Below are 113,488 nucleotides of genomic sequence, written 5' to 3' on the forward strand. Positions count from 1 at the left end.
ATTGCTCGATGGTCGCGCGATCCGCATCAAGCGCCCACACTTATCGGTTGTTTCGTTGTTAAAGAGCGGTACTGCCAACTGCCTTTCGCTGTTTGCCTGACTCGCTACGCCGTTTTCGTTGCGTCGCCGTGTCAGCAGCAGAGAAACGAGATTATGAAGCAGTTTTTTGAAGTTGTCAAATTCATTTCTGAACTTTTTTACTTCTTTCAAACGCTGCGTGCTTCTTCGAAGTCACCGCCTTGCATCTGAAACCTGCTTACTTCTCACCTCACCTTCGCTACCTGACTGGCGCTTGGGAACCGTTGCTGGTTCGTTGTCGCGCTTGCGTTTTAGCAGCGAAGAAAGAGACTATAGCACGATTTTTTTGGCGTGCGCAAGTCGACAAAGGGAAAAGATAAAAAGTCGCTGGGAATTCTCCCGACTCGCTCCCACAGCCATCTCCCACGCCCATTCCGTGCGTACCCAAGGCGTCTGCCTGACGCGAGGCTATCGCCCCTCCAGCACCAGTTCGGTGGTTTCCTTCAATTTCTGCAACGCGAAGCTGGATCGCATATCCACCACCGCCGGATGCTGCATCAACGTATCCATGGCAAAGCGGGAAAAGTCGGCGAGATCACGGACCTGTACTCTCAATAGATAGTCCATGTCGCCGGTCATGGCGTAGCAGGCCACCACTTCGGGCCAGGCCTGGACGTCCCGGGCGAAATCCGCCATGGGCGCGTGGCTGGAGCCGCTGTGTTTGTTCAGGCGGATGGTCACATACGCCACCAGGCCGAAACCCACCTTGTCCGGATCGACCAAGGCGACGTAGCGGCGAATGTAGCCCTCTTCTTCCAGGCGCCGCACCCTGCGCAGGCACGGACTGGGAGACAGCGAAACACGGTCCGCCAGTTCCTGGTTGGATAGGCGGCCATCCCGCTGCAACTCCGCCAGAATGCGGCGATCGGTTTTATCGAGTGCAATTTCCGGCACTTTCTGCCCCTAAATTTTTATATCCGGCAATTTTATTGCTCCTCAAGGCGTTTTGCTTGGTATTTTCGCAATCGCGTGCCCACCGAGTTTCCCTACAATTTTCCCTCTACGCCGGTGCCCGCACCGCCCGTCATCGACCACAAGGGGACACGCATCATGACGACCGCCTTCCAGCCCTGGGACAATCCCATGGGGACCTCCGGGTTCGAATTCATCGAGTACGCCGCGCCCGATCCCGCCGCGCTGCGCCGCGTGTTCGAATCGCTGGGCTTCAAGCCCATCGCGCGACATCGCCACAAGGATGTCATCGTCTATCGCCAGGGCGGCATCAACTTCCTCGTGAACGCGGAACCGGACTCCTTCGCGCAACGTTTCGCCCGGCTGCACGGCCCCTCCATCTGTGCCATCGCCTTTCGCGTCGACGATGCGGCCGCGGCCTATCGCCGCGCGCTGGAACTGGGCGCCTGGGGCTTCGATTCGCACAGCGGGCCCATGGAATTGAACATCCCGGCCATCAAGGGCATCGGCGATTCATTGATCTACCTGGTGGACCGCTGGCGCGGCAAGACCGGGCATGGCGGCATAGGCGACATCAGCATCTATGACGTCGACTTCGAACCCATCCATCCGGAAACGGCGAAAACCGACCTCAACCACGCCGGCGCCGGCCTCACCCTGGTGGACCATCTCACCCACAACGTGCACAAGGGGCGCATGGCGGAGTGGGCCGAGTTCTACGAACGCCTGTTCAACTTCCGCGAGGTGCGCTACTTCGACATCGAGGGCAAGGTGACGGGCGTGAAGTCCAAGGCCATGACCTCGCCTTGCGGCAATATCCGCATTCCCATCAACGAGGAAGGGACCGAGGAGAAGGGCCAGATCCAGGAATACCTGGACCGCTATCACGGCGAGGGGATACAGCACATCGCACTGGCGACGGAGGATATCCACGCCACGGTGGAAGCTTTGCGCGCCAACGGCCTGCGCTTCCTGGACACGCCGGCGACCTATTATGAGTTGCTGGACAAGCGCCTGCCGGGCCACGGCGAGGATACGCCGCGCCTGGAGCGCAACGGCATCCTGCTGGATGGGGCGCCCGGCGGCGGCTTGCTGCTGCAGATATTCACCGAGAACCAGATCGGTCCCATCTTCTTCGAGATCATCCAGCGCAAGGGCAACGATGGCTTCGGCGAGGGGAATTTCAAGGCGCTGTTCGAATCGATCGAACTGGACCAGATGCGACGCGGCGTCCTCAAGCCCGCGGATACCGGCGCCTAAGGCCAGTCACGGCCGGCGCGCAGGCCCTGCCAGCTATGGCTTGTTCGCGGCGGGCGACGATGCAGGCGACGTTGCAGGCGCCGATGCAGCCGCGGGCGCCAAGGTCAATATCCATTGCGCGATCTGCCGGGCCTCGTCCTGGCTGACCTGCGGCTGCGCGGCCATCGAAAGTTTTCCCCAGCGGTAGCGGCCGCCGTTGCGTATGGACTGCTCCAGGTACTCCAGCGCCTGCGGCTGGCTGCCGTAGCGCTGGGCCACCGCGCGAAATGGCGGTCCCACCCTGGGCGTATCGACCTGGTGGCACCCCAGGCAGACCTTGCTTCGCAGCAGTTCGGCAACCTGGGCCGGAATCCCGGCCTGCGCCGAGGCGGGCTGGGCCACGGCCGCCAGCAGGCCACACCATGCCAGGCGCCAGGCGACATTCATCCTATAAAGCATCGGACACTTCCATGACAAGATTCATGGCGGTCGATCGTACCTGAATTGCCCGCGGCGATCAGCGGAACCCGACCCGGTTAATATCGGTCAACCTAGAATCGACCTCCCCGTTTATCGAACCTCGCCATGCTGCGCTATCCCGAGTTCAATCCCATTGCCCTACAGATCGGCCCGCTGGCCGTGCACTGGTACGGCTTGATGTATTTATTCGGCTTCGGCCTGGTCTATCTGCTGGGCCGCTGGCGCCTTGCGCACGGCAAGGTCGCCGGCGGCTACACGCCGCGCGACCTGGAAGACCTGATTTTCTACAGCGTGGTCGGTGTCGTGGCCGGCGGCCGCCTGGGCTATGTCCTGTTCTACAAGCCGGGCTACTACTTTTCCCACCCGCTGGAAATCCTCTACCTGTGGCAAGGCGGCATGTCCTTCCACGGCGGCCTGATCGGCGTCATCCTGGTGATGCTGTTCTTCGCGCGCCGGCGCAAGCAGTCGCTGTTCATGGTCAGCGACTTCATCGCGCCGCTGATTCCGCTGGCGCTGGCCATGGGACGATTGGGCAACTTCATCAACGGCGAGCTTTGGGGCCGCCCCACCGACGTGCCCTGGGCCATGGTGTTTCCGCAATCGGGCGACGGCGTGCCGCGTCATCCTTCGCAGCTGTATGAGCTGGGCCTGGAAGGCATCGCCCTGTTCATCATCATGTGGGTCTTCGCGCGCAAGCCGCGCCCCACCGGCCAGGTAAGCGCGGTTTTCCTGATCGGCTACGGCTGCTTCCGCTTCCTGGTGGAATTCACGCGCGAACCCGACAATTTCCTGGGCTTGCTGGCCGGCGGCTTGAGCATGGGCCAGTGGCTGTCCGTGCCCATGGTGCTCCTGGGCATCGGACTGTACGTCTTCACTGCAAGGCGATCGTCCCCGACACCTCAACCGAAACCGTAATGGTGTCCGGACGCAGCGGCACATCGGCGGCGGGCGCAGCGCCGCCGCCCTTGGCCATCGCCATCATGGCGCGCGGCATCGGCGTTACGTTGCCGCTGCCGCCCCCCAGGTCCAGCTTGATGATGCGGTAGCCGGAAAAGCCGAAGGCCGACGCCGCGGCCGAAGCGCGCTGGCGGAAGCTTTCCGCCGTCTCGGCCAGCAATTTGCGCTCGGCCGCGTCGTGCGCCTTGCGCGAAAGCCGGAAGGTGATATTCGCGATCGCGCTCTTGTCGGACAGCTTGGATGCCAGCGCCGACGCCGCATCGAATTGCGTGGATTCCAGCACGATGCTGCCCTGCCCCCGCCATCCCCCGATCTTGCCCTTGTCGGTATTGACCGGCCAGACCCCGTAACCTTCGGTGCGCACCGTCACGTGCTCGACGCCGCCGGCGCGCTTGACGAGATCATCGAGCGCCGCGCTCAGCTTGCGACCCGCACCGGGCTGGTCGGGCGCCTCGACTTCCGCGTTGAGCGTGATCAGCACGGTATCCGGCTGAACGTCCGTGGACGCGGAGGCCGTAAGCGCCATCTGCGGCGCGGTGGCACTGGGCGCCTGCACGGCGCCCGCCACCGGCGCCGCATCGTGCGTGGCTTGCGCCTGCGCCATGGGCGACGCGCTGGCCACGGCGGCCAGCGCGAGCGCGCTGCGACTCAGAAGACGTTCGAATGGGGACGAGATCGTAAGCTTGCGCATAAGGAACATGCTCCCTGTAAAAAAACTTCCACGCGGCGCCGTTGCGCCACGGACTCCCCCGCGAAGAGGACGCTTACCCGCCTTGGGCTCGCCAAGGACAAAATGGAAGGACGCAAAAGAACGATGCGCCAGAAAGACCAAAGCGGACCTGCCACCCGGCAGGCCCGCTCGGAAAGATGCCCCGCATGTGCCGTCAGGACCGGCATCTCGAACCCTGAGGTTCAAGGTGGTCGCGATCGGAGGAACATTGGGTTCGTCTGACAGAGAGACGATCACGCTAGCTCCACATTCACACAACCGGTATGCCGTAAGACATAGGTTCAGAGAATGTATGGTCCAGTCACGAACACAGCAGGGACAAACTGAAACCAGCGGTTGGAAGGCTGGTTTGAAAACTTGTCGCGCTGAGTACAGCAGCTATTACCTAGAGCAACTACCTACAGCAACTACCTACAGCAACTACTACGGCAACAGCAAGGCAACTACTACAGCAATTTCTCCTGACCCGACAACGCGTCATCGAGCAAGGAGTTCATGTCCTCGATTCTACGCTTGAAGTCGCCGACTGCCAAACCACCCAGCGGGCCATCGGGCGCCTTCATGGCGAGCAGCTCGCCGGCAATCTGCAACGCCGCCATCACCGCGATGCGCTCATTGCTTGAGACCTTGCCCGTCCCCTGAATACGCTGCATCAGTACATCGACGTGACGCACGGCGGCCAGCAGTTGCGGCTTTTCCTCGGTCGAGCAGGCCATGGAATATTCACGGCCCAGGATCGAAACCTCAAAGCGTTCCATGCTCATGCCTGTTCTCCCGCCGAAGCGCCGGGCAAGCGAGCGAGGACGGCATCGATGCGCTCGCGCGCGGCGACCGCGGCCACGCGCAGGCGCTGCATGTCGGTATCGCGCGCGGCAAGGCGCGAGTGCCATTCGCTTTCGCGCGCGGCGGCCTGCGACTCCAGCGACTGCAACTGCTGCACATGCCGTTCGAGTTCGGCGCGCAGCGTCGCTTCGGCCTCTTCGGCCTGGGCCAGGCGACCACCGATTTCGCTGTCGTGATTCTGCAATCGCTCCTGCAATTGCCGGACTTGCACGTCCGCGTCGTCGCAGCGGGTACGCAAGGTACGCACTTCCTGCTCCGCCTGATGCAGGCGTGCCCGCAAGGCATCGCGCTCAGCATGAAGCTGGCGCGTGCGTTGCACCAATTGCCCGATCCGGGCAGCGAGATTGTCGAGGTCTTGCAGCATGGGCGCTATCGTAAACCATCTGGCGGCGCGAAACACGGGGTAATGCACCGTGTGATACCTGGCAATATTCAGTAGGAAGCGACGCGAGCTTCGGGAGGTGGCCAGGCAGGCGGCGCACTGCGGTGGGCGTCCATCGACGCGGTTGGCGCGCCGCTTTCCGCCAGTGCCCGGTTGGTCCCTGGTGTTCTCATATATAGGGAGACGGAGGGCCCGCTCCACGCCGTGACGCGGGCGCCTTGGACGCTGCGACGGGACACTGCGACGGCCGCGGCGACCAGGACGCCGCGACCCGGCAGTTCCTCTCCGGACGCCGCGGTCCGGATACTGCGTCCAGACGCCGCCCCGAGATACGCGGCGCGCATCCAGCGGCTGTCCCCGGCCTGCCAGCGACACCCCGAGCGGCTCATTCCCCCGCTGCGTCCGCGTGCGCATCCATCTATTCCCGCTTTCTATTGGCGGGCCCCCGGCGCCTGGCACGACAGAAGTGCCGGGCGCCCTGGAGCGGGCGAGCCCCGTTGGAGGCCTGTCAATAACTCCCGGATTTGAAAGCTTGAGTTCGGGCACTCAGGGCTGAATCTGGTGACAGATATTCGACAGTTTGCCCGACCCGAGGCCTGCGGGTTCGCCGCACTATGTATTTTTCATGGGACAAACTTTCTGGGATACTTTCCGTCTACTTTCTTTTTACTTTCAACTAGCTTTCATTGAGCTGCCATTTTGGCGTAATCCTTACAACTTCCTGCCCGTTGGGCCATAAATCTAGGGAAAACCATAGTCTTTCAGCCAAATTACAGGGTTTCAGTTTGGCGGCCTAGCCTTTACCATTCGCCCATCTTCGGGCTTTGAATTTACTTTCACTTTGCACACACTCACCTGAACATGTTTATCACATGCTGTAACTAGGAGCAGACAATCATGCAGCTACGCAACAGGCAGGACTTCTGGTCCGGGGCGATGTTCATCGTCCTCGGACTGGGGTTCGCGTTTAAAGGCGCCAGCTACCAGATGGGCACCGCTGCCCGGATGGGGCCTGGCTATTTCCCCTTCTGGCTGGGCATCGTCCTCGCCCTCCTCGGCGCCATCGTCCTGATCGGCTCCCTGATGCCCAAGGCCACCGAAACCCATGTCGACCGCTTCGACTGGCGCGTCGTGTTCCTGGTGATCGCCTCCGTGGTCATGTACGGCCTCGTACTGAAGTTCCTCGGCGTCTATATCTCCGTGTTCCTCCTGGTGGTGGTCAGCAGCCTGGCCAGCCACGAGTTCAACTGGAAGGTCGCCGTCGCCAACGGCATTTTTCTCGTGGTGTTCTCCTACCTGGCGTTCATCAAGGGCCTGGGCCTCATCTTCCCGCTGTGGCCGTCTTTCCTGGGTTCGAATTAAGGAGCGCCAGACATGGAATTGCTTGATCACCTGATGATGGGTTTCGGCGTGGCCTTCACGCCCGAGAACCTGCTCTACGCCCTGATGGGTTGTATCCTGGGCACCCTGATCGGCGTGCTGCCGGGCATCGGCCCGGTCCCGACCATCGCCATGCTGCTGCCCATTACCTATGTGCTGCCGCCCGTGGCCGGCCTGATCATGCTGGCCGGCATTTACTACGGCGCCCAGTACGGCGGGTCGACCACCGCCATCCTGGTGGCGTTGCCAGGGGAGACATCGGCGGTGGTGACCGTGCTGGACGGGCACCAGATGGCACGCAATGGACGCGCGGGCGCCGCGCTGGCCATCGCCGCCCTGGGTTCGTTCTTCGCCGGTTGCGTGGCCACCCTGCTGCTGGCCGCCTTCGCGCCCCCGCTGGCCGAAGTCGCCTTCAAGTTCGGTCCCGCCGAATACTTCTCGCTGATGTGCCTGGGCCTGGTCGGCGCGGTGGTGCTGGCGTCGGGCTCCCTGCCCAAGGCCATCGCGATGATCATCCTGGGTCTGCTGCTGGGCATGGTCGGCACCGACGTGAACTCGGGCGTGGCTCGCTTCGACTTCGGCATCCCGGAACTGCAGGACGGCATCGACTTCGCCATCGTCGCCATGGGCGTGTTCGGCTTCGCCGAAATCATGACCAACCTGGAGCAGAAGGAAAACCGCGTCGACATCACCGACAAGATCGGCTCGCTCTACCCCAACAAGGAAGAGTTCAAGGAAGCCTGGCCCGCCGTGGTGCGCGGCACGGCCCTGGGTTCGGCCCTGGGCATCCTGCCCGGCGGCGGCGCGGTGCTGTCCTCGTTCGCGTCCTACACGCTGGAAAAGAAGATCGCCAAGGAGCCGCAGCGCTTCGGCAAGGGCCACCCAGCCGGCCTGGCGGGTCCGGAATCGGCCAATAACGCGGCCGCCCAGACCTCCTTCATTCCCCTGCTGACCCTGGGCATCCCGGGCAACGCGGTGATGGCGCTGATGGTGGGTGCGATGACCATCCACAACATCCAGCCCGGCCCGCAGGTGATGAGCAGCCACCCGCAACTCTTCTGGGGCCTCATCGCCTCGATGTGGATCGGCAACCTGATGCTGGTGGTCCTGAACCTGCCGCTGATCGGCCTGTGGGTGAAGCTGCTCAAGGTGCCCTACCGCGTGCTGTACCCGGCCATCCTGGTGTTCTGCACGATCGGTGTGTACTCGTTGAACTACAACACCTTCGACATCATGACGACCGCGGCCTTTGGCGTGATCGGCTATGTCTGGTCCAAGCTGAAGTGCGAAGGCGCGCCCCTGCTGCTGGGCCTGGTGCTGGGTCCCATGATGGAAGAAAACTTCCGTCGCGCCCTGCTGCTGTCGCGTGGCGACTTCACGACCTTCGTCACCCGTCCGCTGTCGGCCAGCCTGCTGGCCCTGGCGATCGCGCTGATCATCGTCGTGGCCCTGCCCTCGATCCGCAAGAAGCGCGAGGAAACCTTCGTCGAAGAAGGCTGAAGCGCTGGCGGGCCGGTCACGGCCCGCTCGGCACCCTTTTCAAGGGCACCGCAAGGTGCCCTTTTTTTGTCTGGAGGCGGCGCCGGAAAAAATGCGCCGGCCCGGACGCGGCCCCGCAGGCACGGCCTGCCGCTGAATTGGTGCAGCGCACACAATCGCTTACGCTAAAGTACGGGTTTACCCCGTACCCGTCTCCGTCCCGAGCCCCCCTATGACCTTCGACTGGCACAACCCTTACCGCACCACCCGCGTCCCCGTCTTCGCCCGCAATGTCGTTGCCACGTCGCAGCCCCTGGCTGCCCAGGCCGGACTGCGCGTCCTGGAGCGCGGCGGCAATGCGGTGGACGCGGCCATTGCCGCCGCGGCCGTATTGACGCTGGCCGAACCTGTCAGCAACGGCCTGGGCTCGGATTGCTTCGCCATCGTGTGGGACGGCGCCCGCCTGCATGGCATGAATGCCTCGGGCCGCGCGCCGTCGGCCTGGTGCGTGGACTACTTCAAGCGCAAGCACAACGGCGCCATTCCCATGCGGGGCTGGGACAGCGTGACCGTGCCGGGCTGCGTCGCGGGCTGGGCCGCCCTGCACGAGAAAATGGGCAGCCTGGCATTCGCCGACGTGCTGGCGCCCGCCATCGAGTACGCCGAGCGCGGCTGCGCGGTGTCACCCGTCGTGCACCAGAAATGGGCCGCGCAGGCCGACAGCCTGCAACCGCTGCCCGGCTTCGCCGAGCATTTCCTGCCGCGCGGCCGGCCGCCCGCGATCGGCGAAAACTTCGTCCTCAAGGGCGCGGCCGATACGCTCAAGCGCATCGCCGCCACCGGCGGCCGCGACTTCTATGAAGGGGAGACGGCGCACAAGCTGGTCGCGCATGCGCAGGCGCACGATGCCGCGATGGCGCTGTCCGACCTGCGCGACTACAAGCCCGAATGGGTCACGCCGCTCGCGCAGGCCTATCGTGGCCATACCCTGCACCAGATACCGCCCAATGGCCAGGGCATCGCGGCCCTGATCGCGCTGGGCATCCTGCAGCATTTCGACGTGGCGGCGCGTCCGGTGGACCATCCCGATACGCAGCATCTGCTGATCGAGGCCATGAAGCTGGCTTTCGCCGACGTCTATGCCCACGTGGGCGATGCCGCGCACATGGAACTGAGCGCGGACACGCTGCTGGACCCGGCCTATCTGGCTGAGCGCGCACGCCTGATCGACATGAACCGCGCCCAGAACTTCAGCACCGGCCATGCGCCCCGCGGCGGCACCGTCTACCTGACCGCCGCCGACCGCAACGGCATGATGGTCAGCTTCATCCAGTCCAACTACATGGGCTTCGGGTCGGGCGTGGTGGTGCCGGGCACGGGCGTCAGCCTGCAGAACCGCGGCCACGGCTTCAGCATGCAGCCCGGCCATGCCAATGTCGTCGCGGGCGGCAAGCGCCCTTTCCACACCATCATCCCCGGTTTCCTGATGCGCGACGGCGCGCCGGTGATGAGCTTCGGCGTGATGGGCGGGAACATGCAGCCGCAAGGACATATGCAGACCCTGGTGCGCATGCTGGACTATGGGCAGCAGCCGCAGGCCGCTTGCGATGCGCCCCGCTGGAAATGGAATCACGGACGCTCGGTGGACGTCGAGGCCGCGATGCCCGCGGCCGTGCAGGAAGCCCTGCGCGCCCGCGGCCATGTGCTGGAGGGCCTGGACGACCCGTACATGGACTTCGGGTCCGGCCAGTTCATCTGGCGGCTGGGGGATCCGGCCGTCGACGGCTATGTCGCCGCCAGCGACAGCCGCCGCGATGGCTTGGCCGCGGGGTTCTGAATGCCCTTGAATGCCCGCCAGCCGGGACGACACCCGGCAAGGATCGGCCGGCGCGCGGCGACGACGGCCATGACCGTCCCTGGCGCTTGCCCTGGCCGCGTCATCGCCGTAAGGTACGGCTCCTGAGAAACACCTCTACACACGCACCGCGCGCGGCGCGACGCGATGGCGGCAAGGCCACGGTATTCGGTCCGCCGCGGCAATTCACGGCTACCTAGCCTTCTATCCGGAGATTATGCATGGCATCCATCGGCACCAAGACCTACGACACCGTCGCCCCCAAGAAAGTAGCCTTCCTCGGCCTGGGCGTCATGGGCTTCCCCATGGCGGGACACCTGGCGCGCGCCGGCCACGCCGTGACGGTCTACAACCGCACGGCGGCCAAGGCACAGGACTGGGTCAAGGAATTCGGCGGCAAGGCCGGGGCCACCCCGCGTGAAGCCGCGGCGGGCGCCGACATCGTTTTCGCCTGCGTCGGCAACGACGACGACCTGCGCAGCGTGGTGCTGGGGGCGGACGGCGCCTTCGCCGGCATGGCCAAGGGCGCGGTCTTCGTCGACCACACGACCGCTTCGGCCGATGTCGCCCGCGAGCTGTACGCGCAAGCGCGCAAACAGGAACTGCAATTCGTCGACGGCCCCGTCTCGGGCGGCCAGGCAGGCGCGGTCAACGGCGTGCTGACCGTGATGTGCGGCGGCGAGCCGGCGGTCTTCGACGCCATCAAGCCGGTCGCGCAGGCCTTCGGGCGCGCGGTCACGCTGGTGGGCCAGCCCGGCGCCGGTCAGCTGGCGAAGATGGTGAACCAGATCTGCATCGCCGGCCTGGTGCAAGGCCTGTCGGAGGGCGTGGCCTTCGGCCAGGCCGCGGGCCTGGACATGAAGCTGGTGCTGGACGTGATCAGCAAGGGCGCCGCGCAAAGCTGGCAAATGGAAAACCGTGGCGGCACGATGGTCGACGACAAGTTCGACTTCGGCTTCGCGGTCGACTGGATGCGCAAGGACCTGGGCCTGGTGCTGGCCGAAGCCCGCCACAACGGCGCGCGCGTGCCGGTGACCGCCCTGGTCGACCAGTTCTATGCCGACGTGCAGAAGATGGGCGGCGGTCGCTGGGACACGTCCAGCCTGGTCAAGCGCCTGCGGGATTGAGGGCGACGGGGCGGCCACGCCGCCCTGCCCCACGCGGCCTCAATAGCCGCGTTCGCGCGCGACCACGCCGGTGAACGGTTCGCCGCGCGCCATCTGGCGGATCTTGCCGGCGATCTGCACGATGGTTTCCTCGCGCAGGGTGCTGGCCGCGATGTGCGGCGTGACATGCACGCGTGGATGCTTCCACAGGCCGCTGCCGGCCGGCAGCGGTTCCGTGCGGAACACGTCCAGCGACGCGCTGTCCAGGCGGCCTTCCTCCAGCAGCGCGAGGATGTCGTCTTCTTTCTGGTGCTCGCCGCGCCCCACGTTGATCAGGTGGGCATGAGGCAGCAGTTGGCTCAACGTGGCGCGGTTCAGGATGCCTTCCGTTTCCGGCGTCAGCGGCAGCACGTTGACCAGGACGCGCGTGCGCGCCAGGAAGGCCGGCAATTGGTCCATGCCGGAATATGCCTGCACGCCATCGATGGCGCGCGGGCTGCGCGACCAGCCGGCCACCGGATATTCGAAGGCCGCCAGCGCTTCGGCCACCCGGGAGCCCACCGCGCCCAGGCCCAGCACGCCCACGGGCCATTGCTCGCGGCGCAGGCCCTCCAGCGGGTCCCAGCGGCCCGCGGCCTGATCGGCCTCGTAGCGGGCGAACGAGCGCGACTCGCGCCATAGCGCGTACAGCACGTACTCGGCCATTTGCACGGACATGCCCGCGTCTTCCAGGCGCACGATTTGCACGTGCGGGGGGATTTCCGGCATCTTCAGCAGCGCGTCCACGCCGGCGCCCAGATTGAACACGGCCTTCAGGTTGGTCTCGTGCTTGAACAGTTCAGCCGGCGGCTTCCACACCAGCGCCACGTCGGCATTGGACGGCGGGCCGGCAGGATCCCACACCGATATCTTGAAATCGGGCATTTCGGCTTGCAGGCCAGGCAGCCATTCGTCGGGATTGCGATGGGGAAGCGCGAAAAGTACGTGCATGGGGAATCCGGTTGAACGATGTGACGATGGAAGTGCAAAACCATACCACGCTGAGGCAGGCGGCCAGCCTGATGGCTCGCGAATCCGAACAGCAAATGCCGCCGCTACGCGGCGGCATTGCCAGAGGAAGACCTGTGCTCCGCACGGGCCTTCCCTTGCATCCGCTCGTACTGCCTCGTCATTAAAGACTGTCGAACCTGTCGGCGAACGCACCTCGCCAAGAAAAAAGACCTGTGCAATGCACAGGTCTCCTAGATCGAGGACACCGCGGATCCGGGTCCCCCGGTCCGCTGGTGTCGCCCCCTGGGGGGCCGCGCTTCGCGCGGTAGGGGGGGGCGTTCCTCAAGCTGTTTTCGGCAGCATATCCTTCTTGCCCTTGCCCTTGCGCAGGCGGGCCCAGATCTGCACGACGATCAGCAGGGCGCTGGCCGCGACGAACCAGGCGCTGATCGGACGCTGGATGAAGATCATCATGTCGCCGCGCGACAGCAGCAGGGCGCGACGGAAGTTTTCTTCGACCATGGGACCGAGCACGAAGCCCAGCAGGATCGGGGCAACCGAGAAGTCCAACGCCATCAGCAAGGCGCCGATGACACCGAAGGCCAGCACTTCCCAGATCTGGAACAAGCTGTTCTGCGTCGAGAACACACCCACCGCGATGAAGAACAGCGCGGACGGGAACAGGTACTTGTACGGCACCTTGAGCAGCTTCACCCACACGCCGATCAGCGGCACGTTCAGGACGATCAGCAGCACGTTACCCACCCAGAAGCTGGCGATCAGGCCCCAGAAGATGTCCGGGTGCTCGGTGATCAGCTGCGGGCCGGGCTGGATGCCCTGGATCAGCAACGCGCCCAGGATCAGCGCCATCACCGCGTCGCCGGGGATGCCCAGGCTCATCGTCGGGATGAAGTCGACCTGCGTCTTCGAGTGCGAAGAGGCTTCGGGAGCGGCCACGCCAGCCAGCATGCCGGTGCCGAAACGCTCAGGCGTCTTCGAGACCTTGCGCTCCAGCGCGTAGGCGATGAAGGTGGTGATGGTCGGACCGGTGCCGGGCATGGCGCCGAACAGCGTACCCACCAGCGTGCCGCGCACCATCGGCATGAAAGCCTGCTTCATTTCAGCCATGGAAGGCCGCATGTCGCGCAGCTTCAGCTTGGTCGAGGTGCTGATGATGGACATCTTGTTGACGCTGACCAGGAAGTCGGCGGCGCCGAACAGGCCCATCGAGATCGCCACCAGCTCCAGGCCGTCGGACAGGTCCAGCAGCCCGAAGGAGAAGCGGATGGTGCCGGTGTTGACGTCGGTACCGACCACGCCGCACAGCAGGCCGAACAAGGTCATCGCCACGCCCTTCAGGGGCGAACCGCGCGACATCGTGGCGCCCGCCAGCAGGCCCAGCAGCATGATGGAGAAGATTTCCGTCGGGCCGAACTTGAAGGCGACTTCCACCAGCAGCGGCGAGCAGAAGATCATCACGATGATGCCGACCGAAGCGGCAAAGAACGACGAAATCATCGTGATGCCCAATGCCGTGCCGCCCTTGCCGGCCTTGGTCATGGGATACCCGTCCAGACACGTCACCGCATGCGGCGGGTGCGAAGGCAGGTTCAGCAGGATCGCGCCGATCGCGCCGCCGTACTGCGAGCCGTAGAAAATACCGGCCAGCATCAGGATGGCGGGCACCGGGTGCATCACATAGGTGAGCGGCAGCAGGATCGAGATGGCCGACAGCGCGCCCATGCCGGGCAGCACGCCGATGAGGTTACCCACCAGCACGCCGAAGAACGACCACATCAGGTTATGGGGTTCGAACGCGACGCCAAAACCGTACCAAAGGTCAATTAGTGCTTGATGCATGGCGATCAACCCCAACGAAACAGCGGAAGCTGCAGTTGCAGCGCCCACCAGAACACGACGATGGCGATGACTACCATGGCCAAGGACAGCAGAACCGCCTGGAAGATCGTGTTCTTACGATCGCCAAGGGCCGCAATGAAAGTAATGGCGAACGTCGCCGGCAGCAGGCCGCCGTATTCACCGAAGCCGATAAACGCCACGATACTGAGCAGGATGCAAATGCCCCCGCGCAGGTCAGGCATGCCATGGGCGTGGCCGCCCGGGACTTGTTCCGCCGGCTTATCCGAACGTGCGCCTAGCGCGATCAGGATGCCGGTGAGTACCAGCAAGCCTCCGACAGCCGCCGGGAAGAATCCCGGTCCCATGTGGCTCAGCGAGCCGACGTTATAGCTCATGCCGCCATAAATCGCCCCCAAGCCAGTCAGGACCATCAGGGCGCCGCCGTAATAGTCCTTGTTAATTGTTCTTTTGGATGTTTCCACCGCAATCCTCCGAAAACCAGGGCTCGAACCTGCCCGTGGGAAATGCCCGGTTGAGCATGCCCCTCTCACAACCCATGTGAGCCTGGAACGGAGAATAAGGAGGGAAGCTGCTAATCCGCTTTCTTTATGCTGTCTAGACCCTGAATCACAGGGTTATCCCTTAAGAGGGGAATCCATAATATGGCGCAAAGGCCAACCCCGCCCTGGGCGTTGGGCTCGCCATCCCGCAGCAGGATGTCGCCGCCGTTGCGCCGCGCATAGGCGCGCGCGATGGCCAGTCCCAGCCCCGATCCGCTGGAGGCGCGCTGTCCGGTGTCGGCGCCCGCGCGATCGAAACGTTCGAACGCGCGCGCGCGTAGCGCGGGCTCCAGGCCGGGTCCGTTGTCGGCCACGCGCACCTCGATACGGTCCCCGGCACGGACCACCGAAACCGTGATCTGCGCGCCGGGCGGCGCGTAGTTGACGGCGTTGTGGACCAGGTTGGAAAGGGCTTCATGCAGTTCGACCTCGCTGCCGGCCACCGCCGTGGCGGCTGTCAGACAGCTTTCGTCACTTTCTGCACCAATCTCGTCGCCTTTGAAATCCTCCGGCACGCCGTCCCAACCGAGATCCTGCTGCTTCTCGTGGGCCAGCGGCAGGTATTGCAAGACGACATCCCGTGCCAGGGCGTTGATGTCGAGGATATTATGCTGTGTTACTTCACCCTGGCTGGCATGGGCCAGTTGAAGCAGTTGCTCGGTCAAGCGCCGGCTACGCCCCAGCTGGGCGATGATGCCGCGCAGCCCCTCGCGTATGCCCTCGGGGTCGCGTTCCCGCAAGGCGTATTGGGCCTGGGTCAGCATGATGGCCAGGGGCGTGCGCAACTGGTGCGAAGCATCGTCCAGGAACTGCGTCTGTTCCTGGAGCATGCGCCGGTGCCGTTCTATATGGTGATTGACGGCCTCGACCAGGGGCGCGACCTCCGAAGGCACGCCGCTGGCATCCAGCGGCGTCTGGTCGTCGGGCGGACGGGCGCGGATGTCGCTGCGCAAGCGGTTCAGTGGCCGCAGCGCCCACGCCACGCCCCACCAGACCATCAGCACCACCAGCGTCAGCATGCGGGTGTCGCGCAGGAACTCCTGGCGCTGCGCCGCGCGTTCGGCCTCGATCCGCTTGCTGGTGCTTTCGCCGATCAGGACCAGCACCTGGCGATGAACGCCGTGGTAGTAAAGATCGCGCACGATGGCCACCAGGCGCACCGGATCGTCACGATATACGCCGTCGTAGAACACCGGCATGCCGTTGCTGCGGGGCCAGTTGGCCGGCCGCGGCAAATCGGGCATGCCCAGGAGAGTGCGACCGGCGGACTCCGGCGCGGCCTGCCCGTCGGGCAGGGGCGGGTCGATTTCCTCGATGCGGTAATACTTGCGCAAGCCCGCCCGGGATTCCAGCATGACCTGGGCGTAAAGAGGCGTCGCCACCTGCAACGCGCCGTCGGCCGTGAATTCGATGCTGCTTTCGAGGACGCGGGCTGGCTCCAGCAAGGCGCTGTCGTAGGCGTCGTTGGTGATTTCGGAAAGCGTCTGGTAGTCGTTCCAGCTGTCTATGACCAGCAAGGCGACCACACCCGGCAGCAGCAGCATGAAGAGCAGCGTGCGTATGCCCAGGCGCGGGCGCAGCAGCCGCAACCGGGCCGCGCGGGCGCTAGGCGGGCGAGCCATCGCGCCGCGCCCGGATGCCCGGCCTGCCAGGAACGGCCACGAACTAGGCCTCGGCCGATTCGCTGGTGCTGGCCACGCTCTCCAGCATGTAGCCCAGCCCGCGCACCGTCACGATGCGGATGTCGCTGCCGGCCAGCTTCTTGCGCAGCCGGTGCAACACCACTTCGATGGCGTCCGGATTGGCTTCGCTGTCGTGGTTGAACACCTTGCCGAACAATTGCGACTTGTCCACGGGATAGCCGCTGCGGGTCAGCAGCGCCGCCAGGGCGGCATGCTCGCGCGGGGTCAGGAACAACAGGGACCCGTCCAGCGTGAAGGCACGGCTTTCGCTGTCGTAGGCCAGCGACCCGCATTGCAGGCGCGGATGCTGGCGGCCGCGACTGCGCCGCACGAGCGCGGTCAGCCGCGCTTCCAGTTCTTCCAGGGCGAAGGGCTTGGTCAGGAAATCATCCGCGCCCAGGTTCAGGCCCCGCACGCGGTCCTGCAAGGCCCCCTGCGCCGTCAGCAGCAGCACGGGAGTACGGTCGTCGCGGTTGCGCATTTCGCGCAAGACCACCAGCCCGTGCTTGTCGGGCAGGCGCAGGTCCATCACGATGGCGTCGTACTCGGTACCGGCCATGAAAGCCTCGGCCGTGCGCGCGTCCGCCGCGTGATCGGGCACGAAACCACTCTGAGCCAGGGCGCGCACCAGCCACGATGCCATATCCCTTTCATCTTCAACCAGCAATATGCGCATGCCCGTCGGCTCCTCCGCCCGAGTTTTCGCTGGCCCGTTGCCCGTGCACACGCTGGCGCAGGTAACGGGTTTCATGGTGACGCCGGAACAGAATCGTCGACAGCTCGTTCAAGGCCTGGGTATAGACCTCGCGCTTGAACTCGATGACTGCGTCCAGCGGCACCCAGTACTGGCTCCAGCGCCAAGCGTCGAATTCCGGGTGCTGCGTCGCCCTCAGGCAGACATCGCTGTCGCGCCCGATCAGACGTAGCAGAAACCAGATTTGCTTCTGCCCTTTGTAATGGCCACGCCATTCGCGGCGGACGAAATGGTCCGGTACGTTGTAGCGCAGCCAATCGCGTGTACGCCCCAATATGCGGACATGCTCGGGATTCAACCCTACTTCCTCATGGAGCTCGCGGTACATGGCCTGTACGGGACTCTCCCCGTACTTGATGCCACCTTGCGGGAACTGCCAGGCATGTTCCCGGATCCGCTTACCCCAAAAGACCTCGTTTTTGCTATTTACGAGAATGATGCCGACATTGGGACGGTAGCCTTCGCGGTCCAGCATGGGCCACCCCCAGCAAATTCAATACAATTACGCCTGATTATACGTACCTGCCGCCACCTGGAAACCATGCGCGCCTCCAACTATCACATCAATACCCTCAAAGAGGCCCCGGCCGAAGCCGAAGTCGTCAGCCACCAGCTCATGACTCGTGCGGGAATGATCCGCAAGCTTGCCGGCGGCATCTATACGTACATGCCCTTGGGTCTGCGCGTCATCCGCAAGATCGAGAACATCGTCCGCCAGGAAATGAACGCCGCCGGGGCCATCGAGCTGCTGATGCCGGTGGTGCAGCCGGCCGAGCTCTGGCAGGAATCCGGCCGCTGGGTGCAATACGGCCCCGAATTGCTGCGCATCAAGGACCGCCATGACCGGGATTTCGTCCTGCAGCCCACTTCCGAGGAAGTGATCACCGATATCGCCCGCAACGAAATCCACAGCTGGCGCCAGTTGCCCGTGAATTTCTATCACATCCAGACCAAGTTCCGGGACGAACGTCGCCCCCGCTTCGGCCTGATGCGCGGCCGCGAATTCACCATGAAGGACGCCTACTCCTTCGACCGCGACGAAGCCGGCGCCCTCGCCAGCTACGACATCATGTACGGCGCGTACATGAAGATCTTCACCCGCCTGGGCCTGGAATTCCGCGCCGTGGCGGCCGACACGGGGTCCATCGGCGGCACGCGCAGCCACGAGTTCCAGGTCATCGCGGAGACAGGCGAGGACCTGATCGTCTACAACCCCGACAGCCAGTACGCCGCCAATATCGAATTGGCCGAATCCGGCCCGCTGATCGCCGAGCGCGCCGCGCCTGGCCGCGACCTGGAAGCGGTGGCCACGCCCGGCGCGGCCAAGTGCGAGGACGTCGCCGCCTTCCTGAAGATCCCGCTGGAAACCACGGTGAAGTCCATCGTGCTGGCCACCGAGCCGGCGGAAGGTCCGGCCCGGATCTGGCTGCTGCTGCTGCGCGGCGACCACACGCTGAACGAAATCAAGGCCGCCAAGGTGCCTGGGCTGAAGCAAGGCTTCCGCTTCGCCACGGAAGCCGAGATCGTCGAGCATTTCGGGTGCAAACCCGGCTATCTTGGCCCCATCAAGACGGTAAAACCCGTCCATGTGGTGGTGGACTCGACCGTGGCCATGATGCATGACATCGTTTGCGGCGCCAACCGCGAGGACTTCCACTACGTGGGCCTGAACTGGGGCCGCGACCTGCCGGAACCCGAGGCGGTCGCCGACCTGCGCAACGTCGTCGCCGGCGACCCCGCCCCCGACGGCAAGGGCACCCTGGCCATCCAGCGCGGGATCGAGGTCGGCCACGTGTTCTTCCTGGGCACCAAGTACTCCGAAGCGCTGAAAGCCACCTTCCTGGACGAGTCCGGCAAGCCGGCCACGATCCAGATGGGCTGCTATGGCATCGGCGTGACGCGCATCGCCGCCGCGGCGATCGAGCAAAATCACGACGACAAGGGTATTATCTGGCCCCGCCCCATCGCCCCCTTTGAAGTGGTGATCTGCCCTGTGGGATGGGGGAAAAGTGAAACTGTTCGTAACACCGCGAATGATCTCTACGAAGCGCTGCGCGAGCGCGGCATCGACGTCCTGCTCGATGACCGCGACGCCCGCCCGGGTGTCATGTTCGCCGAATGGGAGTTGATCGGCGTGCCCTTGCGCGTAACAGTTGGAGAGCGCGGCCTCAAGGACGGCGTGCTGGAATTGCAGGCCCGGCGCGAGTCCGAAGCGACCAAGGTAGGCTTGGACGAAGCGCTGGATCAGGTATTGGCCAAGCTGGACACCCTTTGAATTCCTTTTCCGCACAGGTTTCGACGCTGGTCATCCGTGTCTACTACGAAGATACGGATGCCGGCGGAATCGTCTTCTACGCCAACTACCTAAAATTCATGGAGCGCGGGCGAACGGAATGGCTACGTACCCTCGGGTACGACCAATCCCGCATGCTCGCCGACACCGGGCGGCTCTTCGTGGTGGCGGGGCTGGACATGTCTTACCGCAAGCCGGGGCGACTGGACGATCTCCTTACTGTTGAAACCTGTGTCACACGACTGGGACGAGCTTCGATACACTTCGCGCAGCGAGTGCTCCGTGAGGGGGAACTGCTGGCCGAAGGGAACATCCAAGTGGGTTGCGTGGATGCCACCCGCTTGAGACCCGCGGAACTTCCCAAGGACCTCCGCGCCACACTGGAATCTATTCAGGGATAAAAATGCAAGTCTCCAACGACATGTCGTTGATTACGCTGATCGGCCACGCCAGCGTGCCGGTCCAGTTGATCATGCTGCTGCTTCTGGGCATTTCCATCATGTCCTGGACGTATATCTTCGCCAAACTGATCGCCATCAAGCGGGCGCATCAGCAGACGCGCCGCTTCGAAGACGATTTCTGGTCGGGCGGAGACCTGTCCATGCTGCAACAGGCCGTCGCCAGCCGCCGCGCCGAACAGGGCGCGCTGGCCCGCATCTTCGACGCCGGCATGACCGAGTTCCTCAAGGCCCGCCGCGGCAGCGCCAGCGCCGAAGCGCTGCTGGACGGCCCGCGCCGCGCCATGCGCGCCGCCTACCAGCGCGAAATGGACGCGCTGGAATCGCACCTGAACTTCCTGGCGTCCGCCGGCTCGGTCAGCCCCTACATCGGCCTGCTCGGCACGGTGTGGGGCATCATGCACGCCTTCATCGGCCTGTCCAACATGCAGCAGGCCACGCTGGCCTCGGTGGCGCCCGGTATCGCGGAAGCGCTGATCGCCACGGCCATCGGCCTGTTCGCCGCCATCCCCGCGGTGGTTGCCTACAACCGCTATACCAATGACATCGACCGCATCTCGATCCGCTTCGACAGCTTTGTCGATGAATTCCTGAACATTCTGCAACGGCAGGTGCGCTGATGGGATCGATGCGTTCGGGCGGCCGCGCCGGCCGCCGCATGAAATCCGACATCAATGTGGTGCCCTACATCGATGTGATGCTGGTGCTGCTGGTGATCTTCATGGTCACCGCGCCCTTGATCACGCCCGGATTGATCAACCTGCCGTCGGTGGGCGCGGCCTCCGATGTGCCGGTCAAGCCGCTGGAGGTGCAGATTTCGTCCAACGGTGAAATCGCCCTGCGCATGCGTGAACCGGGCGCCAATCCGGAGACCATTGCACGCGCCGAGCTGGTCGCCCAGGTGCGCCAGCGCATTACCGCGGATACGCCCGTGGTGATCGCGGCCGACGGCAAGGTGCCCTACGAATCCGTGATGAAGGTGATGGACGAGCTGCGCGTGAATGGCGTGACGCGGCTGGGCCTGCTGGTCGACCAGCAGTCTTCGACGGGCGCCGCAGCCAGCGCCGCCGGCCAGCCGCAGGCGCAGCCGGCCAGGCGCCGCTAAGGCGGCCAGCCCGCCAGCCCCGCCCCGTCGAACTCCCACCGCAATATTCATGACGCCTCCTCCGATCATCAAACACCAAAGCGGCCCGCCCGAGCGCCCGCCTGCCCAGGACAACTGGAAGGCGCTGGGGCTGGCTTTGCTGGCCCACTTGTTGTTGTTCCTGATACTGATCTTCGGCATCAATTGGCACACGGAGAACCCTGGGCCGGTGCAGGTGCAGTTGTGGGCCAAGGGCGACACGCCCGATGCCGCGCCGCCGCCGCCCCAGCCTCAACCCAAGCCGCAGCCCCAGCCCCAGCCGCAACCGGAAACCCCGCCGCCGCCGCCCAAGCCCGCGCCGCCTCCGCCGCCGCCCACGCCGACGCCGCAGGCGCAGCCCAAGGACGAACCCGATCCCGAGATCGCGCTGGAAGAGGCGCGCAAGAAGAAGGAGCAGGAAGAAAAGGATCGCCAGGCTGCCGAGGCCGCCAAGGAAAAGGCGCGCCTGGAGCAGGAGCGCAAGGAAGCGGCCGAGAAGGAAAAGGCCAAGCTGGAGCAGCAGCGCAAGGACGCCGAAAAGGCCGCCGCCGCGAAGGCTGCCGCCGACAAGGCCGCGGCGGACAAGGCTGCCGCCGAGAAAGCGGCCGCCGAGAAAGCGGCCGCCGAGAAAGCCGCCGCCGAAAAGGCGGCCGCTGACAAGGCCGCCGCGGAGAAGGCCGCGGCCGACAAGGCTGCTGCCGAGAAGAAGGCCAAGGACGACGCAGCCAAGAAGGCGGCTGCTGAAAAGGCGGCTGCTGAAAAAGCCGCCGCCGAAAAGGCGGCCGCGGACAAGGCTGCCGCCGAGAAAGCGGCTGCCGAAAAAGCCGCTGCCGCCAAGAAGGCCGCCGCCGACAAGGCCCTGCGCGACGCTTTCCGCAATGACGCCATGGGCGCTGCGGGTATACCAAACGGCACCGCCGACCGCAATCAGGCGGGTGGCGGACGCGACGATGGATATGGCGCCAAGGTCCGCGCCTGCATCCAGCCCGGCGTGGCCTATCCGACGCCGCCGCGCGCGGGTTCGCAGAATCCGACGGCCGAATACCGGGTACAGTTACGTTCGGATGGGAGCGTTTCGGGTCTGACCCTGACGCGCTCTTCGGGCAACACGGGTTTCGACCGCGCGGTCGAGACCGGGATCCGCCGCTGCAATCCGTTCCCCAAGCCTTCGACGGGACGGTACGAGCCGCTGATCGACGTAATTTATCGAATGTACGACTGAGAGGAGCTTGCTATTCATGAACCCCGTCTCTAGCCGACCTGCGCAATACACCGCGTTGCGGATGTATGCCCTGGGCCTGCTGCTGTTGCTGGCAGCCCTGTTCGCCGGGCGGCCGGCCCATGCGCAACTGCGCGTGGATATTTCCGGCACCGGCGCCACCCAATATCCCGTGGCCATCGCTGATTTCGCCGTGGACGACGCCCATGGCCGCGCCTTGGCCGAAGTCATCCGCGCCGACCTGAGCCGTACCGGCCAGTTCCGCCTGGTCAACGCCGCCGGCGCCGGCCTGAACGTCGACAGCCCGGTGGCGTACGACGACTGGCGCGGCAAGGGTGCCGACTTTCTTGCCTACGGCAGCATCCAGCGTGGCGCCGACGGCCGCTACGACGTGCGCTACCGCCTGGCCGACACGGTCAAGAAGGGCCAGCTCGACGGCGTGGCCTTCTCCGGCACCGAACAGGAACTGCGCCGCGTGGCGCACCAGATCGCCGACCGCATCTACGAAAAGATCACCGGCGTGCGCGGCGTGTTTTCCACCCGCATCGCCTACGTGCTGAAGCTGGGCAATACCTACGAGCTGCAGGTCGCCGACGCCGACGGCCAGAATCCGCAGGTGGCCCTGCGCTCGCGCGAGCCCATCATTTCGCCCGCCTGGTCGCCCGACGGCAGCCGCCTGGCCTACGTCAGCTTCGAATCCGGCAAGCCCGTGGTGTATATCCGCACCTTGTCGTCGGTCGCGCGCGTGCCGGTCGCCAACTACAAGGGCAACAACAGCGCGCCGGCCTGGTCGCCGGACGGCAGCATGCTGGCCGTGGCGCTGACCCGCGACGGCCTGTCCCAGATCTATGTCCTGAATGCCGACGGCTCGAACCTGCGCCGTATCACCCGCTCGCCGGGTATCGATACGGAGCCCACGTTCACGCCCGACGGCCGTTCCATCATCTTCACGAGTGACCGTAGCGGCGGCCCGCAGATCTACCAGGTAGGTCTGGACGGTGGCGAGCCGCGCCGCCTGACATTTAACGGCGGTTACAACATCTCACCCCGTATTTCCCCAGACGGTTCGACGCTCCTGTACGTTGCTAGACGCGACGGTGCGTTTCGCATCGCTTCGTTAAACCTGTCGTCCGGTACTGAAACTCTGCTGACTGATGGTCGTGATGATCAGTCGCCCAGTTTCGCGCCGAACGGAATGCAGGTACTCTACGCCGCCATCCAAGGCGGACGTAGTGTCCTTGCGGGGGTATCGAGCGATGGCCGCGTACGGCAGACGCTTTCGGTACTGAATGGGGAAATACGTGAACCAACTTGGGGCCCATTTACCCGATAACACGTGTGACTCTCTCTTCAAAGGAACTATCATGAAGTCGCGCATTGCCAAAAGCCTAACCATTGCCGCTCTGGCCGCCACCCTGGCAGCTTGCAGCTCCGTCCCTCTCGACGATAAAGCGGGTCAGGGCGCTGGCGCTGGCCAAGGCTCGTCCGCCAACACCGGCGAGATCCTTGATCCCTTCAACCCCCAAAGCATCCTGGCGCAACAGCGCTCGGTGTACTTTGACTTCGACAGCTACACGGTGTCGGACCAGTACCGCGGTCTCGTGGAAACCCACGCCCGCTACCTGGCTTCGCATCCGCAGCAGCGCGTGAAGATCGAAGGCAACACCGACGAACGTGGCGGCGCCGAGTACAACCTGGCCCTCGGCCAGCGCCGTGCGGATGCGGTTCGCCGCACGATGACGCTGCTGGGTGTCAGCGATCAGCAGATCGAAACCATCAGCTTCGGCAAGGAAAAGCCGAAGTCGACGGGTACGACCGAAGCCGATTTCGCGGAAAACCGCCGCGCGGACATCAACTATCTGCGTTAAGCTCAACGACGCCTGATATTTGATAGCCCCACAATGCGTCGGGACGGTCTGTCGGCCGCCCCGGCGCTTGTTTTTTGTCGCTCGGGATGGTGGCCCGCTACCAGCCTGGCGCATTGTGGGGTCCCCTTCTTTCCCAGGAATTTTTCATGAGCGATCGAGTATCCCCTTTGCGTCTCGTGGCCGCGGCCACCGGCCTGGCTTTTGCCGCCTTGTCCCTCCCCGCCCACGCATTCGCCGATGACGATGCGCGCAAGGCCATTCTTGATCTGCGCCAGCAACTCCAGCAACAAAACGAACAGAACGTGCGCGCCCGCCTGCAACTGGCGGACCAGATCCAGGCGCTGCAGACGCAACTCCAGCAATTGCAGAACCAGCTGGAGCTGGCCACGCGCCAGCCCGCCGGCGGCAACAGGCCCGCGGGCGGCGGCAATCCGGGCGATACCGGCAGCGCGACCGCCGCCGATGCGCAAGAACAATCCGCCTATGACGGCGCCATCGACCTGTACCGCAAAGGCCAGTACAAGGATGCCGCCGAATCGCTGACCGCCTTCACCGCGCTGTATCCGAATAGCGAACTGGTGCCGTCCGCGCAGTTCTACCTGGGCAGCAGCCGCTATGCGCAGAAGGACTTCAAGGGCGCCATCGAGCAGTTGAACAATATGGTGCAGAAGGCACCCGACAATGCCCGCGCGCCCGATGCCCTGCTGGTGGTCGCCGGCAGCCAGATCGAGCTGAACAACCGCGCCGGCGCCAAGGCGACGCTGCAGCGCATCGTGAAGGACTACCCCACTTCGCCGGCCGCCACCACGGCCAAGAGCCGCCTGCAGCTGCTGCAGTGACGCGCTGAGGCCGACAGCCGCCTGGGCCTAGGCCGCCGCCAATGCCACGTCCGCGACCGGTGCGCCGGTCATGGCCTGCAACTGCGCGGGCGTCATGGCGAACACGGCATTGGGATGACCGGCGGCCGCCCAGATGACGTCATAGCGAAACAGGTCCTGGTCCAGCAGGCAGACCGGCGCCACGCTATGCCCGATGGGGCAAACCCCGCCTATCGCATAACCGGTATTTTCCCGCACGAAGCGCGCGTCCGCCTTGGCCAGCGCACCCAACCGCCCGGCGACCTTGGCTTCGTCGACCCGGTTGACGCCGCTGGCGATCACCAGCACGGGCGCGTCGTCCTTGGCGCGGCGGAAGATGATGGACTTCGCGATCTGAGCGACTTCGCACCCCAGGCCGGCGGCGGCCTCGGCCGAGGTGCGGCCGGTGGCAGGCAGCAGCACGACATCGCGGTCGTGGCCCAATGATCGCAGGAGGTCGGCCACGCGCTGCGCCGAGGCCGGGAGGACGATGACGCCATGGGCGCCGGAATCTGTGGATGCAGGATCGGACATGGGAAGGGTCGATGATGGTCCCGCCCGCACGGGCGGGCGTATCGTAACGGGCCCACCGAGTGTATCAGTCCGATCCGGAGCGCTAGAATTCGGGGAACACGTCCTCGCGCGCCACCGTGGCGCCGCGCGATTCCGCCATTCCGCCGCCCGCCGTTCACGCTGCCCCGATGCGATCCGACTTCACGCCTGAAATCCTCCACGCCGATATCGGCAGTCATCCGCTGGCCTATGCGACGGCCGGCCAGGGGACGCCGCTGCTGTTCATACATGGCTCGCTGTGCGACCTGCGCTACTGGAAATACCAGATGCCGCCGTTGGCCCGCTGCTACCAGACCTATAGCGTCAGCCTGCGCCACCACTGGCCGGAACGGTGGAACGGCGACGGCGACGATTTCTCGCTGGAGCAGCACGTCGACGATATGGCGGCCTTCCTGGCACGCGTCGGGGGGGACCGCGCGGCGCATGTCGTGGGCCATTCCCGCGGCGGCCGCGTCGCCTTCGAACTGGCGCGGCGCCACCCCGCGCTGGTGCGCAGTCTGGTGCTGGCCGACCCCGGCCTGTCGATCAGCGACGAGGAAGACCGGCGCGGCGATTTCCGCATGCACGCGATGGAAGCCATCCGCGCGGGCGACGTGGAAGGCGGCCTGGCCCTCTTCATCGACACGGTGACCGGTCCCGATACCTGGCGGCGCATGGTCCCGTGGTTCAAGGACATGGTTGTCGACAATGCCAACACCTTGCTGGGCCAGGGCCGCGAACCCGGCTATCGGCTGAAGGAAAGCGCCGCGCGGACCATGGACAAGCCCGTGCTGCTCATAGGCGGCGCGCTCAGCCCGGCCCCCTATCCCGCCATCCTGGACATCCTGCAGAACCTGCTGCCCAACGTGCGCCGGGTCGACATTCCAGGCTCATCCCATGGCATGAACCTCGGCAACCCACGGGCCTTCAATCACGCCGTGCTGGACTTCCTGGCGGCCTGCGAACACGCAACGGCCTGCGCCTGAAACAGGGGCTGCGGGCCGCGCCAGGCACGATATTTGCTGATGGCGCGGCTTTTGCCGATACAGTAGGTAACGTGCAGTACTATCCGGGACATTTGGCCCCCCTCACCCTTCGTACTCCCGCAACCCATGCACACTGAAAGTAAAGACGATATGCCGATATTTATCGGCATCGCCGCCCTAAGTGCGTTGATTTTCGGTATAGACATCGTCACAGAGCTGGGCATCGCGGTATGGGTCTTCTACATCATCCCCGTCACGCTGAGTGTTTTCCAGCGCAATAAATACCTGCCCCTGGTCGTCGCCATCATCGAAATGGCGCTGATCATCGCCGGCATCTTCCTGCCGCTGAACAACGACATCCAGCTGCGCAACGTGATCAACCGCAGCTTCGGCGTCGTCACGATTTTCGCCACGGCCACGCTGGCGATGCAGGTGATCGCCGCCCGCATCAAGGCGCAGGCCATCGCCTGGTTGCAAGAGGGCAACGCGACCGTTTCCAAGGACCTTCTCGGAGAACAGGGCGTCGAGGACGTAGCGCGCAATGCGCTGTATGCGCTGGCCCGCTATGTCGACGCGCAACTGGGCGCCCTTCACCGCCTGGAGCGCGGCGCCCTGACCTGGATCGGCGGCTATGCCTGCGAACGCGTCGATGCGCCGGCCAGTGCAAGCCTGGCCCAGGAGGTCGCGTCGCACGGGGAGCCCTTGGTCGTGCGCGATCTGCCGGACAACTACGCCGCCGTGCGGTCCACGGTCGGCCAGGGCCAGCCGCGCACGCTGATCCTGGCGCCGGTACGCGCCGAAGGACGCATCCAGGGGGTGGTCGAGCTGGCCTTCCTGCGCCAGGGCGATTTCTCCCAGGTACTGACCCTGCTCGCCAGCGTGGGCGAGGACATCGGCGTGGCACTGCGTTCGGCCATGTACCGCGAACACCTGCGTGACCTGCTGGAAGAGACGCAGCGCCAGAGCGAGGAACTGCAAACCCAGCAAGAGGAATTGCGGGTGTCCAACGAGGAGCTGGAAGAACAGGGCCGCGCCCTGCGCGAGTCGCAGCAGCGCCTGGAGCAGCAGCAAACCGACCTGGTCCAGAGCAACACCCAGCTGGAAGAGCACACGGCGCGGCTGGAGCGACAGAAGCGCGACCTGCTCAAGGCCCAGCACGCGCTGGAAATCAATGCGCAGGAATTGCATCGCGCCAACCGCTACAAGTCGGAATTCCTGGCCAATATGTCGCACGAGCTGCGCACGCCGCTCAACAGCTCGCTGATCCTGTCTCAGATGCTGGCCGGCCCCAAGTCCGCCACCATGCCGGCCGAGGAGATCCAGCGCTATGCCCGCACCATCCACGCGTCGAACAGCGACCTGCTGTCGCTGATCAACGACATCCTGGACCTGTCGAAGATCGAGGCCGGCCACGTCGATATGGACACGGGCACGGTGTCGCTAAATGGCCTGCTGGGGTCCGTCCGCCAGATGTTCGATCCCATCGCCGCCAGCAAGAGCCTGGGCTTCCGCGTGGTAGTAGAGGAAAACGCACCGCCCACATTGGTCACCGACAGCGGCAAGCTGCAGCAGGTGCTGAAGAACCTGCTGGCCAATGCCTTCAAGTTCACCGAGCAGGGCGAGGTCACGCTGACGGTGGCGGACGCCGGAGAGGGTCGTGCGTCCTTCGCCGTCACCGATACCGGTATCGGCATCCCGGAGCATCAGCAGGCCGTGATTTTCGAGGCCTTCCGCCAGGCCGACGGCACCACCAGCCGCAAATACGGCGGCACCGGCCTGGGGCTGTCGATTTCGCGCGAACTGACCCGCCTGCTGGGCGGCGAGCTGCGCGTGCACAGTTCGCCCGGCAAGGGCAGCACCTTCACGGCCACCATCAGCACCAACCTGGACCAGGCGGTCATCGGCCAGTCTGTCCCTGGCGGCGTGAACGACGGCGCCGGCGCGGCGCCGCGCGACGCCGTGGCGGACCTGCTGCCTACGCCGGCCAGGCCGCCGGCGCGCGCCGACGGCGGCAATGCCGAGCACGCCCCTGCCGTCCCGGCGCCGCTCGCCGCGCGGGATATCGCCAGGAATGTCGACAATGACGCCGCCAATGACGCCGTCACGGCATCCCCGCCGCGCGGCGACGTCGACGGCCGCCACCATGATCGCCTGGTGCTGGTGATCGAGGACGACCAGCGCTTCGCCGACATCCTTTACGAAGTCGCGCACGAACAGGGTTTCGATTGCGTGCTAAGCGCCAATGGCGCCGACGCGCTGCGGCTGGCGCGCGAGCTGCGTCCCTCGGGCATCCTGCTGGACGTGGGCCTGCCGGACCAATCAGGGTTGAGCGTGCTGGACCAGATCAAGCACGATCCGGCGACGCGCCATATCCCCATCCATATGATCTCGGTGGCCGATCACATGCAGACCGCGCTGGAGCTGGGCGCGGTGGGCTACGCCATCAAGCCGGTGGCCCGCGAGGAACTGGTCGCGGCCTTCGCCAAGGTGGAGGAAAAACTGCAAACCCGCGCGCGCCGCATCCTGGTGGTGGAGGACGATGCCACGCTGCGCGAAAGCATCGCCCTGTTGCTGCGCGCCGACGACGTGGAGATCACCATGTGCGGCACCGCGGCGCAGGCGCTGGAACAGGTGGCGGCGCATACCTTCGACTGCATGGTGATGGATCTCATGCTGCCCGACGCATCGGGCTACGACCTGCTGGAAAAGATGGCGGGCGGCGGAAAATACGCCTTCCCGCCGGTCATCGTCTACACCGGCCGCGCGCTCACCCGCGACGAGGAGACCCGCCTGCGGCGCTATTCCCGCTCCATCATCATCAAGGGCGCCAGGTCGCCCGAGCGCCTGGTGGACGAAGTCACGCTGTTCCTGCACCGGGTCGAGGCCTCGCTGCCCCCGGACCAGCAGAAGCTGCTGCTGCAAGCCCGCCAGCGCGACGCGGTGTTCGAAGGCCGCCGCATCCTGCTGGTGGAAGACGACGTGCGCAATATCTTCGCGCTGTCCAGCGTGCTGGAGCCGCTGGGCGCGCAGATCATCGTCACGCGCAATGGCCGCGAGGCGCTGGACTTCCTGGCACGCGACAGCGCCGTGGACGTGGTGCTGATGGACCTGATGATGCCGGAAATGGATGGCCTGACCGCGACCCGCGAAATCCGCAAGCAGCCGGCCCTGCGCGACCTTCCCATCATCGCCCTGACGGCCAAGGCCATGGTGGACGACCGCAAGAACTGCCTGGACGCCGGCGCCAACGACTATATCGCCAAGCCCATCGACATCGACAAGCTGGTGTCGCTGTGCCGCGTGTGGATGCCCAAGTAAACCGGCGCACCGCCATGGATGCCATTTTCGATATCGAACTCAAACTGCTGCTGGAGGGCGTGTACCTGCGCTACCAGCACGACTTCCGCGGTTATGCCGTGTCGTCGATGCGTCGCCGCGTGCAGCAGGCCATGGACCACTTCGGCTGCGCCACGATCTCCCAGTTGCAGGAGAAGGTGCTGCACCAGCCGGCGGTATTCGCCCAGATGCTGCAATTCTTCACGGTGCAGGTCAGCGAGATGTTCCGCGACCCCTCGTATTTCCGCGCCTTGCGCGAGACGGTGGTGCCGGTGCTCAAGACCTATCCGTCCGTCAAGGTATGGGTGGCGGGCTGCAGCAGCGGCGAGGAGGTCTGGTCACTGGCCATCCTGCTGCGCGAAGAGGACCTGTTGTCGCGCACGCTCATCTACGCCACCGATATCAATCCGGACGCCCTGCGCACGGCGGAAGCGGGCATCTATCCACTGGACCGCATCGCCCAGTTCAGCAAGAACTACCGCGCGGCGGGCGGCACGGGATCGCTGTCCGACTATTACACGTCCAATCTGCACGATGCCCGCTTCGACCGCAGCCTGCGCGAGCATGTGGTCTTCGCCGATCACAGCCTGGCCACGGACACCGTATTCTCGGAGGTGCACCTCATTTCCTGCCGCAACGTCCTGATCTATTTCAACCGCGAGTTGCAGAACCGGGCCACGGCCCTGTTCCACGAAGCGCTGGTGCGGCGCGGCTTCCTGGGCCTGGGCGCCAAGGAAAGCCTGCGCTACACCGAACAGTCGGCGCAATTCCTGGAACTGGATCGCGACGAAAGAATCTACCAGCGCATATGAACCCGCCCCGGCCCTCTCCATCCCCCGCTGCGGCTCGTCCCCGCGTCGAACTGGTCGCCATCGGCGCCTCCGCCGGCGGCGTCGAGGTGCTGAGCACCCTGCTGGGCGCCCTGCCGGCCGGCTTCCCGGCGGCGCTGGCCATCGTGCTGCACATCCCGCCGGACCGCGACAGCCTGCTGACGTCGCTGTTCGCGCCGCGCTGCGCCCTGCCCGTGCAGGAGGTCGAGGACAAGGCCCCCATCGAGCCGGGCACGGTCTATTTCGCCGCGCCCGATTACCATATGCTGGTCGAACCGGATCGCAGCTTCGCGCTGTCGCAGGACGAGGCGGTGAATTTCTCCCGGCCCTCCATCGATCTGCTGTTTGAATCCGCCGCCGTCGCCTATCGCGAGCAACTGCTTGCCATCATCCTGACGGGCGGCAGCGCCGACGGCGCCGATGGCTTGCAAACCGTGCGCCAGATGGGCGGCCGCGCGTGGGTGCAGGATCCTGCCAGCGCCGACGCCCCCGCGATGCCGTCATTCGCCATCGAGCGGGCCGGCGCCGATCTGGTAACCGGGCCGGCGGCGCTCGCGCGCAGCCTGGCCGCGCTGACTCATTCCATGCTGCCTGAATCAAGGGACCGTTAACCGTGACCGAAAACATCAATATATTGGTCGTCGACGATATCGCGCAGAACCTCGTCGCTTTCGAGGCGCTATTGAGCCGGCCAGGCATCACGGTGCTGAAGGCCAATTCCGGCGTCCAGGCGCTGGAGCTCTTGCTGGCCAACGAGGTCGCCCTGGCCCTGGTCGACGTGCAGATGCCCCGGATGAACGGCTTCGAACTGGCCGAACTGCTGCGCGGCAGCGACCGCACGCGCACCGTGCCGCTGATTTTCCTTACCGCCGCCACGCACGAGCGCGAAGCCCATTTCCGCGGCTACGAGGCGGGCGCGGTGGATTTCCTGTACAAGCCCATCGACACCAAGGTCCTGCTCAGCAAGGTCAACGTCTTCGTCGAGCTTTATACGCAGCGCAAGCAACTGGGCCGCCAGTTGGAGGAATTGCGCCAGGCGCTGACGTTGAACGAGATGTTTACCGCCGTGCTGGGCCACGACCTGCGCACGCCCCTGTCCGCCATCCTGCACGGCGCGGAACTGATGCTGCGCACCAGCGATGACCCCAAGGTCGCGACCAACGCCCGGCGCATCCAGTTCAGCGCCGGGCGCATGGCCAAGATGGTGGACCAGCTGCTGGACGTGGCGCGTATCCGCTCCAACGGGCTGGTGCTGGAGCCGGCCCAGATCGACTACCGTGACGCCTGCCAGTCCATCATCGACGAGATCGCCGATCCCCGGCAACGCGCGCGAATCGAACTCTCCGCACGCGGCGATACGGCTGGCAAGGTCGATGTCGACCGGTTTTCGCAGGTGCTGTCCAACCTGATCGGCAATGCCCTGCAACACGGTACGGAAGATGCGCCGGTATCGGTGGATATCGATGGTGGCCAGCCCGGCCACATCACCGTGCGCGTGCGCAACGGCGGCGTGATTCCGCCCGGGCAGCTACCGCATCTGTTCCAGGCTTTCCAGGCCAGCATGGAAAGCCGGGTATCGCGCAATGGCCTGGGCCTGGGGCTCTATATCGTCAAGAAGTTCGTCGACGCGCACGGCGGCACCGTGCGGGCCGCTTCCGCCCCGGATACCGGGACGGTGTTCGAAATCATCATGCCCCGCGCTGCCGGCGCCGGAACGCTCCGGCCAGACGCCTGAGCCCCAGCCACTGCTGCGCGAAGAAGCCGCGGCCGTAGTCGCGGCCACCGCCCTCCGGCAACTGGTCGGCGATGCCCGTGGCGCCGTAGTTGCCCTTGAAGCATGCGGTGCGGAACAGGATGTCCCAGATAGGGAACAGCACGGCGTAGTTGTTGCCGATGACCTTGCCGGTAGGCGTGGTTTCATAGGCGATGGCGTGATGTTCCCGATGGAACTTGGGACCGACCAGCAGGCGCTGGCCGATCTTGCCGAAGCTCACGCGCAGATTGGCGTGCGACAGGCTTTCGACCAGCTGGGTGATGGCCACGATGGCCACGAACTGGGCCGGCGGCACGCCGATCAACTGCGAGATCACCACGATAGCGGTGTCGTGCAGCAAATCGTCGAGCAGATGGTTGCGGTTGTCGCTCCACATCGTCATCTGCCGCGTGCTGTGATGCACGGCATGCAGCTGCCACATCCATTCGACGTTGTGCTGGGCGCGGTGGTACACGTACTCCACCAAGTCGAAGATCAGCAGGTACACCACCAGGCTTACCAGGGCATTGTCGGTGACGCCCGGCCACAGGTTGTCCAGTTGCAGCGCCGACAGGCCCCATACATGGAGCTGGCCGAACACGCTGTCCCAGAGCGGATCGATGGTGAAGAACAGCGCCACGCGGAAAAGGCCTAGACGGTGGATGAGCGTGTACAGCACGTCGAGCCGGATTTCCTTGCGGTCCAGCACCTTTTCCACCGGCCGCCAGCGTTGCAGCGGGCCGATCAGGCAGACCAGCACGATGATCTGCGCGACGCCCGCCAACAGCCACAAGGTACCGTCGTAGGCGTCTTCCAGCGCGCCGGCGAAGCCCAGCTGATACAGCACCGGCTGTATCAGGGTCTCGAACAACCAGGCCTGCGCCATGCCGATAAAATGATTGATGGTGTCCATGCGATGAAAAGCTCTGGGTCCTGGGTATTAATTCCGGGGCGTCGGCGCCGCCACCCACTGGCGGTATTGCGGATGCTGGGCCAGGGTCTGGAAACAGAAGCCCCTGGCCTGCAAACCGGCCACCAGCGGTTCCAGCACCGCCGGCGCCCACGGGTCCTGGCGCGACCAGATGCCCAGGTGGGCCAGCAGGATGTCGCCAGGACGGATGTTTTCCAGCGCGCTTTGCAGCAGGCGCTGGTTGGGATACTTGTCGCTGGGCAATTCATCGCCCAGGAAGCCGTTGGGCGACCAGCCGACGTGATGGTAGCCGCAAGCGAGCGCGGCCTTCAGCAGCGCGGGCGATACGTGGCCGCCCGGCGCGCGAAACAGCGGCGCCATGGTGGCGCCCGTCATCTCGTGAAAACGCCGGGCCGAGGCCTTGATGGCATCGCAATACTGCGCCGCGGTGAACACTTCCTTCTTGCCGGCGTTGGGGCCGGCGCTGGGTCGCACCAGGAACTTGCCCTCGGGCAGGTCCTTGAGCCAATAGACGTGGTCGTAGGTATGCGAACCGAAGACGTCGCCGTCGGCGACGCGCGCCTTCCACCAGGGCGCCCATTGTTCGTCGAGCGACGACCCGTTGGTCAGCGTGCGCTCGTTGGCCAGGAAGAACGTGGCCCGGATGTGGTGCTTCTCCAGGACCTGCGCCACCAGCGGCGCCACGCCCATGTGTCCCGTGTCGAACGTCATGTAGACCGGCTTGGCGCACGTCGCCGGCGCGGCGCTGGCCGCCTGGCAGGCGGCCGCGCCCAGGAGGACGGCGGCGTAGGCCTTATTGCATCGAAACATGATCCAAGGTCCACACGCCATGCGGCGAGCGTCCCACACTGGTCTGGTGGGCCACGGACTTCTTCTCGAGGTCGATCACCGTCAGCTTGCGGATCCAGCGCGACGTCACCAGCAGCGTCTTGCCGCCTGCCAGCACGTCCATGCAGTCCGGGCCACCCGGCGCGGGATATTCGTCGGTCACCTTCAAGGCCTGCATATCGATGCGGCTGATGGTGTTGGCGGCGCGATTGCTGACGAAGATGTGGCGGCCGTCGCCCTGCGTGCGGAAGGCGTGGGCGCCGTTGTTGGTCTTGATGCGGGTGATGAGCTTGGCCGGCGACTGGGTGATGTCGTAGGCCTCGACATAGCTGTCGCCGGTCAGCGCCACCAGCATCACCTTGTCCCCGGGAACGATGTAGACGTCGGCCGGGGTCTTGCCGACCGGCAGGATCCACTTCACTTTTTGCGTGGCCAGGTCGATGGCATAGACCTCGTCGCTGTCCTGCATCGACACGTAGGTGGTCGTGCTCTTGCTGTCGATGCCGATATGGCTGGGGGTCTTGCCGGTGTTGACGCGTTTGAGCAGCTTGAGGTCGAAGCCCGTCGCCTGCGGCACGTATTCGTAGATGTCGACGTGGTTCAGGCGGTTGGCGGCCGTCACGAAGTACTTCATGTTCGGCGAGAAACGCAGCTGGTACGGATCGACGATGCCGGTCAGCGTGCGCTGCACCTGGGCGGTGCGCGGATCGATCAGGGTCAGGGTATCGCTGGTCGCGTTGGCGACGATCAGGGACTTCTGGTCCGGCGACAAGTACAGGTGGTGCGGCTCCTTGCCGGTGGGAATGCGGCGCAGCTCTTTGTAGGTGCCCGGTTCGAGCACGCTGACCGACGCGTCCAGGGAGTTCAGGACAAAGATGGGGTCGGACTGGGCGGCGCGCGCGGGGACGGTGTAAGCCAGGCTGGCGGCCAGGAGCGTGCCGGCAAGAGCACTAACAGCGGAAGGCAGGAGCTTCAAAGCGTGTCTCGTTAATAAGCGGAAAGTAAGCAAAGCAAATTTTGACATGATGGCGCGTGCCGGCCACGGCAAATTCTCTCGGCGCGCCCGTCGTTGCGGCGCAGCAACAGCCGCGGTCCCCCGGCGTGCGCTGAGATTCTACGAGAGTCTTCCGGCTTTTGCCGCAGGCACGTAAAACCTTTACAAATCATTGATCTATGTCAATTGCTTGAGCCATCGCTTCAAGTCGATCGGGGGACAGGAAGACCGTGTGCCGGATAAACCCGGCCGACCGGCTAAGATGGCGGGCGCCAGGGACGGAGAGGACCACCCTCCGTTTCGGGGCGCCGCGCTTTTTTCTGCAACTTTCGGAGTTTTCATGACCCCCAGCCCCGCGGCCGACCCTGCCACCTTGCATTGGGTCGAGGATGGGCAGGAACGGCACGCCGCCTGGCGATCGGAGAACGGCAGCCCGCCGCCGCGCCGCGTGGTCGTCGCCGATGACACCATGACCGCCGACGCCGCCTACCGCCTGGTGAACGAAGGAACCGCCCTGCTCTGGCGCGGCGACTTCCAGAATGCGCGGCAACTGATGCAGGCGCTGGCGCGCCGGCTGGACAGGAAAAAGGCCGGTGCAAAGCCAACAGCGGGCATGGCGGCCAACAGGAAGGCGGCCGCTTCCGGCCAGGACGCCACGGCAGGCCTGGCAGGTTCGCCGGCAGCGCCGGCCGATCCGCTGGACAGCTACCCCCATGCGTTTCACCTGCACCGCCAGGCAAAGGCCCAGCGCGCGCGCCTGCTGGGCATGATCCTGCTGCCCTTCGAACCCGGCCATGTCCTGCCGCTGCGGCGGGCGCCCGACGTCCGGGATGCCTGCACGCAGGCCCACGGACCGGCCGGGGAATCCTATGTGGCGTCGCTGCGCGAGTTGCTGGGCCTGATCGGCGCCTGGCAGTGGCGCGAGCAAGGCGTGCCGGTGGCGGCCCTGGGCGGCGCACGCATCCACCCCTGGTATGGCGTGTATTCACCGGTGCGCGGCGAATACCTGGACCTGGTGGCACGGGCGCCCTTGCCGGCCGACACAGGCCTGGCCTACGACATCGGCACCGGCACCGGCGTGATCGCCGCCGTGCTGGCGCGCCGTGGCGTGGCGCGGGTGGTGGCGACGGACCAGGACGCGCGCGCGCTGGCTTGCGCCGCCGACAACCTGGCGCGCCTGGGCTACGCGGACCGCGTACAGCTCGAACAGGCGGATCTCTTTCCCGCCGGCCGCGCGTCCCTGGTGGTCTGCAATCCGCCCTGGGTGCCGGCCAAGCCCAGCGCCCCCATCGAATATGCGGTCTACGACCCCGACAGCCGCATGCTGCGCGGTTTCCTGGACGGCCTGGCGGCGCACCTGGCGCCCGGCGGCGAGGGCTGGCTGATCATTTCAGACCTGGCCGAGCACCTGCGCCTGCGCCGCCGCGAAACGCTGCTGGAATGGATAGCCGCCGCGGGCCTGGAGGTCGCCGGCCGGCTGGACGCACGGCCGCGCCACGGCAAGGCGCGGGACGCGGAAGATGCCTTGCATGCGGCGCGGTCGCGCGAAGTGACGTCGCTGTGGCGCTTGCGCGCCGCCGCCCCGTCAGCCTAGCGTGAAATTGACCACGGCCAGCGCCGCCACGATGGAGACGCCGAAAATGGTGGCGCCGACCGCGCGGCGCTTGTTCAGGCCGACCCACAGCAGCACCCCGGTCAGCGACAGCAGGATCATGGCGCCGGCGATGGTATCCGCGATCAGGACCCAGGCCACGCCGACCCCGTTGGCGCGGTGCAGGTTTTCCAGGATGCCCATGATGCCCGGCTCGACGCGCCGCACATTGACCTGGCTTGCGCCCACCCAATATTCGGCCTGCGCCATGTAGTTGGGCGCACGGAAATTGAGCTGCCAGCGTTCGGGCTGGACCGCGCTCTGGTCGCCCCATGCCACGGGGCGGGACTTCTCGCGCTGCACGCGCTCGGCCGGCCGCGGCAATTTCAATTCCTGCTGCAACCAGGCGTCGAGCTGCGCGGGATTCTCCGGCGCGGGCGACGGCAGGTTCAGGTGCAGCGTCGTCACCTGCTGGCTGCCCGCCTCTATCTTCATCACGGCCCGGTGGTTCTGGAAAAAACCGGTAAGGCCGAACATGAGGCCCAGGAGCGCGCCCCAAAGGCCGATCCAGCTATGCGTCTTGCGCAGCCATTTGAGGAAGAGGCCGCGACGGCCCTGGACAGCAGGGGCGGACGACTTGCGCAACACGGGCTCGGCGGCCAGCGGCGCGACAGTGGAATCTTTCATGAAAAACGCTAGGGGGAAGGTAGCCAAGGCATGATGATATTGCATATCAACCTCATTTACCGTGCCAATGCCTACCACCGCGCCAGAAAACAACGCGCCATGAAGTACCGGCCTATCGATCAACGCGTCATTCACCTGCGCCGCGCGATCCAGCGGGGCGGCGGCGAGCGGAGGATCGCTACGCTCGCGCCCGTCCCCGACACTGCAGTGCAACAAGCCACGGCGCCGGAAATTTGTCAGAATCCACTCTCACGCCCGGACCCGGGCTCGCTCACAGGGGAAGCACCCTCGCATGACCACGCATACCGGCGCATTGCAGGACCGCTACGCACTTCGTGGCGGGGCCCGGCCCTAGCATGAACACGCTCCCCATCATGATTGCCGGCGCGGCCTGCGCCGGATTCCTGCAAGGCTTGACCGGTTTCGGTTTCAGCATGGTGTCGCTTTCTTTCTGGGCCTGGGTGCTGGACCCGCTCCTGGCGGCCACATTGGCCGTGTTCGGCGGCTGGGTGGGGCAGATGCTGGCCGCCTTCGCGGTCCCGCGCAAGGCCAACTGGCGCAGCGTCCTGCCTTTCGTGCTCGGCGGCCTGGCGGGAGTGCCGCTGGGGTTGCGCGTGCTGTCGCACCTGGATCCCTTGCTGTTCAAGGCCTTCCTGGGGATCCTGCTGGCCGTGTGGTGTCCCATCATGCTGCTGGCACCCAGCTTGCCGCGACTGTCGGTGGGCGGCCGTGGCGCCGATGGCTGTGTCGGCATCGTCGGCGGCGCCATGGGCGCCATGGGCGGCTTTTCCGGCGTCATTCCCACCTTGTGGTGCACGCTGCGGGGCTTCGACCGGGATACCCAGCGCGGCGTCATCCAGAACTTCAACCTCACCATGCTGACGGTGACCCTGGCCACCTACTGCGCCACCGGCGTGATAACGCGCGACATGCTGCCCAATTTCGCCATGGTCGCGCCCATCGTGCTGGTGACGTCGCTACTGGGCGGACGGGTCTACGTCGGCGTCAGCGACGCGACCTTCCGCCGCATGGTCCTGGGCACGCTGACCGCGTCCGGCATCGCGATGCTGGTCGCGTCCCTGCCCAAGCTGCTTTGATGGAGCCTGCCATGACACAGATATCGCCCAACGCCGCCCGGCCTGCCGCCGGGACGACGCGGTAACCCAACCGATTACCCCTATATCCGCCCGCGCCAGGCGCGCGGCACCAAACCGAGGAGAACATACCGTGGCACAACCCTTTGATCCGAGCGTCGCCGCCGGCCTGCTGGTACAGGCCGGCCGAGAGGGGCGACAACTGACCGAATTACCCGCCGATGCGCGGCCCGGCACCCTGGAGCAAGGCTATGCCGTCCAGGCCGCCTACGCCGACGCGCTGGGCGAGACGCCCAAGGGCTGGAAGCTGGGCGTGGGCAGCGTGGCCGCCATGGCGGCCGGCAACCTGGAACGCCCCCTGGTGGGCCGCCTGTTCTCGCAACGCTTCCATCCGCCGGGCTCGACCGTGCAATTGCCCTGCGCGGCGCCCGTCACGGTGGAGTTCGAGATCGCTTTCGTGCTGGGCCGAGATATCGCGCCGGGCACGGCGCCCGCCGACGCCATGCGCGCGGTGGCTTCGACGCACGTGGCCTTCGAACTGGTGCAGTCTCGCTTCGTCGACCGCCGCGCGGTGGGTTGGCCCAGCTTCGTCGGCGATAACGTGGGTTTTGGCGCGCACATCCTGGGCGAGCGCATCGACCCCGCGCACATCGGCCGCGTGGTGAAGACCGTGGAAGAACAGGTCGATGGCCTCACCGTGGGCCGCGGCCTGAGCGGCGACGATGGGATCGATCCGGTGCAGGCGCTGCGTTTCCTGTTCGAGCACGCCAGCTATCACGGCATCACGCTCAAGCGCGACGATGTCGTGACGACCGGCGCCGTCGCCAAGCCCTTCGATGTCGGCCCTGGCAGCGCGGACGTCGCGGCCCTTTACCTGGGCGGCGCGCTGGCGGTACGCGTGACGACGCCGCAGGGCTGATCCGCCGCCCCGCACCCATGCGGGGCCACGTCTGTCAGCCCGCCGCAAGGTTGCCGGCGGATACCCATGTAACGGCTCCTTGGTGTACCGTACGGCAGAGTTGCCCCGCGACAGGCGGGGCGCGCGGCGCGCCAAGGAGGACATCGCACATGAAGCCCGGCATTCTCGCTATCGACATCGGTGGCACCGGCCTGAAGGCCACCGTCATCGATGACCATGGTCATATGCGAGCCGAGCGTGTGCGCATTCCCACGCCCCATCCCTGCCCGCCGGCCCTGCTGCTGGAAAAACTGCGCGAGATGGCGGCGCCGCTGCCGGACTACGACCGCATCGCCATCGGTTTTCCCGGCGTCGTGCGCAATGGCCATGTCTACACGGCCGCCCACCTGGATAGCCCGGAATGGATAGGCTACGACCTTGCGGGCGCGGTCTCCCGGACCCTGGGCGGCAAGCCCGTCAAGCTGCTCAATGATGCCGACCTGCAAGGCCTGGCGTTGATTTCCGGCCATGGCCTGGAGCTGGTGATGACGCTGGGCACCGGCGTCGGCACGGGCCTGTACCGCGACGGCGAACTGATGCCGCACATGGAAATCGCCCATCATCCCATCCATAAGAACAGGACTTACGACGAATACCTGGGCGAGGCCGAACGCAAGAAAATCGGACGCAAGCGCTGGAACCGAAGGCTGGCGCGCGCGCTGGAGCTGATGAATATCCTGCTGCGACCGGACCGCATCTACCTGGGCGGCGGCAATTCCGCGCGCGTGGACCTGAAGCTGGACAAGCATGTGTTGATCGGCTCGAACGATGCCGGACTGGAAGGCGGCGCCTTCGTGTGGAAGTCGGACCAGCGGGGCAAGACGGGCACGACGGCGGCGGTGGCGGGAAAAGTGGTATTGAAGAAAGCGGCATCGAAGGGAGCGGTAACGAAGAAGACGGCGCCGACGAAGCGGGCATCGAAGACGCAGGCAGTGAAGAAGCAGGCACCGAGGAAATCGACCGCAAGGAAATCGACGGCAAGGAAAACCTCCGCCAGGTAGCGGGCCAGCGCCGGAAGGCGCCGGCGCAGCGGTCGCCGGCACACGGCTTGCTGTCTCGTGCGGTTCACGTCGCTGCAATGACGTGCGATTCAACTAGCCGGGTTGCGGCCTATCCAGCGCGGCGCGCCCCGCCGGCCGCCGTCCTTCCTCCGCGGTGACCGCAGCGCGGCGATTCTCCACCGGCATCCCGAGAGAGCTTCGATGAACACCTCCCCCTCCCCCCCTTCCGACCCGCTCGACCTGCTCGCGATCAACACCTTGCGCACCCTGGCGATGGATGCCGTGCAGAAGGCCAACTCCGGCCACCCCGGCACCCCCATGGCCCTCGCGCCGGTGGCCTACACACTGTGGAGCCGCTACCTGCGCTACGATCCCGCCCATCCCGACTGGCCCAATCGCGACCGCTTCGTGCTGTCGGCCGGGCACGCGTCCATGCTGCTGTACGGCCTGCTGCACCTGGCTGGCGTGGTGGAGCTGGATCGCCACGACCAGCCCACCGGTCAGCCGGCCGTCAGCCTGGACGACATCAAGCAGTTCCGCCAGCTCGACTCCAAGACCCCCGGCCACCCGGAATACGGCCTGACCACCGGCGTCGAGACCACCACCGGGCCGCTGGGACAAGGCTGCGCCAACAGCGTCGGCATGGCGCTGGCACAGCGCCATCTCGCCAGCCGGTACAACCGCGACGGCCACACGCTGTTCGACTACAACGTCTACGTCATCTGCGGCGACGGCGACATGATGGAAGGCGTATCCGGCGAAGCCGCGTCCCTGGCGGGACACCAGAAGCTGGGCAATCTCTGCTGGATCTACGACAACAACACGATCACCATCGAAGGCCACACCGAGCTGGCCTTCTCGGAAAACGTCGCCGCGCGCTTCGCCGCCTACGGCTGGAACACCGTGCACGTGCCGGACGCCAACGATACCGAAGCATTCGCGCGCGCCATCGAACACTTCCAGGCCACCAACGACCGCCCCACCCTGATCGTGGTCGACAGCGTCATCGGCTACGGCGCGCCCAACAAGCACAACACGGCGGCCGCGCATGGCGAGGCCCTGGGCGAGGACGAGGTACGCCTGGCCAAGCGGGCGTACGGCTGGCCCGAGGACGCCAAGTTCCGGGTGCCGGACGAGGTGCGCCACCGCCTGCGCGACGCCATGGACCGGCGCACAGGCGGCGCCTGGCAGCAGTGGCAGGACAAACTGGACGCGCTGGACCCGGCGCTGGCCGGCGCGCTGCGCGCCCAACAGGAGGGCACCCTGCCCGCGGACTGGGACAAGGATATCCCCGCCTTCCCCGCCGATGCCAAGGGGAAGGCAACGCGCGACACCGGCGGCCAGGTGCTCAATGCCTGCGCCCGGCACATCCCCTGGCTGCTGGGCGGGGCCGCCGACCTGGCACCCTCCACCAAGACCCTGCTGACCTTCGAGGGCGCGGGCAGCCTGCAACCCGGCACGCCGGGCGGCCGCAACATGCACTTCGGGGTGCGCGAACACGCCATGGGCGCCATCGCCAACGGCATGGCGCTGTGCGGCCTGCGCCCCTACACCGCCACATTCCTCATCTTCAGCGACTACATGAAACCGCCGATGCGGCTGGCCGCGCTGATGGAACTGCCGGCGATCTTCGTCTTCACCCACGATTCCATCGGCCTGGGCGAGGACGGGCCGACCCATCAGCCGGTCGAACAGATGTCCCAGCTGCGGGGAATACCCAGCATGCGCGTGCTGCGGCCCTGCGACGCCAACGAGGTCGCCGAGGCCTGGCGGATCGCCTTGCGGCAGACGCATCGCCCGACGGCCCTGGTGCTGTCGCGCCAGCCGCTGCCCACGCTGGACCGCGAGAAATACGCCCCGGCCAGCGGCGCGGCGCGCGGCGCCTACGTGCTGGCCGACTGCGCTCCCCAGGCACCCGCCGTCATCCTGATGGCCACGGGCAGCGAAGTCGCGCTATGCCTGCAAGCCTATGAACAATTGACCAGCGAAGGCATTGCCGCCCGGGTGGTCTCCATGCCTTGCTGGGACCTGTTCGAGGAACAGGACGCCGCCTATCGCGACAGCGTACTGCCGCCGTCGGTGGCCGGACGAGTGGCCGTGGAGCAGGCCGGCCCGCTGGGCTGGGACCGCTATATCGGCGCAACTGGCGATAAGATCGTGATGAACAGTTTCGGCGCCTCGGCGCCATTCGCGAAATTACAAGCCAAATTCGGCTTCACAATAGAAAATGTGGTTCGCGCGGCGCGCGACCAGGCCAAGAAGCACGGGAGTATTCAATGAGCAAGGACAGCAACAACAAACTGCGCCAACTGGCCGAGGCCGGCCAGGCCATCTGGCTCGATTTCCTCAGCCGGGACTTCATCGCGAACGGCGGCCTGGCCAAGCTGGTGGCCGAGGACGGCCTGACCGGCGTGACGTCCAACCCCTCCATTTTCGAGAAGGCCATCGGCCACGGCAATGCCTACGATGGCGCGATGAACGACTTCCTGGCCAAGGCGGACGCCGATGCCGGCACGGTCTACGAGCACCTGGCGGTCCAGGATATCCAGGCCGCCGCCGACGTCCTGCGGCCGGTCTACGACCGCCTGGCTGGCCAGGACGGCTACGTCAGCCTGGAAGTCTCGCCCTACCTGGCCTATGACACGGACGGCACGCTGGCCGAGGCGCGCCGCCTGTGGCGGGCAGTCGATCGCCCCAACCTGATGATCAAGGTGCCCGGCACGCGGGAAGGCGTGCCCGCCATCCGCCAGCTCATCGCCGAAGGCATCAACGTCAACGTGACCTTGCTGTTCTCGCGCGACGCCTACGCGCAGGTGGCCAACGCCTATATCGAAGGCCTGGAGCAGCGCATCAAGGCGGGCGGCGATGTCAGCCGCATGGCCAGCGTCGCGAGCTTCTTCGTCAGCCGCATCGACACGCGCATCGACAAGGCCATTTCCGACCGCCTGGCCGCCGGCGACGCCGAGTCCGCCGCGCTGAAGGCCTTGCAGGGCAAGGTGGCGATCGCGAATGCCAAGCTGGCCTACCAGGACTACGAGCAGTTGATCACCAGCCAGCGATGGAAAACGCTGGCCGAGCGCGGCGCGCGGCCGCAGCGCCTGCTGTGGGCATCGACCGGCACCAAGAATCCAGCCTATCCGGCCACGCTGTACGTGGACACGCTGATCGGGCGGGACACCGTCAACACCATGCCCTCGGCCACCATGGACGCCTTCCGCCATGGCGGCGACGTGTCCGCGTCGCTGACGCAGGACGTGACGGGCGCGCAGCACGTCCTCGACGAGGCGCAACGCCTGGGCCTGCGCCTGGACCAGGTCACGGCCGACCTGGTGGACGATGGCGCGCGACAGTTTTCCGACGCTTTCGACGCCCTGCTGGGCTCGGTGGCGAACAAGCGCAACGCCTTCCTGGGCGATCGCCTGAACGGCGTGGCCTATCACCTGCCCGAAGCACTGGAAGAAGCCGCCGGCAAGGCCCTGGAACGCGCGCGCGCGGAGGGCTGGTCGCGCCGCCTGTGGCAGGGCGATGCGACGATGTGGACAGGCGGCCCCGAAAGCAAATGGGTGGGCTGGCTGGCCGCCGGCCAAGGGCGCCAGGCCGATCCGGCCGCCATCGCCGACCTGGCGCGGGCGGTGCAGGCCGACGGCTACACCCATGCCGTGCTATTGGGCATGGGAGGTTCGAGCCTGGGACCCGAGGTGCTGGCGCAAACGCTGGGCGTCGCCGGCAAGGGCTTGAAGCTGCATGCGCTGGACTCCACCAACCCCGATGAAATCGGCGCGGTCGAGCAGTCCATCGATATCTCGCGCACGCTGTTCATCGTCGCCAGCAAGTCCGGTTCGACCCTGGAGCCGGAAATCCTCAACGCCTATTTCCACGCCGCCACCGTCAAGGCGGTGGGCGCGGGCGATGCCGGCCGCCATTTCGTCGCCGTCACCGACCCCGGATCCAAGCTGGAGGCCGCCGCCAAGGCAGCCGGCTATCGCGCCATCTTCCTGGGCGATCCCGCGATCGGCGGACGCTATTCCGTGCTGTCGGTGTTCGGCCTGGTGCCCCTGGGCGTGCTGGGCCACGATGTCGCGGCCTTCATGCAGGCGACCCAGCCCATGGTGCGCGCCTGCGGCCCGTCGGCGCCGCCGTCCGCCAACCCGGGCGTGCGCCTGGGCGCCATCCTGGGCGCGGCCGCGACGTCCGGCCGCGACAAGCTCACCGTGTTCGCATCCCCGTCGCTGGCCAGCGTGGGATCGTGGCTGGAACAACTGGTGGCGGAATCGACCGGCAAGCACGGCAAAGGCATCGTGCCGGTGGACCTGGAGCCCGTGGGCAAGCCCGGCGACTATGGCCAGGACCGCATCTTCGCCTATCTCTACCGCGAGGGCGACGATCGCCAGCTGGATGCGCCCATACAGGCGCTGGCCGACGCCGGCCATCCCGTGGTGCGCATCACGCTGCCGCGCGCCGAGGCCATCGGCCAGGAATTTTTCCGCTGGGAAGTGGCCACCGCCGTGGCCGGCGCCGTGATCGGCATCGACCCCTTCGACCAACCCGACGTCGAGGCCAGCAAGGTCAAGACCCGCGCCCTCACCGACGCCTATGAAAAGACCGGCGAGCTCGCGCCCGAAACCGCCCTGCTGACCGATGGCGACCTGTCGCTGTACGGCGACGCCGCGCTGCGCGCCGACGGCACGCTGGAAGGCGCCCTGGGCGCGCACCTGGCGCGCCTGCGCGCCGGCGACTATGCCGCGGTGCTCGCCTATATCGCCCGCAACGCGACGCACGAGCAGGCCGTGACAGCGTTGCGCACGCTGATCCGCGACCAGCGCCGCGTCGCCACGGTGGGCGGCTTCGGTCCGCGCTTCCTGCATTCCACCGGCCAGGCCTACAAGGGCGGCCCCAACAGCGGCGTCTTCCTGCAGATCACCGCCGATCCCGCCCACGACCTGCCCATCCCGGACCGCAAGATCAGCTTCGGCACCGTGCAGGCGGCGCAGGCCATCGGCGACTTGCAGGTGCTGGCCGAACGCGGCCGCCGCTACCTGCGCGTGCATATCGCCGGCGGCCGCGTCGAGGCGGGCCTAGCGCGCCTGGTGGAGGCCGCCACGCGCGCCCTGCGGCCACGCTGATCCCGGATACCCCGGCACCGCGCGGCGTATGCCCTTTCCGGCGCACGCTGCCCCCACCGTCCAGACAGGAGAATGGCAATGCAACTCGGACTGATAGGACTAGGCCGCATGGGCGCGAATATCGCGCGCCGCCTGATGCGCGACAAACACGACGTGGTGGTCTACAACCGCAGCCTGGACAAGGTCAAGGCCCTGCAGGACGAAGGCGCCATCGGCGTGGACAGCGTGGAGAAACTGGTGGCGCAGCTGGCCAAGCCGCGCGCGATCTGGGTCATGCTGCCGGCAGGCAACGTGACCGAGCACATGATCGATACGCTGGCCGGCCTGCTCGAACCCGGCGATATCATCATCGACGGCGGCAACACCATGTACAAGGACGACATGCGCCGCGCCAAGGCCTTGAAGGCGCGCCAGCTGGAGTACGTCGACGTCGGCACGTCCGGCGGCATCTGGGGCCTGGAGCGCGGCTACTGCATGATGATAGGCGGCGAGGACAAGGTGGTGCGCCATCTGGATCCCCTGTTCTCCTGCCTGGCGCCGGGGCTGGGCAATATCGAGCGCACGCCCGGCCGCGACGGCCGCGACGATCGCCCCGAGCGCGGCTACATCCATGCCGGCCCCGCGGGCGCCGGCCACTTCGTCAAGATGGTGCACAACGGCATCGAGTATGGACTGATGCAGGCCTACGCCGAAGGCTTCGACATCCTCAAGACCAAGAATTCCGACCAGTTGCCCGAAGACCAGCGCCTGGACATCAACGTCGCCGACGTCGCCGAGGTCTGGCGGCGCGGCAGCGTGGTGTCGTCCTGGCTGCTGGACCTGACCGCGATTGCCCTGGCCAAGGATGCCAAGCTCAACGGCTTTTCCGGCGAGGTCGCCGACAGCGGCGAAGGCCGCTGGACCGTGGACGCGGCGGTGGAGCAGGCCGTGCCGGCGCCCGTGCTGGCGACGTCCCTGTTCGCGCGCTTCCGCTCGCGCCAGGACGCGACGTTCGCCGACAAGGTCCTGTCCGCCATGCGCTTCGGCTTCGGCGGCCATGTGGAGGAAAAGAAATAATGGCAGCAAGGAAACCCAAGCCCTCGCGTACCGAGAAAGCGCCGCCCGTCGCGCTGTTCCTGTTCGGCGCGCACGGCGATCTCGTCAAGCGCCTGCTGGTGCCTTCGCTCTACAACCTGACCCGCGACGGTCTGCTGGGCGACGCGCTGCGCGTGATCGGCGTCGATCACAACACGGTCAGCGACGAGGACTACCGCAACCGCCTGGCCGACTTCATGCGAGAAAATCGCCCCAAGGCCAAGGAAGGCGGCCACGACGGCGACGGCTTCGACCAGCAGCTCTGGGACGGCCTGGCGCCCCGCATTTCCTACCTGGAAGGCGATTTCCTCGACGAGGGCACGTATCGGCAGATCGCCGAGCGCATCAAGGCGTCCGGCACCGCCAACGCGATTTTCTACCTGGCCACGGCGCCGCGCTTCTTCTGCGACGTGGTGCAGCGCCTGGCCCATGCCGGCCTGCTGGAGGAAGGCGAAGACCAGTTCCGGCGCGTGATCATCGAAAAGCCGTTCGGTTCCGACCTGCGGACGGCGCAGGAGCTGAACGCCCGCATCCTGTCGGTGATGGACGAAAAGCAGATCTACCGCATCGACCATTACCTGGGCAAGGAAACGGTGCAGAACATCCTTGTCAGCCGCTTCGCCAACGGCTTGTTCGAGGCGTTCTGGAACAATCACTACGTCGACCACGTGCAGATCACGGCGGCGGAAACGGTGGGCGTGGAGACTCGCGGCAATTTCTACGAGATCACCGGCGCGCTGCGCGACATGGTGCCCAATCACCTGTTCCAGCTGCTGGCCATGGTGGCGATGGAGCCGCCCGCCGCGTTCGACGCCGACTCCGTGCGCAGCGAGAAAGCCAAGGTGATCGCCGCCATCCGTCCACAGGAAGTCGACGAGGCCCTGCGCAACTCCGTGCGCGGCCAGTACACCGCCAGCGAGGTCGACGGCAAGCACCTGAACGGCTATCGCGAGGAAAACCGCGTGGCCCCGGACAGCACCACCGAGACCTACGTCGCGCTCAAGCTCTGGGTGGACAACTGGCGCTGGGCCGGCGTGCCTTTCTACCTGCGCACCGGCAAGCGCATGGGCGTACGCAGCACGCAGATCGCCATCTGCTTCAAGCCGGCGCCGATGTCGCCTTTCCGCGATACCCAGGTCGAGGAACTGCGTCCCAACTACCTCATCATCCAGATCCAGCCGGACGAAGGGATGTGGTTCGACTTCCAGGCCAAGCGCCCCGGCACGTCTCTGACGCTGGACAACGTGGGGCTGGGCTTCGCCTACGCCGACTTCTTCACCATGCGGCCGTCCACCGGCTACGAAACCCTGTTGTACGACTGCATGACGGGGGACCAGACGCTCTTCCAGCGGGCCGACAATATCGAGAACGGGTGGCGCGCGGTGCATCCCTTCCAGGAAGCCTTCCGCGATTATCCCCACGTCGAACCCTATGCCGCCGGCAGCGGCGGGCCCAAGGCCGCCGACGACCTGCTGGCGCGGGACGGACGCTCATGGCACAGCCTGAAATAGACGACGGCGGGCCGCGCCCCAGCCAGGACAGCGGCGCCACCGCGCGGGTGCGCGTGCGGGCCGGCGTGGCGTCCGAGAAGCCGGTGAACGCGTCCGGTATCGCCCTGCTGGTATCCGACGTGGACGGCACCCTGCTGCGCATGGACAAGAGCCTGGCGCCCGCCACGATAGCGGCGGTGGACCGCCTGCGCGCGGCGGGCGTGCGCTTCACCCTGGTCAGCGCGCGGCCGCCGCGCGGCATGCTGCCGCTGATCCAGGCCTTGAACATCAAGGTGCCCACGGCCGCCTTCAACGGCGGCGCCATCGTCGGCGCACGCGGCGAAGTGCTGGAATCGACGAGGCTGACCAGGCGCGACGCCCGCATCACGCTGGACCTGCTGCTGCGCGAACCGGTGGAAACCTGGGTCTTCGCCGACGACCAGTGGCTGTTGCGCGACCCGGCCGGCGAATATGTGCCGCTGGAAAGAATGACCCTGGGCTACGACGGCGTGGTGGTCGAGGACTTTTCGCCCTGGGAGGACCGGATCGACAAGATCGTCGCGGCCAGCGCCGACCCGGCCTTGCTGGCGCGCCTGGAGCAGGCGCTGAACGCCCTTATCGCGCCCCATGCGCTGGCGCTGCGTTCGCAGGCCTACTATCTGGACATTACCCATGCGCGCGCCAACAAGGGCGATGCCCTGTCGGCCCTGGCGCGCCAGGTCGGCGTCCCGTTGACAGCCACCGCCGCCATCGGCGATGGCGACAATGACGTTCCCATGTTCAAGCGCGCCGGCCTGTCCATCGCCATGGGCCACGCCAATTCCGAGGTACGCGCGCAGGCGCGCCGCGTCACGGCATCCAACGAGCAGGACGGGCTGGCCCAGGCCATCGACCGGATCATCCTGGCCGGCGCCGGAGCCGGGGCCGGCCAGGCGCCCAGCCGCGGTTGACGCGCGCCTCGCCCCCCTCAATCCGACAGCGCGCGCATTTCCTTGATCAGGTCCGCCTTGCCCTCGAAGCCGATGCCCGGCAGGTCGGGCATGGTGATGTAGCTGTTCTCCACCTTCACGCCGTCGGGGAAACCGCCATAGGGCTGGAACAGGTCCGGATAGGATTCGTTGCCGCCCAGGCCCAGGCCCGCGGCGATGTTCAATGACATCTGGTGGCCGCCATGCGGAATGCAGCGGCTGGGCGACCAGCCATGCTGATGCAGCATGTCCAGTGTGCGCAAATACTCCACCAGGCCATAGCTCAAGGCGCAGTCGAATTGCAGCCAGTCGCGGTCCGGCCGCATGCCGCCGTAGCGCACCAGGTTGCGCGCGTCCTGCATGGAGAACAGGTTCTCGCCGGTGGCCATGGGCTTGTCGTAGTAATTGCGCAGCGTGGCCTGCAATTCGAAGTCCAGCGGATCGCCGGCCTCCTCGTACCAGAACAGGTCGTACTGCGACAGGGCCTTGGCATAGGCGATCGCGGTATCCAGGTCGAAGCGGCCGTTGGCGTCCACGCACAGGCGCTGGCCGTCCTGCAGCACGCTCAGGATGGAATCGATGCGGCGCAGGTCCTCGTCCAGCGAGGCGCCGCCGATTTTCTTCTTCACCACCGTGTAGCCGCGGTCCAGGTAGCTGCGCATCTCGTCCTTCAGCTTCTCGTGGTCCTGTCCGGGGTAGTAGTAGCCGCCGGCGGCATAGACGAAGACCTTGCGGTTGGGCGTGCCCGTGCCGTAGCGCTCGGCCAGCAGCTGGAACAGCGGCTTGTTGGCGATCTTGGCAACGGCATCCCAGATCGCCATGTCCATGGTGCCGATGGCCACCGAGCGCTCGCCGTGTCCGCCCGGCTTTTCATTGATGAACATCGTCCGCCAGATCTTGTGCGGATCCAGGTTCTCGCCGCTGTCGTCGACCAAGGTATCGGGCTTGGCTTCCAGGATGCGCGGAATGAAGCGCTCGCGCATCAGCATGCCCTGCCCGTAGCGGCCGTTCGAATTGAAACCGTAGCCCACCACCGGCTTGCCGTCGCGGATGACGTCGGTGATGACGGCCACCAGGCTCAAGGTCATCTTGCTGAAGTCGATGTAGGCATTGCGGATGGGCGAACTGATGGGAACGGTCTTTTCCCGGATTTCTACGATTCTCATGAAGTCTCCTGCGATATCGCCATTGAACGAACGCCGCCGCGCCCCACGGTCCGCGAGGGTGCGAACCCCGCGCGGCGCAACGTGCCATGGCGGCTAGAGTAACGAATCGGCGGGAGACGATTTTTCACTTATATGAAAAATATCCTTCACTATCAGTTATAAATAGGCGATGAAAAACGACGCGTCCTCGGAACTGGTCTTCTTCGCCCTGCTGGCGCGCCATGGCAGCCTGTCGGCCGCCGCACGGGCCCTGGACATCACGCCCCCGGCCGCCACCAAGCGGCTGGCGCAGATGGAGCAGCGGCTGGGCGTGCGCCTGGTCAACCGCACGACGCGGCGCATCAGCCTGACCAGCGAGGGCGAAACCTATCTCGAGCACGCGACCCGCATCCTGGCCGACATCCGCGCCATGGAAGACCAGGTGGCGGGCAGCCGCGCCGAGCCGCGCGGCCTGCTGCGGGTGAACGCCACGCTGGGCTTCGGCCGCACCGTGATCGCGCCGCTGGTATCGGACTACGCGCGCCTGCACCCCGACGTCCAGGTCCAGTTGGAGGTCACCGACCGGCCGGTGGACCTGGTCCAGCAAGGCTATGACGTGGCGGTGCGCTTCGGCCAGCCGGCCGACAGCCGGCTGAGCGCGCGCCGGCTGTTGAGCAATCGGCGCTTCCTCTGCGCCTCGCCCGCCTACCTGCGTCGCCATGGCGTGCCGCAGACACCCGCCGCCTTGCAGGAACACCGCTGCATCATCCATCGCCAGAACGACGAAGCCTACGGCGTCTGGCGCTTCACGCGCGATCGCCAGACGGAAGTGGTGAAGGTCGGCGGCGCGCTCGCCAGCAACGACGGCGATATCGTGCTGGGCTGGGCCCTGGACGGCCATGGCATCCTGGTCCGTTCGGAATGGGACCTGGCGAAGTACCTGGAGACGGGGCGGCTGCGGCGCCTGCTGGCAGCCTACACCCTGGAACCGGCGGATCTGTTCGTGTATTACCCCAGCCGGCACCACATGTCGGCGCGGGTGCGCAGCTTCATCGATTTCCTGGCGGCCCGGTTCGAACAGCCCGCGTAACGGCGCAACACGGCGCGGCCTGCCACGGCGCGACTCAGACGGTCAGGCGCGGACGGCCACCGGAGCGGGGCTGGGAGGACAGCAGGTCCTGCTGGCGCGGATCGACCTCCGGCGCGACGATGGCTTCGCGCATCCGGAACTCCAGGACCCATACCCACGGATTGACGGCCCAGGCGCGGGCGCCATAGGTTTCGCACCAGCTGAGGGCGAAGATGGACTTGATCGGCATGCCCGGCAGGAACCCACCACGCGACGTGGCCTGGTTGACACAGCCTTCCGCAGCCACGTCGGCGTCGCTGATGTCCTGCAGGCGTTGCAAGCGCAGGCCGACCAGCAGCGCCAGGGCGAAGGCATTGCCGTCTTCGTCATAAAGGGGAATGGTCTGCCCGGGTTCGCCGTAGGGGCAGACGGCGCGCCGGACTCGACGGCGCGCCGGCCTGCCCGGCACCGTCTCCTCGACCGCCACCCACTTGGCGTTCGGTCCCATCTCGCGCAGCCAGCCCGAGGTGCTTTGCGGCGGCTGCGGTTTCAGGATGCGGCGCGTCTGTACTTTGCGGCCATCCAGGATGGCCGCGATCAGGTCTGCCGCGAATCGTAGAGGTTGCCCTTTCATTGCTCAGCGAAGCTAGAAAATCGGACCGGATGATACCGCAGTGCAGGCATGGGCTCGCCGAAACCGGCTGGAGCGACGGAATTATGCACGTTTTTCAATGCCTTATCTGTATCAAGGCCCGGTTCGTGGCAAATCGACGGGCCTTTCGTGCACCCTAGTCGTCTGTACGTCTCCCTCTTCCTGGTTTTCTTCGGGTTTTCCCTGGAATTTCCCGGGGCTTCCCTCCACTCCTTTATCAGGGATGCTCGGCGCTCCATCGCCCCAGGAAGTCGAGGAAGATCTCGTCGACACGTCCGGCGTTGCCGTCGGAATGGCCGGCGGCATGCGGCGTGGCGATGACATTGGGCATCCGCCACAAGGGCGAGTCGGCCGCCAGGGGCTCGTGCTCGTAGACATCCAGGTAGGCGCCGGCCAGGCGGCCCTCGCCCAGCGCGGCGATCAATTCCGCCTCACGCACCACCTCGCCGCGCGCGACGTTGACCAGGCAGGCGTGCGGCGGCAGGGCAGCCAGCATGGCGCCATCCACCAGGAAGCGCGTGCGTTCGGTCAACGGGCAGGCCAGCACCAGCCAATCGGCGTCGCCCAGGATGGACGCCATGTCCCCGAACGCCACGCATTCCTGCACGCCCTCGACCGGCTGCGCGCTGCTGCGCACCACGGAAATGCGCAGGCCCAGCGCGCGCAGCATCTCGCCCAGGCGCTGCCCGATGACGCCCCAGCCGACGATCACCGCCTTCTGGCCCCTGAGGTCGCGCGGCATGGTCAGCTCGCCGGCCTTGAGCCAGCGGCTTTCGCGCTGGGCCCGCATCATTTCGGGGAAGTTGCGCGCCAGCGCCAGCAGGCCGGCCAGCGCGGTCTGCATGACCGGCTCGGCGTTCGCGCCGGAAGACGGCGTAACTTTTACGCCCCGCGCCATCAACTCCGGAAATATGGGCCGGTCCAGTCCCGCCGAATGCACGTGCACCCATTGCAGCGTGGGCGAGCCTCGCAGCGATTCGTAGAAGGCCTCCAGCGATTCCGTCAGAACGTGTTTGGTGGAACTTCCGGTAACTTCGCGCGAAATGTAGGCGACGTCGGCGTTACCATGGGCATGGCCGCGCGTCGGCTCGGCGATCAACAATTCATGAGGACGTCCTCCCAGCACCTTTTCCACGCGTTCGCGCAGGCGGTTCGCCGTGGCGCGGGAAAGCAGGATGCGTAGCGCTTGCTGGTTGGTCATGCAAAGTCCCCTTGATATGGTGTATTCCCGTTGAAGGCGCCCGGCCCAGCCTCGATGAACACGGCGGCCGCGATAGCGCGCGGACCCGGCAAGGCGCCAGGCGCCGCTTATTATCGCCGGATCTGTTAGCCGCCACCTGAACGACAGGAGCATGACCATGAAAGGACCCCTACTTCTCCGCTGCGGCGCGGCCACGCTGGCGCTCGCCCTGGCCGGACCGGCTGGCGCGCAGATGCTTAACAAGCTGGAGGGCGTGCTGGGCGGCAGCGGGAACGGCGCGAGCGCCGGCAGCGGCGGCGAGTCCGCGCTCGGCGGCCTGGCATCCGGCAATCTGGCGTCGAGCAGCCTGGGCAACGCCACCGGGGTCCTCCAGTACTGCATCAAGAACAACTATCTCAGCGGCAACGGCGTCACGTCGCTGAAGGACAAGTTGAGCAGCCGCATCGCCGGCAGCAGCGGCAAGCCGGTGGAAAAGAACGACGACTACCTGTCCGGCGCGAAGGGACTGCTGAAGACCGGCGACGGCAAGAGCGTGGACCTCAGCGGCGACGGCCTGAAGTCGCAAGTGACCAAGAAGGCGTGCGACGCCGTGCTGGCGCAGGCCAAAGGCTTCCTGTAGAAGCGGCGCGGGCGCCGGGCGCCGCGACCGCGGCGGCCGGGCTCAGCGCCCGCGGGCCAGCTCGCCACCCGCGCCGCGCGGCATGCGCGCGGTCACGGGCACCGATGCCGCCGAGCACAGCCCCAGCACCAGGAAGGCGGGCCAGAAATCCGTCCAGACGATTTGCGGATGCCCCTGGACGTAGTGCGAAACCTGCAGCACGATGCCCGCCACCACCACGCCCAGGCCCAGCGACATCTGCTGGATCACGGACGCCAGGCTGGTCGCCCGACCGACATCCGCGCTTTCGATGTCCGCATACGCCAGCGCATTGAGCGCCGTGAATTGCAGCGACGGAAACACGCCGCCGAACAACACGGTGAACCAGATGGCCAGGCGCGACATGCCGGGATGGAACACGCCGTAGATGGCGATGGCCACGCCCGAGAGGATGGCGTTGACCATGAGCACCGTGCCGAAACCAAAGCGGCGCAACACCGGCTGCGCGACCATCTTCATGAACAGCGCGCCAAACGCCGAAGCACAGGTAATGGTGCCGGCCTCGAAAGGCGTCATGCCCAGCCCTTCCTGCAAGGCCAGCGGCAGCAGGAAAGGAATCGCGCCCAGGCCGACGCGGAACAGGGAACCGCCGATCACGGCCGTGTGAAAGGTGGGAACGCGCAGGAAGCTGAGGTCCAGCACGGGATTGCTGGCCCGCCGCGCATAGAACCAGTACGCCAACAGCAGGACGATGCCCGCCCCCAGCATGATGAGGTTGTCGCGCATGGCCATGATGTCGCTGCCAAGCAGCGACATGGCCAGCATGAACAGCGCGGCGCCCCCGCCTGACAGGACGAAGCCCATCCAGTCCAGTTTCCCCGGGTGCGGCATCCGCGTGTTTTCGATGTGGCGATTGGTGAGCCAGATGCCGAGGATGCCGATAGGCACGTTGATGAAGAACATCAGGCGCCAGTGCAGATAGGTCGTGATGAAGCCGCCCAGCAAGGGGCCCACCACGGGTCCCAGCAGCGACGGGACGGTAAGGTAGTTGACCGCGCGGACGAAATCCGCGCGCGCCACCGAACGGAAGATGATGATGCGCCCCACCGGCACCATCATGGCGCCGCCCACGCCCTGCACGAAGCGCGCCAGCACGAAGGTGAACAGGGACGTCGAGGCCGCGCACAGCAGCGAACCCGCGATGAAAACGCCGATGGCGGCGCGAAAGACCGTGCGCGAGCCGAAGCGGTCGGCCACCCAGCCGCAGATGGGAATGAAGACCCCAAGGCCGACCACGTAGCTCGTGACCGCCAGTTTCAGGGTAATCGGATCCTGCCCCAGGTCGCGCGCCAGTTCTGGCAGGGACGTGACCAGCACCGTGGCGTCGACGTTCTCCATGAAAAGCGCGCAAGCGACGATCAAAGGAACGATGAAGGCACCCAGGGCGAGTGGCATGGCGGACTGGCAGCGGCGGTTAAGGCAGGCCGTGATTATGCACCGCTGCCGGCAATCCCGCATTTTTCAGGGCTTTGTCAACGCTCCGACAGCTATCGTTCAGAGAGTGCCGCCAGGCAAGGGATCGTACGCATGGCCCGCCGCCGCCCGCCGCGCCTTACCGCGCCAGCGGCTTCCAATTCAAGGCCTCGCGGGTATAGGGCTGCGCGGCCCCCGACAGCTTCAACGCCATGATGACCACCAGGTCATGCGTGCGCGCTTTAGGCACGACGGTATAGCTGGCCAGGGCGGACAACAGGAAGCCGAGCGCCACGGCGCCCACGCGCAGGCCGGAGCGATGCGCGGGCCATCTGGACAGCACCACGCTGGAGACGATGCCGCCGACCAGCAGGCCCAGCACGACCTCGGACGGCGAATGCGCGTGCAGGTACAGGCGCGAAATGCCGATCGCGATTGCTAGCAGCGCGCCTGCCGCCGCGCCCCAGCGCGCGGCACGGTCGGAACGGACCTTGCCCAGGGCATAGCCCAGCACGGGATAGATGGCCGCGCTGACCATGGCATGGCCGCTGAAGCCCGTGAAATCGATCGCCTCCCAGCCATAGCCCCAGCCCAGGAAGGCCAGCTTGGACACCAGCACCACCAGCGCGGCCGCCGCGAAGCCGCAGGCCCATTTGAAAACCGTGGCGCGTTCCGATGCCACCAGGAAGAGGGTCGCCACCACGGCGGCCGGAACCAGCAGGCGAGACTCGCCGACCGCCGACAGAAATACCCAGAAAGAATGCATGCCCTGCCCAGGAAAAAATTGAGACGTCGCCCATGGTCGTCATGGTGGCCGCCGCGCCAGCCGCCGCGTTCACTGCCCGCTCTTGTAGCGGGCATACAAACCGATGACGTCGCGCACGTATTGCCGCGTCTCCGCGTAAGGCGGCACGTCGTCGTACTTGGCCACGGCGCCCGTTCCCGCATTGTAGGCGGCCAGCGCGAGGTCCAGCCTTCCGGGATACAGGTCGAGCAGCCGCCGCAGGTGGCGCGAGCCCGCGCCGACATTGGTCGCCGGGTCCACCAGCGCCGCCTCGATATCGTCCTGCTTGAGCAGGCTCGCTGCCGTCGCCGGCATCAATTGCATCAGCCCCACCGCCCCCTTGGGGGAGCGGGCGTCCTTGCGGAAACCCGACTCCACCGCGATGACGGCGCCCAACAGCGCGCTGTCCACCCCGGCCTCGGCGGCGGCCTTGGAAATGATGCCGCGATAGTTCTCCATTCCAGGATGCGCCAGCAGGTCATCCAGGCGGTGGGCCTCGTCGCTGGGGTGCAAGGCCGCCTTGCCCGACTGCATGATGGGCCCGCCCGCCAGCACGCGCCCGCCGGACCGCGCCTGGGCGCGCAGTTGCGCCCGTTGATAGTATTTGGCGTAACCCTTGGGCACCGTCATGGCGCGCGGCATGCCGAAGGGATCGCGGTAGCGGTAGATTTCGCCGGCGACGGCGCGATCGGGCCACATGGCCAGCACCACCGCGATCAAGAGGCCCGCTACCGCGACCCAGCGTACGAAACCCGGTCCTGCCGGGGATGGCCAGCGTGTCATCGTCATCGTCGCAATCCGTGGCCCGACGCCTGCGCGCGGTCCCCGGGCAGCGCCATGCGCCGCCTGTATCCGCCCCCGGAAAACGCATGATGACCCAGCGGCGGCCCGCTTGTCTCTCGGACCGATGGGCGAGAGGGCTTGCCCCTACCTCACCCTCGCTTCGTCAGCTGTCCCGGGCCGCGTCGTGCATGAAGCCCAGGTCGCGCCCGTCGAAACGGCGGAGGTTCGGAAAAACGTCATCGAGGGACGCGGCGCCGGCGCCGAACCAGGTGGCCAGCGTGGCGCCGAACTGGTCCACCGCGACGTCCGGCAACATGCGGCCATGGTCGACGAAACCCGGCCCATCCAGCGCCAGGTCCGGGTGCCTGCCATAGAAGCGCCCGCCGCGCACCGCGCCGCCCAGCACCAGGTGATGCCCGCCCCAGCCATGGTCCGAACCGTTGCCATTGGAGACCAGGGTGCGGCCGAACTCGGACGCGGTGAACGTGGTGACCTGCCCCGCCACGCCCAGTGCGTCCAGCGCCTGCTGGAATTCGGCCATGGCGCCGCCCAGTTCACGCAGCAGGCCGGGATGCACGTCGTTCAGTCCGTCATGGTTGTCGTAGCCGTTCTGCGTCACGAAGAAAACCTGGCGCCGCATGCCCAGGGTCTCGCGGGCGGCGATCATGCGGGCCACGATCTTCAACTGCGCGGCCAGCGGCGTCGCGAAGGCGCCCTGCACCGCATCGCCCGCCAGCGCGGCGCGCAGGCGCGCATCGGCGCGCATGGAGCGCGCCACGATGGCCGCGTGCTGGCGCTCGAAGAGGTGCTCGCCGGACTGCGTGATGAGGAGGCGCATGAGATCGGTGCAGGTGGTCGAGCCGTAGGTATCCCGCTGCAGCAGCTCGATGGGCGTGGAGCCCGCTGGGCTGACCCGGTAGGCGCTGACGTGGCGGCCCGCCAGCAACAGCGCGCTGCCGCCGGCGGTCACCCCGGTGAACGTGGCGTTGGCATTGGCGGCGATGAAGAGATCCGCCAGGCGGCCGCCCCACCCCGACGCCGCGCCTTCCGGCGCCAGCGCCTGCCAGTAGGACTGCTGGTCATTGTGCGAAAACAGCTTGGGCGGCAAGGGCACGCGGGCGCCGATATAGTCTCGCTTGCTGGTGGGCGCGGCCAATGGCCCTACGTTCAGCTGCACGGCCAGCTGGCCGCGCTCGAACCAGGGCAGCAGGGGCGCCAGTCCGGGCGCGAGGGCATAGGCCTGCTGGCCCGGCAGCGGATCCTTGGGTTTCAGTGCCGTGGCGGCCAGCTTGTCGCGCGCCAGCGCGATGTCCGCGCGCGCCTGGAAATAACGCGCATGGCGCTCGGGATCATAAGGAACGATGGTGTTGTACGGGTCGTTGCCGCCATAGAGGAAGATGCAGACCAGGGCCTTGTAGTGGCTCACGGAATTGCCCACCGCATTGCCCACCGCATCGCCCGACGTGCCCGCGGCGGGCGCCGCACCCGGCGCCGTCCCCTGCGCGGGCGGGGCCGCCGCCGCGGCGGCGCCCACCGCGGCCATCTGCAAGGCCAGCGGCGCGGCCGTGCCGCTCATGCCCAGCAAGGAGGCCCGCCTGAGGAATTCGCGTCGTGTGGCCTTCATGGCCCTCTCCCGGGATGATGACCCGTCATTTCTGCACCAGGTATTCCGGCGTCGCCGCCACCAGCATGATGGCCGCCCGCACGCGATCGAGCCGGCGCGGCGCCGGGATCTCCGCCACCGCGTCCGCGATGATGCGCGCGGTGGCCTCGCTGAAGGCATCGCCCGCCAGCAGCAGCACGATGCGCCGCACAAGCGCGTGCGTGTCGCCGGCCAGCGCCGCCTCGGCCGCGTAATCGGTCTGCACGTCCTCCCAACCCCGGTCGACGTAGATGGCCACGAAATTCAGGTACCCCGCCACGCTGGTCTCGTCCGTGATCTGGAACTCGGGCGCGACCAGCCCCGCCTGCGCGATGGGTGTATTGGGCGGCGTGAAGCGGGGGCGGAAGAAGTTGAAGACCGACGGCGCCCGCAACGGACTCTGTCCCAGCCGTATGGTGCTGTCCGTCGTATCGGGCATGGCCCACTGCCCGTTGCGCGAGGTGGCGCCGAAGGCCCGTGCCCAGGCGGCGAAGCGCACGATGGGCTCGCGCACCTTGCCCCATGTGGGCGAGCCCAGGTCGGGCTGGCGCGCCTCCGGATCCAGCAGCACCGCGCGCAGCACCGCGCCCAGGTCGCCGCGCCGTCCCTTGCCGTTGTCGGCGAATACCGCCGCGACCCGTCCCACATAGGCCGGACTGGGATTGCTGGTGACCAGCCGCTGGATCAGTTGCGTGCCGATGAAAGGGCCGACATTGGGATGGGCGCACAAGGTGTCCAGTGCGATGCGCAAGGACTCCACGCCGCCGGTTCCCGGCGGGATGACCGTGCCCAGGAAGCGCTTTTCCGACATCGAATGGTTGGCCGGGTTCAGCGCCATGGGACGACGCTGGAATTCGGCATCCGTTTCCGGGCCGCCCAGGTCCCAGCCGGTGAAGACCTTGGCAAGGCCGCGCACGTCGTCGTTGGTGTAGGTCTCCACCGCCTTGCCGTCGCGCAGCTTGAGCGTGCCGTCGGGGTTCAGCTCGTACAGGCCGATGGTGAAGAGCTGCATCACCTCGCGCGCATAGTTCTCATCCGGCGAGCGGCCGGTCCTGGGATCTTCCTTGCGGCTGCCGCGATAGGTGAGCATGCAACCCATCGCCACGCTGCGCGTGACGCCTTCCAGCATGTCGCGGAAGTTGCCCAGGCTGTGCGCGGCCAGCGTGTCCATGAACGCGGCGGCGCCAAACATGGGCCACGAGGCCGAGATGGACAGCACGTTGACGACGAAGATCTCCGAGAAGGCGAAGGCGGCGCGCGTGCGCAGCTGGTCGGGCGCCGCGATGAACTTGCGCCACAGCGTGGCCTCCAGCGGCTCATTGATGCCGTTGCCCTTGTAGGCCTCGGTGTTCTTGCCCATCGCCACCAGCCAGTCGAAATGGGTCTGCGACGGCGGCGCGGCCAATTGCTGGTCTATCCAGCGCGCATACCCCAACGACACCACGCGGTCGATTTCGTCCGGCGTCGGGCCGAACGTGGCCTGCGCCAGGAAACGGGAAGCCTGGCCAGGTGTAGGACGGGTAGGCGCGGAGGACGGCGTGGGCATGGCGGACAGCGATGAAGGCATGCGGGCATGGCGCGTCGTCGGCGTGGCCGGTCATGGGGAACAAGCCGGGTCCCCATGCCGCGCCGCAGCGAACACCACGGATGTGAACCACCTTAGCCATGTCGCCGCTGGCTAACAACCGCTGCATTTGGACGAGGAAGACTAGGCCAGGCCGGCGTTCTCATCCCTATGGCGGAGTAAGCACGGCCGCGACCGCCGCAAGGCAATTTTTCCCACACTTGGCGCCGACGAAAGCAGCCGGTACTCATCCATCGGACGGGTGGCGCGCGGACCGCACTACTGCGTAACCTCGATCTTTCGCGGAGGCCGCACCCGGCCTCCGGCCGATTCGAAGGTACGCGGCGCCCTATCCCGCGGCGGCGCGCCTTCCGGATTTCCCCGCATGCACGGCCAGGCACAGGACTTGCTCTGGTGCTGCGCCGCGCCATTGCGGCAACCCGCGGACTAGGAGAATGTTTATGGACAAAGCAGAAATCCCTCTCGCTCAACGAGACGCGCTGGGCCTGATGCTGGATGATCACTGCAAGATCAAGCACTTATTCAAGGCGTTCAGCCGCGAAAAAGATGCCGAGGCGCGCGAGGCCATCGCTCACGAAGCCTGCCTCACGTTGACGCTGATCGGGCAAATCGAGGAAGAACTCTTCTATCCCTACGTCCGGATGCGCAATGAAGCGGCTTTCGGCCACCTGATCGACAAGGCCCTGGTGGAGCATTCGTGCATTCGCGGCCTGATCGCGCAGATCCAGGGCATGACGTCCGAGGACAGGCTGTTCCACGCCAAGGTCACGGTGTTGGGCGAACTGGCCAGCCATCACGTGAGCGGCGAGGAAGGCGAGTTGTATCCGAAACTGATGGTGATGAACGAAGACCTGCGCGACATCGGCGCCAGGATGCGGCAACGCAAGGACGAAATTACCATCGAGGCACATATTGCCTGAGATGAGCGGACTGGGGCGCGATGAAGATACTGACTAAGGAAACCCAGCAGTCACGGGCTACGTTATGGCTGGAGCCGGTGACACAGGGCGGGTTTCGGTGGGAAGTGGAGGTCGTCGACACGGGTAAGACGACCGTGCCCCATGTCATCCAGTCCGAGCATGTCTTCCGAACGCCGACGGATGCCGCCTTGGACGGCATCCGTGCGTTGGAGTCGCTGGCAGTCTCCCAGTGACGTCGGACGTGCCCAGGAAAACGCACCGCGTGGCGGTGCGTTTTTTTTACCTATTCACTTGCCGGGCACGACGTTGGCGGGCGCCGCGGGCGAGGCCGGGGAAACCGGCGACACGGGGACGGACGGCGAGGGCGCAGGCGTGGACGGCGGATTAGCGGGCGCGGGCGGCGATGGATGCTCGCCCACCCAGCCGCCGGGACGGTTGCCCGAAACCGTCGTGCGCAAGGCGCGGCCGTCATCGAGGTGCCTCTTCAACGTCGGCAGGCCCTTCCCGGCAAAGGCCTTGACGTCCGCATCCCTGGCGTTTTTCGCCGCATCGGTGAAGAGCTTGACGGCGTCGCGATGGGCGCTGACCGCCACCTTTTCCGCGTATGTCTTGTCGAATTTGTTGCCCTTCGAACTCTGCAATTGCTTGAGCAGGGACTGCTGGGCTCGCGACGGCTCTTGCGGCAACTGGACGCCCTTGGCATCGGCCAGGGCCCGCAAGTCCTGCGCGAGCGCCCCGTGATCGGTCACCATCATCCCGGCGAACCGTTTCACGTCGCCATTGTCGGAATGATCCCCGGCCAGCTTGCTGGCGGCGATCTCGAACAAGCCCGCCTGCGCCGCCTGCTCCATGAAGCGCTGGTCCTGGCGCGCCGGCCCGGCAGCGTGGGCCGGCCACCCTACCCCCGCGGACACCAGCAAAGCGGCGCACAGCGCGGCCTTCCTCAGCAAGATACGATGCGTCTCGTTCGGATAATCCATGGTTGTCTCCTGGCAATCACTCCCGATTCGTGACCGGCGCACCAGGGCAACGACATCCAAACAGCCCTCAGTGCCTGTTTTCCAGCATTTCCGCCACCTTGGCCGTCAGTTCGCCGACCTCGAAGGGTTTCATCAGAACGGACATGCCCGGGTCCAGGGCCTCGCCGCCGCCTACCACCGCATTGGCCGCGTAACCGGTCATGAACAGCACCTTCTGGCCGGGCAGCAATTCACGCGCCGCGTCGGCCAGCTGGCGGCCATTCAAGCCGGGCAGGCCGACATCGGTCAGCAGCAGTTCGGGGATGACGCCGCCGCGCAACACCGTCATCGCGGATGCGGCGTCGGCGGCCGCGATGGTGCGATAGCCGGCATCGGCCAGCACCTGGGTCACCAGGTCGCGCACCATGCTGTCGTCGTCCACCACCAGCACCAGCGGATTGCCGGCGATGGCGGTGATGCGGCCCGGCTCCTGGACCGGCTGCGGCAAGGCCGCCACCTCCGGCAGCAGTATGCGCAGCCGGGTTCCCTCGCCATCGCGGCTGTGCAACGCAATATTGCCGTCGGACTGCTTGACGTACCCGTAGACCATCGACAGCCCCAGGCCCGTACCCTGGCCGATCGGCTTGGTCGTGAAGAAAGGGTCGAAAGCGCGTTCGCGCACGTCCGGCGTCATGCCGCTGCCGTTGTCGACGACCGTCAGGCAGGTGTAGGCCCCGGGCGCCAGGTTCTCCGCCGCGGCGCCCTCGTCGGTCAAGACCTCGCGCGTCAGCGACAACGTCAGCGTGCCGCCATCTGCCATGGCGTCGCGCGCATTGGCGGCCAGGCCCAGCAGGGCGTTTTCCAATTGGCGGGGATCGCAGAGGGTGGGAGCCAGGTCTGGCGCAACCTCCATGACCAGGGCGACGTCCGAACCCAGGACATTGCGCAACGCAGGGTCCATGGCGCGCAACAGCGTCGCGACATCGACGGGTTTGGGATCGAGGGATTGGCGCTGCGCGAAGGCCAGCAGGCAATGGGTCAGCCCGGCGGCGCGGCGTCCGGCGTTCAGGCCGGCGTCGATCAGGCGCCCGGCCTTCTCCGTTTCGCCCGTCGCCAGGCGCCGCTGCGCGAGCTGCAAGGAGCCCAGCAAGCCTTGCAGGATGTTGTTGAAGTCATGCGCCAGGCCGCCGGTGAGGTGGCTCAGGGCATCCAGTTTGCGCTGTTGGAACAGGGCATCGGGAAGCGACGCTACGCGCGGCTCGTCCCCCTGATGTTCCACGGCGAGGTCTGGCAGTTCGGCGTCCAAAGGAACTGCCGGTGGCTCAAAAGGAATCGCCGGTGGCCCCGGCGCCAGCGTGTTTTGTTCGGATGGACGTGGCATGGACTTACTGGGGCCTGTTAACCCGGATAAAAGCCTGGCACTGGCCGGAGACAGGCCGGCGAACCATGGCGCAAGTACGTCATGCTCGCACCACCGTTGTACGGACGGAGTATCCCTGTGTTACTAGAGGTTAAGCCGCTCTTTTCCTTGCGCTTTGCTTCCTTTCCTTGCGGTCTTTGCTTGGTTCTTTGCTTGGTTCTTTGCTTGGTTCTTTGCTTGGTTCTTTGCTTGGTTCCTTGCTTCTTCTTTCCTTGGCTCCTCTTCCCTTGCTTCTTCTTTCCGCGCGGAGTTCATGCGCGCACCCTCATGCGAACAACAGCCGCGCCTGCTTCAGCAACTCGCTTTTGTTGAGCACGCCCACCAGGCGTCGCGACTCGGGGTCGGAAAGCACCGGCGTGCGTTCCGCGGGCGATTCCACGACGGTCTGCCAGACATCGAACAGCCGCTGGTGGGCATAGACCACCGGCAGGTCCGGCACGTAGGCCGACGTGTCGATGGCCGCATCGGCCTCGCCCGCGTTCACGCGGGCCACCACGTCCTGCAGCCAGACGGCGCCCTCGTAATGCCGGGCATCGTCGACCACGAAGACGAAGCGGTTCTTGCCGGCCAGGCCCACCTCCATGGCGACGCGCAGCGGCGTGTGCCGCGCCACCGTCCTCGCCACGGGGCGCATGACGGCGCCGGCGGTGGCGTCGGCCAGGCGGCTGCGGCGGTCCGAACGGGCGCGATGACGCGCGATCACGGAATAGGTTCCGCTGTCGCCCAGGGCCATGGAGGTGGCATAGGCCACCACCGTCGCCAGCATGAGCGGAAAGACGAAGGACGACTCCTGCGTCATTTCGAAGACCATCAGCGTGGACATGAGCGGCGCCTGGGTTGTCGCCGCCAGCCCGGCGGCCATGCCGGCCACGCCCAGCAGCACCGCGCTGTCCGGCACGCCCAGCCATTGCGCCGCCAGCGGGGCGCAGGCCGAACCGGCCAGCGCGCCTATCATCAGCGATGGCGTGAACAGGCCACCGATGGCGCCGGCGCCGACGGTCGCCGCGGTGGCGAGTATCTTCAACGCCAGCAGCACCAGCAGGGGCGTGGAAAGGGCCTGGCCGTCCAGCAGCTTGACGATGGGGGCGAAGCCGTTGCCCGTGACGTCCGGCGCGACCAGGGTGATCAGCCCCACCAGCAGGCCGCCCACGGTCATGCGCACCACCAGTGAACCGTGCAAGCGCGTAAATCCCGTACGGGCCAGACGCAGCACCCACAGGAAGATGGCGCCGGACGCACCCGCGGCGACACCCACCAGCATGATGGCGAGCATCCCTGGCCCCGTGACGTCGAAGGCGAAAGGCGGCAGGGCGTACAACGGCGTGTAGTGGCCCATCGCGCTGACTACCCAGGTAGCCGCCGCGGCGGCGGTGAAGAGAAAGCCCACGCGCCGCAGTTCGAGGCCGCCATAGGCGATTTCAGCGATGAAGATGGCGGCGGCCAAGGGGGTGTGATAGACGGCCGCCAGCCCACCCGTGGCCGCCAGCGCCACCGCGAGGCGGAAGTCCTCGCCGCGCAGGACGGACATGCCGTCGGCGGCGCCGCCCAGCGCGCGGAACGGGTAGCACAGCCAGGACGCGGCGGTGGCCGACAGCTGCACCATCGCGCCTTCCTTGCCGATGGAGCCGCCCGACACGATGGAGAAGAAGGAAGACACGCAGCGCAGCAGGGACGGCACGACAGGTATGCGGTCGGTCTTGCCATCGATGGTTTCCAGGTATTCGGACACCGTGCCCTGCGCGTGTTCGCGACGCAAGGCCTGGGCCAGGATCAGGGCGGCGATGGCCGCGCCCACGGCCGGACAAGCGATGCGCACATACCAGGGCAGCGCGGCGAAGACCTGCGAGATATCGCCTTCGCGCCCGAACAGCCACGTGGTGGCGTTGTCCAGGCCGGACCGGAAGGCCTGGGCGGCGAGCGCGCCCAGGGCCCCCATCGCGGCGGCCACCAACAGGCCGCGCACGTAGATGAGCGCGCCGCGCTCGGTGGCCTTGACGCTGGAGGCGTCGGCGCTGGTGCGGAAGAAGCGGGGAATCTTCATGCGGGACTTCCATCCGTGTTCTTGTTGGCCCGCTGCAAGGCCTCGCGCATGGCCTTCATCGGCGGCGACCACGCCGCGCTGCGTCGCGCCAGCAAGGCCACCTCGCGCCGCAGGGGCAGTGGCGGCGATGCCGGCAGGGCCATCACGCCACTGGCGTCCTCCAGCAAGGCGGCGGGCGCCACGGTCAGCCAATCGCCGCCAGCCACCAGCTTGAGCGCGCCCGCCGACACGAAATCGACCTCCAGCACGGGCGTCGGCGGCGCCAGGGCGGCGGCGGCATAGGCCGCGTCCAGCTGCTGGCGCAGCAAGGAGGTGCGTTTGGGAAGAATCCAGCGTGCGGCCGCGAGCAGTTCCAGGCTGGCCGGCGCCTGTGCCAACAAGGGATGGCCGCGCCTGGCGACCACCCGCAGGTCATCGCGGCCAACCGGCTGCTGGCGCAGGGCAGCGGGCACCGCGCGCTCCATCGGCGCGACGACGACATCCAGCGCGCCCTGTTCCAGCAGGTCGTGCAGTTCGTCGGCCACGCCCATCGTCAAGGTGACGCGCAGGCCGGGGCGCTCCGGCAGCAGGACCTCCAGCGCGGGCAGCACCGCCGTGTCCATGGTCGCCGCGGTGCTGCCCACGCGCAGCAGTCCGGTGTCCCCGGCCGACAAGGCTTGCGCGTGGCGGATGGCGTCTTCGTACTGCTCGACCACCTTGCGCGCATGCTCGGCGAAGGCCAGGCCGGCGGCGGTCGGACGCACGGCTCGCGCGCTGCGGTCGAACAGCGCGAGGCCAGTCTCGTCCTCCAGGCGCTTGAGCGACTTGGACAACGCCGGCTGCGTCACCGCGCATGCCGACGCCGCCCGGCCCAGATGGCCATGGGCCACCACGGCGAGGAAATAGGAGAGATCGCGCAAGGACGGGTTCATGGATGTATCAGGGCGGTAATCGAGGCGGGAGCCAAGACTGGCGTCACGACTGGAATAAACGGCTGGAATAAAGGGCTGGAGTCACCGCTTGAGTCACGGCGCGGGTCAAGGCAAAACCACGGCCAAGTCCCATGAACATCATTCATGCCGATAATAACTTTCAGGAATGAAAGTGTAGCGCAGGCGGCCGGGAACAGGGAATGGCTAGAATGGCTGCCATGCCTGCATCCGCGCCAGATTCCCTCGCGTCGTCCCCGGCAACGGCCGGCGCCGCCTATACGGTCACCCTGGAGACCAGTGGCTGGACCTATGCCGCGCGCGCCGATGAAACGCTGCTGCAGGCGGCGCTGCGGGCCGGCATACGCCTGGCCAGCTCCTGCCGCAACGGCACCTGCCGCGCCTGCATGTGCCATCTGGCGTCCGGCGACGTCGCCTATGTCGTCGAGCGACCGGGCCTGAGCCGCGACGAAATCGAGGAAGGCTGGATCCTTCCCTGCGTGGCGCAGGCCCGCGGCGATGTCACGTTGGCGGGCGACAGCGCGCAGCGCCTGGCGGAGGAAGCGCCACGCCCGCTGCCCCACGGACCACGGCGCTGAACGCCCTTGCCCCGTCCGGCCCGGCGCGGGCAGGAGACCCGCCGACGCATGGCGTCGGACCGAGGCAGGCTCCGTGCCGCCCGCTTACGCAGCCCGCGGCGCCGCGCCGCTGACATTCCACGACGCGAAAGCCTGCACCAGGTAGTCGAGAAACACGCGCACCTTGCGCTCCTGGGTGGCGCGCTGGGGAAACAATGCATGCAGCTCGACGTCGGGCCAGCGCGTCCAGTCGGGCAATACGCTTTCGAGCGCGCCGCTGGCCAGGTGCCGCCCGATCAGCATCTGCGACGCCAATACGATGCCCGCGCCATTGACCGCCTGCCTTATCAAGGTGGCCGACTCGTTGGCCACCAGCACCGGCCGCACGGTGATCTCGCTGATTTCGCCGCTGCCCGCGTGCCGCAGCCGCCATTGCGCCAGCGGCGCATCCCCCCCGCTGCTGAGCAGGTCGTGCCGCCGCAGGTCGCGCGGATCGGGCGGCCGCCCGGCGCGCGCCAGATAGGCCGGACTGGCGGCCAGCACCGCGCGCGACAGCCCCAGCTGGCGGGCCGCGTACGTGGTGTCGGGCAGGGGTCCGATGCGGATCGCCACGTCGTAGCCATGAGCGACCAGGTCCAGCGCTTCGTTATGGTAGGTCAGCACCAGTTGCACGCGCGGATGGCTGGTCCGAAACGCGGCCAGGGTCGGTTCGAGGACCAGCAGCCCCAGTGCGTACGGCACCAGCACGCGCAAGGTGCCTTCGGCCTCGGTGCGCAGGCTGGCCACCGAGGCGCGCGCATCGGCCAGGACCTGTTCCGCCTGCAGGCAGCGGGCGTAGAAGTCGCGTCCCGCGTCGGTGCTGCGCACTTTGCGCGTGGTGCGGTAAAGCAGCTGCACGCCAAGATCGTCCTCCAGCGCCTTGACCTGCCGGCTGACGCTGGTCAGGGGCATGTCCAGCAGGGTCGCCGCGCCGGAAAAGCTGCCGGCCTCGACAACGCGCAGGAAGACCTGCACATGTTCGAATTTCATGGCTGTGCCGTAGGGGTTACACGTGGCGGGCTATACCTGTCGGGCTTTATACCGTTTGAGGCAATAGAAATTCCCGATTCCGCCAGTTTATTCCATTCCGGGGGCGATCTAGACTGGCGGCATCATGGCCAGTTCTTCCCCCAGCGCGCCCACCGCACCCCGCCGTTTTCCCGCCCTGCCGTCCTTCATGGACGTTCCCGGGCTGGGATTCGCCGTCCGCACCACGGTGGCGTCGCTGCTGGCGTTCTATCTTGCGCTGCGGATGCAGATGGACAACCCGAAGTGGGCCGCCATGACGGTCTGGATCGTCGCCCAGGGCACACGCGGGATGAGCCTGTCCAAAGGACGCTACCGGGCCGTCGGCACCCTGGCCGGCGCGACGGTGGCGGTGGCGCTGGTGGGCACCCTGTCGCAGGCGCCCTGGTTGTTCCTGGCCTGCCTGGCGACCTGGCTGGGCGTCTGTACCGCCCTGGCCACCGGATTGCGGAACTTCAGTTCCTATGGCGCCGTGCTGGCCGGCTACACCGCGGTCATCATCGCGATGGACAGCGTGCCCCGCCCCGAGGAGGTTTTCGACATCGCCGTCGCGCGCGTCTGCTACATCCTGCTGGGCGTGGCGGTGGAGGCCGTGCTGGCGGCGGCCTGGGAACCGGACCGCGGCCTGTCCGATATCCGGCGCCGCCTGGACGACTACCTGCGCAAGGCGGCCGAACTGACCCGCCGCATGATGAATGGCGAGGCGCCGGGCAACGCACCGCACCGCCTGTTCGTGGCCGGGCTGGACGTGGATACGGCGGCCCAGTTCGCCGCCGCCGGCTCCCTGGAAGTGCGCCGCCGCATGGGCCATGTGCGGGCCGCCACGGTGGCCACCATGGCCCAACTGGTGGCCGCCCATGCGCTGGCGGAGGAACGCGGCGACACCCCAGCCGCCGTGCCGCCGGCGCTGCTGGGTTTGGTGAGCGATATCGCGGCGCAGCCTGCCGGACACGCGGACGCGGCGCGCCAACAGGCCCGGCAGGCCACGGTCGCGCTGGCGAACCAGATGGCGTCCTGGGACGGCGGCGCGGACTGGCGCGCGAGGCTGGCCGCCGAAAAGCGCCTGGCGCTGCTGCGGGCGCTGGAGACCGCCACCCAGCGGCGCGAGGCCATCTGGCAAGCCCATCCTGTTTCTGCCCGGGAACGCTATGCCACCCACCTGGACCGGACCGCCGCCGTACGCAACGGCATCCGCGCGGCCGTCGCGCTGATGCTCGCGGCCGCCTTCTGGATAGGATCGGCATGGCCATCGGGGCCGGGCTTCGTCACCATCACCGGCGTGGTCTGCGCCCTGTTCTCGACGCGGCCCAACCCGGTGGCCGGCGGCATGGGCTTCCTGCAAGGCACGGCCCTGGCGTCAGCGGCGGCGATGCTATGGGTATTGCTGGTGATGCCGCTGGCGCACGACTACGCCAGCTTCGCCCTGCCCTTGTCCCTGGTGCTGGTTGGCGCCGGCCTGGCGATGCGCCGGCCGGCGACAGCGGCGATAGGCGCATCGTTTTCGATTTTCCTGTGGGACCTGCTGGCGCCCGGCAATGGCAGCTATGCCGATATCCTCGGCCAGTTGAACGGCTCGATCACGCTGATGGTGGGCATTGCCTGCGGCGTGCTGACCTTCACCCTGTTGTTTCCGACCGACCGCCGCGCCGCGCTGGCGCGCCTGCATGCGGCCATCCGCGCCGACCTCGCCGGATTGGGACAATCGCGTCGCGCGCCGTCGGCCGCGCAACTGCACAGCCGGACGGCCGATCGCATCCGCCAGCAGATGGCGCAGGGCATCCAGGTGCCGCCGGCGCAAATGGCGCGAGACCTGGACGGCATCCTGGGCGCGCTGGCGATCGGCGATGCGGTCATCCGCCTGCGCCACCAGGGCGGCGCCGGCGGGTCGCTCGCCGGCGCCGCCCTGACCGTACGCGAACGCGACGCCCTGCTGCTGCGCCTGCGACGGGCGCAATTCAGCGGCGTCGCGCGCGTGGCCACGCGCCTGGCGGACCGGCTGGCGCGGCGCCTGCGGGAAACGGAAACGGCCGCAACGGGTGCGGCCGGTGCGCGCCTGGCGCAACTGCGAACGATATTGCTGCTTCGCGAAATCGCCGCTACCATCGCGGCGCATCGGGCCTTCCTGGAAGGACGGCCCTGGAACGACGTCCCTCATGCCCAAAGTGCATGACACCAAACACGGTTGCTGAGGGCAGCAAGCGGCGTGGGGGCCGCTTTCGCCGCCGGGCCGCCCCAAGGCGAAAGAGCCCTCTTGGCGGCAGCACGCCGCGCAGCGGCGCGGCGTGGGGGCTTTTCCCCGATCAACTCACCGAATAGCCCCGGCCCGTCATGCAGGCGGACATGGCGCGGTTATACGAATCGACCTGGACGTTGTTGGAATACTGCGTCACCGCCGACGGGTTGAAACCGCTCTGGTTGACGGCCCAGTTCTGGCATTCGTAGCGATCGCGATTCTGCTGGGCCTGCGTCTGGCCCCGGCTCGGATAGGCGATCAGGTCGCCGGTCGAGCGGGCGGGCGCCGCATACTCGGTCTGGGCGACAGGCGGCGCCGCGTATACGGGGGGCGCGGCATACACGGGCGGCGCGGCATAGACAGGCGCCGCGTATGCGGGCGCGGCGTAGACGGGGGCCGGCGCCACGTAGGTCGGTTGATTGGCGGCGATCAGGGCGCCAGCGGCGACCAGGCCCAGGGCGCCGGCAACCCACCAGCCGTCGGAACTGCCGCCGTGGTAACCGTGATAACCGCCGTGGTGGTAGCCTCCCGCCATCGCCGGGCTGGTCGCCGACGCCAGCACCAGGGTAGCGGCGGCAAATGCGGAAAGAGTGAGCTTCTTCATGTTCGTACTCCGGACATCCTTCAAGCGGATGTACACGGCTTTACTTTACCCAGATACAGCCACCCCGAGTGCGAAAAAAAATGGAAGGTTGACGACGGACGTTTCAGTCCATTTCCCGGCTCGGAAAGATTTTTGCCGAAGGCGCGCAAGTATCGCATCTTGTAGCGCCAGCGGCCAAAAATTCAGCCTGCATTCAGCTTATTGCCGGCGCCCGAAGGCCGCGCTGGCACACGGGCCACGCGGCGCCTCGCATTGGCGCCCGCGCCGCGGGGACAGGCCATGCGGAGGGAGCGTCGCATCACGCCCGCAAATCGCGCAAGGTGCGCAGCAGCGTCTCGATCTCGGCTTCGGTATTGTAGAAATGCGGAGACACCCGCACATGGCCCTCGCGCGCGGCGGTGACCACGCCGGCGCGCAAGAGCGCCAGGCGGCATGCCGCGGCGTCGTGGCGCGGATGGCGAAACACGACGATGCCGGACTGGAAGTCGCGGCGGTCGGCCCCGCCCTGCACGTGGCAACCGGCCTCCAGCAGGCCGCGCGCCAGATGGTCCGCGTGGCGCCGCAAAGCGGCCTCCACCCGCGCCGGCCCGGCGGCGCGCAGCAGTGCCAGGCTGGCCCGAGCGCCCACGATGCCGTGGAAACCGAGAATGCCCGTCTCATAGCGCGCCGCGCCCGCGCGCGGCTCGTAGCGGTGATCGAAATACGAGTCGCGCGGCGTCAGGCTGCGCGGCCCGGCGGCGGACAGGGCCAGCCGTTGCGCCAGCCTTTCGCCGACGTAAAGCCATGCCACGCCCTGCGGCGAGAACATCCATTTGTACGCATGCACCACCAGCGCATCGATAGGCAGGTCGGCGACGTCCAGCTGCAAGGCGCCCACGCCCTGCACGCCGTCCACCACCAGCAGGATGTCCCGCTGGCGGCAGGCGGCGCCCAGGCGCGCCAGGTCAAGGCGGCAGCCGCTGCTGAACTGCACCCATGACACGCACATCACGCGCGTAGCGGCGTTGCACGCGGCCACAAGCGCCTCCACCTCGACGCGTCCGTCCACGCACGGGACCTCGCGCACCCGGACCCCGCGCTCCCGCAGCGTCATCCAGGGCAGCACCACGGAGGGAAAATCGATGGCCGGCACGACGACCTCGTCGCCGGGTTTCCAAGGCAGCCCCGCGGCGATCAGGCTGACGGCAGCCGACGCATTGGCCGCGTGCGCCACTTGCGCGGGGGGCGCGCCGATATACGCGGCGAACTCGACGCGCGCGGCGTCGGCGATGTCATGCAGGCCCGGATGCGCCAGCGAGCCGCGCCGGCCCTGCTCGGCCAGGCTGTCGGCCACCGCCTGCGCCGTAAGGCGCGGCGTGGGTCCGAGACTCGCATGGTCCAGGTAGGCCAGGTCCCCGGTGACGGGAAAATGCGCGCGCCAGGCCGGGCCATCCAGCGGCGCCGAGACGGGCGGAAAAGCCTCGGCGGGCGGCGCCGTGGGCAGGTCGACGGAGGCGAATGGGGCGACAGGCGGCGCGACAGACGGGGCGAGGATATCCGGCATGGCAATGGCGCGATGAGGCAGCATGGAGTGGCGGGGCGCGAGCGGACGGCGCGCGACGGACCACGGACCACCGTGGCAGCACGATGATAGCGCCGGCGGGGCACGCAACGGCGGGGCGGCGGTGCCGTGGAATTGCGGACAGCGCTCGCGTGACGGGTCCCCCGGGCTAAAGCTGCGCTGGCCTCATGGACGAAGGCGTATCCGGACGAACCGATACTGTGGACTTAAGCGACAATAGGCGATCGGCGGACGTCCGGCCCCGGCCATACCGGCCGGGGCCGCCGGCCTCCCTGGAGAAGAAATGGTTGCATCTCACGAAAACGTCAGCATGGCGCTGTTCTGCGATTTCGAGAACGTGGCGCTGGGCGTGCGCGACGCCAATTACGAAAAGCTCGATATCCGCCTGGTGCTGGAGAAGCTGCTGCTCAAGGGCAGCATCGTGATCAAGAAGGCCTATTGCGACTGGGATCGCTACAAGGGCTTCAAGGCCGCCATGCACGAGGCCAATTTCGAGCTGATCGAAATTCCCCATGTGCGCCAGTCCGGCAAGAATTCCGCCGACATACGCCTGGTGGTCGACGCGCTGGACCTTTGCTACACCAAGTCCCACCTGGACACATTCGTGATCATCAGCGGCGACTCCGACTTTTCGCCCCTGGTCTCCAAGCTGCGCGAGAACGCCAAATACGTCATCGGCGTGGGGGTGAAGCAATCCACGTCCGACCTGCTGATCGCCAATTGCGACGAATTCATTTTCTATGACGACCTGGTCCGCGAGACCCAGCGCTCGGCGGCGCGCCGCGACGCGCGCGACAATGGCGCCAGCCGCCGGTCGCCCGAGGACGAGCGGCGCCGCAAGGAAGAGATGGATGGCCGCCGCAGCACGGCCATCGAACTGGCGGTGGAGACCTTCGACGCGTTGGTGGCCGAACGAGGCGACAGCGGCAAGATATGGGCGTCCGCGCTGAAGGACGCCATCAAGCGCCGCAAGCCGGATTTCAACGAGTCCTACTACGGCTTCCGGGCGTTCGGCAACCTGCTGGAGGAAGCCCGCGCGCGCGGCCTGCTGGAGATCGGTCGCGACGAAAAATCGGGCACCTTCGTATACCGCGGCGCGGGGGCGGCCGACGCCGCGGGCGCGGGGGAATCCGACACCCAGGCGGCGCGCAACGAGGGGCGCAATGAAGGGCGCCAGGATGGTCGTAGCGAAGGTCGCGGCGAAGGACGCGGCCAGGACGGACGAAGGAAGGGGCGGGAACGCGGCGCGGGCAATGGTCGGCGCGATGACGCGCGCAATGACATGCACAACGAACGCAGGGACGCCGATCGTGCGCAAGGTGGCGCGGAACCGGAAGACGAGTCCGAAGGCCGGCCCGGCGCCAGCGCAGGCCGGTCACGGCCACGGCCGCAGCCACAGCCGCAGCCACCCACGAGCGATACCGAGATCGCCGCGCTGGAAGCGCCCTTCCTGCCGACCGGCGCTCCCGCCGACACCGGCTTGATGGATGATCCCACCCCTGCCGTGCAGGATGCCGGCGCCAAGCCGGCCCGCAAGCGCCATCCCGTGCCGGCACGCACAGCCAAGGCCGCCGCGAAAAAAGCCGCGCAGGATGCGGCGCGACAGCCGGAAGCGCCGGAGTCATCCGCAACGGCCGACCTGTTCACGCCCGCGCCGATCGTGGACGAGGCGGCGGCGAACGAAAGCGCCGGCAATGCAGCGGCGGTAGAGACGGCAATGCGGCGCACGGAAGCCGAGGCAGCCACGCCGGAAGCGGCCGTCAAGACCGGGGCCAGCCGACGCGGCGCGGGCCGGCGCACAACGGCCGCGAAGAAAAGCGCCGGACGTGACGCCGCCACGGCTGAGCCGACGGATGCCACACAGGATGCGCCGTTGGATACCGCGGCCGCCGAGGCCCCCGCCGCCAAGCGCGCACCCCGCAAGACCACGACACGCGCCCGCCGGCCCCGCAAGGACGACGCCGCCTAGCGCCAGCGGGGTTGACATGAATCGCACGGTGCAGATGAGGGGCGTGGCCGCGAAGGCGCGCCGTCGACAGCGGACGGACGGCGCGGCCCGACCGCCTTGCCCGCCGGCGCGGAAGGCAGGCCACGAACCTGCGGTCGCGCGGCAGTTGGTGCAACTCCTTGCGGGTGAGCGACCACAGGCTGGCCGGCCGAGGCCCGCGGCGCCCACCAGTGCCCCCCCGCATCCGGGCGCGCTCCGCCTCTCCCGTCCATGACGAAAACGATGAAGAGAACGTCCGGCCTGTTGATCCTCCTGCTGATGCTGGGCGGGGGATGGCTGGAAATCTCCTGGTACATCGGCAAGCGCGCGCAGCGTGCCAGCCAGCAATGGGTCGAAGACGCCGACCGGCGCCTGCACGCGGCCGTGCCCGGCATTCCGTTGTCGATCGAGCCCGTCAGCTACGAACGTGGCCTGCTCTCCTCGCACGCCCGCTATGCGTTGCGATTGCGGCTACCAGAGGTCACGGACGTGCCCGCGCCGCCCAGCAGCGGCCAGGACCTGGCGTGGGCGAGCGTCGATATCAACCATGGCCCCTATCCCCTGCGCCCGGCGAATTCGCTGGACGGCAAACCCGGGGCGCGAGGCGGCGCGCTGTTTGCCTCGTCCCGCGTGGTCATCGAGATCAAGGGCGCGCCCGCGCTGGCCGCCGCCCTCGATATCCCCCAGCCCATGCCCCTGGCCACCATCGACGCGCGTGTCGACTACGCCGGCGGCGCCACCGTGCAATGGCGCATGCCGCCCTGGCGCTCGGGCACGCAAGGTCCTTACGTCAACTGGCACGGCGCGACCGGCCAGGGCCGCCTGGAGCCGGACGGCGCGATGCACATGACAGCGCGGGCGGAGGGGCTGACGGCGGGCACATCGACCACGGTCGCTGAAAACGCGGCGACCGAAAGCACAGCCGCCGAAAGCACAGCCACCGAAGGCACAGCCACCGAAGGCACGGCCACCGAAAGCACGGCCACCGAAGGCACGGCCACCGCGACCTCCGCCCTCACGGGGCTGACGCTGAAGCTGGAACTGGCCGCCGGCGACTTCGTCCTCCGACCGGGCACGGTCGACATAGAGATAGCCCGCTGGCGCGACACCTTCCTGGACGACGAAGGCAAGGCCCAGTCATGGGAAGCGCGAGACCTGCATTGGCATAGCGAGGTCACACAGGACAGCGGCGGACAGGACCTGCGCGCCGCCTACCGGCTGGGCGCGCTGCGCATCGGCGCGCGGGCGTTGGGACAGGGCTCGGGCCGCCTGGCGCTGACCCACCTGGACGGCGACGCCCTGACGCGCGCGTGGGACAACGCACGCCTGCTTGCCAGCGCGCTGGTGCTGGGCCAGGTCGCGCCCGACGCGGTGAGCGAGGCCGTCACGAATCTCTCGCGGGCGGCCTTGGCGCTGCTGGATCACCAACCGCGCCTGGCGCTGGAGGCCGTGACGTGGCAGCCGCCGCACGGCGACCAGGCCACGCTGGACATGGCCCTGCGGATGGGCCCTGCGCCGGACCACGCGTTGAACATCAGTCCCTTGTGGGCAGTGCTAGACAGGATGCGCGACTTCGAGTTCAAGGCCCACGTTCCGGGCGCCCTGCTGGGCGATTTGCCGGGCCTGCGCGCGCCCTTGCTGGAGACCGGCTTCTTCGCCGATGACGGCACGGGCCTGGCGGCCGCCCTCCATGCCGCCGAGGATCGCGCAACCATCAATGGCGTGGAAATGCCCACCACACAATGGCTGGCGCGCTATGCCGGCACTCGGCCGGCCCCGGGCCCCCTGCCGCAATCGCCGGCCATGCCGACCATGCCGGCCCGCCCCTGACGCCCGCCCAGTTCCCCTACCCAGCTCCCCTACCCAGTTCCCCTACTCAGTTCCCCCGCCCAGTCCCCCCACCAGGTCCCGTTCGCAACCCATATCTTCCCCGTGCCCGGTCCGGCCCGGTCCGCCGTCCACTGCCGCCATCCCGACCCGGCCCGCCAGCCGCCACCGCGGCCGGCTCAGCGGGCCGCATGGGTCGCATGGGCTGCATCGGTCGCACGGGCCGCGCGGGCCAATAGCTGCTCGCGTTCGCGTGCATTGTCCGTCAAGGCGGCGGCCCGTTCGAAGGCCAGGCGCGCTTCGGATTCCCGCCCCAGCTTCCCGAGCAGGTCGCCGCGCACCGCGTGCAGCCAGGGATAGCCGTCCAGGGCGCCGGCCACGGCCTCCACCTCGCTCAGCGCAAGCGCCGGCCCTTGCAGCATGCCCAGCGCCACCGCGCGATTGAGCCGCACGACCGGCCCCGGCGCGACACGGCCCAGCACGTCATACCATCCCACGATCGCGGCCCAGTCCGTGTCGGCGGCCCGCCGCGCCCGCGCATGGCAGGCCGCCAGGGCCGCCTGGATGGCATACGGTCCCAGGCTGTCGCGCGACGCCGCGAGCGTCAGCGCGCGGTCCAGCGCATCGAGCCCGCGCGCGATGGCGGCGTCGTCCCAGCGCGTACGGTCCTGGTCCGCCAGCAGGACCACCCCGCCGCGCGCATCCACCCGCGCCGCCAGCCGCGAAGCTTGCAGCTCCATCAACGCCAGCAGGCCGAATGTTTCGCTGTCGTCCGGCGCCAGGCGCGCCAGCAGGCGGCCCACGCGCAAGGCCTCTTCACAGAGGGCGGGACGAGCCCAGTCCTCTCCCGCCGTCGCTGCATAGCCTTCATTGAAGATCAGGTAGATCACCTCCAGCACCGCATCCAGGCGCTGCGCGCGTTCGGCCGCGCACGGGACCTCGAAAGGCAGCTTCGCCTCGGCCAGGTTGCGCTTGGCGCGCACGATGCGCTGCGCGATGGTCGCTTCCGAGGCAAGGAAGGCGCGCGCGATTTCCGCCGTGCTCAAGCCGCCGACCAGGCGCAGCGTCAAGGTCACCCGCACGTCGCGCGACAGGACCGGATGGCAGGCGACGAACATGAGGCGCAGCACGTCGTCACCGATCTCGTCCTGCCGGGCGGCGTCGAGCGCCGCCACGAAATCGGGCTCGACGGCCGCGCCCAAGGCATCGAGGTCGGCGCCTATCTGTTCCTGCTTGCGTGCGTGCAGCGCATCCTGCCGCAAGCGGTCCAGCGCGCGATTCTTGGCAGCGGTCATCAGCCAGGCTCCCGGATTGTCGGGCACGCCCTGGCGCGGCCAATGCTCCAGGGCCGCCACCAGCGCATCCTGCGCCAGGTCCTCGGCCAGGCTGACGTCGCGCACCATGCGCGCCACGCCGGCGATGACCTTGGCGGCCTCGTCACGCCAGGCGGCCTCGATGGCGGCGGCGACGTGCACCGTGGACACGGCGGGCCTCATCGCCCGGCCCATCCGTGCGTGTGGCGCGCAGGCTCGCCCGCCTTGACCGGGCGCCCATGGCAACGACGAACGGACGCGGCCGATTTCGACAAGGCGGGGCCGCGCGCCGGCGATCGCGCACCCGGCCGGGCGCCGGGCATGCCGCTACCGCTATTCATAGCAAGGCGCGACCCGTCGCACCTCCACCGTGCTCCATTCGGCGGCCGGGCATTGCGCGGCGATCCGCAGCGCCTCCTCACGCGACTCGCAGTCCAGCAGGAAGAAACCGCCGACCATTTCCTTGGCTTCCGTGAACGGCCCGTCGATCAGCCGGCTGCGCCCTTCGCGCACCTGCACGCGCACGCCTTCCGTATCGGTGGCCAGGGATTCGCAAGCCAGCAGCTTGCCCTGCGCCTGCAGGCCCCCGGCGAATTCGACCATGCGGGCATAGACTGCGCGTCCCTCCTCGGGACTGCGGGCGGCGCGCTGGCCGGGGGGTTCGACGATGAGCAAGAGATAGCCAGCCATGGGGGCCTCCTGGGGCGTGCGCGCAGGCTCCGACCCCGCGCGCTTCCCGCAGTCTAAACGACCATGCCGCCGATCATGCCGTGTTTCCTGGCGCAAATGCGCGGCGCCGCCTGGCCGTGGCGCCGCCGTCCGCGAAACCTGCTCAGTGCGCCAGTCGCGCCGGCTCGCCGGCGCCGTTCATCCGCGTAAGGTCGTCGGTGACGCCTCCCAGCGTGCTCGACTGGGCCAGCGACACATCCACCACCTCGGCCATGATCTCGGTCACGCGCCGCGACGATGCGACGATATCGTCCATGGTGGCGCCGGCCGACTGCACCAGCGACGCGCCGCGCTCGATCTGCTCCACCGACGCCGTGATCAGGCCCTTGATTTCCTTGGCCGCCGCCGCGCTGTTCTGCGCCAGGCTGCGCACCTCCGCCGCCACTACCGCGAACCCCTTGCCATGGCCGCCGGCGCGCGCCGCCTCGACGGCGGCGTTCAGCGCGAGGATGTTGGTCTGGAACGCGATGCCGTCCATCACGCCGATGATGTCCGAAATCCGGCGCGAGCTCTCCGAGATCGCGCCCATGGTGGATACCACGTCCTTGACGGTGCGCCCGCCCGCCTCGGCCACCTGGCAGGCCGCCTGCGCCAGTTCGTTGGCCTGCGACGCGCGTCCCGCATTGTCCGACAAGCCTTGCACGGCGATGCGCAGCTTCTGCGCCGCGGTCACGCGACGGGTGATGTCGGTGGCGTACTTGACCACCTTGAACGGGCGCCCCTCGGCATCGAAGATGGGGTTGTAGCTGGCTTCTATCCATACCTCGCGCCCGCCCTTGCCGATGCGCCGATACTGGCCCGCGTCGTAGCTGCCGCCGGCCAGGCGTCGCCAGAACTCGGCATAGGCCGGCGTCTTGCGCTCGTCCGGCGATATGAACATGGAATGATGGCGCCCGATGATCTCCGCCTCGTCATAGCCCATGGTGCCGAGAAACAGGGCATTGGCGCCCAGGATGGTGCCGTCGAGCTGGAATTCGGCAATCGCCTGCACCTTGCTGATGGCCGCCAGCTGCCCGGCGCTGTCGTCGCTGCGGCGCTGCTCTTCCGTCACGTCGGTGGCGTACTTGACCACCTTCACGGGCACGCCGTCGGGCGACAGGATGGGGTTGTAGCTGGCCTGCAGCCAGACCTCGTGGCCGTCGCGCCGGATGCGCCGGTACCGCCCGCTGTCGTACCTGCCTGACGCCAGCTTCTGCCAGAACCGCGCATATTCCGGGGTATCGTGCTCGGCCGGATCGACAAACATGCGGTGATGCTTGCCGACTACCTCCTCCAGCGTGTACCCGAAGGTCTCCAGGAATTTGTCGTTCGCCATCTGCACATAGCCGTCAAGATCGAATTCGATTACGGCCTGGGTCTTGTTGATGGCGGCGACCCTTCCTGCCAGATCGGCCTTGGTATACGGATTTTTTCCTGCGGACCGACGGTTCCAGGCAAAAAGTCTCATCACGACATTCCTCCCACGCGTGCTTGGGTGATGCTGCGGACAGGACAAACAAAAAATGCTCATCTGTACTGAACTGAAAAGCTTTGAATCCCCAAAGAAACAAATAGTCGTTTTGCGTAAGATAATGCTTCCATGAGGGTGTGCGGTCAAGCAAAAAACAATGCTTTTCTGGCTTATTTCGTGCAATCCACCCTTTTGCGGCTGCCGTTCCCCTGAATGGGGCGGAAGAGCCGCCCTTAGCGGCGGTATTTCCCCGATTAACGCTGCGACGGCAGGGTTAACCTAAGCCCGGATCCGTCGCCGCGATGCGGCGGATCCACCATGGCGCCGTTCTCTCAAACAGTACTTTGTCGACATTCTGGACATTGCTCGGATAGCGGCTTTCCCTTTCACGCTGGCCGGCCCCAGGAGCCCCGTCGATGCAAGCCCTGCCCTCCCGTCCCTCCTTACGCTCGTCCCGCCATTCCTTGCGCCGCCGGCTGGCGCCCATGCTGCTGGCCCTGCTGGCGCTGGCCCATGGCGGCGGCGCGATCGCGCAGAACATCGCGGCGTTGCGCCAGCAATCCATCACGAGCAACACGCAGCAGTGCCAGGCGCTGCTCAAGCAAACGCCCCGGCTGGATCCCTACGCGCCCAGGGACAACAACATGCAGGCCACGTATTGCGGCTGCGTGGCGCGCGCCTACACCGCCGCCATGCCGGACACGTTGCTGATCGCGCTGGCCAACGGCAAGCTGCAGGACAAGCCGGGCGATGCGGCGGCCCGCGCGCGCGCCGCTGCCGTCCATCTGGATGCCGCGCGCCGGCAGTGCGCGGCCAAGCCATAGCGCATGGCGGCCACCGCCGTGCTCAGGCGCCCTGCTTGAGCCGGTCGAGGAACCAGCGTCCCGCCGGTCCCGGCGGCGTTTCCTTGCGGTAGACCCCGTGCATGGACAGGCGCGACAGCGACGGCGGCAGGCTGCCCAGGTCCAGGCGCACCAGTTCGCCGCTGGCCAGGTCGGCCTGCACCATGGGCGCGGGCATGTGGCCCCAGCCGAAACCGGCGCGCAGGAAGGCGTGCTTGGCGCCCAGGTCGGCCAGGCGCCAGACCTGGGGCGACAGCACGCCATAGGTCTGGCCTTCGCTCAACGAGGAGCGATCCGTCAGGATCAATTGCACGTGCTGCTCCACGTCGGCCGCGCTGACCGGCCCGGGCAGCGCGGCCAGCGGATGCCCCGGCGCCACCACGGTCACCAGCGGAACATCCAGCAGGTATTCGGAATCCAGGCTGGGCGGCACCACGGGCAGGGTACCCATGACAGCCAGCCGGCAGGTCCCGTCCATGACCGGTTTCACGACGGCGCCCAGGGCCTCCACGTAGAGGCGCAGGGGCGTGTGCGGAAAGGCCTCGCGGAAGGAGCCCACCGCGACGGTGAGGGTCGCCATCGGGTACATCACGTCCACGCTCACCGACAGCTCCGGCTCCAGCCCTTCCGCGATGGCGCGCGCCCTGGACTTGAAGCCCTCGACACCGCGCACCACCCCGCAGGCCTCGCCCAGCAGGGCGCTGCCGGCCTCGGTCAGGCGCGGATAGCGCCCCGAACGGTCGAACAGCACGACGCCCAACTGGCCCTCCAGGTTGGCCAGCGTCTGGCTGACCACCGATTGCGCGCGCCGCAGCTTACGGCCGGCGGCCGAAAAACTGCCTTCCTCGGCGGCGGCCAGGAAGGTTCGTAGCTGGTCCAGGGAAACGCCATCCAGCATCTATCGCTCCTTTCGATGGATTCCATCGAAATATATAGGCTTCTCCTGGAGAACGGCTAGCCCTACGCTTACGCCATCGTTGTTCAACCGACACCCGGGCGCCACGCCCATCCCCGCGCGCCGTGCCAGGCGCCACGCAAAGGAGTTCCCCGACATGGCCAAGGTCCTCGTTCTGTACTACTCGTCCTACGGACATATCGAAAAGATGGCCGAAGCGGTCGCCGAAGGCGCTCGCGGCGCCGGCGCGCAGGTCGACATCAAGCGGGTGCCGGAAACCGTGCCGGAGGAAATCGCCCGTGGCGCGCATTTCAAGCTGGAGCAGGCGGCGCCCGTGGCCGCCGTGGCCGACCTGGAAAACTACGACGCCATCATCATCGGCACGGGTACGCGCTTTGGCCGCATCTCGTCGCAGATGGCGTCCTTCCTGGACCAGGCCGGCGGCCTGTGGATGCGCGGCGCGCTCAATGGCAAGGTGGGCTCCGCCTTTGTGTCGACGGCCTCGCAGCACGGCGGCCAGGAGACCACGCTGTTCTCCCTCATCACCAACCTGCTGCACTTCGGCATGACCATCGTCGGCCTGCCGTACAGCTTCCAGGGCCAGTTGACCCTGAACGAAGTCACGGGCGGCTCGCCCTACGGCGCGACCACCCTGGCCGGCGGCGACGGCTCGCGCCAGCCCAGCGCGAACGAACTGGACGGCGCGCGCTTCCAGGGCGCCCTCGTCGCCCAAACCGCCGCCAAGCTGTTCGGCTAAGGCCCCGCTGCTCCCCGAGCAGGGGCACAGCGGAGCCGGCTCCGCCGGTCCGCCAGTGCCGCCCCTTGAGGGGGGCGCGCACAGCGCGCTGGGGTGGGCCTACCCTGCCGGTCCGCCAGTGCCGCCCCTTGAGGGGGGCGCGCACAGCGCGCTGGGGTGGGCCTACCCCTCCAGCAGTTTGACCAGGGTGTGCAGCAGGCTGTTGACCGGCGTCGCGATGCCGTGGGCTTGCCCACGGCGCGCGACGTAGCCATTGAGATAGTCGATTTCGGTCGGCTTGCCGCGCATCATGTCCTGCGCGGTCGACGAATACTGCCCCGCCATCGACTTCGCGATCTGCTCGATCGCGGCCCAGCTGTCGCCGGGCACTGTCACGCCATCGGCTCGCGCCACCGCCAGGCACTCCTCCATCACCGCCCGCATGGCGTCGTTCACGCCAGGCCCCTGCACCAGGACCCCATACGGCAGGCGAGCAATCGCCGACAAGGCGTTGTACGCGCAATTCACCAACAGCTTGGCCCATAGCGCGCCCATCACGTTGTCGGACACTCGGGTCGGCACCTGGGCGGCTTCCAGCATCTCGGCAATCCCGGCGCTGCCCGGCGATTCCCCGATCACCAGCTCGCCCCGCCCATGATGCTTCACATGGCCGGGTCCCGCCATCTCCGTGGCCACGTACACCACCGCCGGCACGACGGTTTGCGGCAGCACCGCGCGCAAGCGCTCGGCGTTGTCCACGCCATTCTGCAGGCTTAGCACGACGGCGTCGGGCGCGAGTTGCGGCAGCAGGGCACGCCCCGCGGACGCCGTGTCCGCCGACTTCACGCAGAACAGCACCAGGTCGGCGCCGCGCGCGCCCTCGGGATCCGTCGTGGCGACCACCGGCACGTGCTCCTTGAACGTCCGCGCCTCCAGGAAGAGGCCCTGCCGCCGCATGGCCTCGACGTGCGCCGGCCGGCCGATCAAGGTCACCGCGTGGCCGGCGCGCGCAAGCATCCCGCCGTAATAACATCCCACGGCGCCGGCCCCCATCACTGCTATCTTCATGCTGGTCTCCCCAGATATCGCCCAGGCCCGCGGCGCCCCCGAAGGGCTCGCGGCCTGTCCAGGTGCGATCATAGGCGACGGTCCATGCTATTAGAATGGACCGGACCCTACCGACCCATCCCTGGAGCCATATTGCCCATCGACCCTCGCCGGACATCCCTGCGCCGCATGAAGAACCTGGCCCTGGCCTCGCTGGCCGTTACCCTGGCCGGGTTCGCGCTGAGCATCGCGATGGGCGCGCAAGGCGCATGGTCCTGGGTGCGCGCGTTCTGCGAGGCCGCCACCGTAGGGGCGCTGGCCGATTGGTTCGCGGTGGTGGCGCTGTTCCGCCGGCCCCTGGGCCTGCCCATTCCGCATACCGCCATCATCCCCGCCAACAAGGCGCGCATCGGCGACAGCCTCGCGGTATTCGTGCGCGACCACTTCCTCGACCCCACCACGCTGCTGGAAAAAATCCGCGTCTTCGACCCCGCCGCCCGCCTGGGGCAATGGCTGGCCGACCCACGCCAGGCGCGCGTGGTGGCCGGGTCGGCGCGGACGTGGGCCGTGCATGCCCTGAACCTGCTGGACGAACAGGCGGTGCACGGCGCCATCCAGGCCTTCGTGGTACGCAAGCTGCGCGAATGGAACGCCGCCGCCACACTGGGCGAGGTCCTCACGGTCCTCAGCCGCGACGGCCGCCATCATGTGCTGCTGGACGAGGCGCTGGAGCGCCTGGGCGCCTATCTGCACGAGGAACAGGTGCAGGAACGCGCGGCGGCCCTGATGGTCAAGTACGCCCGCAAGGAATGGCCGCGCATCGCCAAGGCCGTCAACCTGGTGAAATCGGTCGACGATATCGCGGACACCCTGGCCGACCGGCTCGCGCGGGCCGTGCTGGACGAATTGCACGATGTGCTGGCGCAGCCCGACCATCCGCTGCGGCGCGACTACGAAGCCTGGGTCGGCGCCTACGTGCGGCGCCTGCGCGACGATCCGGACCTGCAGGCGCGCGTCGACGACTTCAAGCAGCGCATCATCGACCACCCGCAATTGCAGGAATACGTGCGCGGCGTCTGGCGTGAGATCCACGACAGCCTCAAGCGCGACCTGTTCAGCGAGGACTCGGTGCTGGCGCGCCACCTGGAGCAGACCTTGATGGCGCTGGGCCGCAACCTGGGCGAGGACCCCGAACTGCGTCGCGCCATCAACCAGCATGTGCTCTCCGGCGCGGAGCGGCTGGCGTCGACGCTGCGCAGGGGGGTCACCGACCATATTGCGCAGACTGTGAAAGGATGGGACGAACGCCACCTGGTCGACGAACTGGAGTTGAGCATGGGCCGCGACCTGCAGTACATCCGTTTCAACGGCATGATCGTGGGGGGCGTGATCGGCTTGCTGCTGCATGCGGGCGTGATACTCGCGGGCCGGTGAATCGCCAAGATGTATCAAGATCTGCCAGCCGCGGCGCCGCTCCTCGCACGACCTCGGGCGCGAACACAGGACGGGCCCGCGATGCGCAACGGGTGTACGTCCTCTTCGTGCCAGGCCGGCCGAAGACTGTAGTAACAACCTGAAACCTCACCGTCCCGGCATTCGTTTCTTCACGTAACTCCGATTGGTACGATCGGGCGGCCTGGGGAAAACGAGAGAGGAATCGCCATGTCCGCTTCGACGTGGACCATCGTCGCGGCCGCCGTCGTGGCGGTCGTGCTGCTTTACATCGTGGCCACCTACAACGCGCTGGTGCGCCTGCGCAATATGACGCGCGAAGCCTGGAGCGGAATCTCCGTGCAGTTGCGCCGCCGCACGGACCTGGTCCCCAACCTGGTCGAAACCGTCAAGGCCTACGCCGCGCACGAGAAAGGCATATTCGAGGACATCGCCACGCGGCGGGCCACCAGCATCGCCGCCGGCAGCGTAGCGGAACAGGCGCGCGCCGAACAGGCCCTGGGCATGGCGCTGGGCCGCCTGATGGCCGTGGCCGAGGCCTATCCCGACCTCAAGGCGGACGCCAACTTCCGCAACCTGCAGGACAGCCTCGCCGAAATCGAGGACCAGCTTCAGATGGCCCGCCGCTACTACAACGGCGCCGCGCGGGAGCAGAACATCCGCGTCGAATCCTTCCCCGCCAACATGGTGGCGCGCGGCTTCGGCTTCGCCCGGGAACCCTACTTCGAACTGGACAATCCGGCCGACGCCGCGGTGCCTCATGTCGCGTTCTGACGATCGCCGCCGCCTGTCCGCCCTGCGCCGTCCGCTGCAACACGTCGCCCGCCATGCGCGGCCCCTGACCGCGGCGACGGGCGTGGAAACGCCCCGCCGGCGCCGCCTGCTGCCCTGGATGGAACGGCGCGACCCCGCGGCCGAGGACACGCGGCGCGGCGTCCCCATGCCGCTGCGCGTGGTGCTGGGCATCATCGCCAGCGTGGTTGCCACCGTCATGGCCGTGCTGCTGCTGGCCACGCCAGCCAACGCGCAGTCCACCAGTGATCCAGGGGAGATGGCGACGCGCGCCTATCCAGGCCGCGAGTTCATCATCGCGTTCGAATCGGACATCGACGTACAGCGCGATGGCGATCTGCTGGTCACCGAGCGTATCGCGGTCAACGCGCTGGGCAGGGAGATCAAGCGCGGCGTCGTGCGCGATTTCCCCACGCTCTATCGCTCCCGGGACGGGCTGAACGTGAGGGTCGGCTTCGACGTGCTGGGGGTGGACCGCGACGGCAAGCCGGAACCCTATGCGCTGGAAAAACAATCCAACGGCGTACGCATCCGCATCGGAGACCCCGACCGGTGGCTGGCGCCAGGCACGCACGTCTACGAGATACGCTATCGCACCACGCGCCAGCTCGGCTTCTACCAGGACCACGACGAGCTGTACTGGAACGTCACCGGCAACGGCTGGACCATGCCCATCGCCCACGCGGTCGCCCGCATCCATTTGCCGGAGGATGCGCCTGTCCTGAGAACCGCGTTCTATACCGGGCCGCAAGGCGCCACGGACAAGAATGCGCGGGTGGTGGAGAGCAAGCCTGGCGAGGTCACTTTCGAGAATACCGTCCCGTTGCGCATGCGGGAAGGGCTGACGATAGCGGTGTCCTGGCCCAAGGGTATCGTGCAGGCGCCGTCGCGCCTGCAAGGCATCTACTACCAGTTGCGCGACAACCTGGCGGCGCTGGTGGCCGTGGCCGGTTTCATCTTGCTGGCGGCGTATTACATCGTGGTCCATGGGCGCACGCGCCGCCGCGCGCACGCCCCCGCCCATATCGTGCCGCTGTACGAGCCGCCCGAAGGCATGTCGGCGCCGGCCGTGCGCTACATGGCGCGCAAGGGCAATGACGAGCGGGGCTTTGTCATCGGCGTCATCGAGTTGATCGCCCTGCGCGCCTTGCGCATCGACCGCGACGACGGCAAGCGGGGCACGGGCAGGGAAACGCGTTTCGTGCTGCTGCAGCCCGATGCCCAGGGCCAGCGCGGCATGGCGCGCGACACCCTGCTCGGCACCCTGCTGCACAAGATGTTCGGGGCGCACACCAGCTTTTACCGCAGCAGCGCCGGATCGGCCCGCCTGCGCGATGCGCGCGCCACCCTGTCCAGCTCGCTGGACAACCTGTATTCGGGCTACATCGCCGATCACGGCAAGCGCGCCCGTCGCGGTCTCTGGCTTTGGCTGCTGTATCTGGCCGCCTGCATCTACACCCTGGTCCTGCAAGGCGGCGAGGTAGGCGGGACCCTGGCGTCCCTGCCCTTCCTGGCGGTGGGACTGGGCGTGCTGGCCATCACCTGGGCCATGGTCCGCTCGAACTTTTCCTGGGGACCGGTGGTGTTCTGCCTGCTGTTCGGCGTGCCCTTCCTGCTGGGCGGCATCGGCGTGCTGGCGGCCGACAACGCTGTCACGCCCGTGCGCGCCCTGTCGGCGCTGCTGCCGGCGTTGATGCTGCCCGTGGTGGTGCGCGCCTTCCGTTTCCTGCGTGGCTACACGGAAGAAGGCCACGAGATCATGGACCGCATCGCCGGCTTCAAGCAGTACCTGACGCTGGCCGAAGGCCCACGCCTGGAAGCGCTGGCGACCGTCGACGAAAAGCTGCGCCTGTACGAACGCTACCTGCCCTACGCCGTGGCGCTGGACGTGGGCAAGCGCTGGGCGGCTGCCTTCGCTGGGCTGGCGGCCACGGTGGCCGGCGCGGCGGCGGTGCAGGCGATGCAGGACATGTACGGCGGCCATGACTTCTACCGGGACGCCCCGGGACGGGCACTTTCCGGCATCGGCAGCGATGTGACGCCGCCGCCGATCTCGTCCTCGTCCGGATCGCCCGGAACCAGCGGCAGCTGGTCCGGCAGCAGCGACTCCTCTTCGAGCGGATCATTCGACAGCGGCTCGTCCGGGGACGGCGGCGGAGGCGGCGGCGGGTCGGGGTGGTGAGATGCGGGGCGGCGCTGCTGTTATGCGCAAGAAGGCTTGAACTGTATCTGTCCTGATGAGCGGACCTGGCGCAACATGGTCGGATTTACTTACCGGGTGGCGACCCATTTCCGCCGCCGTCCGGACTGGGACCGGGAGTCTTCATGTTGCGCCGCTATGTCACCGTCGATGTTTTCACCAACCGGATCTTCGCCGGCAACCCGGTGGCGGTCGTGCTCGATGCGCAAGGCTTGTCCACGCGCCAGATGCAAGCCCTGGCCACCGAATTCGGCTATTCCGAGACCACCTTCGTCCTGCCGCCCGCGGACCCCGGCCATACCGCCCAGGTCCGCATCTTCACGCCCGACCGCGAAATCCCGTTCGCCGGCCACCCCAACCTGGGCACGGCCTACGCCCTCGCCGACGACATGACGGCACGCGGCATCCCGGTGCCGGACATCTTCACGTTCGAGGAAATCGCCGGCAAGGTGCCCATCGAGCTCTGGCGCCAGGATGGCCGCGTGGTGGGCGCCGAGTTGCGCGCTCCGGAACCGCTGTCCTGCCGGGCCCAGGTGCGCGCCGCGCAAGCGGCCGCCTGCCTGTCATTGAAGGAGCCCGACATACGCATCGACGCGCATGCGCCCCGGGTGGTCTCGGTGGGCCTGCCCTTCCTGGTGGTGCAGCTCGCGTCGCGCGACGCATTGGCGCGCATCCAGCCGGACCGCGCGGCGTATTCGCGCGTCCTGCCGCTGGACGGCGCCCATTCCATCTACGCGTATGCACTGGATGGCGCGCGCGGCGCGCCGGACGTCCATGCCCGCATGTTCACCGGCCGCATGACCGAGGACCCGGCCACGGGCAGCGCCACGGGCGCCATGGCCTGCCTGCTGGCGCGCCTGCGGGGGCTCGAAGACCTGGACCTGCTGGTGGCCCAGGGCGATGACGTGCGTCGCCCCAGCCGCCTGCACGTCCGGGCCCGCGCCCAGGATGGCGCCTGGCACGCCCATGTGGGCGGGCATTGCGTGTCCGCCTTGAATGGCACGCTGGCGCTGGATGGCGAAATCGACCAGGCGCCGTTGGCCATGGCCTGAGGGGTTCCGCCCCCACGCCGCGCGGCTGGCGCCGCCTGCTGCCCCAACAACGCGTTTGCCCTGGTCCGGCTGAGCCACCTCATCCTGGTCTGTTTATAATTGAGGATCATTCTTATTCTCAATTCCAGGATACGGCAGGCCTGTTTTGGAACCCGACGAATCCATCCCTCTCTCCTCCGGCGCCCTCGCCAACGCCGGCCCCATGGCCGTGGCGTCCTTGTACCGGGAGCATCACGGCTGGCTCTTGAACCTGCTACGCCGCAAGCTCCACGGACACCACGCCGACGCGCTGGACCTGGTGCAGGACACGTTCGAACGCCTGCTGCGCCAGCCCCGCTGGATCCGGCCGGAACGCCCGCGCGGCTACCTGAGCGCCATCGCGACGCGGCTGCTCATCGACCGCCACCGTCGTCGCGAACTGGAGCAGGCCTACCTGCAAAGCCTGGCCCTGCAACCCGAGGCCACGGCCCCCGCGCCGGAATCCGTGCTGCAAGTCATCGAACAACTCGCCCAGGTCTGCCGCATCCTTGACCGCATGCCGGCGCGGATGAACCGCATCTTCCTGCTTGCGCGCATCGACGGCCTGCCTTACGCGGATATCGCCCAGGCGCTGAACGTCAGCGTGAACGTGGTACAGAAAGACCTGGTCCAGGCCTGGCAGCGGCTCTATCTTGCCTTCGATGCCTGAGCGTTCCGTCGCCCCACCGGCCAGCGCACGGCGGCGCGCCATCGCCGAGGCCGCCGAATGGCTGGTCCGCCTGCAAGCCGGGGCCGATGCCGCGACCTTGGAAGCCTGGCGGCGCTGGCACGACGCGGATGCCGAACATGCCGCCGTCTGGCGCCGCTACGGCGAGTTGCAACGCATGCTGCCGCCGGCCGCGCAGGGCGCATCGCCTTGCGCCATCTCGCCCGGGGCGCGGGCGCTGAAAGCGGTGGCCGGCCGCCGCGGGCGGCGCCAGGCCATCAAGCTGCTATGCGGCGGCGCGATCGCCGCGACATCCGGCGCCGTGGCCTGGCGCCTGGCGGCCAGCCATGGCTGGCTGGCCCGGACGCGCACCGCGGCGGGCGAACAGCGCGCGCTGACGCTCGCCGACGGCACCCGCCTGCTGCTGAATACGCGCACCGCGATAGACATCCAGGAAAACCACCCCGCCGGCGCGGACGCCCCCCGCATCGAGGTCATGCTGCACGCAGGCGAAATGCTGGTGGACAACCGCCAGGGCGGCGACGGCGCCGGCCTGCGGCTGCACACCCGGCATGGCTACGTCGATCCCTACAGCGCGCGCCTGCTGCTGCGCCAATTGCCGGAATGCTCGCCGCCGGAGACCTTCGCGGCCGTACAGGAAGGCACGGCGCGCGTGGTCGCGGGCGGACGCCTCGATGCCGCGCTGCAAGCCGGCGAAGCGCGCCGCTTCGACGCCGCGGGCTTCCAGCCGCCGCAAGCGTGGCAAGAGCGCGACCTGGCATGGACCCAGGGCGTGTTGATCGCCGACGGCATGCGGCTGGACGACCTGCTCACGCAGCTCGCCCGCTACCGGCGCGGCTTCCTGGACTGCGACGAAGCCGTGGCAGCGCGCCGCGTGACCGGGACCTTTCGCATCCACGACATCGACCGCGTGCTGGAGGCGCTGGCCCAGCACCTGGGCTTGCGGCTGCAATACCGGACGCGCTACTGGGCGATGTTGCGGGCCTGATGGACAGGGCCGCGCTGGCCGATAGTGCTGCCGATGCGCCCGATCGAAGTGAAACGACTTGCAACTTCCAGGCAGATTCCCGCGAGTCCTTCGTCATGACCGGATGTAGGCCTGCACACCGGCCCAACCCTCAACGAAGATCGCCCATGTTTTCCTCTCCCGTTTCACGCCCGCCGCGCATTGCGCCCCGGCGCCCCCTTGCACTGGCCCTGGCGCTGGCCTGCAACGGTCTGGTCGGTGCGCCGGCCATGCTGCTGGCCACCGCCGCCGAAGCGCAAACGACGGCGCAGCCGGCCTCGCCGGCCCCGGGCCAGCGCGCCGTGGCGCCCGGCCCGACCGTGCGCATCCAGCTCCCCGCCCTGCCCTTGCGGGAAGCCTTGCTGCGCTTCGGCCAGCAAGCCGGGATCACCATCATCGGCACCGCCGACCTGGGCAAGGACCACAGCGCGCCCGCGCTGGATGGGCAATACAGGATCGATGAGGGCCTGGACCGGCTGCTGGCCGGCAGCGGCCTGCGCGCCCGCCCCAATGCCAACGGCGAAGGGTATCGACTCGAACCCTTGCCTCCCTCGTCGGACAGCGTCGCCGCCTTGCCTCCGGTCGCGGTGACAGCCGACGGCATGCGGGAAATCGGCACGCTGTCGTTCGACAGCCGTGCCGGCACCAAGACCGATACGCCCCTGGTGGAAACGCCCCAGTCAATCTCCGTCGTCAACCGCGAAATGATGGACATGCTGGGCGCCACCAACTCCGCCGATGCCTTGCGCTATAGCGCGGGCGTGAACATCGGCGGCTATGGCGTCGACAGCCGCGTCGACGAAATCTCCGTACGGGGCTTCCGCACGGGCAGCTTCGCCAACAACCTCTATCTCGATGGCCTGCGCCCGCCGGGCAGCAGCAGCGGCGCCACGGCCTCGGCCACGCAATTCGACGGCTATGGACTGGAACGGGTCGAAGTGCTGCGCGGCCCGTCGTCCGTGCTGTACGGCCAGATCGCGCCGGGCGGCCTGATAAATGTGGTCAGCAAGCATCCCACGGACCATGCGCGCGGCGAGGTCGGCGTCGCCACGGACAACAACGGCCTGGCGCGCTTCAACGGCGATGTCAGCGGCCCCCTCGATGAAGACGGCAAGTGGCTGTATCGCGTGGTCGGCACCGCCTATCACAGCAATACCCAGGTCGACCACGTCGATCTCAATCGCGTGATGATCGCCCCCAGCCTGACATGGCGGCCCTCGTGGCGCACCCAGCTGACGCTGCTGGCCAACTACCAGCAGGATCGCGGCGGCAGCACGTACCAGTTCCTGCCGGCGCATGGCACCTACTACAGCACGCAGTACGGCAAATTCGGCTCCAACCGCTTCCTTGGCGAACCGGGCTTCAACCGCTATGACCGTACGCAATCCTCCCTGGGCTACGAGTTCAGCCATGCGTTCTCCGACAGCGTGAAGTTCAACCAGAAACTGCGCTACATGCGCGTGGACACCGATAACGCCGGGGTCAACCGTTCCGGCGACCTGCTGTCCGATGGCCGCACGCTGCCGCGCACGGCCTCGTCCAACGAGATCCGTTCCGAAGGATTCACGATGGACAACAACGTGCAGTACGACTTCGACCTGGGGCCGACGCGCAATACGCTGCTTACCGGGGTCGACTACCGCACCCAGACCATACGCGTGGCCTCGGCCAGCGGCAAGGCCGGCACGCTGGACGTTTTCGATCCCGTGTACGGCGGCCCGGTCACCATGGGCAAGATGACCCCGTCGCGCCGCGCCGATAGCAACCAGACCGGCCTGTACGCGCAGGACCAGTTGCGCTGGGGCCGCTGGGTCGCCACTTTCGGCCTGCGCCACGACTGGTCCGAGGACAACTCCCTGGTCCGCGCCACCGGCGTGAAGACCCGCTACACGGATGAAGCAACAACCTGGCGCACCGGACTGGTATACCTGTTCGACAACGGTTTCGCGCCGTATGTCAGCTACGCCACGTCCTTCGAGCCGGTCAACGGCGTCGGCTACGGTGGCACGCCCTTCAAGCCGACCAAGGGCAAGCAGGTCGAGGCCGGCATCAAGTTCCAGCCCACCGGCAGCCGCAGCATGGTGACGCTATCCGCCTACGAGATCCGCCAGCAGAACATCCAGACACCGGACCCCGATCCCACGCACCTCTGCGACGGCAGCCAGTGCTACGTGCAGACCGGGGAGGCGCGCGTGCGCGGCCTGGAACTGGAAGGCAACGCGGTGTTGACGGACCAGTGGACCTTGATCGCCTCGGGCACGTTGATGGACAGCAGGGTCACCAAGAGCAACAGCACGGACCTGGGGAATCAATTGCCCCGTGTTCCCAAGCGCACCGTCAATCTGTGGCTGGACTACAAGCTGCCCAACGACATCCTGCCGGGCGTCAGCGTGGGCGCCGGCATGCGACATACCAGCGGCGTGTATGGCGACACTGCCAACCAGTACCACATGGCGGCCGTCACGCTGTGGGACGCGGCCATCCGCTATGACTTGTCGGCGCTGAACCCGGCGCTCAAGGGGCTGCGATTTTCGTTGAACGCCACCAACCTGACGGACAAGGAGTACCTGGCGAGTTGCTCGGGTGTGTCCAGCTGCTACTACGGCGCGCGCCGGTCGGTGACGGCCAACCTCAACTACGCATGGTAGGGGCCCCCCCCCTACCGCGCGGAGCGCGGCCCCCCAGGGGGGCGACACCAGCGGACCGGGGGACCCGGATCCGCGGTGTCCTCGATGGGGCCGAGGTTTTTCTGAAGATTTTCTTGTTGCGCTGCGCGCGCCCCCTCAAGGGGCGGCACCGGCGGACCGGAAGGAAAGACCACCCCAGCGCGCTGCGCGCGCGCCCCTCAAGGGGCGGCACCGGCGGACCGGAAGGAAAGTCCACCCCAGCGCGCTGCGCGCGCGCCCCTCAAGGGGCGGCACCGGCGGACCGGGGGGGCCCGGATCCGCTGTGCCCCGGACGTTGGAGTTCTTTAGTGAGGTTATATGCAGCGCGTTCTGAATACACACGAAGGAGTGATTGCATGTCCATGATTACAGCCACTCGGGCGCGCGCACGCGGCGCCAGCCGGCCGCGGCGCGGCGGTTTCCGGTCCGCGGCCACGGCCGCCGCATCGGCCTTGCTGGTGGCGATGGTCCCCGCCATCGCCGGTGCCGCCGCAACGAGCGCGACGGGCACTCCGGTAGGCGCTCCTCCAGGCGCTCCTGCAGGCGCTCCAGTGGGGGCTTCAGTGGGGGCTTCAGTGGGCGCCCAAGCGGGCGTTCCAGCCCGCCCGCAGGGCACCCATGGCGCGGCGCCGCAAGGCGCCGTCATGCATGGGCGATGGGACGAGCCGGTGGGACCGACGGTGGCGGACCGGCCTTCGGCGGATTACCGATACGAGAAGCACCGGCTGGATTCGGCCGACGGCAAGCGCCATTACCGGATCGAGATCGCCATTCCCCGGCAAGCGGCGCCGGCCGGGGGCCACGCCGCCCTTTACATGCTCGACGGCAACGCGGCCATGGCCACGCTGACGTCCGCCGATCTGCAAGCCATGGGCACCGCGCATCCTCCGGTACTGGTGGCGATAGGCTACGACATCGACACCCGCAACGACGTGGTAGCGCGCGCCTACGACTACACCCCCCCGGTGCGCGACGCGCAAGGCCGAGAGATCCCGGCGCCCGTGGTTCGCGGCCGCGTGGGCGGCGGCGCCGACGTCTTCCTCGATTTCATCGAGACCCAGGTGCGCCCGTTGGCGCGGTCGCGCGCCAGCATCGACCCCGGGCGGGAAATGTTGTGGGGCCACTCCTACGGCGGCCTCTTCACACTACACGTGCTCTACACGCGGCCGCGAGCCTTCAGCGCCTACATCGCCGGCGATCCCTCCGCCTGGTGGCATGACGGAGCCTTGATACAGGAATGGCGCGCCTTCGATCCGGCGCGCGCCAGCGGATTGCGCGTAGCCATCCTCGCCGGCACGAAACCGCGTGCGGACGGCAAGGACCATCCAGGCACCTCGTCGCCTACCACGACAACGACGACAACGACGACAACCCCGGCAACCCCGGGGTCCAGCCCCGACCCGCGCGACGTCGTGGCCGGCATGGCGCAAAAGCTCAGGTCGGCATCCGTCGATGCCACCTACGAAGCATTCCCGCAGTTCGGACACGGCGAAATGATACGCGCGTCGCTGGCGCGCGCCCTCCAAATCGCTTCGGGAGCGACCTCCATCCAGCCGTAACGGTGCCGGCGCCGCATGACGCCCGCCGCGCGTGCAGGCAATGCGCGCCCGGGAGGGAGGGTGTACGCTAGAAGTCCAGCTCCACCAGCTCTGGCGGACTCCCGGAGTACCGACATGCCTACCTCTGCCCTCCCCCTGCCCTTCGTGCGTGCCAGCGCCCTTGGCCTGGCCTTGGCCCTGGCCGGCTGTGCCAGCCCGGACAGCGCCAAGCCCGGCACCTTGCTGTCCGACATGGAAAAACAGTATGGCCCGCCCAGTACGCAATGCCCGGCGCCCAACGGCGGCCAGCGCGTCGTCTGGTCCCAGCAGCCCGAGGGCAGCTACGCCTGGAGCGCCGACATCGATTCCGACGGTCGCGTCGTGCGCGTGGCGCAAGTCCTGAAGGAAGAGTTCTTCAAGAACATACAGCCCGGCTGGAGCCCGGACCAGGTCCGTTGCGTCTTCGGGCCACCGGCGAAGACCAGCGTCACCGGCCTCGGCGAAAAGCGCGAAGAAATCTGGACCTATCGCTATGTGCAGGACCTGCGCTGGCACATGGTGATGTATGTCTACATGGGCCGGGACGGGAAGGGGGTGACGCACTTCCACACGGGCCCCGACGAACGCTACCAGAGAAGCGAATAGCGGTCGCCCCCCCACGAGCGGCGCGCCCCTTCCCGCGACCCCGGGGGCCATCCGTCCCAGTCCCAGTCCCGCTACCAGACCGCGGGGCGCGGATCAATCGCCCGTGAAGGCGAAGCCCATGGTGCGCGCCTCGTAGTACAAGCCTCCGTCCTGCACGATGAGGAAATCGGCGCGGCGCGAACCAGGGTTGTGATGGGAGTGCGGCGCCCCGGCCGGGGTCACCAGCGTGGCCCAGTCGGACCACGGGCAGTCCTGGCCGTCGACGCGCGAATGGCAACCCTCGCCCGCGACGACGAGGGTCAGGGCGGCGGAATTGTGCCGGTGCGAGGCCTGCGCGCAACCCGGCGGCAAGGTGTTCAGCGACAGGGTAAGCGCCGGCATCAGGTTGCGCCGCTGCTGCATCGTCTCGCTGGAGAACACGACCGCCAGCCCCGAGGTCCCCGCGTCCGGCACGCTGCGATGGATGCGGTCGATTTCCGCGGCGATATCCGCGGACCTGAAATGCACCGGCGCGTCGCCGGGACGCGACGGGCGCAGGCCATGATAGGCCAGCAAGGGCTCGTCCGTGACCAGCCACAAGACAGCCGCCCGCGGGCCGCCGGCCCGCAGTATCGCGGCACCCGCCGGCAGGTAGAAGACGTCCCCGCAAGCCCAGTCGAGGACCTCGCCGGCATCGGAGCGCGCCTGCCCGCTACCCGCGATCACGTACCAGATCGACCCGCTGGCGACGAAATCCGCATCCAGGCTGGCGCCCGGCGCAATGCGTGCATAGCGCGCCAGCATGAACGGCGTGGTGGCCGGCCAGGAGCACCCTAGCCGGGCCGATTGGTCGCAGGCAAAAAAACCCGTGGTCGCCGGCCCCGCCGGCCCATCGACGCCCAGCGCGGCAGCGGCTGGCTCGGTGAAGACCCGCGCCGGCACCGGATCCAGGTGTATGTTGAAGGCATTCGCGGAGTTGAAATAGCGTGCCCGTTCCTGCGCCGCATCCGCCGGCATGGCGCAACGTCCCGGCGGCAAGGCCGCCATCGACCGCTCATTTCCAGAACACATATCGCTTCTCCAAGGCATTCACCGTCCCGAAGAACACCAGGCTGATGGCGGACGCCACGAAGATGGCGGCCCATACCTGCACGAAATCGATCTGCAACACCGCCTGGAATATCGTCCATCCCAGACCGCCCGTGGCGCCCAGCATTTCCGTGACGATGGCGACGATCATGGCCCGCACCGTCGACACCCGCATGCCCGCCGCCGTCAGGGGGATGGCCGCCGGCAAGCGCAGGCGCCAGAGGATGGCCGCGCGATCCGCGCCGAAACTGCGCATGAGGTCGACCGCGCGGGGATCGACCCGGTCGAGCCCCGCCAGCGCATGCAGGAAGACGGTAAACCCCACCGCCAGCGCCACCATGACGATCTTGCTTTCCGGCCCCATGCCGAACCACAGCAGGATGAGCGGCGCATAGGCCACCACCGGGACGGAATTCAGCGCGGTGGCGACGGGAAGCACGCTACGCCGCACGGCCGGCAGCATGGCCAGGACAATGGCGAGAAGCAGCCCGGCCAGCGAGCCGGCGGCAAAACCCGCCACGGCTTCCATCACCGTGATGCCCGCCGCTTTCAGCAGCAGGGCGTGCTGCGCCACGATGGCTTGCAGGATGCGCGTCACGCTGGGCAGCACGTAGGCGGGCAGGTCCAGGCCGCGCGCCGCGCTCTCCCACAATACGAACACCCCCGCCAGGCCCAGGACCGCCCGCCGCGCGGTCCGCGTGGGCCAAGGCAAGCCGGAAAAGGAAAGCAGGGGAAAAGACGCTGTCTTCACAGTTCGCTCCTCCAGAACACGGCCTTGTGCTCGACCCATGCCACCAGCCCGTAGAAGGACGTCCCCAGCAGCCCCGCCATCAGGATGGCGGCCCACAAGGCCACGAATTGCTCGTTGTACATGGCTTGCAGCAGAAGCACGCCCAGTCCGGTGGTATCGCCGAACCATTCGCCGGCGATGGCGCCCAGCAGGCTCAACGTACAAGCCAGCCGCAGGGCGACGAAAATCTGCGGCAGCGCCGACGGCAACAGCAAGCGGAACAGCAGCTGGCGGGAGGTGGCGCCGAAGCTGCGCAGCAGGTCCACCTGCCGCCGGTCCACGGCTTCGAGGCCGTTCAAGGTATTTACCGTCACCGGAAAGAACGTGAGATAGAAGGCGATCAGCGCCTTGGCCAGGATGGTGTTGCCGAACCAGAGCACCACGACCGCGCCGAAGGCAATGACGGGAATGGTCTGCGAGATGACGAAAAGTGGAAATATCGTCTCGCGTAAAAGGCGCGAGCGATGGAACAGCACGCCGTTCGCCACGCCCACCAGCGCGCCGGCCGCGTAACCCAGCAAGGTCTCCGACAGCGTCCGCAGGAAGCCCGCCAAATAGGCATCCGGCAATGCCACGATGGCGGCGAGAATGGCCGACAGGCGAGGCAGGTAATAGGGCTGGATGCCGGCGGCCGTGACCACTGCCTCCCACGCCAGGCCGATGATGGCGATCGTCACGACGCCGCGCAGGACGATCGCGGCGGCGCCGCCCCTCGGCGCCCCTTTCTGGCGGGGGGGAGCAAGGGCTGGCGTAGCGGCCTTGGGCATGGCGGACGGAGCTATACGCATGGGAGATCCTCATGCCGCCCGGGGGCGGCCGTCGAAGCGAAACGGATGGCGCCTCACGGCGCGTTACGGCAGGCGATCCGCCACGGGAATGGCCTTCAGGAAGCTGGCGTCAAAGGCTTGCGCGACATCGACAGGCTTGCTCACCACGCCGTTCTTGAGCAGGAAGTCCTCGGCGGCCTGCATGGCGGCCGGATCGATCCAGAACAGGCCCTCCGTCCTGGCCTTGCCCTCCGTCATCAGGCGATAGGCTTCGGTCAGCATGAACTCCTGGTGCGTGCGATCCAGCGTCGGCGCCACCTTCATCACCGCGTCCACCGCTTCCTTGGGATGCTTCATCGCCTCGCGCCAGCCGCGGATGGACGCACGCAGGAAGGCCGTGACCAGCTCGGGCTGCGTTTGCGCCGTCTTGCGCGACACGATGAGCGTATCGCGCGGGAAGGTAATGCCGTAGTCCTCCGCCTTGAAAAGGCGCAACTTGTCCTCGCCCACCCGCTGGCGGATCGTATAGAGCTCGTTGTACCAGGTCGCGGTGATGACATCGACGTCGCCGTTCACGAAAGGCGTGACGCTTACCTGCTGCGGCTGGATGTCGACCTTGGCGCGGTCGATGCCCTTGTTGGCCAGCATGCCGAACAGCACATAGTTGGCGCCGGTGAACCAGGCCGTCACCTTCTTGCCCCGGAAGTCTTCCAGCGTCTTGACCGGACCGTCCTTGCGCGCCACGAAGACAAAAGGCGTAACCTGGTGCGCCACCCCCACCGACACGATGGGCATGCCCTTGTCGATGGCGGCCAGCACGCTGTCCGTGCCGCCGGACAGGCCGAACGTGTCCGCGCCCGTCGCCACCAGGTTCTCGGTGAGCAGATTCGGGCCGCCCGGATTGATGGTGAGGTCTATGCCTTCATCCTTGTAATAGCCCTGGGCCAGCGCGTAGTAGAAACCAGCGAACTGCGTCTGCGGCAGCCATTTCAACCGCAGCGTGGCCTTGACCAGGTCCTTGGCCATGGCCGGCGCGGGTGCCGCGGCCAAGGCCGCGAACAGGGTCGCGGCCCACGCCATCGAGGCCAGCAGGCGTCGTGTATTCCGGATGACGGTCATTATGATTCCCCTTGTCGATAGTCGATTGCGTGCGTGATATGCCGGAGCAAGGCGCGGGTTTCAGAAAGGCCGGGTGCCGGCCACGGTAGTGCGGTGCATGACGCGCCGATACTTGTTGTCGTCGTAGGGCGTGGCGCAATGCATGGTGCAACGGTTATCCCAGATGACGAGATCGCCCTGGCGCCAGCGGTGCCGGTAGACGAAGGCGTCGCTGACGGCATGTTGGTTGAGCTCGGCCAGCAGGGCCTCGCTCTCGGCGGGCGGCAGGCCGTCGATCTGCTTGACGATGTCCTCGCCGACGTACAGGGACAGCCGGCCGGTCTCCGGGTGCGTGCGCACGACGGGATGCACGACGTCCGGCGTGCGCGCCTTTTGTTCGTCGGTCAGGGGCGCCCGGTCCGCGAAGGCCTTGCCGTAGTAGCCGGCATAGGAATGCGTGGCGGTCAGGTTGCGTATCCGCGACTGGGTCGCGGGCGGTAGCGCCTCATAGGCCAGGTGCATGCTGGCGAACAGGGTATCGGCGCCTTCGGGCGGCACTTCCACGGCGTAAAGCAGCGACCCCATGCTCGGTTCGGCGACATACGAGAGATCCGAATGCCAGTTCCAGCCTTCCTTGTGGTTGCCTATCGGCTTGCCGTTCTCCGAGACGTTGGAAAGCACATAGATTTCCGGCAGGCCCGTGGTCAGGAACTGCTTCAGCACGTGGGTCATCAGCGAACCGAAGCGGCGGCTGATCTCGACGTGGCGGGCGTTGCTCAATGACGCGCCGCGCACCAGGATCAGCGAGTGCCGTGGCAGCTCCTGGACCAGCTGGTCGATCGCATCGTCATTGGCGGGGTCGGCGAGATCCAGGCCCAGCACTTCGATGCCGAAGCCGGGATGCAGGGAACGGGTCTTGAGCATGCTTGCACCTTCGTAAGGTTGGTTTTCGTGTTCAGGTCTTGTAGGAGGGGTCGACGCGGTCCAGTTGGCGCAGCAGCGCGGGCCACTCCCGCTCGCCGGCCACCAGGATGTCGCCCTTCTGCTCCCAGAACTGGCGCGCGGCCTTCTCGCAAACGTCCCGACCGGGTTGCAGGATGGGACCCGCGCCACCCGCCGCGGCGGCCTGCATCGACAACTGGATGCGCGCGGCCCGTTCGAAGTAATAGAGCAACATGAAGGCTTCGCCCGGCGTGCGGCCCAGTGTCAGCACGCCGTGGTTGCGCATCAACATGACGCGGTGCTCGCCCAGGTCGGCCACCAGGCGCGCCTGCTCGTCCATGTCGATGGCCACGCCCTCGTAGTCGTGGAAGGCCTGGCGGCGATAGAAACGCATGGCGAACTGCGACAGGGGTAGCAGTCCCTCTCGCTGCGCCGACACCGCGATGCTGGCGTCCGAATGGGTATGCAGCACGCAGGCCGCGTCGCGCTTGGCCTGGTGGATGGCGCCATGGATGACGAAGGCGGCGGCGTTCACTTCGTAGGGGCTGTCGCTGAGCTTGCGTCCCTGCGGATCGATGCGCACCAGGCTGGACGCGGTGATCTCCTCGAACAGCATGCCGTAGGGATTGATGAGGAATTCGTCGTGCGTGCCCGGCACCCGCAGGGAGATGTGGTTGTAGATCAGGTCATCGAGCTTCAGGTTGGCGACCAGCCGGTAGCAGGCGGCCAGGGACACGCGCGCATCCCATTCCGCCCGCGGCATGCCGGCGGGACAGTCCGTCGGCGCAACGGCCGCGGGCGTGTGGAAGGGTGCCGTCATCATGCCTGCCCTCCCGGCGCGCCGCTGGCGCGGAAGGACTTCATGCTCTCTTCCTCGATCGCGTCCAGCAGGGTGCGCTTGAGCGCGATGAACTCCGGCGCGGTGACGATATCGGCGCGGCGCGGACGCGGCAGATCGACCTTCTGCTCGATCTTGACGCGGCCGGGACGCGCGGCCATCACCAGGACGCGATCGCCGAGGAATACCGCCTCGTCCACGTCGTGCGTAATGAACAATATGGTGCGGCGGTGTTTCTGCCAGACGTCGAGCAACCAGCGCTGCATCATGCTGCGGGTCAACGCGTCGAGCGCGCCGAAAGGTTCATCCAGCAACATAAGGTCCCGCTTGAACATGAAGGTGCGCATCAGCGCCACGCGCTGCCGCATGCCGCCGGACAGCTGGTGCGGGTACTGGTTCTCGAACCCGGCCAGGCCGAACTCGGGCAGCATCTCCAGCGCCTGGCGGCGGGCGTCCGCGCGCCGCACGCCTTCCAGTTCAACGGCCAGGATGGCGTTGTCGATCACCGTACGCCACGGCAGCAGCAGGTCGCGCTGCGGCATGAAGGACACCTTGCCCAACAGGTCGGCCGCGCGGCAAGGCTTGCCGAGGAAGCGCATGCTGCCGCCGGGATCCGGCTCTTCCAGCCCGGCGACGATGTTGAAAAGCGTGCTTTTGCCGCAGCCGCTGGGGCCGACCACGGTAACGAACTCCCCCGGCGCGATGTCGACGCCCAGGCCGTGGAGCGCCTGGGTAGCGCCGAAAGTCTTGGAAATGCCGTCCAGGCTGAGCAGGGCGCCCGCCGCGCCGGCATTGCGGGCGTTCGTGCCGGCGTTCGTACCGGCGTGCGTGCCGGCGTTCACGGCGGCCGGGGCCGCGGCGAGGGTGGCCGCGTTTGCGCTCGGCGCCGCCGTGCCGGCGGCCTCCCCCATCCGGGTCATGGCGAACATCATCGTTTTTCCTCTCGCGACAGCACATGGACGGCCGGTGGCCGCAACGGATCCAGGTCGAAAACGGAGGCGGGCATCATGGCTGTCCTGTCGACATGGCCAGCTCGGCCAGGACATCCGCGAGCACGCAGGCCCCGGCATACAGATCGGCGGGCTCGGTGAATTCCGCCTCGTTATGGGTAACGCCGTCGCGGCTGGGAACGAACAGCATGGCGGACGGACAGATGGGGTGCAGATAGCGCGCATCGTGCCCTGCCGCGGAAAGCAGGTCGCGGTGCGCCAGGCCCAGGCGGTCGGCCGCCGCTCGCAAGCGCGCGCGCATGGCCGCGGGAAATGCCAGGGAATCGGCCGCGGACAGCCGCGACACCTCCACTTCGCATGGCCCCGCGGCGGCCTCGCAAGCGGGCGCCACCAGCGCCGACAATCGCCGCAGTTCCTGGCTGTCCGGATGGCGCAGGTCGACGGAAAAGATCACCTGGCTGGCCACCACCGACGGCGCGCTGGGCGTCACATCGAAGCGGCCGACCGTGAATTTCGTGACATCGGCCTCGTCATGCAAGACGCGCGCAAGGGCCTGCACCATGGCCGTGGCCGCCAGCAGCGCATCGCGCCGCTCGGCGCGCGTGGACGTGCCCGCGTGCGCGGCCTCTCCACGCACGGTCACGCGAAACGTGTGCTTGCCCTGGATGCCGCTGACGATGCCGATCGGACAATGGGCCCGCTCCAGCTCCGGCCCCTGCTCGATATGCGCTTCCACGTAGGCGTAGGGCGTGCCGCCAAGAGGCCTCGTGGCAATGCCCGGCAGGGCCGCGGCGGTGCTTGCCAGCGCCGCTTCCACCGAAATGCCGGCCTGGTCCCGCACGGGCAGGATATCGGCCAGCGCGCGAGCGCCGCCATAAACCGCCGCGCCCATCATGCCGGGGGCGAAACGCGAGCCCTCTTCATTCATCCACGCCACGATCTCCACGGGCCGGCGCGGCGCAAGCCCGGTCTCCTGCATGGCCTGGACGGCCTCCAGCGCCGCGATCACGCCAAAGACACCGTCATAGCGGCCGCCGGTGGGCTGGCTGTCCAGGTGGGATCCCGATACCAGCGGCGCACCGGCGCCCGCCTCCCATCGCAGGAAGAAATTGCCGGCGGCGTCGCGCGTTGCCCGCAGCCCCAAGGACGCCCCCCACTGCGCCATCAGCGCCTGCGCGGCCGCATCCTCGGCGGACAAGGCCGCACGATCGACGCCGCCCGACACGGTTGCGCCGATACGGGCCATTTCCATGAGGCGGCCGACCAGGCGTTGCTGGCTGACGCGGCGGGATGGCAGTTCGTTCGAGCGCAGTTCGTTCGAAGGCTGTTCGGTCATAAGGGACGACGCTCCTGCAAGGACGGCCGCACTCATTGCGTCTTCATGATCTCTGCGGGCGCGGACCGGGGATCGCGCGGCAGCCACTTCCCCTGCTCCACCGTCGCCAGGAAATCGCCGACGAACTGGTTGAACAGGCCCGGTTCCTCGATATTCAAGGTGTGTCCCGCCTTCGGCAGCACCAGCAGGCCGCTGGCCGGCACGGTCCGCTTGAGAAACAGCCCCGGCTGCAGGCAATGATCGTCCTCGTCGCCAACGATGACGAGGGTGGGCACGGCCATCCGCTTCAGCTCGTCTTCCAGGTCATAGAGCGAAGGCCGCCGCGCCTGCACGCCGCGCATGGTGTTGGCCGAACCGGTGGCGTCGTGCTGGCCCAGCTGCGCGGCGAACTCGGCCCAGCCGCGCGGATCCTTCAGCTGGAATGCGATGCGCGACGCCGCCGTGGCATAGACGCCGGCGAACGCGGGCGCGCCCATTTCCTCGAACTTGCGCGCGACTTCCAGCGAAACGCCGCGAAAATAGTCTTCATACTGTTTTTCCGCGCCATAGCCGGCGCCGGCCACCACCAGCGACAATGCGCGAGCGGCATGGCGCAGGCCGAAATGCAGGGTAGCGAAACCGCCCATGGACAGGCCCACCACATGCGCGCGATCCACGCCCAGGCCGTCCAGTACATCGACCATGTCGTTGACGGCGATCTCCTGCGAATAGCGGTCCGCGTCGGCCGGCACGTCCGACGGCGGGTACCCGCGCGCGCTGAATGTGATGCAGCGATAGCGGCGGGCGAAGAATCGCATCTGCGGTTCCCAGCTGCGCCAGTCTCCGCCGAACTCGTGCACGAACAGCAGGGGCGTCCCGCTACCGCACTCCTCGTAGTACAGCTTGATGCCGTCGCGCGTGGTGATGGTAGGCATGGCTTGCATATCCTCGTATCGTTGCCGGCGCGGTGGGCGGCGCCGGCCTGGCTGACGTTGCGGCTAGAACAGGGCGACCGGGTCCGGGTGCTTGCGGGCGTGCTCGACCATGGCCGGCAGCAGCTCGCAACAGCGGTCGGCCCATGCCTCCGGCACGGTCAGGCTGATCTTCACGAAACGGTCGCCGAAACGCTTGGTGTGGTAGGTGCCCTGGCGGATCATCACGCCCTCGGTCTGGTAGGACGCCACCAGCGCCTCCGGCCTCACCCCCGCGTCCCCCGTCTCCACGATCAACAGGTTGGCCTGGGAGGGATAGACGGGCAGGCGCAGGCCGTCCACCCGTGCAACGGCCTCGGCCAGCGCGGCCTGGTTGCGCCGCAAGCGCCGCTTGACCTCGGGAAACCATTCGGCCTTGGTCTTCAACCCGGCAATGGCCGCCCTCTGCGACAGCACATTGCTGCCCAGGTTGTTGGGCGGCGCGCTGGCCAGCCGTTCGATGATGTCGGCGTTGGAAATCACCGCGCCCAGACGCATGCCCGCCAGCCCCAGCCACTTGGAAAAGCTGTAGGTCATCACCGTCTTTTCAGGATAGAAGCGCCAGGCCGGCGTGAAGTCGTCGGCGAATTGCGAGTACGTGGCGTCGTGGATGAGATAGGCGCCCACCGAGCGGGCGATCTCGGCGATCTCCCGTATCTCCGCTTCGGTATGGCAGGTGCCCAAGGGGTTGTTGGGGTCGACCAGGTAGATCACGCCGGTGTCCGGCCCCACGGCCGCCCGTAATTGCGCGGCGGTCAGCTTGTACCCTTGCGCCGCATCGTAGATCGGCAATTCGACGACGTTGGCGCCGGCCTGCCGCGCGAACGCCATCGGCCAGGCCCAGCTGGGATCGGTGGTGACGAAGTCCTTGCCCGGTTCACAAACATGGCGGCAGACGTTGTAGAGCGCTTCCACCGCCCCATCGGTCACGAAGGCGCAGGCCTGCGGCACCCCGGCGTCGCGCACGATCAACTGACGCAGCTCCTCGAAGCCGGCCGGCGGCGCATAGGCGTGGTAGTCGCCGCGCGCCAGGGCCTGGGTCACCGCGTCGACGACGGCGGGATGGGGGTCGAAATGGTTGGTGTTCTGGCCCAGCCACATCAGGCCCGGCGTATTGCAGAGCCGGTCGAAGTAGGCGTTGCGTTGTTCGAAGTTGCGCATGGCGTTCCCGTCGATCAGATGATGGAGCGGCGCGAGGCGATGCCGCCGTCGATGGTCACGATCGTGCCGGTGATGTAGGCCGCGCGCGCGGACGCCAGGTACACGATGAGATCGGCGACCTCCTCCGGGCTGGCCGGCCGCTTGGCGGGGTACTTGTCGAACAGCTCTTCCCAGCGGCCCTCATCGCCATACCAGTCCAGCGCGCGCCGCTTCATCAGCTTGACCATGCGATCCGTGGCGACGGGCCCGGGGTTGACCCCCACCACGCGGATGCCGTCGTCCAGGCTGCGTCCGCCCACGCCCCGCGTGAAGGCCATCATCGCGGCATTGCCGGTGGTGCCGACGATGTAGTTGGCGTCCCAGTTCTCGCCCGAGTTGCCGATGTCGTTGACGATGACGCCGTGTCCGCGCGCCTTCATGCGCGCATAGATCTCACGGGTGAGGGTCACGTAGGAAAAGATCTTCATGTCCAGGCTGTCGCGCCAGGCCTGGTCCGGCAACTGGTCCAGCGGACCCGGCGTGGAGTCGGCCGCGTTGTTGACCAGGATGTCGGCGTCGCCGCAGCGGTCCGCCAGCGCCAGGACATTGGCGGTGACCGAGAGATCCAGGGCATGGACCTGCACCTCGACGCCGTACTCGGCCGAGAGCGTCGCCTTGGCCGCAGCCAGTCCGTCGGCCGAACGCGCGGCCAGGTACAGGCGGGACACGCCCTCCCGGGCAAAGCTGTGCGCGGTCGCCAGGCCTATGCCTTTCGAAGCGCCCGTGATCAACGCCGACTTGCCGTTCAAACCGAGATCCATCGCTACCTATCCTTGAGTTGGGTTCCGGGCCGAATCATGTATGCGAGATTAATGTATGCAAGATTCGAATCAGATTTGCCTTAAGCGGGCGTCACAGCTTTCATTTCTGGGCTCGACACCGGGCGCATGGATTTTCAAAAGCAACATCCATGCCAACTTCTTCTGCCGGGACCCGCATGAATACTGGACTTTCCCTGCCCCAACCCAGGGCGTAACGTGGTGCAAGGGTGGTGCAAGGCCGCCACGTTTTTGTGCATACAAGATTATTTAACTTGCATACATTAAGCGCTAAAATGACTTGGCGCCTGCCTTGGGCGACTATCCTTCCTCGACGACGAGCCTTCCGTGTCTTCCGCTCCATCTTCCGTAACGACATCGCGCGGCGCCAGCCGCGCCGCCCAGGTCCAGCAGATCCTGGAAAGCGAAATCCTTGCTGGCACGCTCGGGCCGGGCGCGCGCCTGGACGAAATGGAGTTGGCCGAACGGTTCCAGGTCTCGCGCACGCCGGTGCGGGAAGCGCTGCGCCATCTGGCCTCGACGGGATTGATCCAGATCCGCACGCGGCAGCCGGCCCTCGTGGTGGCGCTATCGGCCACCCGCCTGATCGAGATGTTCCAGGTCATGGCGGAACTGGAGGGTTTGTGCGCGCGCCTGGCGGCACGCCGCATCAACGCGGCGCAATTGGCGCAATTGAGCCGCTACCAGGAAGAGCTGGCAGCGCTGGCCGGCACGGATGAAGTGGAAGCGTTCTATGAGATCAACCGGCGCTTCCATGAATTGATCTATGAAGCGTCGCAGAATGCATTCCTGGCGGAGCAGACACGCACGTTGCGCAACCGCATCGGCCTCTATCGCAAGATGGTGACGCAAAAGCCCAGTCGCCGCGCCGATACGCTGACCGAACACGCGGCCGTGCTGCGCGCGCTGGCCACCGGCGACGAGGAAGGCGCCGGCGCGGCCATGCGCGGCCATGTGAACCTGCTGGGGGAAAAGCTGCTGGACTTCATCGCGCTGTTCCCCAAGGCGCAGTAACAGTAACGGCCCGCGCCGCGGGCGTCCCGCCTAGCTGCGCGCCAGTTGCGGCATCGGCGGCAGGTTGATGCCGCCGTTGCGATACGCGTCCAGGAACAGACGCAGTTCGTCCTGCGGCATGCCCAGGGCGATCAGCGATTTCAAGAGGCGCCGCACATCGGGCTGGGCGGCCTGCGCGGCCGTCAGGCGATAGCGGCTGAGCTCCCAGTCGACGATCGCCACGGCCGGCCGCGGGCCGGAAAAGTCGACGAAGACTTCCTTGGGATACAGATGGCCATGCTTGCGCCGGGCGCGGTGCAGGGCTATCAGCGCGCCGGCGACCGCGCGCAAGGCCTCGGCGCGCTGTTCACAGGACCAGAGGTTTTCGGCGTAGGCCCGCTCCAGGCTGACGTAGCCTTGCAGGCCGCGCGTCACCAGGATCGATTCCCAGCCCGCCTCGCTCTTGCGCATCTCGAAGAAGACCAAGGGCGCGGTGGGCACGCCTATGCTCTGGCAGAAACGCATGCTCTGCCATTCGCGCAACAGCGTGGGGCGCCCCGTTGGGTAGCGGACGCTGCGGAAAAGATGATTGCGCTGGCGCTTGACGTAATAGCAACCGCCCGCCTCCGGCACAAGCACCCGCTGGACGCCGCTGAAACCGCCGCGCCGATTGTTGGGCTCTTCCACCCACTCGCCCTGTACTGACCACCAAAAACTCGATTCTTGCGGACGCATTGTCCGACACCTCTGTTCGCCGGGGGCGCGAACCATGCCGCACCACTCCATCCACTACCTGGCGCACCGGCGGGATTGCCAGGCCGTTGCGGTTATGTTGTTCGATGCCTTAACAAAAATGGCCAAACTGTTGCGAGCTTACAAACTTCAGAGGCCTCAGTAAAATTTTCGTCAAATATGGGAAATTTTGTGCCCGAATAACAACATTTTCGGCCTGACGAAGTCACACACAATTTTTCCCTTGGACGTGTTCCGGACTTCCCGGAAGATGGTGGCATTCTGAAGACCGGACCGGGACGCAGGCCGCGCGTCCGGGACGGTGCGCGCAGCCGGCGGCCTTTTCTAGCTATTCGGTGTTTGATGAACGTTTTACGCCTTGCCGCGTTGACGTGTGGTCTTCTGTCGGTCCTCGCCGCTGGCGCCCGGGCCCAGACTGTTGCTACGCCTGTTTCCCGCAGCCCCGCCGTCGTCCTCGCTCCCCCGACCAGCGCGCCCGCCATGACGGCCGCCCTGGACAAGAACGCCACGGCCACGGTGGACAACCGCTGGGATGCCAGCCTGGCCGCGTTCGCGGCGGCCGACAAGGAACACCCGCCCAAGCCGGGTGGCGTGCTGTTCGTGGGCAGTTCCTCCATCCGCCTCTGGAACAACCTGGAAGCCGACTTCAGTTCCTTGCCGGTGGTGGTCAAGCGCGGCTTTGGCGGCTCGCGCATGCTGGACTGCACGCAGCACCTGCATGCCCTGGTCGCACCGTACAAGCCACGCCTGGTCCTGGTGTATGCCGGCGACAACGACCTGGCAGAAGGACGCACGCCGGAACAGGTCCTGCAGAGCTACCGCAAGTTCGTGGATGGCGTACGCGAGGACCTGCCCAAGACCCGGATCGCCTACATCTCGATCAAGCCCAGCCCCTTGCGGGCGTCGCTGATTCCACGGATCAAGGAAACCAACGCCTTGATCAAGGCCTATACGCTGACGGTCGCCAACGCCGATTTCATCGACGTCTACTCATCGATGCTGGATGACAAGGGCGAACCGCGCATGGAGCTGTTCCGCGAGGACAAGCTGCACCTGAACGCGGACGGCTATGCGCTGTGGAAGCGCATCATCACCGCCCACCTCGATTAGCGCCCCGCTCGCCGGCGGCCCGGACGCCAGGCGCCGTGCCGCCGGGGCCGGCGCCAGCCAGGACCGTTGCCGGCCTGGCCTGCTGGCGCGACGTCGCCGCGGCCTTGCCGGAACGCATGATCACCGCCACGCCATAAAGCAGGGTCACGCTGCCGATATATAGGGCGGCGTCCAGCCAGGACGAGCGCGCCGGCGTGGCCACGCCGACCACGCACAGGGCCAGCAGCACCACCACCAGATGGGCGCAGAACACCGACAGCGATGACTGGCCCATGGTTTCCAGGAAGGGCAGGCGCGGCAGATAGCGCTTCAGAGCACCGTCGTAGTGCATGGCCAGGATGACCAGCGAGAAGAAATTCAGCAGGCGCATCGGCCCCAGATGCCACTTGTCCCACAGGAAATTGATGGGGTCGCCATCGGGAAACGGCGCCTGTCCGGTCAGGTGACGCCAGACCAGGAACGTTCCGGCGATCACCGCGGCGCCCAGCACCAGCAGGCGAGGGAAAGGCCGGCGCTGCTCGGGCGGCACCCGCGCATGGGTCGACCCCAGCCACAAGCCGAAAATCCACAACAGCTGCCAGCCGAAGGTTTCGAACGCGCCCGTTTCGCTGAAGGGGACCGGCAGCCCCGTCAGGTCGACCAGCCAGGAATAGAGGGATTGGGACAGGCCGAATTGCGTGGCGAACCACAGCAGCCCGCTGATCGCCAGGATGGCGCGCCAGCCATGCCGCAGACCGATGGACAGCACCCAGGGGCTGATCAGCATGAACATCACGTAGATGGGGAGGATGTCCAGCAAGGGCGGGTTGTAGATCAGCGCCAGCGCGGACAGGAAGGCGGTCGTGGGCTGCTGCAGGTAGTACCACATCAAGTGCTGCACGTCCGGCTGAGGAATGGCCAGGCCCAGCACCGCGATAAGGGTGAAGAGGAACAGCAGGCAGGCCGCCTGGCAGGCGTAGACCACCAGAGCGCGGCGCAGGAAAGCCTTGTGCATGGCCGCGATGCCGTCGCGCATGTAGCGCCGGGTGTAGACCAGCCCGGCCATGTAGGCCGACAGCATGACAAAGCCCTCGGCCGCCGAAACGAAGCCGAAGGGTTGGGAAGCGGGAATGGCGAACTTGGTCGGCAGGTGGGTGGAGAGCATCAGGACCAGCATCAGTCCGCGCACCGCATCCAGCTCCCACATGCGCGGCCGGCCAGCCTTGGCCGCCGCTGGGGTGCGAACGCCGGAATGGAGGGGAGCTGCCGGGGGGGAAGGATTTGCCGCCATGATCTGCTTCTGCCTTCGACATCGCCGGTGCGCACGCAAACGGGGGCAGGCACGGGCACGGTCACGGGTGCCGCCGGAGAGGTTCGTCTGGTGTCTCGCCGGCCGCGCATTTCTGCGTTGCACTATCGGGTAAACCCCAGCTTACCCATAGATGGACCGGAATTGTTGAAGTTCGTCGTCGAAAACGTAACCAGAAAACTCCAGCCATTGCCTCGTTCCCAGGAAAGGGCCCGGCGGTCGCAACGAGCGGTCAAGGATTGCATGGCAAGGCATGCGACAGCCGCGATGGCGGGTCGCGCCGGGTGTCCGACCGGGCCCCGGACCGGATCCCGGTCCGGGGCAGGAAGAAGCGCGCCGGCCGCCCGGGGTGGACGCCGGCATGCACTCTGATAGACACTCCGGAATACGGTTCGACACCCAAGGCCCGACCATGAACAAAGTCCTGTTGATCACCGGCGCCAGCCGGGGCATCGGCGCCGCCACGGCCCTGCTCGCCGCGCGGCGCGGATACACCGTCTGCGTCAACTACAAAAGCAATGAGGAAGCCGCGTCCAGCGTGGTCGCGCGCATACGCGCGGCGGGCGGCCGGGCCGAGGCCTTCTGCGCCGATGTCGGCCAGGAATCGGAAATCGTCGAGCTGTTCGACGCCGTGCAGCAGCGCTACGGGCGTCTCGACGGCCTGGTGAACAACGCCGGCATCCTGGAGCAGCAGGCCAAGGTGCGGGACATGAATGCCGCGCGCCTGCGCCGCATCCTCGATGTCAACGTGGTCGGCCCCTTCATCTGCTGTCGCGAGGCGGTGCGCCGCATGTCGATCAGCCTGGGCGGCGGGGGCGGCGTCATCGTCAACGTATCGTCGGCCGCGTCGCGGCTGGGATCGCCCAACGAGTACATCGACTATGCGGCGTCCAAGGGCGCCCTCGATACCTTGACGATAGGCCTGTCCAAGGAGGTTGCCGACGAGGGCATCCGCGTGAACGCGGTCCGCCCCGGCATCATCGACACCGACATCCATGCCAGCGGCGGCGAACCCGGCCGCGTGGACCGCGTCAAGCACATGGTGCCCTTGCGGCGCGGCGGCACGGCCGAGGAAGTGGCCGGCGCCATCATGTGGTTCTTTTCCGAGGAGGCGACGTACTCGACGGGCGCTTTCCTGGATGTATCGGGGGGGCGCTGAGGGATCCCGTGGGCCATGCCTTGAAGCGCACCGGGGATCGCGCGGGCGGCGCCTATGCTTGCGGATTGCGGCCGACCGCCTTGCCCTTGCGGCCCTTGCCCCCCGTTGACGCCCCCGCTCGGCGCGCCGGCGCGGCGCCGAAGAATTCCCGCGTGGCATCGACCCAGGCGCGGGCCGCCCGCGATAGCTGGGCATGGCGGCGCCAGCAGGCCACCAGCTGCCAGCGGATTTCCGGCTGCGAGATGGGCAGGGAAACGAAGCGCCGCCGGTCCAGGCGCTCGCCGTAGAGCGCCGGCAGCAGCGCGATGCCCATGCCGCACTCCACCAGGGTCACGATCAGGTCCCATTGGCTGCTGCGGCAGGCCAGCCGCGGCGTAAAGCCCACCGAGCGGCAGGCCTGGGCGATGGTCTCGTTGAGCTGGAACGTTTCCCCGTACAGCAGGAAGGGTTCGTCCGCCAGGTCCGCCAGGCGCACCGACGATTGCGTCGAATGGCCCTGCCAGCGCCCCTCGCGCGGCGCCAGGAGGTGCAGCGGATAGTCGCAGATGGGTATGCCTTCCATATCGTCGGGCACGGGCGCCAGGCAGATGCCGACATCCAGCTCGCCCTCGCGCAAGGCCCGCTCCACGGCACGCGCGCCCGATTCCAGCAGCTTGAGCTCGACGCCGGGCCACTGCTTATGGAACGCGGCGATGGCCGGCGCGACCAGCGATGCGCCCAGCGGCGGCAGGCCTATGGTCAGGCTGCCGCGCGTCAGATCGCCGAGCGCCTCCAGGTCGTCGCGCAGCAGGACCTCGGTGGCGAGCATTTCCTGCGCGCGGGCATAGACCCGCCGGCCGGCATCGGTGGGCGTGACGCCCCGCTTGCGCCGGCCGTCGTCGCGCGCCAGCAGGGGCACGCCCAGTTCGTCTTCCAGCACCTGCACCATCTTGCTGACGGTGGGCTGGGTCACGAATAGTGCGTCGGCGGCAGCGGTAAAGCTGCCCAGGCGCACCACTTCGGCGAAATATTTCAACGCGCGTAATTCCACCACGGATCTCCAGACGATACGGTCGCGCACCGCGGCGGTGCCGCGTGCGCTTTGGGCCCTGTCGTTGAGCCTTGTCGTTGGGCCTAGCCTTTGAACCTTATTATGCCAAAACAGAATAATAAAAATAGAAATAATTCACTGGATACATCAAGCGGGCGTGCCTACACTTCCCCTATCGATCCGTCGACGCACGCGGCCAGCGGGCCCTGCCGGAGGCTTTCCGGATAATGGCGGCAATGGCAATACGCGGTGGCAGCAATCGGCGGCGACAACAAGCAGCAGCAACAAGCAACCGCAACAAGCAGCAGCAACATGAAGTCCTCCCCCCTCACCTCTCCCCTGGCGGCGCGCCTGCGCCCCCATGCCTCGCGCCTGGGCCAAAGCCTGCTCCTGGTCCTCGCCTTCGGCGCGGCGGAAGGCCTGACCGCCTTGCTGCACCTGCCCCTGGCGCCGGGCGTGGTGGGACTGCTGGCGGTGCTGGGGCTCTTGCTCACTGGCATCGTCAAGGTCGAATGGATCAAGGGCGGCGCCAACTGGATGCTCAACGAGCTGGTGTTGTTCTTCATTCCCAGCGTGGTCGCGGTGGTCAAGTACTTCGACCTGTTCCGCCGCGTGGGCGTGCAACTGGTGTTGGCGATCGCGCTGGGAACGCTGCTGGTGATGGCGGCCACCGCGTTGGCCGTGCATGCGGGACGCCACCTGGAAGACAGGTTGGCGCGCCGCGGGCAACGCCAGGCCGACGCCAAGACGGCGTGACCACGCCTGCCCCACTGACTGACTGATCCGCGGCCCCACGCACCGACGCACCGACTGACCGACGCACCGATTGACCGATTGACCGATTGACCGCCGCAGTGAATACCCTCTTGCCTGTCTTGTGCCTTGCCTGGACGCTGCTGCTGTATGCCGTGGCCAAGCCCCTGTACCTGCGTTATCGCAAACCGTGGCTGTCGCCGGCCATCGTCGTGCCGGCGCTGACCATCCTGCTGATGCTGCTGGCCCACATTCCCTATGCCTCGTATTTCGAGGAAA

The 113,488-nt window shown here is 67.1% G+C and carries 103 protein-coding genes and 1 other RNA gene (1 of these 104 cut by a window edge); 52 read left to right on the plus strand and 52 right to left on the minus strand.

The window, feature by feature from the left end; genetic code table 11:
* A partial coding sequence (locus C7R54_RS29075; RefSeq protein ID WP_129152485.1) for a hypothetical protein occupies window positions 1-210 on the minus strand: 210 nt, incomplete at its 3' end.
* 276 nt (window positions 211-486) lie between these two features.
* Window positions 487-972 carry an Lrp/AsnC family transcriptional regulator gene (locus C7R54_RS21445; RefSeq protein ID WP_129152486.1) on the minus strand — a complete coding sequence of 162 codons (486 nt, stop codon included), beginning with the start codon at window positions 970-972 and terminating at the stop codon, window positions 487-489.
* A gap of 156 nt (window positions 973-1,128) precedes the next feature.
* Here C7R54_RS21445 and hppD point away from each other — a divergent pair, with 156 nt between their 5' ends.
* Complete coding sequence (gene hppD / locus C7R54_RS21450) at window positions 1,129-2,250, plus strand: 4-hydroxyphenylpyruvate dioxygenase (RefSeq protein WP_129152487.1); 1,122 nt, start codon at window positions 1,129-1,131, stop codon at window positions 2,248-2,250.
* 33 nt (window positions 2,251-2,283) lie between these two features.
* On the opposite strand, the gene C7R54_RS21455 is transcribed toward hppD, so the two are convergent.
* Window positions 2,284-2,688 carry a c-type cytochrome gene (locus C7R54_RS21455; RefSeq protein ID WP_240039648.1) on the minus strand — a complete coding sequence of 135 codons (405 nt, stop codon included), beginning with the start codon at window positions 2,686-2,688 and terminating at the stop codon, window positions 2,284-2,286.
* Window positions 2,689-2,814: 126 nt separating this feature from the next.
* Between C7R54_RS21455 and lgt the strand changes: the two genes are divergently transcribed.
* Entirely contained in the window at window positions 2,815-3,624 is an 810-nt protein-coding gene (gene lgt, locus C7R54_RS21460; protein ID WP_129152488.1) for a prolipoprotein diacylglyceryl transferase, read from the plus strand.
* On the opposite strand, the gene C7R54_RS21465 is transcribed toward lgt, so the two are convergent.
* From C7R54_RS21465 to C7R54_RS21480, 4 genes are all read right to left on the minus strand, one after another.
* Window positions 3,581-4,357, minus strand: a complete 777-nt coding sequence (locus tag C7R54_RS21465) for an SIMPL domain-containing protein (RefSeq protein ID WP_129152489.1) — start codon at window positions 4,355-4,357, stop codon at window positions 3,581-3,583. The two genes, lgt and C7R54_RS21465, sit on opposite strands and share 44 nt — an antisense overlap.
* A 174-nt stretch (window positions 4,358-4,531) precedes the next feature.
* Window positions 4,532-4,718: non-coding RNA, 6S RNA (gene ssrS / locus C7R54_RS21470), on the minus strand.
* Between the two features lie 124 nt (window positions 4,719-4,842).
* Window positions 4,843-5,154, minus strand: a complete 312-nt coding sequence (locus C7R54_RS21475; protein ID WP_129153114.1) for a cell division protein ZapA — start codon at window positions 5,152-5,154, stop codon at window positions 4,843-4,845.
* A 2-nt stretch (window positions 5,155-5,156) separates the two neighbouring features.
* Entirely contained in the window at window positions 5,157-5,603 is a 447-nt protein-coding gene (locus C7R54_RS21480) for a hypothetical protein (protein WP_129152490.1), read from the minus strand.
* 915 nt (window positions 5,604-6,518) lie between these two features.
* On the opposite strand from C7R54_RS21480, the gene C7R54_RS21485 reads away from it, so the two are divergent.
* The 4 genes from C7R54_RS21485 to C7R54_RS21500 all read left to right on the plus strand — a co-directional run bounded on the left by C7R54_RS21485 (window position 6,519) and on the right by C7R54_RS21500 (window position 11,462).
* Window positions 6,519-6,983, plus strand: coding sequence for a tripartite tricarboxylate transporter TctB family protein (locus C7R54_RS21485; RefSeq protein WP_129152491.1), 465 nt, complete (start codon window positions 6,519-6,521; stop codon window positions 6,981-6,983).
* Between the two features lie 12 nt (window positions 6,984-6,995).
* Window positions 6,996-8,501 (plus strand): tripartite tricarboxylate transporter permease, encoded by a 1,506-nt coding sequence (locus tag C7R54_RS21490; protein WP_129152492.1) that lies wholly within the window; start codon window positions 6,996-6,998, stop codon window positions 8,499-8,501.
* Between the two features lie 211 nt (window positions 8,502-8,712).
* Window positions 8,713-10,317: a gamma-glutamyltransferase family protein gene (locus C7R54_RS21495; protein ID WP_129152493.1), complete on the plus strand. Its 1,605-nt coding sequence runs from the start codon at window positions 8,713-8,715 to the stop codon at window positions 10,315-10,317.
* A gap of 239 nt (window positions 10,318-10,556) precedes the next feature.
* Entirely contained in the window at window positions 10,557-11,462 is a 906-nt protein-coding gene (locus tag C7R54_RS21500; protein WP_129152494.1) for an NAD(P)-dependent oxidoreductase, read from the plus strand.
* Between the two features lie 39 nt (window positions 11,463-11,501).
* Here the strand turns inward: C7R54_RS21500 and C7R54_RS21505 are convergent, their stop codons facing one another.
* The 6 genes from C7R54_RS21505 to C7R54_RS21530 form a co-directional block, all read right to left on the minus strand.
* The gene (locus tag C7R54_RS21505) at window positions 11,502-12,431 is read right to left on the minus strand and encodes a 2-hydroxyacid dehydrogenase (protein ID WP_129152495.1); all 930 of its coding nucleotides are present in this window, start codon (window positions 12,429-12,431) and stop codon (window positions 11,502-11,504) included.
* 342 nt (window positions 12,432-12,773) lie between these two features.
* A complete protein-coding gene (locus C7R54_RS21510; RefSeq protein WP_129152496.1) occupies window positions 12,774-14,291 on the minus strand; it encodes a tripartite tricarboxylate transporter permease in 1,518 nt (505 codons plus the stop codon).
* Between the two features lie 5 nt (window positions 14,292-14,296).
* Window positions 14,297-14,722 (minus strand): tripartite tricarboxylate transporter TctB family protein, encoded by a 426-nt coding sequence (locus tag C7R54_RS21515; protein ID WP_129153116.1) that lies wholly within the window; start codon window positions 14,720-14,722, stop codon window positions 14,297-14,299.
* Window positions 14,723-14,883: 161 nt separating this feature from the next.
* Window positions 14,884-16,473, minus strand: coding sequence for a sensor histidine kinase (locus C7R54_RS21520; RefSeq protein ID WP_240039649.1), 1,590 nt, complete (start codon window positions 16,471-16,473; stop codon window positions 14,884-14,886).
* Between the two features lie 43 nt (window positions 16,474-16,516).
* Window positions 16,517-17,209 carry a response regulator gene (locus C7R54_RS21525; RefSeq protein WP_129152497.1) on the minus strand — a complete coding sequence of 231 codons (693 nt, stop codon included), beginning with the start codon at window positions 17,207-17,209 and terminating at the stop codon, window positions 16,517-16,519.
* Entirely contained in the window at window positions 17,190-17,762 is a 573-nt protein-coding gene (locus C7R54_RS21530; protein WP_094851832.1) for an RNA pyrophosphohydrolase, read from the minus strand. The genes C7R54_RS21525 and C7R54_RS21530 overlap by 20 nt, the downstream gene beginning before the upstream one ends.
* 66 nt (window positions 17,763-17,828) lie before the next feature.
* On the opposite strand from C7R54_RS21530, the gene C7R54_RS21535 reads away from it, so the two are divergent.
* The 8 genes from C7R54_RS21535 to ybgF all read left to right on the plus strand — a co-directional run bounded on the left by C7R54_RS21535 (window position 17,829) and on the right by ybgF (window position 25,087).
* Window positions 17,829-19,562 (plus strand): proline--tRNA ligase, encoded by a 1,734-nt coding sequence (locus tag C7R54_RS21535; RefSeq protein WP_129152498.1) that lies wholly within the window; start codon window positions 17,829-17,831, stop codon window positions 19,560-19,562.
* Window positions 19,559-19,981, plus strand: coding sequence for a tol-pal system-associated acyl-CoA thioesterase (gene ybgC / locus C7R54_RS21540; RefSeq protein ID WP_129152499.1), 423 nt, complete (start codon window positions 19,559-19,561; stop codon window positions 19,979-19,981). Before C7R54_RS21535 ends, ybgC begins: the two co-directional genes overlap by 4 nt.
* A 2-nt stretch (window positions 19,982-19,983) precedes the next feature.
* A complete protein-coding gene (tolQ, locus tag C7R54_RS21545; protein WP_129152500.1) occupies window positions 19,984-20,658 on the plus strand; it encodes a protein TolQ in 675 nt (224 codons plus the stop codon).
* Window positions 20,658-21,143 carry a protein TolR gene (tolR, locus tag C7R54_RS21550; RefSeq protein ID WP_129152501.1) on the plus strand — a complete coding sequence of 162 codons (486 nt, stop codon included), beginning with the start codon at window positions 20,658-20,660 and terminating at the stop codon, window positions 21,141-21,143. Before tolQ ends, tolR begins: the two co-directional genes overlap by 1 nt.
* 49 nt (window positions 21,144-21,192) lie before the next feature.
* Window positions 21,193-22,383, plus strand: a complete 1,191-nt coding sequence (tolA, locus tag C7R54_RS21555) for a cell envelope integrity protein TolA (RefSeq protein WP_129152502.1) — start codon at window positions 21,193-21,195, stop codon at window positions 22,381-22,383.
* Window positions 22,384-22,399: 16 nt separating this feature from the next.
* Window positions 22,400-23,713 (plus strand): Tol-Pal system beta propeller repeat protein TolB, encoded by a 1,314-nt coding sequence (tolB, locus tag C7R54_RS21560; protein WP_129152503.1) that lies wholly within the window; start codon window positions 22,400-22,402, stop codon window positions 23,711-23,713.
* Window positions 23,714-23,744: 31 nt separating this feature from the next.
* Window positions 23,745-24,248, plus strand: a complete 504-nt coding sequence (gene pal / locus C7R54_RS21565; RefSeq protein ID WP_129152504.1) for a peptidoglycan-associated lipoprotein Pal — start codon at window positions 23,745-23,747, stop codon at window positions 24,246-24,248.
* A 146-nt stretch (window positions 24,249-24,394) separates the two neighbouring features.
* Window positions 24,395-25,087, plus strand: a complete 693-nt coding sequence (ybgF, locus tag C7R54_RS21570) for a tol-pal system protein YbgF (RefSeq protein WP_129152505.1) — start codon at window positions 24,395-24,397, stop codon at window positions 25,085-25,087.
* A 27-nt stretch (window positions 25,088-25,114) separates the two neighbouring features.
* Here the strand turns inward: ybgF and C7R54_RS21575 are convergent, their stop codons facing one another.
* Window positions 25,115-25,639 carry a YbaK/EbsC family protein gene (locus C7R54_RS21575; protein WP_129152506.1) on the minus strand — a complete coding sequence of 175 codons (525 nt, stop codon included), beginning with the start codon at window positions 25,637-25,639 and terminating at the stop codon, window positions 25,115-25,117.
* Window positions 25,640-25,806: 167 nt separating this feature from the next.
* Between C7R54_RS21575 and C7R54_RS21580 the strand changes: the two genes are divergently transcribed.
* From C7R54_RS21580 to C7R54_RS21600, 5 genes are all read left to right on the plus strand, one after another.
* Window positions 25,807-26,643 (plus strand): alpha/beta fold hydrolase, encoded by an 837-nt coding sequence (locus C7R54_RS21580; RefSeq protein ID WP_129152507.1) that lies wholly within the window; start codon window positions 25,807-25,809, stop codon window positions 26,641-26,643.
* A 150-nt stretch (window positions 26,644-26,793) separates the two neighbouring features.
* Complete coding sequence (locus C7R54_RS21585) at window positions 26,794-29,961, plus strand: response regulator (protein WP_240039650.1); 3,168 nt, start codon at window positions 26,794-26,796, stop codon at window positions 29,959-29,961.
* A gap of 14 nt (window positions 29,962-29,975) precedes the next feature.
* Entirely contained in the window at window positions 29,976-30,791 is an 816-nt protein-coding gene (locus C7R54_RS21590) for a CheR family methyltransferase (RefSeq protein ID WP_129152509.1), read from the plus strand.
* Window positions 30,788-31,420, plus strand: a complete 633-nt coding sequence (locus tag C7R54_RS21595; protein ID WP_129152510.1) for a chemotaxis protein CheB — start codon at window positions 30,788-30,790, stop codon at window positions 31,418-31,420. Before C7R54_RS21590 ends, C7R54_RS21595 begins: the two co-directional genes overlap by 4 nt.
* Window positions 31,421-31,422: 2 nt before the next feature.
* Window positions 31,423-32,544 (plus strand): hybrid sensor histidine kinase/response regulator, encoded by a 1,122-nt coding sequence (locus C7R54_RS21600; RefSeq protein WP_129152511.1) that lies wholly within the window; start codon window positions 31,423-31,425, stop codon window positions 32,542-32,544.
* On the opposite strand, the gene C7R54_RS21605 is transcribed toward C7R54_RS21600, so the two are convergent.
* From C7R54_RS21605 to C7R54_RS21615, 3 genes are read right to left on the minus strand one after another with little or no spacing between them, the layout of a single operon-like run.
* On the minus strand, window positions 32,498-33,475 hold the full coding sequence (locus C7R54_RS21605) for a sterol desaturase family protein (RefSeq protein ID WP_129152512.1): 978 nt from the start codon (window positions 33,473-33,475) through the stop codon (window positions 32,498-32,500). The genes C7R54_RS21600 and C7R54_RS21605 overlap by 47 nt on opposite strands.
* Before the next feature lie 27 nt (window positions 33,476-33,502).
* Window positions 33,503-34,303: a polysaccharide deacetylase family protein gene (locus C7R54_RS21610; RefSeq protein ID WP_240039651.1), complete on the minus strand. Its 801-nt coding sequence runs from the start codon at window positions 34,301-34,303 to the stop codon at window positions 33,503-33,505.
* Window positions 34,287-35,297, minus strand: a complete 1,011-nt coding sequence (locus C7R54_RS21615; RefSeq protein WP_377813115.1) for a YncE family protein — start codon at window positions 35,295-35,297, stop codon at window positions 34,287-34,289. Before C7R54_RS21615 ends, C7R54_RS21610 begins: the two co-directional genes overlap by 17 nt.
* A gap of 358 nt (window positions 35,298-35,655) precedes the next feature.
* On the opposite strand from C7R54_RS21615, the gene C7R54_RS21620 reads away from it, so the two are divergent.
* A complete protein-coding gene (locus C7R54_RS21620; protein ID WP_129152514.1) occupies window positions 35,656-36,909 on the plus strand; it encodes a methyltransferase in 1,254 nt (417 codons plus the stop codon).
* Here the strand turns inward: C7R54_RS21620 and C7R54_RS21625 are convergent.
* Window positions 36,901-37,593, minus strand: coding sequence for a PepSY-associated TM helix domain-containing protein (locus C7R54_RS21625; protein ID WP_129152515.1), 693 nt, complete (start codon window positions 37,591-37,593; stop codon window positions 36,901-36,903). The genes C7R54_RS21620 and C7R54_RS21625 overlap by 9 nt on opposite strands.
* Window positions 37,594-37,949: 356 nt before the next feature.
* Between C7R54_RS21625 and C7R54_RS21630 the strand changes: the two genes are divergently transcribed.
* The 8 genes from C7R54_RS21630 (at window position 37,950) to C7R54_RS21665 (ending at window position 49,283) form a co-directional block, all read left to right on the plus strand.
* Window positions 37,950-38,690 (plus strand): sulfite exporter TauE/SafE family protein, encoded by a 741-nt coding sequence (locus tag C7R54_RS21630; RefSeq protein WP_129152516.1) that lies wholly within the window; start codon window positions 37,950-37,952, stop codon window positions 38,688-38,690.
* Between the two features lie 130 nt (window positions 38,691-38,820).
* Complete coding sequence (locus tag C7R54_RS21635) at window positions 38,821-39,606, plus strand: 2-keto-4-pentenoate hydratase (RefSeq protein WP_129152517.1); 786 nt, start codon at window positions 38,821-38,823, stop codon at window positions 39,604-39,606.
* A gap of 149 nt (window positions 39,607-39,755) precedes the next feature.
* Window positions 39,756-40,646 (plus strand): ROK family protein, encoded by an 891-nt coding sequence (locus tag C7R54_RS21640; RefSeq protein ID WP_204524373.1) that lies wholly within the window; start codon window positions 39,756-39,758, stop codon window positions 40,644-40,646.
* Between the two features lie 201 nt (window positions 40,647-40,847).
* Window positions 40,848-42,926, plus strand: coding sequence for a transketolase (gene tkt / locus C7R54_RS21645; protein WP_129152518.1), 2,079 nt, complete (start codon window positions 40,848-40,850; stop codon window positions 42,924-42,926).
* Window positions 42,923-45,769, plus strand: a complete 2,847-nt coding sequence (locus C7R54_RS21650) for a bifunctional transaldolase/phosoglucose isomerase (RefSeq protein ID WP_129152519.1) — start codon at window positions 42,923-42,925, stop codon at window positions 45,767-45,769. The genes tkt and C7R54_RS21650 overlap by 4 nt, the downstream gene beginning before the upstream one ends.
* 78 nt (window positions 45,770-45,847) lie before the next feature.
* The gene (gene gnd, locus C7R54_RS21655) at window positions 45,848-46,825 is read left to right on the plus strand and encodes a phosphogluconate dehydrogenase (NAD(+)-dependent, decarboxylating) (protein ID WP_129152520.1); all 978 of its coding nucleotides are present in this window, start codon (window positions 45,848-45,850) and stop codon (window positions 46,823-46,825) included.
* Window positions 46,825-48,354, plus strand: coding sequence for a glucose-6-phosphate dehydrogenase (gene zwf, locus C7R54_RS21660; RefSeq protein ID WP_129152521.1), 1,530 nt, complete (start codon window positions 46,825-46,827; stop codon window positions 48,352-48,354). The genes gnd and zwf overlap by 1 nt, the downstream gene beginning before the upstream one ends.
* On the plus strand, window positions 48,336-49,283 hold the full coding sequence (locus tag C7R54_RS21665) for a Cof-type HAD-IIB family hydrolase (RefSeq protein WP_129152522.1): 948 nt from the start codon (window positions 48,336-48,338) through the stop codon (window positions 49,281-49,283). Before zwf ends, C7R54_RS21665 begins: the two co-directional genes overlap by 19 nt.
* A gap of 17 nt (window positions 49,284-49,300) precedes the next feature.
* Here the strand turns inward: C7R54_RS21665 and C7R54_RS21670 are convergent, their stop codons facing one another.
* Entirely contained in the window at window positions 49,301-50,467 is a 1,167-nt protein-coding gene (locus C7R54_RS21670) for a mandelate racemase/muconate lactonizing enzyme family protein (RefSeq protein WP_129152523.1), read from the minus strand.
* 169 nt (window positions 50,468-50,636) lie between these two features.
* On the opposite strand from C7R54_RS21670, the gene C7R54_RS21675 reads away from it, so the two are divergent.
* Window positions 50,637-51,536, plus strand: a complete 900-nt coding sequence (locus C7R54_RS21675) for a LysR family transcriptional regulator (protein ID WP_129152524.1) — start codon at window positions 50,637-50,639, stop codon at window positions 51,534-51,536.
* A gap of 34 nt (window positions 51,537-51,570) precedes the next feature.
* Here the strand turns inward: C7R54_RS21675 and C7R54_RS21680 are convergent, their stop codons facing one another.
* Both C7R54_RS21680 and C7R54_RS21685 read right to left on the minus strand, forming a co-directional pair.
* Window positions 51,571-52,149 (minus strand): hypothetical protein, encoded by a 579-nt coding sequence (locus C7R54_RS21680; RefSeq protein WP_129152525.1) that lies wholly within the window; start codon window positions 52,147-52,149, stop codon window positions 51,571-51,573.
* Between the two features lie 235 nt (window positions 52,150-52,384).
* Window positions 52,385-53,368, minus strand: a complete 984-nt coding sequence (locus tag C7R54_RS21685) for an NAD(P)-dependent oxidoreductase (RefSeq protein WP_129152526.1) — start codon at window positions 53,366-53,368, stop codon at window positions 52,385-52,387.
* A gap of 157 nt (window positions 53,369-53,525) precedes the next feature.
* Between C7R54_RS21685 and C7R54_RS21690 the strand changes: the two genes are divergently transcribed.
* A complete protein-coding gene (locus tag C7R54_RS21690; RefSeq protein ID WP_158021254.1) occupies window positions 53,526-53,987 on the plus strand; it encodes a DUF2501 domain-containing protein in 462 nt (153 codons plus the stop codon).
* 42 nt (window positions 53,988-54,029) lie between these two features.
* Here the strand turns inward: C7R54_RS21690 and C7R54_RS21695 are convergent, their stop codons facing one another.
* From C7R54_RS21695 to C7R54_RS21715, 5 genes are all read right to left on the minus strand, one after another.
* The gene (locus C7R54_RS21695) at window positions 54,030-55,421 is read right to left on the minus strand and encodes an MFS transporter (protein ID WP_129152528.1); all 1,392 of its coding nucleotides are present in this window, start codon (window positions 55,419-55,421) and stop codon (window positions 54,030-54,032) included.
* Between the two features lie 157 nt (window positions 55,422-55,578).
* Window positions 55,579-56,205: a phosphatase PAP2 family protein gene (locus C7R54_RS21700; RefSeq protein WP_129152529.1), complete on the minus strand. Its 627-nt coding sequence runs from the start codon at window positions 56,203-56,205 to the stop codon at window positions 55,579-55,581.
* A gap of 69 nt (window positions 56,206-56,274) precedes the next feature.
* A complete protein-coding gene (locus tag C7R54_RS21705) occupies window positions 56,275-57,012 on the minus strand; it encodes a lytic transglycosylase domain-containing protein (RefSeq protein WP_240039652.1) in 738 nt (245 codons plus the stop codon).
* Between the two features lie 157 nt (window positions 57,013-57,169).
* Complete coding sequence (locus tag C7R54_RS21710; protein ID WP_129152530.1) at window positions 57,170-58,630, minus strand: DUF1501 domain-containing protein; 1,461 nt, start codon at window positions 58,628-58,630, stop codon at window positions 57,170-57,172.
* A 25-nt stretch (window positions 58,631-58,655) separates the two neighbouring features.
* Window positions 58,656-60,215, minus strand: a complete 1,560-nt coding sequence (locus tag C7R54_RS21715; RefSeq protein WP_129152531.1) for a DUF1800 domain-containing protein — start codon at window positions 60,213-60,215, stop codon at window positions 58,656-58,658.
* A gap of 458 nt (window positions 60,216-60,673) precedes the next feature.
* Between C7R54_RS21715 and C7R54_RS21720 the strand changes: the two genes are divergently transcribed.
* Window positions 60,674-61,153 (plus strand): hemerythrin domain-containing protein, encoded by a 480-nt coding sequence (locus C7R54_RS21720; protein ID WP_158021255.1) that lies wholly within the window; start codon window positions 60,674-60,676, stop codon window positions 61,151-61,153.
* 20 nt (window positions 61,154-61,173) lie between these two features.
* Entirely contained in the window at window positions 61,174-61,386 is a 213-nt protein-coding gene (locus C7R54_RS21725) for a hypothetical protein (protein WP_129152533.1), read from the plus strand.
* 54 nt (window positions 61,387-61,440) lie between these two features.
* On the opposite strand, the gene C7R54_RS21730 is transcribed toward C7R54_RS21725, so the two are convergent.
* The 4 genes from C7R54_RS21730 to C7R54_RS21745 form a co-directional block, all read right to left on the minus strand.
* Window positions 61,441-62,133 (minus strand): DUF4142 domain-containing protein, encoded by a 693-nt coding sequence (locus C7R54_RS21730; protein WP_129152534.1) that lies wholly within the window; start codon window positions 62,131-62,133, stop codon window positions 61,441-61,443.
* Between the two features lie 67 nt (window positions 62,134-62,200).
* On the minus strand, window positions 62,201-63,418 hold the full coding sequence (locus C7R54_RS21735; RefSeq protein ID WP_192903720.1) for an ATP-binding protein: 1,218 nt from the start codon (window positions 63,416-63,418) through the stop codon (window positions 62,201-62,203).
* Between the two features lie 379 nt (window positions 63,419-63,797).
* Window positions 63,798-65,573 carry a chloride channel protein gene (locus C7R54_RS21740; protein ID WP_129152536.1) on the minus strand — a complete coding sequence of 592 codons (1,776 nt, stop codon included), beginning with the start codon at window positions 65,571-65,573 and terminating at the stop codon, window positions 63,798-63,800.
* Window positions 65,570-66,484, minus strand: coding sequence for a LysR family transcriptional regulator (locus C7R54_RS21745; RefSeq protein WP_129152537.1), 915 nt, complete (start codon window positions 66,482-66,484; stop codon window positions 65,570-65,572). Before C7R54_RS21745 ends, C7R54_RS21740 begins: the two co-directional genes overlap by 4 nt.
* Window positions 66,485-66,702: 218 nt before the next feature.
* Between C7R54_RS21745 and C7R54_RS21750 the strand changes: the two genes are divergently transcribed.
* A complete protein-coding gene (locus C7R54_RS21750) occupies window positions 66,703-67,080 on the plus strand; it encodes a 2Fe-2S iron-sulfur cluster-binding protein (RefSeq protein ID WP_240039677.1) in 378 nt (125 codons plus the stop codon).
* An 84-nt stretch (window positions 67,081-67,164) separates the two neighbouring features.
* Here C7R54_RS21750 and C7R54_RS21755 read toward each other — a convergent pair whose 3' ends face one another.
* Entirely contained in the window at window positions 67,165-68,088 is a 924-nt protein-coding gene (locus C7R54_RS21755; protein WP_129152539.1) for a LysR family transcriptional regulator, read from the minus strand.
* 124 nt (window positions 68,089-68,212) lie between these two features.
* Here C7R54_RS21755 and C7R54_RS21760 point away from each other — a divergent pair, with 124 nt between their 5' ends.
* Window positions 68,213-70,294, plus strand: coding sequence for an FUSC family protein (locus C7R54_RS21760; protein ID WP_129152540.1), 2,082 nt, complete (start codon window positions 68,213-68,215; stop codon window positions 70,292-70,294).
* A gap of 130 nt (window positions 70,295-70,424) precedes the next feature.
* Here the strand turns inward: C7R54_RS21760 and C7R54_RS21765 are convergent, their stop codons facing one another.
* Together C7R54_RS21765 and C7R54_RS21770 are read right to left on the minus strand one after the other, a co-directional pair.
* The gene (locus C7R54_RS21765) at window positions 70,425-70,961 is read right to left on the minus strand and encodes a hypothetical protein (RefSeq protein WP_129152541.1); all 537 of its coding nucleotides are present in this window, start codon (window positions 70,959-70,961) and stop codon (window positions 70,425-70,427) included.
* Window positions 70,962-71,259: 298 nt separating this feature from the next.
* Window positions 71,260-72,528 (minus strand): aminotransferase class V-fold PLP-dependent enzyme, encoded by a 1,269-nt coding sequence (locus tag C7R54_RS21770; RefSeq protein WP_129152542.1) that lies wholly within the window; start codon window positions 72,526-72,528, stop codon window positions 71,260-71,262.
* Between the two features lie 277 nt (window positions 72,529-72,805).
* Between C7R54_RS21770 and C7R54_RS21775 the strand changes: the two genes are divergently transcribed.
* Window positions 72,806-74,491 (plus strand): NYN domain-containing protein, encoded by a 1,686-nt coding sequence (locus tag C7R54_RS21775; protein WP_129152543.1) that lies wholly within the window; start codon window positions 72,806-72,808, stop codon window positions 74,489-74,491.
* A 261-nt stretch (window positions 74,492-74,752) separates the two neighbouring features.
* Window positions 74,753-76,339, plus strand: a complete 1,587-nt coding sequence (locus C7R54_RS21780; protein WP_158021256.1) for a YdgA family protein — start codon at window positions 74,753-74,755, stop codon at window positions 76,337-76,339.
* Window positions 76,340-76,515: 176 nt separating this feature from the next.
* Here the strand turns inward: C7R54_RS21780 and C7R54_RS21785 are convergent, their stop codons facing one another.
* The 3 genes from C7R54_RS21785 to C7R54_RS21795 form a co-directional block, all read right to left on the minus strand.
* Window positions 76,516-77,832 (minus strand): RNA polymerase sigma factor, encoded by a 1,317-nt coding sequence (locus C7R54_RS21785; RefSeq protein ID WP_129152545.1) that lies wholly within the window; start codon window positions 77,830-77,832, stop codon window positions 76,516-76,518.
* A gap of 150 nt (window positions 77,833-77,982) precedes the next feature.
* On the minus strand, window positions 77,983-78,339 hold the full coding sequence (locus C7R54_RS21790; protein ID WP_129152546.1) for a YciI family protein: 357 nt from the start codon (window positions 78,337-78,339) through the stop codon (window positions 77,983-77,985).
* Window positions 78,340-78,481: 142 nt separating this feature from the next.
* Window positions 78,482-79,825, minus strand: coding sequence for a methyl-accepting chemotaxis protein (locus tag C7R54_RS21795; protein ID WP_129152547.1), 1,344 nt, complete (start codon window positions 79,823-79,825; stop codon window positions 78,482-78,484).
* A gap of 419 nt (window positions 79,826-80,244) precedes the next feature.
* On the opposite strand from C7R54_RS21795, the gene C7R54_RS21800 reads away from it, so the two are divergent.
* The gene (locus C7R54_RS21800) at window positions 80,245-80,652 is read left to right on the plus strand and encodes a hypothetical protein (protein ID WP_129152548.1); all 408 of its coding nucleotides are present in this window, start codon (window positions 80,245-80,247) and stop codon (window positions 80,650-80,652) included.
* A gap of 22 nt (window positions 80,653-80,674) precedes the next feature.
* Here C7R54_RS21800 and C7R54_RS21805 read toward each other — a convergent pair whose 3' ends face one another.
* Window positions 80,675-81,568: a LysR family transcriptional regulator gene (locus C7R54_RS21805; RefSeq protein WP_129152549.1), complete on the minus strand. Its 894-nt coding sequence runs from the start codon at window positions 81,566-81,568 to the stop codon at window positions 80,675-80,677.
* A gap of 154 nt (window positions 81,569-81,722) precedes the next feature.
* Here C7R54_RS21805 and wrbA point away from each other — a divergent pair, with 154 nt between their 5' ends.
* Entirely contained in the window at window positions 81,723-82,322 is a 600-nt protein-coding gene (gene wrbA, locus C7R54_RS21810) for an NAD(P)H:quinone oxidoreductase (RefSeq protein ID WP_129152550.1), read from the plus strand.
* Between the two features lie 162 nt (window positions 82,323-82,484).
* Here wrbA and C7R54_RS21815 read toward each other — a convergent pair whose 3' ends face one another.
* Window positions 82,485-83,369, minus strand: a complete 885-nt coding sequence (locus tag C7R54_RS21815) for a ketopantoate reductase family protein (RefSeq protein ID WP_129152551.1) — start codon at window positions 83,367-83,369, stop codon at window positions 82,485-82,487.
* 168 nt (window positions 83,370-83,537) lie between these two features.
* Here C7R54_RS21815 and C7R54_RS21820 point away from each other — a divergent pair, with 168 nt between their 5' ends.
* The 9 genes from C7R54_RS21820 to C7R54_RS21865 all read left to right on the plus strand — a co-directional run bounded on the left by C7R54_RS21820 (window position 83,538) and on the right by C7R54_RS21865 (window position 95,405).
* Window positions 83,538-84,782: a DUF445 domain-containing protein gene (locus tag C7R54_RS21820; RefSeq protein ID WP_240039678.1), complete on the plus strand. Its 1,245-nt coding sequence runs from the start codon at window positions 83,538-83,540 to the stop codon at window positions 84,780-84,782.
* A gap of 228 nt (window positions 84,783-85,010) precedes the next feature.
* Complete coding sequence (locus C7R54_RS21825; RefSeq protein WP_129152553.1) at window positions 85,011-85,574, plus strand: LemA family protein; 564 nt, start codon at window positions 85,011-85,013, stop codon at window positions 85,572-85,574.
* The gene (locus C7R54_RS21830) at window positions 85,561-87,774 is read left to right on the plus strand and encodes a DUF2207 domain-containing protein (protein WP_129152554.1); all 2,214 of its coding nucleotides are present in this window, start codon (window positions 85,561-85,563) and stop codon (window positions 87,772-87,774) included. The genes C7R54_RS21825 and C7R54_RS21830 overlap by 14 nt, the downstream gene beginning before the upstream one ends.
* A 143-nt stretch (window positions 87,775-87,917) precedes the next feature.
* Window positions 87,918-88,844: a PhzF family phenazine biosynthesis protein gene (locus tag C7R54_RS21835; RefSeq protein ID WP_129152555.1), complete on the plus strand. Its 927-nt coding sequence runs from the start codon at window positions 87,918-87,920 to the stop codon at window positions 88,842-88,844.
* A gap of 145 nt (window positions 88,845-88,989) precedes the next feature.
* Entirely contained in the window at window positions 88,990-89,532 is a 543-nt protein-coding gene (locus tag C7R54_RS21840) for a sigma-70 family RNA polymerase sigma factor (protein WP_240039653.1), read from the plus strand.
* Window positions 89,525-90,538, plus strand: coding sequence for a FecR domain-containing protein (locus C7R54_RS21845; RefSeq protein WP_129152556.1), 1,014 nt, complete (start codon window positions 89,525-89,527; stop codon window positions 90,536-90,538). The genes C7R54_RS21840 and C7R54_RS21845 overlap by 8 nt, the downstream gene beginning before the upstream one ends.
* A gap of 146 nt (window positions 90,539-90,684) precedes the next feature.
* Window positions 90,685-93,204, plus strand: coding sequence for a TonB-dependent siderophore receptor (locus C7R54_RS21850; RefSeq protein WP_129152557.1), 2,520 nt, complete (start codon window positions 90,685-90,687; stop codon window positions 93,202-93,204).
* 662 nt (window positions 93,205-93,866) lie between these two features.
* A complete protein-coding gene (locus C7R54_RS21860) occupies window positions 93,867-94,781 on the plus strand; it encodes an alpha/beta hydrolase (RefSeq protein WP_129152559.1) in 915 nt (304 codons plus the stop codon).
* A 114-nt stretch (window positions 94,782-94,895) separates the two neighbouring features.
* Window positions 94,896-95,405 carry a hypothetical protein gene (locus tag C7R54_RS21865; protein WP_129152560.1) on the plus strand — a complete coding sequence of 170 codons (510 nt, stop codon included), beginning with the start codon at window positions 94,896-94,898 and terminating at the stop codon, window positions 95,403-95,405.
* A gap of 93 nt (window positions 95,406-95,498) precedes the next feature.
* Here C7R54_RS21865 and C7R54_RS21870 read toward each other — a convergent pair whose 3' ends face one another.
* From C7R54_RS21870 to C7R54_RS21920, 11 genes are all read right to left on the minus strand, one after another.
* The gene (locus C7R54_RS21870) at window positions 95,499-96,455 is read right to left on the minus strand and encodes a cupin domain-containing protein (RefSeq protein WP_129152561.1); all 957 of its coding nucleotides are present in this window, start codon (window positions 96,453-96,455) and stop codon (window positions 95,499-95,501) included.
* On the minus strand, window positions 96,439-97,224 hold the full coding sequence (locus tag C7R54_RS21875; RefSeq protein WP_204524374.1) for an ABC transporter permease: 786 nt from the start codon (window positions 97,222-97,224) through the stop codon (window positions 96,439-96,441). The genes C7R54_RS21870 and C7R54_RS21875 overlap by 17 nt, the downstream gene beginning before the upstream one ends.
* Window positions 97,221-98,051, minus strand: coding sequence for an ABC transporter permease (locus tag C7R54_RS21880; protein WP_204524375.1), 831 nt, complete (start codon window positions 98,049-98,051; stop codon window positions 97,221-97,223). The genes C7R54_RS21875 and C7R54_RS21880 overlap by 4 nt, the downstream gene beginning before the upstream one ends.
* Window positions 98,052-98,114: 63 nt before the next feature.
* The gene (locus tag C7R54_RS21885) at window positions 98,115-99,149 is read right to left on the minus strand and encodes an ABC transporter substrate-binding protein (RefSeq protein ID WP_204524376.1); all 1,035 of its coding nucleotides are present in this window, start codon (window positions 99,147-99,149) and stop codon (window positions 98,115-98,117) included.
* Between the two features lie 60 nt (window positions 99,150-99,209).
* Window positions 99,210-100,052, minus strand: coding sequence for a TauD/TfdA dioxygenase family protein (locus C7R54_RS21890; protein WP_129152563.1), 843 nt, complete (start codon window positions 100,050-100,052; stop codon window positions 99,210-99,212).
* A 31-nt stretch (window positions 100,053-100,083) separates the two neighbouring features.
* Window positions 100,084-100,893: a class II aldolase/adducin family protein gene (locus C7R54_RS21895; protein ID WP_275669703.1), complete on the minus strand. Its 810-nt coding sequence runs from the start codon at window positions 100,891-100,893 to the stop codon at window positions 100,084-100,086.
* Complete coding sequence (locus C7R54_RS21900) at window positions 100,890-101,840, minus strand: ABC transporter ATP-binding protein (protein WP_240039654.1); 951 nt, start codon at window positions 101,838-101,840, stop codon at window positions 100,890-100,892. Before C7R54_RS21900 ends, C7R54_RS21895 begins: the two co-directional genes overlap by 4 nt.
* 73 nt (window positions 101,841-101,913) lie before the next feature.
* The gene (locus C7R54_RS21905) at window positions 101,914-103,194 is read right to left on the minus strand and encodes a hydantoinase/carbamoylase family amidase (RefSeq protein ID WP_240039655.1); all 1,281 of its coding nucleotides are present in this window, start codon (window positions 103,192-103,194) and stop codon (window positions 101,914-101,916) included.
* A 32-nt stretch (window positions 103,195-103,226) separates the two neighbouring features.
* Window positions 103,227-104,108: an alpha/beta fold hydrolase gene (locus tag C7R54_RS21910; protein ID WP_129152565.1), complete on the minus strand. Its 882-nt coding sequence runs from the start codon at window positions 104,106-104,108 to the stop codon at window positions 103,227-103,229.
* A gap of 63 nt (window positions 104,109-104,171) precedes the next feature.
* Window positions 104,172-105,305 carry a pyridoxal phosphate-dependent aminotransferase gene (locus C7R54_RS21915; protein ID WP_129152566.1) on the minus strand — a complete coding sequence of 378 codons (1,134 nt, stop codon included), beginning with the start codon at window positions 105,303-105,305 and terminating at the stop codon, window positions 104,172-104,174.
* Between the two features lie 14 nt (window positions 105,306-105,319).
* Window positions 105,320-106,105, minus strand: coding sequence for an SDR family oxidoreductase (locus C7R54_RS21920; protein WP_129152567.1), 786 nt, complete (start codon window positions 106,103-106,105; stop codon window positions 105,320-105,322).
* Between the two features lie 345 nt (window positions 106,106-106,450).
* Here C7R54_RS21920 and C7R54_RS21925 point away from each other — a divergent pair, with 345 nt between their 5' ends.
* Window positions 106,451-107,137 (plus strand): GntR family transcriptional regulator, encoded by a 687-nt coding sequence (locus C7R54_RS21925; RefSeq protein ID WP_240039656.1) that lies wholly within the window; start codon window positions 106,451-106,453, stop codon window positions 107,135-107,137.
* A 30-nt stretch (window positions 107,138-107,167) separates the two neighbouring features.
* On the opposite strand, the gene C7R54_RS21930 is transcribed toward C7R54_RS21925, so the two are convergent.
* Window positions 107,168-107,851: a lipopolysaccharide kinase InaA family protein gene (locus C7R54_RS21930; protein WP_158021257.1), complete on the minus strand. Its 684-nt coding sequence runs from the start codon at window positions 107,849-107,851 to the stop codon at window positions 107,168-107,170.
* 498 nt (window positions 107,852-108,349) lie between these two features.
* On the opposite strand from C7R54_RS21930, the gene C7R54_RS21935 reads away from it, so the two are divergent.
* On the plus strand, window positions 108,350-108,979 hold the full coding sequence (locus tag C7R54_RS21935; RefSeq protein ID WP_240039657.1) for an SGNH/GDSL hydrolase family protein: 630 nt from the start codon (window positions 108,350-108,352) through the stop codon (window positions 108,977-108,979).
* Here the strand turns inward: C7R54_RS21935 and opgC are convergent.
* Window positions 108,960-110,165, minus strand: coding sequence for an OpgC domain-containing protein (opgC, locus tag C7R54_RS21940; RefSeq protein WP_240039658.1), 1,206 nt, complete (start codon window positions 110,163-110,165; stop codon window positions 108,960-108,962). The genes C7R54_RS21935 and opgC overlap by 20 nt on opposite strands.
* Window positions 110,166-110,679: 514 nt before the next feature.
* On the opposite strand from opgC, the gene C7R54_RS21945 reads away from it, so the two are divergent.
* A complete protein-coding gene (locus C7R54_RS21945) occupies window positions 110,680-111,426 on the plus strand; it encodes an SDR family oxidoreductase (RefSeq protein ID WP_129152571.1) in 747 nt (248 codons plus the stop codon).
* A gap of 52 nt (window positions 111,427-111,478) precedes the next feature.
* On the opposite strand, the gene C7R54_RS21950 is transcribed toward C7R54_RS21945, so the two are convergent.
* On the minus strand, window positions 111,479-112,456 hold the full coding sequence (locus C7R54_RS21950; RefSeq protein ID WP_129153134.1) for a LysR family transcriptional regulator: 978 nt from the start codon (window positions 112,454-112,456) through the stop codon (window positions 111,479-111,481).
* A gap of 312 nt (window positions 112,457-112,768) precedes the next feature.
* On the opposite strand from C7R54_RS21950, the gene C7R54_RS21955 reads away from it, so the two are divergent.
* Both C7R54_RS21955 and C7R54_RS21960 read left to right on the plus strand, forming a co-directional pair.
* A complete protein-coding gene (locus C7R54_RS21955; RefSeq protein ID WP_129152572.1) occupies window positions 112,769-113,212 on the plus strand; it encodes a CidA/LrgA family protein in 444 nt (147 codons plus the stop codon).
* Between the two features lie 98 nt (window positions 113,213-113,310).
* Window positions 113,311-113,488 carry the 5' portion of an LrgB family protein gene (locus C7R54_RS21960; RefSeq protein WP_240039660.1) on the plus strand. It continues 536 nt past the right edge of the window, so only the first 178 of its 714 coding nucleotides appear in the window; its start codon is at window positions 113,311-113,313; the stop codon falls past the right edge of the window.

Origin of the sequence: Achromobacter aloeverae, from assembly GCF_004121055.1 — a bacterium.
Classification (GTDB): Bacteria; Pseudomonadota; Gammaproteobacteria; order Burkholderiales; family Burkholderiaceae_B; genus Bordetella_C; species Bordetella_C aloeverae.

What these genes read in the sequence shown, in the direction of transcription:
- hppD (WP_129152487.1), top strand. Translation starts at nt 1,129, where the DNA reads ATGACGACCGCCTTCCAGCCCTGGGACAATCCCATGGGGACCTCCGGG.
- C7R54_RS21455 (WP_240039648.1), bottom strand. Translation starts at nt 2,688, where the DNA reads ATGCTTTATAGGATGAATGTCGCCTGGCGCCTGGCATGGTGTGGCCTG.
- lgt (WP_129152488.1), top strand. Translation starts at nt 2,815, where the DNA reads ATGCTGCGCTATCCCGAGTTCAATCCCATTGCCCTACAGATCGGCCCG.
- C7R54_RS21465 (WP_129152489.1), bottom strand. Translation starts at nt 4,357, where the DNA reads ATGCGCAAGCTTACGATCTCGTCCCCATTCGAACGTCTTCTGAGTCGC.
- C7R54_RS21475 (WP_129153114.1), bottom strand. Translation starts at nt 5,154, where the DNA reads ATGGAACGCTTTGAGGTTTCGATCCTGGGCCGTGAATATTCCATGGCC.
- C7R54_RS21480 (WP_129152490.1), bottom strand. Translation starts at nt 5,603, where the DNA reads ATGCTGCAAGACCTCGACAATCTCGCTGCCCGGATCGGGCAATTGGTG.
- C7R54_RS21485 (WP_129152491.1), top strand. Translation starts at nt 6,519, where the DNA reads ATGCAGCTACGCAACAGGCAGGACTTCTGGTCCGGGGCGATGTTCATC.
- C7R54_RS21490 (WP_129152492.1), top strand. Translation starts at nt 6,996, where the DNA reads ATGGAATTGCTTGATCACCTGATGATGGGTTTCGGCGTGGCCTTCACG.
- C7R54_RS21495 (WP_129152493.1), top strand. Translation starts at nt 8,713, where the DNA reads ATGACCTTCGACTGGCACAACCCTTACCGCACCACCCGCGTCCCCGTC.
- C7R54_RS21500 (WP_129152494.1), top strand. Translation starts at nt 10,557, where the DNA reads ATGGCATCCATCGGCACCAAGACCTACGACACCGTCGCCCCCAAGAAA.
- C7R54_RS21505 (WP_129152495.1), bottom strand. Translation starts at nt 12,431, where the DNA reads ATGCACGTACTTTTCGCGCTTCCCCATCGCAATCCCGACGAATGGCTG.
- C7R54_RS21510 (WP_129152496.1), bottom strand. Translation starts at nt 14,291, where the DNA reads ATGCATCAAGCACTAATTGACCTTTGGTACGGTTTTGGCGTCGCGTTC.
- C7R54_RS21515 (WP_129153116.1), bottom strand. Translation starts at nt 14,722, where the DNA reads ATGGTCCTGACTGGCTTGGGGGCGATTTATGGCGGCATGAGCTATAAC.
- C7R54_RS21520 (WP_240039649.1), bottom strand. Translation starts at nt 16,473, where the DNA reads ATGGCTCGCCCGCCTAGCGCCCGCGCGGCCCGGTTGCGGCTGCTGCGC.
- C7R54_RS21525 (WP_129152497.1), bottom strand. Translation starts at nt 17,209, where the DNA reads ATGCGCATATTGCTGGTTGAAGATGAAAGGGATATGGCATCGTGGCTG.
- C7R54_RS21530 (WP_094851832.1), bottom strand. Translation starts at nt 17,762, where the DNA reads ATGCTGGACCGCGAAGGCTACCGTCCCAATGTCGGCATCATTCTCGTA.
- C7R54_RS21535 (WP_129152498.1), top strand. Translation starts at nt 17,829, where the DNA reads ATGCGCGCCTCCAACTATCACATCAATACCCTCAAAGAGGCCCCGGCC.
- tolQ (WP_129152500.1), top strand. Translation starts at nt 19,984, where the DNA reads ATGCAAGTCTCCAACGACATGTCGTTGATTACGCTGATCGGCCACGCC.
- tolR (WP_129152501.1), top strand. Translation starts at nt 20,658, where the DNA reads ATGGGATCGATGCGTTCGGGCGGCCGCGCCGGCCGCCGCATGAAATCC.
- tolA (WP_129152502.1), top strand. Translation starts at nt 21,193, where the DNA reads ATGACGCCTCCTCCGATCATCAAACACCAAAGCGGCCCGCCCGAGCGC.
- tolB (WP_129152503.1), top strand. Translation starts at nt 22,400, where the DNA reads ATGAACCCCGTCTCTAGCCGACCTGCGCAATACACCGCGTTGCGGATG.
- pal (WP_129152504.1), top strand. Translation starts at nt 23,745, where the DNA reads ATGAAGTCGCGCATTGCCAAAAGCCTAACCATTGCCGCTCTGGCCGCC.
- ybgF (WP_129152505.1), top strand. Translation starts at nt 24,395, where the DNA reads ATGAGCGATCGAGTATCCCCTTTGCGTCTCGTGGCCGCGGCCACCGGC.
- C7R54_RS21575 (WP_129152506.1), bottom strand. Translation starts at nt 25,639, where the DNA reads ATGTCCGATCCTGCATCCACAGATTCCGGCGCCCATGGCGTCATCGTC.
- C7R54_RS21580 (WP_129152507.1), top strand. Translation starts at nt 25,807, where the DNA reads ATGCGATCCGACTTCACGCCTGAAATCCTCCACGCCGATATCGGCAGT.
- C7R54_RS21585 (WP_240039650.1), top strand. Translation starts at nt 26,794, where the DNA reads ATGCCGATATTTATCGGCATCGCCGCCCTAAGTGCGTTGATTTTCGGT.
- C7R54_RS21590 (WP_129152509.1), top strand. Translation starts at nt 29,976, where the DNA reads ATGGATGCCATTTTCGATATCGAACTCAAACTGCTGCTGGAGGGCGTG.
- C7R54_RS21595 (WP_129152510.1), top strand. Translation starts at nt 30,788, where the DNA reads ATGAACCCGCCCCGGCCCTCTCCATCCCCCGCTGCGGCTCGTCCCCGC.
- C7R54_RS21605 (WP_129152512.1), bottom strand. Translation starts at nt 33,475, where the DNA reads ATGGACACCATCAATCATTTTATCGGCATGGCGCAGGCCTGGTTGTTC.
- C7R54_RS21610 (WP_240039651.1), bottom strand. Translation starts at nt 34,303, where the DNA reads ATGTTTCGATGCAATAAGGCCTACGCCGCCGTCCTCCTGGGCGCGGCC.
- C7R54_RS21620 (WP_129152514.1), top strand. Translation starts at nt 35,656, where the DNA reads ATGACCCCCAGCCCCGCGGCCGACCCTGCCACCTTGCATTGGGTCGAG.
- C7R54_RS21625 (WP_129152515.1), bottom strand. Translation starts at nt 37,593, where the DNA reads ATGAAAGATTCCACTGTCGCGCCGCTGGCCGCCGAGCCCGTGTTGCGC.
- C7R54_RS21630 (WP_129152516.1), top strand. Translation starts at nt 37,950, where the DNA reads ATGAACACGCTCCCCATCATGATTGCCGGCGCGGCCTGCGCCGGATTC.
- C7R54_RS21640 (WP_204524373.1), top strand. Translation starts at nt 39,756, where the DNA reads ATGAAGCCCGGCATTCTCGCTATCGACATCGGTGGCACCGGCCTGAAG.
- tkt (WP_129152518.1), top strand. Translation starts at nt 40,848, where the DNA reads ATGAACACCTCCCCCTCCCCCCCTTCCGACCCGCTCGACCTGCTCGCG.
- C7R54_RS21650 (WP_129152519.1), top strand. Translation starts at nt 42,923, where the DNA reads ATGAGCAAGGACAGCAACAACAAACTGCGCCAACTGGCCGAGGCCGGC.
- gnd (WP_129152520.1), top strand. Translation starts at nt 45,848, where the DNA reads ATGCAACTCGGACTGATAGGACTAGGCCGCATGGGCGCGAATATCGCG.
- zwf (WP_129152521.1), top strand. Translation starts at nt 46,825, where the DNA reads ATGGCAGCAAGGAAACCCAAGCCCTCGCGTACCGAGAAAGCGCCGCCC.
- C7R54_RS21665 (WP_129152522.1), top strand. Translation starts at nt 48,336, where the DNA reads ATGGCACAGCCTGAAATAGACGACGGCGGGCCGCGCCCCAGCCAGGAC.
- C7R54_RS21670 (WP_129152523.1), bottom strand. Translation starts at nt 50,467, where the DNA reads ATGAGAATCGTAGAAATCCGGGAAAAGACCGTTCCCATCAGTTCGCCC.
- C7R54_RS21675 (WP_129152524.1), top strand. Translation starts at nt 50,637, where the DNA reads ATGAAAAACGACGCGTCCTCGGAACTGGTCTTCTTCGCCCTGCTGGCG.
- C7R54_RS21680 (WP_129152525.1), bottom strand. Translation starts at nt 52,149, where the DNA reads ATGAAAGGGCAACCTCTACGATTCGCGGCAGACCTGATCGCGGCCATC.
- C7R54_RS21685 (WP_129152526.1), bottom strand. Translation starts at nt 53,368, where the DNA reads ATGACCAACCAGCAAGCGCTACGCATCCTGCTTTCCCGCGCCACGGCG.
- C7R54_RS21690 (WP_158021254.1), top strand. Translation starts at nt 53,526, where the DNA reads ATGAAAGGACCCCTACTTCTCCGCTGCGGCGCGGCCACGCTGGCGCTC.
- C7R54_RS21695 (WP_129152528.1), bottom strand. Translation starts at nt 55,421, where the DNA reads ATGCCACTCGCCCTGGGTGCCTTCATCGTTCCTTTGATCGTCGCTTGC.
- C7R54_RS21700 (WP_129152529.1), bottom strand. Translation starts at nt 56,205, where the DNA reads ATGCATTCTTTCTGGGTATTTCTGTCGGCGGTCGGCGAGTCTCGCCTG.
- C7R54_RS21705 (WP_240039652.1), bottom strand. Translation starts at nt 57,012, where the DNA reads ATGACGATGACACGCTGGCCATCCCCGGCAGGACCGGGTTTCGTACGC.
- C7R54_RS21710 (WP_129152530.1), bottom strand. Translation starts at nt 58,630, where the DNA reads ATGAAGGCCACACGACGCGAATTCCTCAGGCGGGCCTCCTTGCTGGGC.
- C7R54_RS21715 (WP_129152531.1), bottom strand. Translation starts at nt 60,215, where the DNA reads ATGCCTTCATCGCTGTCCGCCATGCCCACGCCGTCCTCCGCGCCTACC.
- C7R54_RS21720 (WP_158021255.1), top strand. Translation starts at nt 60,674, where the DNA reads ATGGACAAAGCAGAAATCCCTCTCGCTCAACGAGACGCGCTGGGCCTG.
- C7R54_RS21725 (WP_129152533.1), top strand. Translation starts at nt 61,174, where the DNA reads ATGAAGATACTGACTAAGGAAACCCAGCAGTCACGGGCTACGTTATGG.
- C7R54_RS21730 (WP_129152534.1), bottom strand. Translation starts at nt 62,133, where the DNA reads ATGGATTATCCGAACGAGACGCATCGTATCTTGCTGAGGAAGGCCGCG.
- C7R54_RS21740 (WP_129152536.1), bottom strand. Translation starts at nt 65,573, where the DNA reads ATGAAGATTCCCCGCTTCTTCCGCACCAGCGCCGACGCCTCCAGCGTC.
- C7R54_RS21745 (WP_129152537.1), bottom strand. Translation starts at nt 66,484, where the DNA reads ATGAACCCGTCCTTGCGCGATCTCTCCTATTTCCTCGCCGTGGTGGCC.
- C7R54_RS21750 (WP_240039677.1), top strand. Translation starts at nt 66,703, where the DNA reads ATGCCTGCATCCGCGCCAGATTCCCTCGCGTCGTCCCCGGCAACGGCC.
- C7R54_RS21755 (WP_129152539.1), bottom strand. Translation starts at nt 68,088, where the DNA reads ATGAAATTCGAACATGTGCAGGTCTTCCTGCGCGTTGTCGAGGCCGGC.
- C7R54_RS21760 (WP_129152540.1), top strand. Translation starts at nt 68,213, where the DNA reads ATGGCCAGTTCTTCCCCCAGCGCGCCCACCGCACCCCGCCGTTTTCCC.
- C7R54_RS21765 (WP_129152541.1), bottom strand. Translation starts at nt 70,961, where the DNA reads ATGAAGAAGCTCACTCTTTCCGCATTTGCCGCCGCTACCCTGGTGCTG.
- C7R54_RS21770 (WP_129152542.1), bottom strand. Translation starts at nt 72,528, where the DNA reads ATGCTGCCTCATCGCGCCATTGCCATGCCGGATATCCTCGCCCCGTCT.
- C7R54_RS21775 (WP_129152543.1), top strand. Translation starts at nt 72,806, where the DNA reads ATGGTTGCATCTCACGAAAACGTCAGCATGGCGCTGTTCTGCGATTTC.
- C7R54_RS21780 (WP_158021256.1), top strand. Translation starts at nt 74,753, where the DNA reads ATGAAGAGAACGTCCGGCCTGTTGATCCTCCTGCTGATGCTGGGCGGG.
- C7R54_RS21785 (WP_129152545.1), bottom strand. Translation starts at nt 77,832, where the DNA reads ATGAGGCCCGCCGTGTCCACGGTGCACGTCGCCGCCGCCATCGAGGCC.
- C7R54_RS21790 (WP_129152546.1), bottom strand. Translation starts at nt 78,339, where the DNA reads ATGGCTGGCTATCTCTTGCTCATCGTCGAACCCCCCGGCCAGCGCGCC.
- C7R54_RS21795 (WP_129152547.1), bottom strand. Translation starts at nt 79,825, where the DNA reads ATGAGACTTTTTGCCTGGAACCGTCGGTCCGCAGGAAAAAATCCGTAT.
- C7R54_RS21800 (WP_129152548.1), top strand. Translation starts at nt 80,245, where the DNA reads ATGCAAGCCCTGCCCTCCCGTCCCTCCTTACGCTCGTCCCGCCATTCC.
- C7R54_RS21805 (WP_129152549.1), bottom strand. Translation starts at nt 81,568, where the DNA reads ATGCTGGATGGCGTTTCCCTGGACCAGCTACGAACCTTCCTGGCCGCC.
- wrbA (WP_129152550.1), top strand. Translation starts at nt 81,723, where the DNA reads ATGGCCAAGGTCCTCGTTCTGTACTACTCGTCCTACGGACATATCGAA.
- C7R54_RS21815 (WP_129152551.1), bottom strand. Translation starts at nt 83,369, where the DNA reads ATGAAGATAGCAGTGATGGGGGCCGGCGCCGTGGGATGTTATTACGGC.
- C7R54_RS21820 (WP_240039678.1), top strand. Translation starts at nt 83,538, where the DNA reads ATGAAGAACCTGGCCCTGGCCTCGCTGGCCGTTACCCTGGCCGGGTTC.
- C7R54_RS21825 (WP_129152553.1), top strand. Translation starts at nt 85,011, where the DNA reads ATGTCCGCTTCGACGTGGACCATCGTCGCGGCCGCCGTCGTGGCGGTC.
- C7R54_RS21830 (WP_129152554.1), top strand. Translation starts at nt 85,561, where the DNA reads ATGTCGCGTTCTGACGATCGCCGCCGCCTGTCCGCCCTGCGCCGTCCG.
- C7R54_RS21835 (WP_129152555.1), top strand. Translation starts at nt 87,918, where the DNA reads ATGTTGCGCCGCTATGTCACCGTCGATGTTTTCACCAACCGGATCTTC.
- C7R54_RS21845 (WP_129152556.1), top strand. Translation starts at nt 89,525, where the DNA reads ATGCCTGAGCGTTCCGTCGCCCCACCGGCCAGCGCACGGCGGCGCGCC.
- C7R54_RS21850 (WP_129152557.1), top strand. Translation starts at nt 90,685, where the DNA reads ATGTTTTCCTCTCCCGTTTCACGCCCGCCGCGCATTGCGCCCCGGCGC.
- C7R54_RS21860 (WP_129152559.1), top strand. Translation starts at nt 93,867, where the DNA reads ATGCATGGGCGATGGGACGAGCCGGTGGGACCGACGGTGGCGGACCGG.
- C7R54_RS21865 (WP_129152560.1), top strand. Translation starts at nt 94,896, where the DNA reads ATGCCTACCTCTGCCCTCCCCCTGCCCTTCGTGCGTGCCAGCGCCCTT.
- C7R54_RS21870 (WP_129152561.1), bottom strand. Translation starts at nt 96,455, where the DNA reads ATGTGTTCTGGAAATGAGCGGTCGATGGCGGCCTTGCCGCCGGGACGT.
- C7R54_RS21880 (WP_204524375.1), bottom strand. Translation starts at nt 98,051, where the DNA reads ATGCGTATAGCTCCGTCCGCCATGCCCAAGGCCGCTACGCCAGCCCTT.
- C7R54_RS21885 (WP_204524376.1), bottom strand. Translation starts at nt 99,149, where the DNA reads ATGACCGTCATCCGGAATACACGACGCCTGCTGGCCTCGATGGCGTGG.
- C7R54_RS21890 (WP_129152563.1), bottom strand. Translation starts at nt 100,052, where the DNA reads ATGCTCAAGACCCGTTCCCTGCATCCCGGCTTCGGCATCGAAGTGCTG.
- C7R54_RS21895 (WP_275669703.1), bottom strand. Translation starts at nt 100,893, where the DNA reads ATGATGACGGCACCCTTCCACACGCCCGCGGCCGTTGCGCCGACGGAC.
- C7R54_RS21900 (WP_240039654.1), bottom strand. Translation starts at nt 101,840, where the DNA reads ATGATGTTCGCCATGACCCGGATGGGGGAGGCCGCCGGCACGGCGGCG.
- C7R54_RS21905 (WP_240039655.1), bottom strand. Translation starts at nt 103,194, where the DNA reads ATGACCGAACAGCCTTCGAACGAACTGCGCTCGAACGAACTGCCATCC.
- C7R54_RS21910 (WP_129152565.1), bottom strand. Translation starts at nt 104,108, where the DNA reads ATGCCTACCATCACCACGCGCGACGGCATCAAGCTGTACTACGAGGAG.
- C7R54_RS21915 (WP_129152566.1), bottom strand. Translation starts at nt 105,305, where the DNA reads ATGCGCAACTTCGAACAACGCAACGCCTACTTCGACCGGCTCTGCAAT.
- C7R54_RS21920 (WP_129152567.1), bottom strand. Translation starts at nt 106,105, where the DNA reads ATGGATCTCGGTTTGAACGGCAAGTCGGCGTTGATCACGGGCGCTTCG.
- C7R54_RS21930 (WP_158021257.1), bottom strand. Translation starts at nt 107,851, where the DNA reads ATGCGTCCGCAAGAATCGAGTTTTTGGTGGTCAGTACAGGGCGAGTGG.
- C7R54_RS21935 (WP_240039657.1), top strand. Translation starts at nt 108,350, where the DNA reads ATGACGGCCGCCCTGGACAAGAACGCCACGGCCACGGTGGACAACCGC.
- opgC (WP_240039658.1), bottom strand. Translation starts at nt 110,165, where the DNA reads ATGTGGGAGCTGGATGCGGTGCGCGGACTGATGCTGGTCCTGATGCTC.
- C7R54_RS21945 (WP_129152571.1), top strand. Translation starts at nt 110,680, where the DNA reads ATGAACAAAGTCCTGTTGATCACCGGCGCCAGCCGGGGCATCGGCGCC.
- C7R54_RS21955 (WP_129152572.1), top strand. Translation starts at nt 112,769, where the DNA reads ATGAAGTCCTCCCCCCTCACCTCTCCCCTGGCGGCGCGCCTGCGCCCC.